General features: G+C 51.4%; 111 protein-coding genes, 5 pseudogenes and 1 riboswitch (1 of these 117 only partly in view). Of the genes and pseudogenes, 67 read left to right on the plus strand and 49 right to left on the minus strand.

Annotation, left to right across the window (positions count from 1 at the left end; genetic code table 11):
• On the plus strand, nt 1-706 hold a 706-nt coding region (locus AC27KL_RS14510; RefSeq protein WP_487170144.1), incomplete at its 5' end, for an MMPL family transporter.
• Between the two features lie 38 nt (nt 707-744).
• Here the strand turns inward: AC27KL_RS14510 and coaA are convergent.
• Nucleotides 745-1668 (minus strand): type I pantothenate kinase, encoded by a 924-nt coding sequence (gene coaA / locus AC27KL_RS14515; protein ID WP_487170145.1) that lies wholly within the window; start codon nt 1666-1668, stop codon nt 745-747.
• A gap of 297 nt (nt 1669-1965) precedes the next feature.
• Here coaA and deoR point away from each other — a divergent pair, with 297 nt between their 5' ends.
• The 6 genes from deoR to AC27KL_RS14545 all read left to right on the plus strand — a co-directional run bounded on the left by deoR (nt 1966) and on the right by AC27KL_RS14545 (nt 8435).
• Entirely contained in the window at nt 1966-2901 is a 936-nt protein-coding gene (deoR, locus tag AC27KL_RS14520) for a DNA-binding transcriptional repressor DeoR (protein ID WP_036709837.1), read from the plus strand.
• 192 nt (nt 2902-3093) lie between these two features.
• Nucleotides 3094-3765, plus strand: coding sequence for a deoxyribose-phosphate aldolase (gene deoC, locus AC27KL_RS14525; RefSeq protein WP_212949666.1), 672 nt, complete (start codon nt 3094-3096; stop codon nt 3763-3765).
• 162 nt (nt 3766-3927) lie between these two features.
• A complete protein-coding gene (locus tag AC27KL_RS14530) occupies nt 3928-5109 on the plus strand; it encodes a NupC/NupG family nucleoside CNT transporter (RefSeq protein WP_339324975.1) in 1182 nt (393 codons plus the stop codon).
• A gap of 40 nt (nt 5110-5149) precedes the next feature.
• Entirely contained in the window at nt 5150-6331 is a 1182-nt protein-coding gene (gene deoB, locus AC27KL_RS14535) for a phosphopentomutase (RefSeq protein ID WP_487170146.1), read from the plus strand.
• Between the two features lie 49 nt (nt 6332-6380).
• A complete protein-coding gene (gene deoD, locus AC27KL_RS14540) occupies nt 6381-7088 on the plus strand; it encodes a purine-nucleoside phosphorylase (protein ID WP_036709826.1) in 708 nt (235 codons plus the stop codon).
• A 45-nt stretch (nt 7089-7133) separates the two neighbouring features.
• Nucleotides 7134-8435 (plus strand): pyrimidine-nucleoside phosphorylase, encoded by a 1302-nt coding sequence (locus AC27KL_RS14545; RefSeq protein WP_487170147.1) that lies wholly within the window; start codon nt 7134-7136, stop codon nt 8433-8435.
• 151 nt (nt 8436-8586) lie between these two features.
• On the opposite strand, the gene AC27KL_RS14550 is transcribed toward AC27KL_RS14545, so the two are convergent.
• The gene (locus AC27KL_RS14550) at nt 8587-8907 is read right to left on the minus strand and encodes a DUF4190 domain-containing protein (RefSeq protein WP_445164801.1); all 321 of its coding nucleotides are present in this window, start codon (nt 8905-8907) and stop codon (nt 8587-8589) included.
• Nucleotides 8908-9098: 191 nt separating this feature from the next.
• The gene (locus tag AC27KL_RS14555; protein ID WP_036709818.1) at nt 9099-9974 is read right to left on the minus strand and encodes an AraC family transcriptional regulator; all 876 of its coding nucleotides are present in this window, start codon (nt 9972-9974) and stop codon (nt 9099-9101) included.
• Nucleotides 9975-10136: 162 nt separating this feature from the next.
• Here AC27KL_RS14555 and AC27KL_RS14560 point away from each other — a divergent pair, with 162 nt between their 5' ends.
• From AC27KL_RS14560 to AC27KL_RS14570, 3 genes are read left to right on the plus strand one after another with little or no spacing between them, the layout of a single operon-like run.
• A complete protein-coding gene (locus AC27KL_RS14560; RefSeq protein WP_339324971.1) occupies nt 10137-11195 on the plus strand; it encodes a Gfo/Idh/MocA family protein in 1059 nt (352 codons plus the stop codon).
• Nucleotides 11192-12049, plus strand: coding sequence for a sugar phosphate isomerase/epimerase family protein (locus tag AC27KL_RS14565; protein ID WP_487170148.1), 858 nt, complete (start codon nt 11192-11194; stop codon nt 12047-12049). Before AC27KL_RS14560 ends, AC27KL_RS14565 begins: the two co-directional genes overlap by 4 nt.
• Nucleotides 12050-12080: 31 nt before the next feature.
• Complete coding sequence (locus AC27KL_RS14570; protein WP_487170149.1) at nt 12081-12953, plus strand: sugar phosphate isomerase/epimerase family protein; 873 nt, start codon at nt 12081-12083, stop codon at nt 12951-12953.
• Between the two features lie 112 nt (nt 12954-13065).
• Here the strand turns inward: AC27KL_RS14570 and AC27KL_RS14575 are convergent, their stop codons facing one another.
• Entirely contained in the window at nt 13066-13512 is a 447-nt protein-coding gene (locus AC27KL_RS14575; RefSeq protein WP_339325145.1) for a GNAT family N-acetyltransferase, read from the minus strand.
• 271 nt (nt 13513-13783) lie between these two features.
• Between AC27KL_RS14575 and AC27KL_RS14580 the strand changes: the two genes are divergently transcribed.
• Together AC27KL_RS14580 and AC27KL_RS14585 are read left to right on the plus strand one after the other, a co-directional pair.
• Nucleotides 13784-14209, plus strand: coding sequence for an SRPBCC family protein (locus tag AC27KL_RS14580; RefSeq protein WP_036709805.1), 426 nt, complete (start codon nt 13784-13786; stop codon nt 14207-14209).
• A gap of 2 nt (nt 14210-14211) precedes the next feature.
• Complete coding sequence (locus AC27KL_RS14585) at nt 14212-14550, plus strand: ArsR/SmtB family transcription factor (RefSeq protein ID WP_487170150.1); 339 nt, start codon at nt 14212-14214, stop codon at nt 14548-14550.
• Between the two features lie 75 nt (nt 14551-14625).
• Here the strand turns inward: AC27KL_RS14585 and AC27KL_RS14590 are convergent, their stop codons facing one another.
• From AC27KL_RS14590 to AC27KL_RS14600, 3 genes are all read right to left on the minus strand, one after another.
• The gene (locus AC27KL_RS14590) at nt 14626-15270 is read right to left on the minus strand and encodes a helix-turn-helix transcriptional regulator (RefSeq protein ID WP_036709801.1); all 645 of its coding nucleotides are present in this window, start codon (nt 15268-15270) and stop codon (nt 14626-14628) included.
• Between the two features lie 117 nt (nt 15271-15387).
• A complete protein-coding gene (locus AC27KL_RS14595) occupies nt 15388-15627 on the minus strand; it encodes a DUF362 domain-containing protein (protein ID WP_036709799.1) in 240 nt (79 codons plus the stop codon).
• Between the two features lie 18 nt (nt 15628-15645).
• Nucleotides 15646-16722, minus strand: a complete 1077-nt coding sequence (locus AC27KL_RS14600) for a P-loop NTPase (protein ID WP_339324967.1) — start codon at nt 16720-16722, stop codon at nt 15646-15648.
• A 506-nt stretch (nt 16723-17228) separates the two neighbouring features.
• Here AC27KL_RS14600 and AC27KL_RS14605 point away from each other — a divergent pair.
• The 6 genes from AC27KL_RS14605 (at nt 17229) to mnmH (ending at nt 23767) form a co-directional block, all read left to right on the plus strand.
• Nucleotides 17229-17594 carry a globin domain-containing protein gene (locus AC27KL_RS14605; protein ID WP_445164800.1) on the plus strand — a complete coding sequence of 122 codons (366 nt, stop codon included), beginning with the start codon at nt 17229-17231 and terminating at the stop codon, nt 17592-17594.
• 204 nt (nt 17595-17798) lie between these two features.
• Nucleotides 17799-18335, plus strand: coding sequence for an NADPH-dependent FMN reductase (locus AC27KL_RS14610; protein ID WP_036709793.1), 537 nt, complete (start codon nt 17799-17801; stop codon nt 18333-18335).
• A 499-nt stretch (nt 18336-18834) separates the two neighbouring features.
• Nucleotides 18835-20226 carry a group II intron reverse transcriptase/maturase gene (ltrA, locus tag AC27KL_RS14615; protein ID WP_487170151.1) on the plus strand — a complete coding sequence of 464 codons (1392 nt, stop codon included), beginning with the start codon at nt 18835-18837 and terminating at the stop codon, nt 20224-20226.
• A 173-nt stretch (nt 20227-20399) separates the two neighbouring features.
• Nucleotides 20400-21431 carry a M15 family metallopeptidase gene (locus tag AC27KL_RS14620; RefSeq protein WP_487170152.1) on the plus strand — a complete coding sequence of 344 codons (1032 nt, stop codon included), beginning with the start codon at nt 20400-20402 and terminating at the stop codon, nt 21429-21431.
• A gap of 196 nt (nt 21432-21627) precedes the next feature.
• Nucleotides 21628-22677: a selenide, water dikinase SelD gene (gene selD, locus AC27KL_RS14625; RefSeq protein WP_036709792.1), complete on the plus strand. Its 1050-nt coding sequence runs from the start codon at nt 21628-21630 to the stop codon at nt 22675-22677.
• Nucleotides 22678-22687: 10 nt separating this feature from the next.
• The gene (gene mnmH / locus AC27KL_RS14630) at nt 22688-23767 is read left to right on the plus strand and encodes a tRNA 2-selenouridine(34) synthase MnmH (RefSeq protein ID WP_487170153.1); all 1080 of its coding nucleotides are present in this window, start codon (nt 22688-22690) and stop codon (nt 23765-23767) included.
• An 83-nt stretch (nt 23768-23850) separates the two neighbouring features.
• On the opposite strand, the gene AC27KL_RS14635 is transcribed toward mnmH, so the two are convergent.
• On the minus strand, nt 23851-25032 hold the full coding sequence (locus AC27KL_RS14635; RefSeq protein WP_052146976.1) for an MGDG synthase family glycosyltransferase: 1182 nt from the start codon (nt 25030-25032) through the stop codon (nt 23851-23853).
• 675 nt (nt 25033-25707) lie between these two features.
• Here AC27KL_RS14635 and AC27KL_RS14640 point away from each other — a divergent pair.
• The gene (locus AC27KL_RS14640) at nt 25708-26472 is read left to right on the plus strand and encodes an SDR family oxidoreductase (RefSeq protein WP_487170154.1); all 765 of its coding nucleotides are present in this window, start codon (nt 25708-25710) and stop codon (nt 26470-26472) included.
• 102 nt (nt 26473-26574) lie between these two features.
• Here AC27KL_RS14640 and AC27KL_RS14645 read toward each other — a convergent pair whose 3' ends face one another.
• Entirely contained in the window at nt 26575-26760 is a 186-nt protein-coding gene (locus tag AC27KL_RS14645; RefSeq protein ID WP_036709785.1) for a hypothetical protein, read from the minus strand.
• A 137-nt stretch (nt 26761-26897) separates the two neighbouring features.
• On the opposite strand from AC27KL_RS14645, the gene AC27KL_RS14650 reads away from it, so the two are divergent.
• The 4 genes from AC27KL_RS14650 (at nt 26898) to AC27KL_RS14665 (ending at nt 32073) form a co-directional block, all read left to right on the plus strand.
• On the plus strand, nt 26898-29309 hold the full coding sequence (locus AC27KL_RS14650) for an S-layer homology domain-containing protein (protein WP_487170155.1): 2412 nt from the start codon (nt 26898-26900) through the stop codon (nt 29307-29309).
• Between the two features lie 76 nt (nt 29310-29385).
• On the plus strand, nt 29386-31026 hold the full coding sequence (locus AC27KL_RS14655; RefSeq protein ID WP_487170156.1) for a M20/M25/M40 family metallo-hydrolase: 1641 nt from the start codon (nt 29386-29388) through the stop codon (nt 31024-31026).
• Between the two features lie 60 nt (nt 31027-31086).
• Entirely contained in the window at nt 31087-31590 is a 504-nt protein-coding gene (locus AC27KL_RS14660) for a hypothetical protein (protein WP_487170157.1), read from the plus strand.
• A gap of 54 nt (nt 31591-31644) precedes the next feature.
• The gene (locus tag AC27KL_RS14665; RefSeq protein WP_081992349.1) at nt 31645-32073 is read left to right on the plus strand and encodes a potassium channel family protein; all 429 of its coding nucleotides are present in this window, start codon (nt 31645-31647) and stop codon (nt 32071-32073) included.
• Nucleotides 32074-32185: 112 nt separating this feature from the next.
• Here AC27KL_RS14665 and AC27KL_RS14670 read toward each other — a convergent pair whose 3' ends face one another.
• Nucleotides 32186-32698, minus strand: coding sequence for an acyl-CoA thioesterase (locus AC27KL_RS14670; RefSeq protein ID WP_339324957.1), 513 nt, complete (start codon nt 32696-32698; stop codon nt 32186-32188).
• Nucleotides 32699-32939: 241 nt separating this feature from the next.
• On the opposite strand from AC27KL_RS14670, the gene hemG reads away from it, so the two are divergent.
• Entirely contained in the window at nt 32940-34334 is a 1395-nt protein-coding gene (gene hemG, locus AC27KL_RS14675; protein WP_036709769.1) for a protoporphyrinogen oxidase, read from the plus strand.
• Nucleotides 34335-34549: 215 nt separating this feature from the next.
• Nucleotides 34550-36295 (plus strand): RNA polymerase sigma factor, encoded by a 1746-nt coding sequence (locus AC27KL_RS14680; RefSeq protein ID WP_487170158.1) that lies wholly within the window; start codon nt 34550-34552, stop codon nt 36293-36295.
• 89 nt (nt 36296-36384) lie between these two features.
• Here AC27KL_RS14680 and AC27KL_RS14685 read toward each other — a convergent pair whose 3' ends face one another.
• Nucleotides 36385-37290: a helix-turn-helix transcriptional regulator gene (locus AC27KL_RS14685; protein ID WP_487170159.1), complete on the minus strand. Its 906-nt coding sequence runs from the start codon at nt 37288-37290 to the stop codon at nt 36385-36387.
• Nucleotides 37291-37390: 100 nt separating this feature from the next.
• Here AC27KL_RS14685 and AC27KL_RS14690 point away from each other — a divergent pair, with 100 nt between their 5' ends.
• The 6 genes from AC27KL_RS14690 (at nt 37391) to AC27KL_RS14715 (ending at nt 42260) form a co-directional block, all read left to right on the plus strand.
• Nucleotides 37391-37933, plus strand: a complete 543-nt coding sequence (locus AC27KL_RS14690; protein ID WP_487170160.1) for a dihydrofolate reductase family protein — start codon at nt 37391-37393, stop codon at nt 37931-37933.
• A 205-nt stretch (nt 37934-38138) separates the two neighbouring features.
• A complete protein-coding gene (locus AC27KL_RS14695; protein WP_246536842.1) occupies nt 38139-39047 on the plus strand; it encodes a glycosyltransferase family 4 protein in 909 nt (302 codons plus the stop codon).
• 4 nt (nt 39048-39051) lie between these two features.
• Complete coding sequence (locus AC27KL_RS14700; RefSeq protein ID WP_487170161.1) at nt 39052-39627, plus strand: class I SAM-dependent methyltransferase; 576 nt, start codon at nt 39052-39054, stop codon at nt 39625-39627.
• 34 nt (nt 39628-39661) lie between these two features.
• Nucleotides 39662-40771, plus strand: a complete 1110-nt coding sequence (locus AC27KL_RS14705) for a class I SAM-dependent methyltransferase (RefSeq protein ID WP_212949635.1) — start codon at nt 39662-39664, stop codon at nt 40769-40771.
• 32 nt (nt 40772-40803) lie between these two features.
• Complete coding sequence (locus tag AC27KL_RS14710; RefSeq protein WP_487170162.1) at nt 40804-41508, plus strand: galactosyltransferase-related protein; 705 nt, start codon at nt 40804-40806, stop codon at nt 41506-41508.
• Nucleotides 41505-42260, plus strand: a complete 756-nt coding sequence (locus AC27KL_RS14715; protein ID WP_036709758.1) for a glycosyltransferase — start codon at nt 41505-41507, stop codon at nt 42258-42260. Before AC27KL_RS14710 ends, AC27KL_RS14715 begins: the two co-directional genes overlap by 4 nt.
• 103 nt (nt 42261-42363) lie before the next feature.
• On the opposite strand, the gene AC27KL_RS14720 is transcribed toward AC27KL_RS14715, so the two are convergent.
• Nucleotides 42364-44958 carry a glycosyltransferase gene (locus tag AC27KL_RS14720; protein ID WP_487170163.1) on the minus strand — a complete coding sequence of 865 codons (2595 nt, stop codon included), beginning with the start codon at nt 44956-44958 and terminating at the stop codon, nt 42364-42366.
• 226 nt (nt 44959-45184) lie between these two features.
• On the opposite strand from AC27KL_RS14720, the gene AC27KL_RS14725 reads away from it, so the two are divergent.
• Entirely contained in the window at nt 45185-45604 is a 420-nt protein-coding gene (locus AC27KL_RS14725; protein ID WP_487170164.1) for a hypothetical protein, read from the plus strand.
• 37 nt (nt 45605-45641) lie between these two features.
• A complete protein-coding gene (locus tag AC27KL_RS14730; protein ID WP_036709754.1) occupies nt 45642-45842 on the plus strand; it encodes a hypothetical protein in 201 nt (66 codons plus the stop codon).
• On the opposite strand, the gene AC27KL_RS14735 is transcribed toward AC27KL_RS14730, so the two are convergent.
• The 4 genes and pseudogenes from AC27KL_RS14735 to AC27KL_RS14750 form a co-directional block, all read right to left on the minus strand.
• A complete protein-coding gene (locus AC27KL_RS14735; protein ID WP_487170165.1) occupies nt 45839-47152 on the minus strand; it encodes a glycosyltransferase family 2 protein in 1314 nt (437 codons plus the stop codon). The genes AC27KL_RS14730 and AC27KL_RS14735 overlap by 4 nt on opposite strands.
• Nucleotides 47153-47339: 187 nt before the next feature.
• The gene (locus AC27KL_RS14740; RefSeq protein WP_212949627.1) at nt 47340-48422 is read right to left on the minus strand and encodes an ABC transporter permease; all 1083 of its coding nucleotides are present in this window, start codon (nt 48420-48422) and stop codon (nt 47340-47342) included.
• A pseudogene (locus AC27KL_RS14745) lies at nt 48388-49341 on the minus strand (ABC transporter ATP-binding protein); the annotation flags it as partial. The gene AC27KL_RS14740 and the pseudogene AC27KL_RS14745, both read right to left, overlap by 35 nt.
• Before the next feature lie 59 nt (nt 49342-49400).
• Complete coding sequence (locus tag AC27KL_RS14750) at nt 49401-50567, minus strand: COG1470 family protein (RefSeq protein ID WP_052146969.1); 1167 nt, start codon at nt 50565-50567, stop codon at nt 49401-49403.
• Nucleotides 50568-50798: 231 nt separating this feature from the next.
• On the opposite strand from AC27KL_RS14750, the gene AC27KL_RS14755 reads away from it, so the two are divergent.
• Together AC27KL_RS14755 and AC27KL_RS14760 are read left to right on the plus strand one after the other, a co-directional pair.
• A complete protein-coding gene (locus tag AC27KL_RS14755) occupies nt 50799-51416 on the plus strand; it encodes an RNA polymerase sigma factor (protein ID WP_340999012.1) in 618 nt (205 codons plus the stop codon).
• The gene (locus AC27KL_RS14760; protein ID WP_487170166.1) at nt 51385-52236 is read left to right on the plus strand and encodes an anti-sigma factor domain-containing protein; all 852 of its coding nucleotides are present in this window, start codon (nt 51385-51387) and stop codon (nt 52234-52236) included. The genes AC27KL_RS14755 and AC27KL_RS14760 overlap by 32 nt, the downstream gene beginning before the upstream one ends.
• A gap of 52 nt (nt 52237-52288) precedes the next feature.
• On the opposite strand, the gene queF is transcribed toward AC27KL_RS14760, so the two are convergent.
• The 5 genes from queF to AC27KL_RS14785 form a co-directional block, all read right to left on the minus strand.
• Entirely contained in the window at nt 52289-52786 is a 498-nt protein-coding gene (gene queF, locus AC27KL_RS14765) for a preQ(1) synthase (RefSeq protein WP_212949620.1), read from the minus strand.
• A gap of 29 nt (nt 52787-52815) precedes the next feature.
• Nucleotides 52816-53574 (minus strand): 7-carboxy-7-deazaguanine synthase QueE, encoded by a 759-nt coding sequence (gene queE, locus AC27KL_RS14770; RefSeq protein ID WP_339324938.1) that lies wholly within the window; start codon nt 53572-53574, stop codon nt 52816-52818.
• Nucleotides 53571-54065: a 6-carboxytetrahydropterin synthase QueD gene (gene queD / locus AC27KL_RS14775; protein WP_487170167.1), complete on the minus strand. Its 495-nt coding sequence runs from the start codon at nt 54063-54065 to the stop codon at nt 53571-53573. Before queD ends, queE begins: the two co-directional genes overlap by 4 nt.
• Nucleotides 54062-54730 (minus strand): 7-cyano-7-deazaguanine synthase QueC, encoded by a 669-nt coding sequence (gene queC / locus AC27KL_RS14780; RefSeq protein WP_487170168.1) that lies wholly within the window; start codon nt 54728-54730, stop codon nt 54062-54064. The genes queD and queC overlap by 4 nt, the downstream gene beginning before the upstream one ends.
• A 127-nt stretch (nt 54731-54857) precedes the next feature.
• Nucleotides 54858-54896, minus strand: a riboswitch (PreQ1 riboswitch).
• 257 nt (nt 54897-55153) lie between these two features.
• Nucleotides 55154-55795 (minus strand): FMN-dependent NADH-azoreductase, encoded by a 642-nt coding sequence (locus AC27KL_RS14785; protein WP_339324936.1) that lies wholly within the window; start codon nt 55793-55795, stop codon nt 55154-55156.
• 320 nt (nt 55796-56115) lie between these two features.
• Between AC27KL_RS14785 and AC27KL_RS14790 the strand changes: the two genes are divergently transcribed.
• Complete coding sequence (locus AC27KL_RS14790; protein ID WP_339324935.1) at nt 56116-56934, plus strand: Cof-type HAD-IIB family hydrolase; 819 nt, start codon at nt 56116-56118, stop codon at nt 56932-56934.
• Nucleotides 56935-57003: 69 nt separating this feature from the next.
• Here AC27KL_RS14790 and AC27KL_RS14795 read toward each other — a convergent pair whose 3' ends face one another.
• The 4 genes from AC27KL_RS14795 to fadR form a co-directional block, all read right to left on the minus strand.
• A complete protein-coding gene (locus AC27KL_RS14795) occupies nt 57004-57447 on the minus strand; it encodes a hypothetical protein (RefSeq protein WP_487170169.1) in 444 nt (147 codons plus the stop codon).
• Nucleotides 57448-57606: 159 nt separating this feature from the next.
• Nucleotides 57607-58581: an electron transfer flavoprotein subunit alpha/FixB family protein gene (locus tag AC27KL_RS14800; protein WP_340999017.1), complete on the minus strand. Its 975-nt coding sequence runs from the start codon at nt 58579-58581 to the stop codon at nt 57607-57609.
• A gap of 84 nt (nt 58582-58665) precedes the next feature.
• Complete coding sequence (locus AC27KL_RS14805; RefSeq protein WP_487170170.1) at nt 58666-59430, minus strand: electron transfer flavoprotein subunit beta/FixA family protein; 765 nt, start codon at nt 59428-59430, stop codon at nt 58666-58668.
• A gap of 34 nt (nt 59431-59464) precedes the next feature.
• Nucleotides 59465-60061, minus strand: a complete 597-nt coding sequence (gene fadR / locus AC27KL_RS14810; RefSeq protein WP_339324931.1) for a fatty acid metabolism transcriptional regulator FadR — start codon at nt 60059-60061, stop codon at nt 59465-59467.
• A gap of 261 nt (nt 60062-60322) precedes the next feature.
• Between fadR and AC27KL_RS14815 the strand changes: the two genes are divergently transcribed.
• From AC27KL_RS14815 to AC27KL_RS14845, 7 genes are all read left to right on the plus strand, one after another.
• Nucleotides 60323-62500, plus strand: a complete 2178-nt coding sequence (locus tag AC27KL_RS14815) for a heterodisulfide reductase-related iron-sulfur binding cluster (protein ID WP_487170171.1) — start codon at nt 60323-60325, stop codon at nt 62498-62500.
• Nucleotides 62497-64899 carry a 3-hydroxyacyl-CoA dehydrogenase/enoyl-CoA hydratase family protein gene (locus AC27KL_RS14820; protein WP_487170172.1) on the plus strand — a complete coding sequence of 801 codons (2403 nt, stop codon included), beginning with the start codon at nt 62497-62499 and terminating at the stop codon, nt 64897-64899. Before AC27KL_RS14815 ends, AC27KL_RS14820 begins: the two co-directional genes overlap by 4 nt.
• Before the next feature lie 24 nt (nt 64900-64923).
• Nucleotides 64924-66108 carry an acetyl-CoA C-acetyltransferase gene (locus AC27KL_RS14825; RefSeq protein ID WP_487170173.1) on the plus strand — a complete coding sequence of 395 codons (1185 nt, stop codon included), beginning with the start codon at nt 64924-64926 and terminating at the stop codon, nt 66106-66108.
• 24 nt (nt 66109-66132) lie between these two features.
• Entirely contained in the window at nt 66133-67914 is a 1782-nt protein-coding gene (locus tag AC27KL_RS14830) for an acyl-CoA dehydrogenase family protein (protein WP_487170174.1), read from the plus strand.
• Between the two features lie 168 nt (nt 67915-68082).
• On the plus strand, nt 68083-69777 hold the full coding sequence (locus tag AC27KL_RS14835; protein ID WP_487170175.1) for an AMP-binding protein: 1695 nt from the start codon (nt 68083-68085) through the stop codon (nt 69775-69777).
• Nucleotides 69778-69850: 73 nt separating this feature from the next.
• Nucleotides 69851-70291, plus strand: coding sequence for a PaaI family thioesterase (locus tag AC27KL_RS14840; RefSeq protein WP_487170176.1), 441 nt, complete (start codon nt 69851-69853; stop codon nt 70289-70291).
• Nucleotides 70292-70308: 17 nt separating this feature from the next.
• On the plus strand, nt 70309-70629 hold the full coding sequence (locus AC27KL_RS14845; RefSeq protein ID WP_339324925.1) for an SCP2 sterol-binding domain-containing protein: 321 nt from the start codon (nt 70309-70311) through the stop codon (nt 70627-70629).
• Between the two features lie 136 nt (nt 70630-70765).
• Here the strand turns inward: AC27KL_RS14845 and AC27KL_RS14850 are convergent, their stop codons facing one another.
• Together AC27KL_RS14850 and AC27KL_RS14855 are read right to left on the minus strand one after the other, a co-directional pair.
• Nucleotides 70766-71638, minus strand: coding sequence for an aminoglycoside 6-adenylyltransferase (locus tag AC27KL_RS14850; protein ID WP_487170177.1), 873 nt, complete (start codon nt 71636-71638; stop codon nt 70766-70768).
• A 1-nt stretch (nt 71639) separates the two neighbouring features.
• Entirely contained in the window at nt 71640-72494 is an 855-nt protein-coding gene (locus tag AC27KL_RS14855) for an SDR family oxidoreductase (protein WP_487170178.1), read from the minus strand.
• A 196-nt stretch (nt 72495-72690) separates the two neighbouring features.
• On the opposite strand from AC27KL_RS14855, the gene AC27KL_RS14860 reads away from it, so the two are divergent.
• Nucleotides 72691-74082 carry an MFS transporter gene (locus AC27KL_RS14860; protein WP_487170179.1) on the plus strand — a complete coding sequence of 464 codons (1392 nt, stop codon included), beginning with the start codon at nt 72691-72693 and terminating at the stop codon, nt 74080-74082.
• A 229-nt stretch (nt 74083-74311) separates the two neighbouring features.
• Here the strand turns inward: AC27KL_RS14860 and AC27KL_RS14865 are convergent, their stop codons facing one another.
• Nucleotides 74312-75667, minus strand: coding sequence for a lytic polysaccharide monooxygenase (locus AC27KL_RS14865; protein WP_487170180.1), 1356 nt, complete (start codon nt 75665-75667; stop codon nt 74312-74314).
• A gap of 705 nt (nt 75668-76372) precedes the next feature.
• Here AC27KL_RS14865 and AC27KL_RS14870 point away from each other — a divergent pair.
• The 6 genes from AC27KL_RS14870 to AC27KL_RS14895 all read left to right on the plus strand — a co-directional run bounded on the left by AC27KL_RS14870 (nt 76373) and on the right by AC27KL_RS14895 (nt 83824).
• Complete coding sequence (locus tag AC27KL_RS14870) at nt 76373-77092, plus strand: YebC/PmpR family DNA-binding transcriptional regulator (protein ID WP_339324920.1); 720 nt, start codon at nt 76373-76375, stop codon at nt 77090-77092.
• A 256-nt stretch (nt 77093-77348) separates the two neighbouring features.
• Nucleotides 77349-78395, plus strand: coding sequence for a LacI family DNA-binding transcriptional regulator (locus tag AC27KL_RS14875; protein ID WP_487170181.1), 1047 nt, complete (start codon nt 77349-77351; stop codon nt 78393-78395).
• Nucleotides 78396-78921: 526 nt separating this feature from the next.
• The gene (locus tag AC27KL_RS14880; RefSeq protein WP_212949592.1) at nt 78922-79884 is read left to right on the plus strand and encodes an ABC transporter permease; all 963 of its coding nucleotides are present in this window, start codon (nt 78922-78924) and stop codon (nt 79882-79884) included.
• Between the two features lie 12 nt (nt 79885-79896).
• Nucleotides 79897-80781 (plus strand): carbohydrate ABC transporter permease, encoded by an 885-nt coding sequence (locus AC27KL_RS14885; protein ID WP_487170182.1) that lies wholly within the window; start codon nt 79897-79899, stop codon nt 80779-80781.
• 45 nt (nt 80782-80826) lie between these two features.
• Entirely contained in the window at nt 80827-82449 is a 1623-nt protein-coding gene (locus AC27KL_RS14890) for an extracellular solute-binding protein (protein ID WP_487170183.1), read from the plus strand.
• Between the two features lie 103 nt (nt 82450-82552).
• On the plus strand, nt 82553-83824 hold the full coding sequence (locus AC27KL_RS14895; RefSeq protein ID WP_339324916.1) for a Gfo/Idh/MocA family protein: 1272 nt from the start codon (nt 82553-82555) through the stop codon (nt 83822-83824).
• Nucleotides 83825-83955: 131 nt separating this feature from the next.
• Here the strand turns inward: AC27KL_RS14895 and AC27KL_RS14900 are convergent, their stop codons facing one another.
• Together AC27KL_RS14900 and AC27KL_RS14905 are read right to left on the minus strand one after the other, a co-directional pair.
• Nucleotides 83956-84273, minus strand: a complete 318-nt coding sequence (locus AC27KL_RS14900; RefSeq protein ID WP_212949585.1) for a hypothetical protein — start codon at nt 84271-84273, stop codon at nt 83956-83958.
• Between the two features lie 19 nt (nt 84274-84292).
• Nucleotides 84293-84526, minus strand: a complete 234-nt coding sequence (locus tag AC27KL_RS14905; RefSeq protein WP_036709694.1) for a hypothetical protein — start codon at nt 84524-84526, stop codon at nt 84293-84295.
• A 372-nt stretch (nt 84527-84898) separates the two neighbouring features.
• Here AC27KL_RS14905 and AC27KL_RS14910 point away from each other — a divergent pair, with 372 nt between their 5' ends.
• The 5 genes from AC27KL_RS14910 to AC27KL_RS14930 all read left to right on the plus strand — a co-directional run bounded on the left by AC27KL_RS14910 (nt 84899) and on the right by AC27KL_RS14930 (nt 89481).
• A complete protein-coding gene (locus AC27KL_RS14910; protein ID WP_339325143.1) occupies nt 84899-85510 on the plus strand; it encodes a helix-turn-helix transcriptional regulator in 612 nt (203 codons plus the stop codon).
• Between the two features lie 13 nt (nt 85511-85523).
• Nucleotides 85524-86327, plus strand: a complete 804-nt coding sequence (locus AC27KL_RS14915) for a pyruvate, water dikinase regulatory protein (RefSeq protein ID WP_487170184.1) — start codon at nt 85524-85526, stop codon at nt 86325-86327.
• Nucleotides 86328-86384: 57 nt separating this feature from the next.
• Nucleotides 86385-87359, plus strand: coding sequence for a class II fructose-bisphosphatase (glpX, locus tag AC27KL_RS14920; protein WP_487170185.1), 975 nt, complete (start codon nt 86385-86387; stop codon nt 87357-87359).
• 472 nt (nt 87360-87831) lie between these two features.
• The gene (locus tag AC27KL_RS14925; protein WP_036709690.1) at nt 87832-88221 is read left to right on the plus strand and encodes a RidA family protein; all 390 of its coding nucleotides are present in this window, start codon (nt 87832-87834) and stop codon (nt 88219-88221) included.
• Nucleotides 88222-88338: 117 nt separating this feature from the next.
• Nucleotides 88339-89481, plus strand: coding sequence for a hypothetical protein (locus tag AC27KL_RS14930; protein WP_487170186.1), 1143 nt, complete (start codon nt 88339-88341; stop codon nt 89479-89481).
• 10 nt (nt 89482-89491) lie between these two features.
• Here AC27KL_RS14930 and AC27KL_RS14935 read toward each other — a convergent pair whose 3' ends face one another.
• Entirely contained in the window at nt 89492-90337 is an 846-nt protein-coding gene (locus tag AC27KL_RS14935; protein WP_487170187.1) for an NmrA/HSCARG family protein, read from the minus strand.
• 142 nt (nt 90338-90479) lie between these two features.
• On the opposite strand from AC27KL_RS14935, the gene AC27KL_RS14940 reads away from it, so the two are divergent.
• The 4 genes from AC27KL_RS14940 (at nt 90480) to AC27KL_RS14955 (ending at nt 94031) form a co-directional block, all read left to right on the plus strand.
• Entirely contained in the window at nt 90480-90818 is a 339-nt protein-coding gene (locus AC27KL_RS14940) for a winged helix-turn-helix transcriptional regulator (protein WP_487170188.1), read from the plus strand.
• Nucleotides 90819-90862: 44 nt separating this feature from the next.
• On the plus strand, nt 90863-91870 hold the full coding sequence (locus AC27KL_RS14945) for a phosphotransferase family protein (protein ID WP_487170189.1): 1008 nt from the start codon (nt 90863-90865) through the stop codon (nt 91868-91870).
• Between the two features lie 209 nt (nt 91871-92079).
• Nucleotides 92080-92574: a sigma-70 family RNA polymerase sigma factor gene (locus AC27KL_RS14950; RefSeq protein WP_339324907.1), complete on the plus strand. Its 495-nt coding sequence runs from the start codon at nt 92080-92082 to the stop codon at nt 92572-92574.
• Nucleotides 92575-92594: 20 nt separating this feature from the next.
• Complete coding sequence (locus AC27KL_RS14955; protein ID WP_487170190.1) at nt 92595-94031, plus strand: hypothetical protein; 1437 nt, start codon at nt 92595-92597, stop codon at nt 94029-94031.
• Between the two features lie 141 nt (nt 94032-94172).
• On the opposite strand, the gene AC27KL_RS14960 is transcribed toward AC27KL_RS14955, so the two are convergent.
• Nucleotides 94173-94919 carry a cyclase family protein gene (locus AC27KL_RS14960; protein WP_487170191.1) on the minus strand — a complete coding sequence of 249 codons (747 nt, stop codon included), beginning with the start codon at nt 94917-94919 and terminating at the stop codon, nt 94173-94175.
• 236 nt (nt 94920-95155) lie between these two features.
• On the opposite strand from AC27KL_RS14960, the gene AC27KL_RS14965 reads away from it, so the two are divergent.
• The 6 genes and pseudogenes from AC27KL_RS14965 to xerS all read left to right on the plus strand — a co-directional run bounded on the left by AC27KL_RS14965 (nt 95156) and on the right by xerS (nt 99674).
• Complete coding sequence (locus AC27KL_RS14965) at nt 95156-95710, plus strand: PadR family transcriptional regulator (protein WP_487170192.1); 555 nt, start codon at nt 95156-95158, stop codon at nt 95708-95710.
• Between the two features lies 1 nt (nt 95711).
• Nucleotides 95712-96692 (plus strand): BtrH N-terminal domain-containing protein, encoded by a 981-nt coding sequence (locus AC27KL_RS14970; protein ID WP_487170193.1) that lies wholly within the window; start codon nt 95712-95714, stop codon nt 96690-96692.
• Nucleotides 96693-96776: 84 nt separating this feature from the next.
• Nucleotides 96777-97748, plus strand: coding sequence for a helix-turn-helix transcriptional regulator (locus AC27KL_RS14975; protein WP_487170194.1), 972 nt, complete (start codon nt 96777-96779; stop codon nt 97746-97748).
• Between the two features lie 184 nt (nt 97749-97932).
• Nucleotides 97933-98124: pseudogene (locus AC27KL_RS14980) on the plus strand (winged helix-turn-helix transcriptional regulator); the annotation flags it as partial.
• A gap of 22 nt (nt 98125-98146) precedes the next feature.
• Nucleotides 98147-98467, plus strand: coding sequence for a hypothetical protein (locus AC27KL_RS14985; protein ID WP_487170195.1), 321 nt, complete (start codon nt 98147-98149; stop codon nt 98465-98467).
• A gap of 136 nt (nt 98468-98603) precedes the next feature.
• Nucleotides 98604-99674, plus strand: coding sequence for a tyrosine recombinase XerS (gene xerS / locus AC27KL_RS14990; protein ID WP_339324900.1), 1071 nt, complete (start codon nt 98604-98606; stop codon nt 99672-99674).
• Nucleotides 99675-100414: 740 nt separating this feature from the next.
• Here the strand turns inward: xerS and AC27KL_RS14995 are convergent.
• From AC27KL_RS14995 to AC27KL_RS15010, 4 genes are read right to left on the minus strand one after another with little or no spacing between them, the layout of a single operon-like run.
• On the minus strand, nt 100415-100981 hold the full coding sequence (locus AC27KL_RS14995) for an NADPH-dependent FMN reductase (RefSeq protein ID WP_487170196.1): 567 nt from the start codon (nt 100979-100981) through the stop codon (nt 100415-100417).
• A gap of 12 nt (nt 100982-100993) precedes the next feature.
• Complete coding sequence (locus AC27KL_RS15000; protein WP_487170197.1) at nt 100994-102049, minus strand: LLM class flavin-dependent oxidoreductase; 1056 nt, start codon at nt 102047-102049, stop codon at nt 100994-100996.
• 2 nt (nt 102050-102051) lie between these two features.
• Nucleotides 102052-102996: a ring-cleaving dioxygenase gene (locus tag AC27KL_RS15005; protein ID WP_487170198.1), complete on the minus strand. Its 945-nt coding sequence runs from the start codon at nt 102994-102996 to the stop codon at nt 102052-102054.
• 52 nt (nt 102997-103048) lie between these two features.
• Entirely contained in the window at nt 103049-103492 is a 444-nt protein-coding gene (locus AC27KL_RS15010) for a MarR family winged helix-turn-helix transcriptional regulator (RefSeq protein ID WP_339324894.1), read from the minus strand.
• A 144-nt stretch (nt 103493-103636) separates the two neighbouring features.
• Between AC27KL_RS15010 and AC27KL_RS15015 the strand changes: the two are divergent.
• Nucleotides 103637-103922: pseudogene (locus AC27KL_RS15015) on the plus strand (MBL fold metallo-hydrolase); the annotation flags it as partial.
• Between the two features lie 363 nt (nt 103923-104285).
• Here AC27KL_RS15015 and AC27KL_RS15020 read toward each other — a convergent pair.
• The 11 genes from AC27KL_RS15020 to AC27KL_RS15070 all read right to left on the minus strand — a co-directional run bounded on the left by AC27KL_RS15020 (nt 104286) and on the right by AC27KL_RS15070 (nt 112806).
• Nucleotides 104286-105116, minus strand: coding sequence for an NAD(P)-dependent oxidoreductase (locus AC27KL_RS15020; protein ID WP_487170199.1), 831 nt, complete (start codon nt 105114-105116; stop codon nt 104286-104288).
• Between the two features lie 5 nt (nt 105117-105121).
• Nucleotides 105122-105493 (minus strand): MerR family transcriptional regulator, encoded by a 372-nt coding sequence (locus AC27KL_RS15025; RefSeq protein ID WP_013919609.1) that lies wholly within the window; start codon nt 105491-105493, stop codon nt 105122-105124.
• On the minus strand, nt 105490-105822 hold the full coding sequence (locus AC27KL_RS15030) for an IS66 family transposase (RefSeq protein WP_487170200.1): 333 nt from the start codon (nt 105820-105822) through the stop codon (nt 105490-105492). Before AC27KL_RS15030 ends, AC27KL_RS15025 begins: the two co-directional genes overlap by 4 nt.
• Nucleotides 105823-106189: 367 nt before the next feature.
• Nucleotides 106190-107020, minus strand: a complete 831-nt coding sequence (locus AC27KL_RS15035) for an NmrA family NAD(P)-binding protein (protein ID WP_487170201.1) — start codon at nt 107018-107020, stop codon at nt 106190-106192.
• Nucleotides 107017-107400: a MerR family transcriptional regulator gene (locus tag AC27KL_RS15040; protein WP_487170202.1), complete on the minus strand. Its 384-nt coding sequence runs from the start codon at nt 107398-107400 to the stop codon at nt 107017-107019. The genes AC27KL_RS15035 and AC27KL_RS15040 overlap by 4 nt, the downstream gene beginning before the upstream one ends.
• Nucleotides 107401-107688: 288 nt before the next feature.
• Nucleotides 107689-108705 carry an NADP-dependent oxidoreductase gene (locus AC27KL_RS15045; protein ID WP_487170203.1) on the minus strand — a complete coding sequence of 339 codons (1017 nt, stop codon included), beginning with the start codon at nt 108703-108705 and terminating at the stop codon, nt 107689-107691.
• Between the two features lie 97 nt (nt 108706-108802).
• A complete protein-coding gene (locus tag AC27KL_RS15050) occupies nt 108803-109126 on the minus strand; it encodes an ArsR/SmtB family transcription factor (RefSeq protein ID WP_487170204.1) in 324 nt (107 codons plus the stop codon).
• A gap of 595 nt (nt 109127-109721) precedes the next feature.
• Complete coding sequence (locus AC27KL_RS15055; RefSeq protein ID WP_487170205.1) at nt 109722-110558, minus strand: SDR family NAD(P)-dependent oxidoreductase; 837 nt, start codon at nt 110556-110558, stop codon at nt 109722-109724.
• A 228-nt stretch (nt 110559-110786) separates the two neighbouring features.
• Complete coding sequence (locus tag AC27KL_RS15060; protein WP_487170206.1) at nt 110787-111509, minus strand: dihydrofolate reductase family protein; 723 nt, start codon at nt 111507-111509, stop codon at nt 110787-110789.
• Between the two features lie 28 nt (nt 111510-111537).
• Nucleotides 111538-111951, minus strand: coding sequence for a cupin domain-containing protein (locus AC27KL_RS15065; RefSeq protein WP_487170207.1), 414 nt, complete (start codon nt 111949-111951; stop codon nt 111538-111540).
• Nucleotides 111952-112050: 99 nt separating this feature from the next.
• Entirely contained in the window at nt 112051-112806 is a 756-nt protein-coding gene (locus AC27KL_RS15070; protein ID WP_487170208.1) for a carboxymuconolactone decarboxylase family protein, read from the minus strand.
• Nucleotides 112807-113024: 218 nt separating this feature from the next.
• Between AC27KL_RS15070 and AC27KL_RS15075 the strand changes: the two genes are divergently transcribed.
• Entirely contained in the window at nt 113025-113570 is a 546-nt protein-coding gene (locus AC27KL_RS15075; protein ID WP_487170209.1) for a TetR/AcrR family transcriptional regulator, read from the plus strand.
• A 118-nt stretch (nt 113571-113688) separates the two neighbouring features.
• Here the strand turns inward: AC27KL_RS15075 and AC27KL_RS15080 are convergent.
• Together AC27KL_RS15080 and AC27KL_RS15085 are read right to left on the minus strand one after the other, a co-directional pair.
• Nucleotides 113689-114012, minus strand: a pseudogene (locus AC27KL_RS15080) (NAD(P)H-binding protein); the annotation flags it as partial.
• A pseudogene (locus tag AC27KL_RS15085) lies at nt 114008-114111 on the minus strand (alpha/beta hydrolase) (its annotated part continues 643 nt past the right edge of the window); the annotation flags it as partial. The pseudogenes AC27KL_RS15080 and AC27KL_RS15085, both read right to left, overlap by 5 nt.

Below are 114111 nucleotides of genomic sequence, written 5' to 3' on the forward strand. Positions count from 1 at the left end.
TTTAAATACAGTCTTCTACCGGATTTCTTACATGGGAGAGCCGGGCTCGGCGGAGGTCCATACCTGGCTGCGAAGCCTGGAAAAAGAGGCCGGACAATCAGGCATCCGCGTGCTTCTCGGGGGCGAAGCCAAATCCCGGCAGGAGGTCATCGACGCGATTGCCGGTGCATTGCCCCGCATGCTTACTTTTATCGTCATCACCAATATGCTGGTGTTGTTTGCGGCTTTCCGTTCGGTGTTGATTCCGGTGAAGGCGGTTGTTATGAACCTGCTCACCATCGCGGCCTCGTTCGGCGTCCTGGTGATCGTGTTTCAGAGCGGGTTGGCGGGTTCATCGCCGGGGGAGATCGCCGTCATGGTTCCCGTGTTTGTTTTTGGTTTGGTTTTCGGCGTAAGCATGGATTACGGGGTGTTTCTGCTGTCGCGGATGAGCGAAGCCTTCCGGGAAACGGGACAAGTGGATGTTGCCATCCAAGAAGGATTGGCTTCTACGGGAAAGCTCATTACGGCTGCAGCAGCCATTCTGATTGCGGTCACGCTGCCGTTTGCTTTTGGAGAGGTGGAAGGGGTTAGGCAGCTCGGCGCCGGCATCGCTTCTGCCGTATGGATTGACGTTACGCTGCTCCGGCTGCTTGTGGTGCCGTCCTTGATGAAGCTGCTGGGGATATATAATTGGTGGGCGCCGACCTGGTTTCGTCCGCATTAGGACGCAGGCGGCACCCGTTATTCGAGGATTCGAATCCGTTATTTGCGAAGCATCACTTTTTCGATCAAATGGTCCGAGCCTTTTTTGATGATCAGTTTGGCCCGTTCCTTCGTCGGCAAAATATTTTCGTGCAGGTTTTTGGCGTTGATGTCCTGCCAGATTTTGGCCGCGGTGCCGATCGCTTCTTCCTCCGAGAGCGTCGCGTATTTGTGGAAATACGAACGGGGGTCCTGGAAGGCCGAATCGCGGAGCAGCAGGAACCTTTCGATGTACCACTTGCGGATGTTCTCTTCGTCGGCATCGATATAGATGGAAAAATCAAAGAAGTCGCTGACGAAAAACGGCTCGCTGGTGTTCACCTGCAGCACGTTGATCCCTTCGACGATCAAAATATCGGGCCGGTCCACAAGTTGCGTGCGGTCCTTCAGAACGTCATATTCGAAGTGGGAATATAACGGAGCGTGAAGGGCGGGTTCGCCGGACTTGACGCTGCTGATAAAATGCATCAGTTTGTTGATGTCGTAGCTTTCCGGAAAGCCCTTTTTGTTCATGATGCCTTTGGCTTCAAGCACCCGGTTGGGGTACAGAAAACCGTCGGTCGTCACCAGATCGACCTTGGGGTGCTCGGGCCAGCGGGATAAAAGCGTTTGCAGCAATCTGGCGGTGGTGCTTTTGCCTACGCTGACGCTGCCTGCTATGCCGATGACAAACGGGGCTTTCGGCGCAGGGACGCTCAAAAACGAACTCATCTTCGATTGAAGCTGCGCAAAAGCGGTGACGTATAAATGGATCAGCCGCGCAAGCGGCAAATATACGGCGGATACCTCTTCGATCGAAATTTTTTCGTTTAAGCCCTTTAACTCTTCGAACTCTTCTTCCGATATCGTGAGAGAGGGCAAATCCCGGGACAACGCCCATGCGTTCCGGTCAAATTCAAAGTACGGGGAATATGTATTTTTCATGATCGCTCACTTTCTATCGGGCCCGGCCCCGGCTGCAATCCGCAGGTTTCGTTTTTAAAGTCCATCCTTGTGGTCGAAGGCCGGCCTTGTCTTTGACGATGTACGTTCATCGACTATTTTTGTTATACTGATTGTGACGGAAAAATTCACAATAACTATCTTAACAAATAAACGGCGCCGGAAAAAGCATATCTTGCAAAAAGGAATCAGGCAAGCGATCGGGGAATTGCACGATACGGCGCGCGAGACGAACGGCTCATGACGTAAGAGAGAGAAAAGACGGGTGATGATCAAAGAATGGACATAGAAAAACAACGATTGTCGATTGAAGCTGCGAGACTTTACTATCAATCGGATTTCAGCCAGCAGGACATCGCGCAGCGGCTCGGCGTGTCCCGTCCGACGGTATCGAGGCTGCTGCAGTTCGCGAAGGAGCAGGGGTACGTCAAAATCGAGATCGTGGATCCGCAGGAAGACTCCCATATTTTATCGAAAAAGCTGGAACAGAAATACGGGCTGGATACCGTCCAGGTCTGTTATTCTCCCCTGAATACTTATGAAGAAATTCAAAAGCATATCGCCAAACAAACCGCCGATTATTTGTACGACAACGTTCAGGACAAAGATATTATCGGCGTAACCTGGGGGACGACGATGTTTGCGGTGGCGAAGCAGCTGCAGCCCAAAAGCGTCAGGGGAGTCGAAGTCGTCCAGCTCAAGGGAGGCGTCAGCCACTCCCACGTCAACACGTACGCGGCGGATACGGTCAATTTATTTGCCGAAGCTTATCAAACGGTGGCCCGCTACCTTCCGCTTCCGGTCATTTTCGATAATATCGCCTTGAAACGCATCGTGGAAGAAGACCGGCACATCAGCAGGATCATCGAGCTGGGCAAGCAAGCGAACATTGCCGTGTTTACGGTCGGGACGGTAAGGGAGGATGCGCTGCTGTTCAGGCTCGGTTATTTTACCGATGAGGAGCAAAAGCTGCTGAAGAAAAAAGGCGTCGGCGATATCTCTTCCCGTTTTTTCGACAAGGACGGCAACATCTGCAGCGAGGAGATCAACAACCGGACGGTCGGCATCGATTTGCACGAATTGCGGAAAAAGGAAAAGTCCATCCTGGTTGCCGGCGGGCAAAGCAAGGTGGATGCGATCCGCGCGGCATTGGCCGGAGGGTACGCGAACATTTTGATCACGGACCAGTTCACGGCCCAAGCCCTGACGGTTTAAAGGATTTCAAAATCTGCCATAGATACATATGGCAGATTTTTTTTGAGCAAAATAGGCTGGTGAATGCCACAAAACCGCCATGAACATAATTTCAAGACAGTGTTTACATATGTTCTGGCGAGTGTTATGATATTTCTGCAGCAAGGAAAGAAAGCGCAATATTTTTGGGTAATTATTCTTGAAGGAGATGACATGATGACAAATCTTGCAGGTATGATCGATCATACGTTGCTTCGCGCGGATGCAACCCAAAGCGAAATTCAAAAATTGACGGAAGAAGCGAAAAAATACGAATTTGCTTCTGTATGCGTAAACCCGACATGGGTTAAATATGCCGCCGAGCAGTTAAGCGGCACGAAAGTAAAAGTGTGCACGGTCATCGGGTTCCCTCTGGGAGCAACCACATCGGCCGTGAAGGCGTTCGAAACGCAAAATGCGATCGAAAACGGCGCAACCGAAGTCGACATGGTCATTAATATCGGGGCTCTGAAGGACAAGCAGGACGATTTCGTGGAGCAGGATATCAAAGCCGTCGTTGACGCAGCCAAAGGGAAAGCGCTTGTAAAAGTCATTATCGAAACCTGCCTGCTTACGGATGAAGAGAAGGAGCGCGCCAGCCGCTTGTCCGTGAAAGCGGGTGCAGATTTCGTGAAAACCTCGACCGGATTTTCCACGGGAGGCGCGACGCCGGAGGATGTCCGTTTGATGCGTCAGACGGTCGGCCCGAACGTTGGCGTGAAAGCTTCCGGAGGAGTCCGCAGCTTGGAAGACATGAACAAAATGATCGAAGCGGGCGCTACCCGCATCGGAGCGAGCTCCGGCGTAAAAATTATGGAGGGCGGCCAGTCGACGTCTTCCTACTAATGCTTCAAACCGGGCGGCGTCAGCAGCCTGGACGCAAAGCGGAGAGGCGAAACATCCATGCTCCGCTTTTTCATGAATCGTCTGGAAGCGCTTTATGAAAACGATTTTTCATAGCCTTATTCATACGGATCTTCATACAAAATTCAACCTAGGGAGACAGCCATGAAATATTTGATTGCGGTATTGGGATTACTCGTCGTGTTTGCACTGTCTTTTGTCGCCAGCAATAACAAACGTGGTATTCGCTATCGCCCATTGATCATCATGATCATTCTTCAGCTCATTCTGGCATTCATTTTGCTGAATACGGTTGTCGGAACCGCGCTGATTAAAGGATTTTCGGATATTTTCAAAAACTTGCTGGATTATGCCGCGGAAGGCATCAACTTCGTATTCGGCGGAATAGCGAACGAAGGACAAGCTCCGTTCTTCCTGGGCGTGCTGCTGCCGATCATCTTCATTTCGGCCCTGATCGGAATTTTGCAGTACATCAAAGTGCTTCCGATTATCATTCGGCTCATCGGCCTCGTGCTCAGCAAGATCAACGGCATGGGCAAGCTGGAATCCTACAACGCCGTGGCCTCGGCCATTTTGGGGCAATCCGAAGTGTTCATTTCCGTCAAAAAACAGATCGGCGCGCTGCCGAAGCACCGCTTGTACACGCTTTGCGCATCCGCAATGTCCACGGTTTCGATGTCCATCGTCGGTGCGTACATGACCATGATCGACCCGAGATACGTCGTGACGGCGCTCGTTCTGAATCTGTTCGGTGGATTTATCATCGCTTCCATCCTGAATCCTTATAAAGTGACGCCTGAGGAAGACAGTCTGGAAGTTCAGGAGGAGTCCGAAAAGCAGTCGTTCTTCGAGATGCTCGGGGAATATATTATGGACGGGTTCAAGGTCGCGATTACCGTTGCAGCGATGCTTATCGGTTTCGTCGCGCTGATCGCGATGATCAACGGCATCTTTAACGGCATCTTCGGCATCACTTTCCAGGAACTGCTCGGTTACGTCTTCGCTCCGTTTGCCTTCGTGATGGGCGTGCCTTGGAAGGAGGCCGTGGAAGCAGGCAGCATCATGGCTACCAAAATGGTATCCAACGAATTTGTCGCCATGCTCGAGCTCGGCAAACATACGGCTATGTCCGCCCGCGCCGTCGGCATCGTATCGGTGTTCCTCGTTTCGTTTGCGAACTTCTCCTCGATCGGCATCATTGCAGGCGCGGTGAAGGGACTTCACGAGAAGCAGGGCAACGTGGTTGCGCGTTTCGGCCTCAAGCTGCTGTACGGAGCGACGCTTGTCAGCGTGCTGTCCGCAACGATTGCCGGCGTGTTTTTGTAAAATAGATACGTTATACTCAATTACGAAGGAGTGATCATGAATGGCAGAATTTAAACGCGTACACTTGATCGTCATGGACTCGGTAGGAATCGGCGAGGCGCCGGACGCCGCGCAATTCGACGATTTTGACGTCGACACGCTCGGGCATATCGCCAGAGAACGCGGAGGATTGAACATGCCGAATATGGGCAAGCTCGGCCTTTCCAACATTCGCGAAATCCAGGGCGTCGACAAAGCGGATAAGCCGCTCGCCTATTACACGAAAATGCAGGAGAAATCCGCAGGCAAAGACACGATGACCGGACACTGGGAAATTATGGGCCTCTACATCGATACGCCGTTCCGCGTGTTCCCCGACGGATTTCCGGACGAGCTGATCAAGCGCATCGAAGAAAAAACCGGACGCAAGGTCATCGGCAACAAGCCGGCGAGCGGAACGGCCATCATCGACGAGCTTGGCGAAGAGCAAATGAAGACCGGGGCGCTCATCGTTTACACTTCGGCCGACTCCGTGCTGCAGATCGCCGCGCATGAAGAAGTGATTCCGCTGAAGGAACTCTACGAAATTTGCGAGTTCTGCCGCGAGATCACTTTGGACGATCCTTACATGCTGGGCCGCATCATCGCGCGTCCTTACGTTGGACAGCCGGGTTCTTTCAAGCGCACGGCCAACCGCCACGATTATGCGCTGAAGCCGTTTAACCGCACGGTCATGAACGAGCTCAAGGACGGTGGCTTCGACGTCATCGCCCTCGGGAAAATTTCCGATATTTATGACGGGGAAGGCGTAACCGAAGCGATTCGCACGTCTTCGAACATGGACGGCATGGACAAATTCATCGCAACGATGGACCAAAACTTTACCGGTCTCAGCTTCCTGAACCTGGTCGATTTCGACGCGCTGTACGGACACCGCCGCGATCCGCAAGGGTACGGTCAAGCGCTTGAGGATTACGATGCGCGCCTGCCGGAAGTTTTCGCGAAAATGACCGACGACGATCTGCTGATCATCACCGCGGACCACGGCAACGATCCGACGTACCGCGGCACGGACCATACCCGCGAGTACGTGCCTTTGATCGTGTATTCTCCGCGTTTCAAGAACGGCGGCAGCGAGCTTGCACTCCGCAACACGTTCGCCGACATCGGCGCAACGGTAGCGGACAACTTCGGCGTGACTATGCCGGAATACGGCACCAGCTTCCTTAAAGATTTGAAATAATTCGCAACCTATTTTATCCATAATAAACACTTGTCAGGAGGACATATTCATGAGTACTCATATTGGAGCCAAAACCGGAGATATCGCGGAAACGATTCTGCTGCCTGGAGATCCGCTGCGTGCAAAATTCATCGCGGAAACGTACCTGCAGGATGTGACCTGCTACAACGAAGTTCGAGGCATGCTCGGATTTACGGGGACTTATAAAGGAAAGCGCGTTTCCGTTCAAGGCACGGGAATGGGTATTCCGTCCATCAGCATTTACGTGAACGAACTGATCAATGAATACGGCGTTAAAAACCTGATGCGCGTCGGCACTTGCGGCAGCATGCAGAAAGACGTGCATGTACGCGACGTCATTTTGGCCCAGGCTTCTTGTACGGATTCCGGCGCAAACCGCCATTATTTCGGCGGCTATGACTTCTCCCCGATCGCCAGCTTCCAGCTGCTGAAAACGGCTTATGAGAAAGGCGTGGAAAAAGGCCTCAAGCTGCATGTCGGCAACGTCTTCAGCTCGGACATCTTCTACCGCGACGACAAATCCGTCGTTGAAAAGCTGATGCAGCACGGCATTCTCGGCGTGGAAATGGAAACGACCGCGCTTTATACGCTTGCCGCCAAATTCGGCGTCAACGCGCTTACGCTGCTCACCGTCAGCGACCATTTGTTGACAGGGGAAGAAACGACCGCGGAAGAACGCCAGACGACGTTCAACGATATGATGGAAGTCGCGCTCGAAACGGCTATCACGTTGTAAGCCGGAATAATATCATTAACTTTTGAAAGTGAGGCATTGCTACCTATGAGAATGGTCGACTTGATTGAAAAGAAACGTGACGGCGGAGAATTGACAACGGAAGAAATCAATTTCATCATAGAAGGCTATACCAAAGGGGAAATTCCAGATTACCAGGTCAGTGCCTTGGCGATGGCGATTTTCTTTAAAGACATGACCCAGCGGGAGCGGGCGGATTTGACGATGGCCATGGTTCATTCCGGCGATACGATCGACTTGTCCGAAATCGAAGGGATCAAGGTCGATAAGCACTCCACGGGCGGCGTGGGCGACACGACGACATTGGTGCTTGCACCGCTCGTCGCGGCGCTGGATATCCCGGTAGCCAAAATGTCCGGCCGCGGCCTGGGACATACCGGCGGAACGATCGACAAGCTGGAGTCCATCGAAGGCTTCCACGTGGAAATCGAACGCGAGGAATTCGTGGAGCTGGTCAACAAACATAAAATCGCGGTCATCGGCCAAACCGGCAACCTGACCCCCGCGGACAAGAAGCTGTATGCGCTTCGCGACGTCACGGGGACGGTCGATTCGATTTCCCTTATTGCGAGCTCCATCATGAGTAAAAAAATCGCCGCAGGCTCCGACGCGATCGTGCTGGACGTCAAAACGGGAGCCGGCGCTTTCATGAAAACCGTCGATGACGCGAAGGCGCTTGCGCACGCGATGGTCAGCATCGGCAACAATGTCGGACGGAACACGATGGCCGTCATCTCCGACATGAGCCAGCCGCTTGGTTTCGCCATCGGCAACTCCCTTGAGGTCAAAGAGGCGATCGATACGCTGAAAGGCCAAGGGCCGAAAGACCTCGAGGAATTGTGCCTGGCACTTGGTCGTCAAATGGTTTATCTGGCGAAGAAGGCGAACTCGTTGGAAGAAGCGGAAGAAATGCTGAAGGAAGTCATCAAAAACGGCAAAGCGCTTGAGAAATTCAAGGAATTCATCCGCAACCAAGGCGGCAATCCGGATGTCGTGGATCATCCCGAACTGCTCCCGCAAGCGAAGTATCAAATCGAGGTTCCTGCGAAGGAAGACGGCGTCGTCGCGGAAATCGTCGCTGACGAAATCGGTACGGCGGCCATGTGGCTTGGAGCGGGACGCGCGACCAAAGAATCGGAAATCGATCTGGCCGTCGGCCTGATGCTGAACAAAAAAATCGGAGATCGCGTGAAAAAAGGCGAATCGCTCGTGACGATCCATGCCAATCGCGAAAACGTTGATGATGTCATGAACAAAATTTACGACAACATCAGCATCGCCGACCATGCCGAAGCCCCTGTATTGATTTACGGTACGGTGACGGAATAATAAGGATTCCTTTATGCAGCAGAGCTGCCCAAGGTCTTCAAGGCCGGGGCAGCTCTTTTTGTCTCTCCTGGATTATAACGGCGAACGCTGTTTTATCGAGCGAATCCAAAAAAAAGGATTGAAGCGCATGCTTCAATCCTTTTTTTCGTTATTATGCCGTTGTCAAAGGCGGAATCGACGAAAGTACATCATAATAGCTGTCGGTAGCGCCGATGGCCATGAGGGCAATGACGAGGATGATGATAATGATTCCATATAAGGCCGTGCCTATAATGCCGCAAACGAGTCCGCCGATGGCCAGGCCGCGTCCGCCTTCTTGTCTCTGCTTGATCTCCTTGAAGGAGAGGCAGGCCAGGACGATCGCGATAATGCCGAGGATCAGGCCCACGTACGGGATCATCAGGCTGAGAATGCCGAGCACGAGGGCTGCGATCGCCTTGCCGTTGGTCTTCGGCGGCTGCATCGGCGGCATTTGTTGAAACTGGTTAAATTGTTCGGATGAATATGGATCCAAAGATATGTTCCTCCTCAAAATGATACTTTATGTATAAAATATCAAACATTCAGAACTATTATACCCAGAAAAAAGGAGATTGACCATGCAAAATCCTAAATTTCATTCGACAAATTCTGTTTTCGACCAGGAATCCTATCGTTTTTACATTAAATATGGAAGTTTTTGCGCATTTCGCTTGGCGAAACATGCTTATATTTCTTGAACGAGCGGCTGAAATAATAAATATCCTTAAAACCGGTCGATAACGCGATTTCGGAAATGTTCATGCGCGAGTTGCGCAGCAGGTATTCTGATTTGTTGATCCGCAGCGTATTAATATAGTCCGTAATGGTGCGCCCGGTCAGCTCTTTGAACAATCTGCTGAAATGAAACCGGCTGAGGCCCGCAAGCCCGGCGAGCTGATCGACGCTCAGATCCTCAGGGTAATGCTCCTCGATATATTGAAAAACGGGCGTGAACCGCTCCAGGTTCTTCAGGCGCTGATGGTCTTCTTCCGTGGACAGTTTATTCGTTCCGTATCGGCGCAGCAAAATGGTCAGGATTCGATACAAATACGACTTGATCGATAACTCGTATCCCAGCTCGCGCTGGTTCAGCTCCTCGATAAGGGAGGATATGCAGCTGATGATTTCGGCGTCGCCGGTAATTTTGCTGGCGAACAAAATCCGATTCTGCGAAATCGGCGTGATGAATTTGGTTTCGATCGCATCGATCGAGTGGCTATGGAGCAGCTTGATGTCAAGGATCATCGCATAATAGACCAAATCGTCGCATTGGCTGACGCCGTAATGCAGATCGTTGCTGTTTATGACGACCAGATCCCCCTCGCGAACCTCGTACGGAACGGAATTCAGCTCGATCATGGCGGATCCTTTGGTGAAATAGAGGAATTCGAGATGATTGTGCCAATGATGGTTAAAGAGCGTCATTCCGTATTCTTTGGTCGTCGTGTAATGGACTTTGATCGGGAAAAAGCGGTTCGGCATATCCATCGGTTCTTGCAGAGAAAGGGGTCTTTCCATATCGGTCACCTCAAAATCGCACAATTATACAAATAAAGAGCAAGGCTTTGCATGGCAGACTTAACTAGAAACATTATAATTCAATATATACAAAACATCTATCGAAGCACTTCCCAATCAATCCAAAAGATGAGAATGAATCAAAAGGAGCGTTGAATGCGAATGAGCAAAATCAAAGTGGGCATCATCGGTGCAGGTTCCATTTCCGAGTCGCACATGAATTCGTATCAAAAAAACCCGGATGCCGAAATCGTGGCCATCTGCGACCTGAATGAAGAACGAGCGAAGGCGGCCGCACAAAAATACGGCGCAGCGCACACATATACGGACTACAACGAGCTTCTCGCGAACCCTGAAATCGACGCCGTCAGCATCTGCACATGGAACAACTCCCATGCGGAAATCAGCATCGCCGCGATCCAGGCAGGCAAACACGTCCTGGTCGAAAAGCCGCTGTGCCGCACCGTGGAAGAGGCGCTGAACGTCCAAAAAGCGGTCCGTTCCAGCGACAAGCTGCTGCAAGTCGGCTTCGTGCGCCGGTATGACCCGAACATCGGCCTTCTGCAGGAATTCATCCAAAAAGACGAATTCGGCGAGCTGTATTATGCCAAAGCATCGATTTTGCGCCGTCTCGGCAACCCTGGCGGATGGTTCGCGGACAAAGAACGTTCCGGCGGCGGACCGCTGATCGACATCGGCGTGCACGTCATTGACCTGTGCTGGTACATGCTGGGCAGACCAAAAGTGAAATCGGTTTCAGGGAACGTTTATCACAAGCTTGGCAACCGTTCGAACGTGAAGCATCTGTCCTTCTACAAGGCTGCCGACTATGACGCAAGCAAAAATACGGTGGAGGATTTGGCGAATGCTTTGATCCGTTTTGAAAACGGCGCATCGCTGATGGTTGACGTCAGCTTCTCCCTGCACGCGAAAAAGGATGAAGCAGGAGTTCGCATTTATGGCACCAAAGGCGGATTTGAAATCGATCCGGAGGTGGTGATCGTGACCGAAAAGAACGATGTGATGGTCAACATCGAGCCGCAGATCGACAACAAAGGCTTTAACTTCGCAGCCGCGTTCCAAAACGAAATCGATCAGTTCATCCTTAATATCCAAAACAACAGGGAGCCGATGAGCCCGGTCGAAGACGGATTGGAATTGATGAAAATATTGACGGGCATTTACGAATCCGCCGAAAAAGGAGTCGAAATCCAGCTATGAAAGTGGGAGTAAGCACATATAGTTTGTACCGTCCCGTGCATGAAGGCAAAATGACCATTCTCGAGGCCATCGAGAAAATCGCGGAAATCGGCGGGGAGCATGTGGAAATCGTGCCGATCGGTTATTCGCTGACCGACAATCCCGAATTGACGGACCAAATCGTCGCTAAAGCGAAGGAAGTGGGCATCGAAGTTTCCAACTATGCGATTTACGCCAATTTCGGCGTCGACGGCGACGAGGAGATCGCCAAGGAAGTCGAACGCGTCAAGAAAGAAGTGGACGTCGCCGCCCGTTTGGGCGTGAAGCTGATGCGCCATGACGTGGCAGGCCGCAGCGACACTTCCATCAAGCAGTTCAACAGCGAGCTTCCACGCTTGGCCGAAGCCTGCCGCCAAGTTGCGGACTATGCGGCGCAGTACGGCATTACGACAAGCGTTGAAAACCACGGGTATTACATTCAAGCAAGCGACCGCGTGCAGGCGCTGGTTCACGCCGTGGACCGTCCGAATTTCAAGACGACGCTCGACGTCGGAAACTTCATGTGCGTCGACGAGGATCCGGTCATTGCCGTCCGCAACAATCTGCCGTTTGCATCCATGGTTCATATCAAGGACTTTTACCTGCGCCATGCATCCAAGGATCCGGGCGAAGGCTGGTTCAAAACGGCCGGCGGCAATTACTTGAGAGGGGCGATCGCCGGACACGGAGACATCAACCTGCGCGAATCGATCCGCCTGATCAAGGCGTCGGGTTATAACGGATATTTGTCCATCGAATTCGAGGGGATGGAAGATGCGGTCCAAGGAACGCGCATCGGATTGGAAAACGTAAAGCGCTTCTGGAACGAAGCGTAAATCAAACGAATACGGAAGGGAGTCAGTGGTAATGAACAATAAAATCGGCGTTATTGTAGACAGCTTTCGCGTAGGCGTGAGAGAAGGCCTGCAGCGGGCTAAAAAGGTCGGGGCGGACGGCGTTCAGATTTATGCCGTAAGCGGCGAGATGGACCCGGCAAACCTCTCTGCTGCGCAGCGAAAAGAACTGAAGGAGTACATTGCGTCGCTTGGTCTGGAAATTTCCGCGCTTGTCGGCGATTTGGGCGGCTACGGATTCCAGGACAAAAGCGTAAACGCGGAAAAAATCGAGAAATCGAAACGGATTCTCGATCTGGCCGTCGAGCTGGGCACTTCCGTCGTGACGACGCATATCGGAATCGTGCCGGAAGATAGAAACAGCGAGATTTATCAAAACATGCATGAAGCCTGCGAAGAGCTCGCATCGTACGCAACCAGCATGAACGCCTACTTTGCGATCGAAACCGGTCCGGAGCCTTCGGCAAGATTGAAGGAATTCCTTGACGGTCTCGGCTCTAAAGGCGTATCCGTCAACTTCGACCCGGCCAACATGGTCATGGTGACGGGAGACGATCCTGCGCAGGGCGTATACAACCTGAAGGATTACATTGTGCACACCCATGCGAAGGACGGCATCCGTTTGCGCGAGGTACCGGCGCATTACATTTACGAGTCCCTCGGCTACGATGCGCCCGTCAACGAACACAACACGTTCGTTCCAGGCGAAGGCCAATATTTCCGCGAAGTTCCGCTTGGCGAAGGCAGCGTCAACTGGACGGAATATTTGAAGGCGCTCGAAGACATCGGTTATGCCGGATATTTGACGATCGAACGCGAAGTGGGCGAAGATCCGGAAGCCGACATTTCCAAAGCCGTGCAATTTTTGAAACAGTTCAGAGGTTAATGCGAAGCGTCGTACGGCGAAAAACGGGAAGACGAAGCGAACATTACACTTTAAAAGCCGCATTGTTGCGGCTTTTTTGTGTTTTGATAGTAGATGACCCTTGGAATTGTTTTTAAATGAAGGAAGTTTCAAGATTTTTGACCATTAACATATGGGGAATACCATCCTCCATGAATTCAGCTGATGAAGTCCGGTAACCAAGCTTTTTATAGAATCCCTCTGCCTGAGTTTGCCCGTGTAATTTCACTTGTTGATGCCCCTTTTCAAGCGCGATTTCTTCCAACCCTGAAATGATTTTCTTTCCAATCCCCAATTTGCGGTAAGGTTCTAAAATACAAATACGTTCTAATTTGCCCACTCCATCAAGAGCGCGGATCCGGCCCGTGCCAACGGGTTGTCCATCGTAGTAGGCGAGCAGATGTTCACAATCTCCATCCAGCGTATCAAATTCATCAAACTCGTCTGAGAGTGGCACACCTTGTTCTTCAACAAACACTTTCTTTCTTATTAAGAAAGCAGCCTCTAGTTCCTCGGATTGTGTAATTCTTTTTGAATGCATCATTTTCAACCCTCTCCGGATTTATGTTTTTGATAAAATAGTCATCATGACTTCAACGTCAATGACAAGTATATAGAAATTATGTTTTGTTGTAAATGCAATAAAAAGAGGCCGACAGGGTACCGAATGAGAGGGAATCTATTTTTAAATACAGGTTAACGGTCCCAGGCAAAAATTGGACTTGATATGAAACCAAACGGTTGTATATAATAAACAATAAATGAAACCAAAAGGTTTCGCATTTGGGTATAAAAATCGGGAGGGATCAACAATGGAACATGAAAAACAAGGGGCTTTGCCCGATATACGGTATACCGGCGTGTTTAAGGCGCCGATCCAGAAGGTATGGAAGGCCGTCGCTACGGCGGAAGGGCTGTCGGCATGGTTTATGCCCAATGATCTCGAGCCGGTCGTTGGCCATGAATTTCAGCTGAATGCGGGCCCCTATGGAATGTCTCCGTGCAAAGTGACGGAAGTGGACGAACCCCGCAAAATCGCGTTCCGGTGGGGGAAAGACTGGACGCTGACGTTTGAATTGAAGGATCTGGGGGATCAAACCGAAATTACGATCATTCATTCCGGCTGGAACGAGCATACACTGACGGAGTTTGGGCAACCTCATCCGATCGTTCGCGGCGTGATGGACAAAGGCTGGGCCGGTCTGCATCAAAAACTGGGCGCGTACGTCGAGGGGTAACCATGGGGGAAGCGCAAGCCAAACACGACGTTTTTCAGGCGATTGCCGACCCGACGCGCAGACAGCTGCTGAAGCTTCTAGCCGGGAAAGAAATGCCCGTGACGGTCATCAGCGGCTATTTTCCGATGAGCCGGACGGCCGTGTCCAAACATCTCCGCATTTTGTCGGAGGCGGGACTCGTAAAAGAGAGAAGGGTCGGGAGAGAAAACAGGTACAGCCTTGACCCGAAGCCGCTGCAGGAGATCAAAGAGTGGTGCGCCTATTTCGAGCGCTTCTGGGAAAACAAAATGGCTGCTTTGCAATTTTTTGTGGAATCGGACCGCCCGGATGATCCTGTCTGATTCCATAAAAAAACCTCGCATGAACCAGGCTGCATTCCTTGACAGGCGAACGGCCTCCGGACGCAAGGGTCCGGTTCATTGCGAGGTTTTCTTTTTATTTTTAAGCGTGTATGCGCACTTCTTGTCGCCCTGGGCCAGGCATTCGGTACGAACTACTTCGGCCCCCAGCAGGGATTCGAACATTTTCATTTCGCAGGTGCAGGCGTGGTTGTATTTCTTCGCGATTTGCGAAATCGGGCAATTGTATTCCATCAGTGCATATTCGTCTTCGCCGTTTTGTTCAAGCTCGACCATATACCCGTTTTCGTTCTGGATTTCCGCCAAGATGGCGACTTTTTCGCCGAACGTCTTGCCTTGCATCTTTGCCGCATGGTTCCTTTGCAGCGATTCGCTGCGCCGTTCGAATAAACGGTCGACCATCCCGGAGCCGGCGTCCAATTCAAGCTCGCCAAGCAAATCCAGCGTTAACGTATGGTATTTGTTCGGGAAAAAGGATTCCGCCTGATCCGTCAAATGATAAATCGCGGTAGGGCGGCCCATCGGCTGCCGAATCGTTTTCGATTCGATCAATCCTTCCTTTTCGAGCGTGTTGATATGCCTGCGTACGGCCATGCTTGTGATTCCGATGAACTCGGTAATCTCTTTTGCACTGAGCTCGCCTTTGGTTTTCAGCAGCTGCAGGATTTTGTCCCGGGTTGAAATATCCAGTTGTTGGTTCATTTTCATCACCGCCTGTTCTGCTTTTTTCCTGAAGCTCGGGTGCGAAGTGCAGACAGCCTGCCGACACGAAAGATCAACAGGCTGCAATCACTCGAAATGTATCGTTGGTGTATCAGCTTATCTATTTTTGAAGAAGTTTTCGGCTTTTTCGAGGAACCCTTTTTCTTCTTCAGGCAAATCCGCGTCATAATATACCGCGCCGACCGGGCAAGCCACTTCGCATGCTCCGCATTCGATGCAAATGTCGGTGTCGATGTAATATTGGTCAGGACCTTCCTCGATGCAATCTACTGGACAAACATCCACGCAATCGGCAGCTTTTTCATCCATGCAAGCCGAGGTAATAACGTATGCCATTTCTGTCACCCTTTCAAATTAGTTCGCTAGTTTGTTGTTTATGATATTTGATGCCAAATCCATAAAAATATGCCACTGTTCGCTGTTTTCGTCAAACAGGTTTGAAGCCGCATCGGCTTCATCCGGCGTATCGGCCGATTGAATCGGCACCTCCGCGAGCAGCTTCGTCTTCAGCTCATCGGCAAGCCTCTGCCCGCCGCCGCGTCCGAAAAGGTAATGCCGTCTTCCCTCGGGATCGGTGAAATAGGACATGTTTTCGATGACCCCAAGAATGGGATGGTTCGTCTGCAGCGCCATTTCGCCGGCACGGGCTGCCACATGGTGGGCCGTTTTATGAGGCGTGGTCACCACGATTTCTGCGCACTGCGGAATCCGGTTATGAACGTCAAGCGCAACGTCGCCGGTTCCCGGCGGAAGATCCAAGATGATATAATCCAGGGTACCCCAATCCACTTCGTTCAGGAACGTGCCGAGCATTTTGCCGAGCATCGGGCCTCTCCAGACGACGGGCTTATTGCCTTGAACGAAAAATCCCGTCGAGATCACCTTCATGCCATGGCTCTCCACAGGAGCGATCCGGTTTCCTTGCTTTTGCGGAAGCTCTTTGATTCCCAGCATTTCCGGAATGCTGTGTCCGTAGATATCCGCGTCAATGATACCCACCCGCTTGCCTTGCTTAGCCAAAGCTCTTGCAAGATTGACCGTGACGGTAGATTTTCCGACGCCGCCTTTGCCGCTCGCTATGGCGATGAAAGTCACGCCGGAATCCGCGGAAAGCAGCGGGGAATTCATCAGCGTCGGGGCGCGGCGCACCGATTTATTAAGCTTAATAGCTATAATATCATTTTTTTCTTCATTTGAAATAGGTTTGAAGCGTATATGAACATCGGTAATTCCTGTCTTTTGCACCGCACGGGTAATTTGCTCCTTCAGCTCCTGCTCCCGCGATACGGAATCCGGGGGGAGAAGCACGGTCATTGCGGCATGATCCTTGTTCGTGGTAATGTCCCGGATCAGTCCGATCTCCGTGAGCGGCAGCTGGCGCTCCTCGTCTTTGATATGAGCGATCGCAGCAACCAGATCATCCTTCGTCAAAATTTTCTCACCTTCAATCCACTTCGATCTTTAAAACAAAGTATGTCCATAATATCGCAAACCTTACCGGGTTATCTTGACATTGCATCACCGTGTATGGGGAGGCCAAGAAAAAGGATCGGAAACGTCCGCGCGTACAAGTCAGGACACGGTAATTGTAGAACACGCAACGCATATAGTCAACATATATGTATAAAAAGTAAAAGGATATTCATGATCCGTACTTGACAAAGGGTTTAAAGGATTATAATAATTAATATACATTTATGTATACTAATTAGGATGGGGAAAACCAGGGTACGCTGTTTAAGCGGACCGTTCCCTGTATGAAAAATAGCCGGATCCCAAAGCTTGCATTGCAGTTTTTGGCTGATCCGGAATATGGATACATTCATTTGCATTTACCGGAAGGAGGATTCATTTTCTTCATGAACTCAGACCATAATCAAGGAAACGCGTCGCAAACGGGGGAATCCGCGCGGCGGCCGGTGTCCTATTACGAATTGATGGGCGGGGCGCCAACCATACGCGCGATCGTCGAAGCGTTTTATCCGAAAGTGATAAAGCATCCGCTGCTTGCTCCGCTGTTTCCGGAAGACATCACGCCCGTCATGGAAAAGCAGGAGATGTTCCTGACGCAGTATTTCGGGGGACCGCAGCTCTACACGATGAAAGAAGGGCATCCCCGCATGAGGGCAAGGCATATTCGTTTTCCGATCACGCCCGACCGGGCGACGGCTTGGCTCAGCTGCATGCAGCAGGCCATGGATGAGGTCGTGGAGGACTCCGCGCTCCGGGAGCAGATGATGGAACGTTTAGCCATGACCGCCTATTTCTTCGTCAACACGGACGAACAAGAAGACGACATGTAACGGAACGATCGACAAGCTTTCGTTTTTGACGGAAAGGGAATACGATGGAAGCGTAAGCATCCAATGGCAACGGCATTCAACGGCTGAAGGATACTCCCGGTACCGGCAAAATAAAGCGAACATCATACACGAGGCTTTGCAAATAACGGGTCCATGCGAACCGTCCATTTTGCAGCGTCCTCGCACGAAAAGGAGACTGCCTTCATGAAGCTGGTTGGAATATCAGGTGCGATCATCGGCAGCAAAACGGCCATTGTCGTACAAAAAGTACTGGAAGAAGTCAAAAAAATAGATCCTGAAATCGAAACCGAATTGCTGGATATGAAAGATTACGACGTGCAATTTTGCGACGGGAGGGATCCGTCCGCGTATACGGGGGACACCAAAAAAGTGATCGACGCCGTCATTTCCAGCGATTTTTGCCTGATCGGAACCCCGATCTATCAAGCCTCCATGTCGGGCGTGCTCAAAAATCTGTTCGACTTGATTCCGCAGTCCGCGCTGCAGCAAAAAGTCATCGGATTCGTGGCGACGGGAGGAACGTACCAGCATTATCTCGTGATCGAAAATCAGCTGAAGCCGATCGCCGGTTATTTCAGATCCTATGTGGCGCCCGGTTATGTTTACGTGCATGACGATCATTTTAACGAGTTTAAGGAAATTCATGATCCCAACGTGTTGGAGCGGATTGAAAGACTTGCTGCAGAGCTTGTATTTATGCAAAAACGGCTGAAGTCTTAAAAGACAGCCGGAAATTTACATAGATCGACATGGAATTCGCCAAAGCGACCTGATCAATCCTTTGATCAGGTCGCTTTTTGTCGGTACGCCCAGCATGGGCGTCATCTCTAGGGTGAAAGTCCCGAACGGGGGCTGGCGAGCGCCTACCGTTAGCCAAGGGCAAGGGTGTCTGCCGCGAGGCAGAATCTGAAGGAAGCCGGAGGCAAAAGCACGGGCCAAGGTACACGAACTGGATTTGAGGCAGGGATAGCCGGATGAGCTGCCCGAACACAGCGAAATCCCAAGCCGCCAAGAGCTATTTCTGTAAACTCCAGTGGGCGCGGGCGGAAAGATGACGTTCTTATCTGGGGAGGCCTGCGGGAGGAAAAAAAATGCGAAGTCACTTCGTAACCGTAACCGAGAGGTTGCGCTGAACCCGCAGGAGTCAGCAGAGGTCATAGTACGTGAGTACGGGACGCCGGAAAGCGGAAGGACCGAACCGAAAGGAGAGAGGAAACCGATGCGTTCGAGTGAGGAGCAAAGAAAGCCGAATATCCCGCAAGGGAGCTGCCGACAAAGAGGAGCGGTGAAGCCGCAAGGGTATGTTGGAGCGCCGAGCTCTTCACCGGCACAAGTCGCCCCTTTCCCTCGCGAAGATCAAAACGACTTGCTGGAGAAGATGCTCGAAGGAAATAACCTTCGGCTCGCCTACAAACGAGTGGTTCAAAACGGGGGAGCTCCTGGTGTGGACGGCGTAACGGTAGCCGAGCTACAAGCTTACCTGAAAACCCACTGGGAAACGGTGAAAGCCGAACTTCTGGCGGGAACCTACCGGCCGGCGCCAGTCAAACGGGTGGAAATCCCCAAACCCGGAGGCGGCGTACGGCTGCTGGGCATCCCGACCGTGATGGACCGTTTCCTCCAGCAAGCGCTTCTGCAAGTGATGAATCCGATATTCGACGCAGACTTCTCGTGGTACAGCTACGGCTTCAGACCCGGAAAGCGGGCGCATGACGCGGTGAAGCAAGCGCAGCGGTACATCCAAAGCGGCCGAAGATGGGTCGTAGATCTGGACCTGGAGAAGTTCTTTGACCAAGTGAATCACGACATGCTCATGGCAAGGGTGGCGCGGAAGGTGAAGGACAAGCGAGTACTGAAGCTGATCCGAGCCTACCTGAGTGCCGGAGCGATGGAAAACGGAGTTTGCCAAAAGACAGAGGAAGGAACCCCCCAAGGCGGTCCGCTGAGTCCGCTGCTGGCAAACATTCTGCTGGATGATCTGGATAAAGAACTCACCAAGCGAGGCTTGCGCTTCGTCCGCTATGCGGACGACTGCAATATCTTTGTCGCAAGCAAACGGGCAGGTGAACGTGTCATGAGATCGATAACTCACTATGTAGAAGGAAAGTTGAAACTGAAGGTGAATCGGGACAAAAGTGCCGTAGACAGGCCGTGGAATCGGAGATTTCTTGGTTTTAGCTTTCTGAGGAATAGACAGGCGACGATTCGTCTGTCCCCTAAGACGATCTCCCGATTGAAGGAGAAAGTCCGGGAGCTAACGAATCGTTCCCGGTCCATATCGATGGAAGAGCGAATTTTAAAACTGAACCGCTACCTCATGGGATGGATTGGATACTTCCGGATAGCTTCTGCCAAGGGCCACTGCGAGAGATTCGACAAATGGATTCGAAGAAGACTGCGCATGTGCTTATGGAAACAATGGAAGCGAGTGCGTACACGTATTCGAGAACTCCGCGCCCTGGGCGTGCCAGAATGGGCCGCTTTTATGATGGCCAACTCCCGCAAAGGAGCTTGGGAAATGTCCCGAAACATAAATAACGCCCTTCCGACAACCTATTGGGAAGCGAAAGGGCTGAAAAGTTTGCTTTCTCGTTACTTGGAACTTCGTTAACCTTTTGGAACCGCCGTATGCGGACCCGCATGTACGGTGGTGTGAGAGGACGGGGGTTTGCCGCCCCCTTCTACTCGATTATAATGAAATAGTAGATTGATAGATTCGAAGATTGGCATGACCCAAGAACTGTAAAGAGAGGCAAGCTTGAACACGGGGAGAGATGCACATTCATGCGTAAGTATATGGTTACCTTTGCTGCCGCGGTGCTCATTGTAGCAGGCGGTTATTGGGCTTTGGGGAAAAATCATGCTCCGGCTGCCGACGGCGCCGTGGTCGAAAAGCCGCCCGCGCTCGCGCAGCAACATTCGCAACCATCGCTATCGCCGGTTAGCGGCGCGGATGATGGGGATAAGGCGTCAGCGGATTCCGCCAAACAGCAAACCAAGGACACGTTGACGTCCGGCAGCGCAGACAAGCAAGGAGAAACGCCGAATCAGGCCGGTTCAGGCACGATGAATACAGGCGCGAAAACGCAGCAGGCCGCGAAACCTGCACAAAACGCTTCTGCGGGCAAATCGTCATCAACCGGCAAAGCGGACTCCGAGGCCGGGAGCGGCACGAGCAAAACGGGAGGAAAAGGATTTATAAATTCTTACAGCGTGGAGCATGTCGTTTCCAATCCGGAAAGCATCGCTGTGCTGGTCAACAAAACGTACAGACTCCCGGCCGGCTACGTTCCTCCGGATCTCGTATATCCGAACGTTCCGTTCATATTTTCGGAAAAGGCAGACAAACGCAAAATGCGCAAGGAGGCGGCGACGGCGCTCGAAAAGCTGTTTGCCGCCGCCAAAAAAGACGGGGTTCAGCTGGCGGGCGTATCCGGTTACCGCTCCGAATCGCGCCAAAAGACGCTGTATAACAACTACGTAAAACGGGACGGCGTAAAAGCGGCCGATACGTACAGCGCCCGTCCGGGGCACAGCGAGCACCAAACCGGCCTGACGATCGACGTATCCGGCATCACGGGCAAATGTGCCGCGGAAAGTTGTTTTGCCGGCACGAAAGAGGCAAAATGGCTGGCTAAGCATGCGCATGAATACGGATTTATCATCCGTTATCCTGAAGGGAAAGCTTCGATTACGGGCTATAAGTACGAGCCTTGGCATCTTCGTTACGTCGGCGCCAAAATCGCCAATGAAGTGACGAGCCGCCATATGACGCTGGAGCAGTATTTCGGCCAAGCGGTGCCCGTATCCAAATAATTCGCGTCACCCGTGACGCGGACGGATTCGAAAAACAGGACTTCCTGCATGCACAGCGTGCGCCCGGGGTCCTGTTCTTTCATTTGCCTTTTTTTCCGGGGATGTGTACGATCTAAATGGGGCATGCCTTCATCCTGAACGGACATGAAGTAACTCATCCGATAATTCTATTTATGACGAAAGGTCGTGTAAACGAATGGATTCCGATATCAGCGTTAAATTGACTTCCCTCTCTAGCAAAGGCGGCTGCGGCTGCAAAATCGGCCCGGCGGATTTAAGCCAGGTGCTCCGCAATCTGCCTCCAGCCGAGCCGAACCCGAATTTGCTCGTAGGGCTGGATACAAGCGATGACGCCGGCGTGTACAAACTGAACGACGAGCTGGCGCTGGTGCAAACGCTGGATTTCTTCACGCCGATCGTGGACGATCCGTACGCCTTCGGGCAAATTGCCGCAGCGAACGCCATCAGCGATATCTATGCCATGGGGGCCAAACCTTTAACGGTATTAAACATCGTCGCATTTCCGATCTCCACGCTGGACAAGCGGATTTTGTCCGAAATCCTGCGCGGGGCGGGGGATAAAGTCAAGGAAGCGGGAGCGACGTTGGTAGGCGGCCACTCCATCGACGATAAAGAGCCGAAATTCGGTTTAGCGGTCACGGGTCTGGTCCATCCTGATAAAGTACGCAGCAACGCCGGAGCCAAGCCGGGGGATAAACTCATCCTGACCAAACCGATCGGGGTCGGCATCATGACGACTTCCATCAAAAAAGACCAGCTCAACGCCGAAGAAATCGCGCGGGTAACCCAAGTGATGGCGACCTTGAACAAAACGGCCGCCGAGGTCATGGAAGGTTACGACGTCCATGCCTGCACCGACGTGACGGGCTTCGGCCTGATGGGCCACTCGCTGGAGATGGCCAAAGGAAGCGGCGTGGAGATCCGCATCCGCAAGGATGACGTGCCCGTGCTTCCCCGAGTCCGCGAGCTGGCGGAACAAGGAATGGTTCCCGGCGGTTCCAAAAACAACTACGAGCATGTCAAAGACAGCGTTCGGTTCCCTGAGCAGATGGACCAAATCGACCGCTGGATTTTGTGTGATGCCGTCACATCGGGCGGGCTGTTGATTTCCGTTAGCGGCAGCGAAGCAGAGAAACTTCATGAGGAGCTCGTGCAAGCCGGCGTCGAAGCCAAAATCATCGGCGAGGTTACGGCAAGCGGCAGCGGACAAATCGTAATCGAATGAGGAGATTGTTATGTTCCAGGACATTTCTATAGAGAAACTGAATGAGCTTCGCGGGAAAAACGAAATCACGGTGATCGACGTTCGATCGCCTTCCGAATATGCCGAATCGACCATCCCGGGCAGCATCAACATCCCCTTTTTTACGGATGAGGAACGTGCCGAAATCGGAACGCTTTACAAGCAGGTCAGCATCCAAACCGCCAAAGAACGCGGGCTCGAGATCATGTCCGCCAAACTGCCCGCTTTCGTAAAGAAATTTGCCGAAATTCAGGGCAACAAGGCGGTTTTCTGTTGGCGGGGCGGCATGCGGAGCCGGACGACGGCAACCGTGCTTTCGTTGATGGGGATTCATGTGTACCGGCTGGACGGCGGTTACCGGGCTTATCGCAGATGGGTGGTCGAAACGCTGGGGACCATGGAATTTCCGCCGGAGGTTTACGTGCTGCACGGATATACCGGAACAGGCAAAACGGAGATTTTGAGGACCTTGAAGGACAAAGGGTATCCGGTTGTCGACCTGGAAGGTCTGGCCGGACATCGGGGATCGATTTTTGGCGAAATCGGACTGAGAAGCCATAACCAAAAAACCTTTGATGCGCTTCTTCTGGAGGAACTGCTTCGATACCGGCACGAGCCGTTTATCCTGATCGAAGCGGAAAGCAAACGGATCGGCAAAGTGATTTTGCCCGAGTTTTTGATCGATAAAAAGGAAAAGGGCACTCATATTCTGCTCGATGCCGCCACGGATTTGCGCGTAAGAAACATCATTAACGATTACCGTCCGACCGAGCATGCCGAACAAAGCTTGCAGGCATTTCGACAGATCAAATCGCGCATCCACACGCCGGTAGCCCAGGAAATCGAAACTTGCCTGCTGTCCGGGAACTACGAACGCGCGGTGGAGTTATTGCTTGCCTATTATTATGATCCGAGATACGCCCACACCGCATCTTCCTACGGAGAGGAATTCCAAAAACTGGAGCCGATTTCTTTCGATACGCTGGAACAGGCCGTTCCGCTGGTCGAAGAGCACATTCGAAAGCTGTCGTCACGGAATCGCTTGAGCCGGCAGGAACAGCCGGGAGCGTAGCATCGGCGAGCGGCTTTGATGCCGCGTAACTGACAAAAAAGAGAGCCTGAGCGCTCTCTTTTTTTCATGCGAAGCTATACGGATCAAATGCCGACAGGAATTCCGTGCGTAACCACGACGTCAGCCTGCTGCGGCGGGTATTCCAGCATTTTGGCTACTTCTGCGGCACATTTGCTCGGACTGTAGTAATCCTTCGCGGGAGAACCGAAGAGGGAAGGGCGGGAGAAGCGTTCGATGCGGATTTGTTCGCCGCGCGCCAGCTTCCGCAGCCATTCTTCGAGGACGTTTTCGTTTTGCAGCGCTTCGCCGTAACCGCGTTTGACGAAATATTCCCGGTTCATTTCTTCCTGGCCGGGCAGCGATTCGCAGAACAGCATCGGCAGCCCTTTGGCAAGCGCTTCGGTGCAGGTCATTCCTCCCGGTTTGGTAATCAGCAGATCGGATGCGTCCATCCATTTGCTGATTTCGCGCGTATGCCCGAGAAGCACGATGTTTTCATGCTGGAATCCCGGGTCGCTTTTCAGCTTGTCGAGCAGCTTCTGATTGCTGCCGCAGCAGAATACGAGCTGAACCTGATCTTTCCACCGTTGAAGCTGCTGGACGAGCTGATGATTCGAAACCAGTCCCCAGCCGCCTCCCATGATCAATACGGTTGGCATGTTTTTGATGTTGAGCGTGTTTCTGACGCAGGTTTTGTCTTCGGAAGACCAGAAGTCGGGATGAACCGGAATGCCGGTGACTTTGACGTTTTCCGCATACACTCCCCGGTCCAGCAAAAGCTGGCGGACGTTGTCCGTGGAGACGAGGAAGCGGTCGACCTCTTTGTTGATCCAGGAGGCATGGGCGTCATAGTCCGTAATGACGGTAAACAAAGGCACGTTAAGCCCGGCCGCTTTAAGCCTGGAAATGATGTTGGTCGGGATGGGATGCGTGGTGACGATCAGATCCGGACGCAAATGCGCGATGACCTCAGCCGTATGATGATAAAAGATGCGATGAAGCGCCATGATGGCCAGTTTGCTCAGCGGTTTGTCGTGCTGTTTGCGGTACAGCAAACCGACGAGACCGGGATTGGTGTTTATGGTCAGACGATATGCCGAAATAATCCAGGGCGCGACGGTAGGATTCAGGAACGATCCCAGTTCAATCACTTTGGCTTGAATATCGGGATTCATTTTTTTCATGCCTGCGGCCAGCGCGTATCCGGCTTGGGTATGGCCGCTGCCGAAACCTTCGGATAATATCAGTACTCTTTTCTTGCGCATATGATCACCTTCGATCTTAATATATTGGACGCTCCTTCGTCGGGAAGGCAGCTTATGTTCTAACGTTAAGCAACCCTGAAAATCAGGCGGGTTCCGTTCTATGCTCGATCACTTCGTCTTATGAAATAAGTTTATGACGGATTGAAAGGGTCCAAAACGGACCGCGGACTGGTTTCCATGCTAGACCAAGGTCGGGGGAACAAGGCCTGTTCGGGTTATTCTATGTAGTTAGACGATGCGCGAAAAGATAACCATGCAGGTTTGATGAAAAATTTTTGAAAGGGAAGGAAAAGCGGGTGTGAAAATCCGTTGTTATTCTACTAATAATAGATTATGAGTAAATTTATGTATGTTCAAGGGGCAAATGCGCAAAAATTAAAACCCCGACTGAAGAATCGGATGGATCAAGTTTCCGAGCGGCGCCCGGGACCGTTAGCCAACGCTGCCCAAGACGGCCATGCCGATCTGCGGCGTTTCGTTTTCGGCATATCATAGGAATGCTCGATTTGAGTGTAAAGGCATATCGTATGCGCCGTATTGATTCAGTGTAAAAATTCGCGATAAGTTATAAAAAATTCATGCTTTCGCATGTGAAACGTTTGAAGCTTTCCGGGACAAGCGTTACAATAGATAATAGACAGTTTGTCTAATTAATGGCCATAGGAGGAATATGCGATGAAGCTCCAAGACAAGGTTGCGGTAATTACGGGTGCCGGCTCCGGCATGGGAAAGGAAATGGCTTTGCTGTTCGGGCTTGAAGGCGCAAAGCTTGTGCTTGCGGATATCTCCCAAGCAGCCCTGGACCAGGTCGTGGCGGAAGTGAAGCAAAACGGCGGTCAAGCGGTCGGCGTCAGCGCCAACGTTGCCAAGGAAGAGGACGTTCAGAACATGATTGAAACCGCTGTCAAAACGTACGGTTCGCTGGATATCCTGGTGAATAACGCGGGAATCATGGACAAAATGACGCCGGTGACGGAGCTGACGGACGAACTATGGGAACGCGTCATAGCCGTCAATGCGACGGGGCCGATGCGTGCGATCCGCAAAGCCCTCCCGATCATGATCGGGCAAGGCAAAGGCGTCATCATCAATACCGCTTCCATCGGCGGGTTGTACGGCTCCCGGGCCGGGGCCGCTTATACGGCTTCCAAGCATGCGGTGGTCGGCTTGACGAAAAACGTGGGCTTCCAATACGCCGATGCGGGCATCCGCTGCAACGCGATCGCTCCGGGCGGCGTGGAAACGAACATTATGGCGGATGCCGGAGACATGAACCCCGAATCGCGCGGGTTAAGAAAAGCCATGTCCGGAGCCGGCTTCAATCCCCGGAACGGCAAACCCGAGGAAATCGCCAAAATCGCATTATTCCTGGCTTCCGATGATTCCAGCTTTATCAACGGTACGGTGATTACCGCCGATGCCGGCTGGACGGCATACTAAGCGATCGCCCTAAGACAAGAGGGAGCAGGTCATCCGAAGCAAAAGAACCGCGTTCAAGGTCCGAATACCCCGACATCCCGGGAGAGCGGGCCTTTTTCCCTTTTACGACACAAATAAAAAAGCGCCGTCGTCCGTGCCTTTTCGGCACCACGTTCGGCGCTGCTCCGCTTTTTTGTTCATGACCACCTGCGTCATCGGTTTGCGGCTCCATGTGACCCGTCCCCCCATAACCGGCGCTGCCTGTCTCGTCTGTCCGGATTTCGCGGACTTCGTCGTCCGTTGTTTCATCACTAATCTCTCCTTCGAAAAGCTGGTTACGGTTTTCAGCATAAAACATTTTAAACATGAACACAAGCCAACTGCGTAAAATAAAAGGGTATGCTATAATTATTTTGGTTTATTATGGAAATTGGGAGGTTGAAAGGATGAAGCGCAAAAATCACGGGAGACAAGCCTCGATTCCCGCTTCCGCTAACAAGGTAGCAAAAACCGTCATTGCGGGGACGATCGGGCTCAGCTTGCTGCAAGTTCCGATATGGGCGGGAGCTTCGCCGGCATCCGTCTCGGAGTCGGGCACGGGGATCGCCAAAGAGGCCAAGGCCGCTAACTCGGCCGCCGCAAATCCTGCTCCAGGGGAAAAAGCGAAAATAAGCAAAGAAGAAGCTGCGAAAAAAATGGTCGCCTTGTTTCCCGTCTTGAATGAAGCCAAGCTGGAAGATGCCAGCTATACGGAAGGGACGGACAATTCCTTCAACGAGTCGGTCTGGATGCTTACTTGGACGATAACAAGAGGAAACAGCACGTATTCGTTCTCGGCGAGCGTGGATGGCATGACCGGCGATGTGCTCAATTTCTACCAGCCGGAGTATGTTTCCAACGAAAGCAGGGCCTATTATCCTCCCGAAATCAGTCAGGAGCAGGCCGAAAAAGCGGCCAAGGCGTTTATCGTGCAAGCCGCCAGCTCCATCAAAGCGGATGACCTGGTTCCACAAGAAGGCGTCAATAACGGGAACCAATCGCTGTTCGGGCAGGTGGTGTACAACTTCAGCTACAGCGCGAAAGTCAACGGCATCCCGTCCGATGGCGAAAACATCCAGATCGGCGTCGACGGCAAGGGGCGGATCTTCAGCTATAATCGCATGTCAACCTCCAAATCCTATCCATCCGCCAATCCGAAAATATCGTCTTCCGATGCGCTTGAATCATTCAAAAAGGATTTATCCCTTGGGCTGGCTTACGTTCAATTCAACGATTATTACAACCCTGCCCGTTCCAAAAAGGATTGGCGGCTGGCATACATACCCGCTCCTTCCATAACCATGACGGACGCCAATACCGGAAAAAGGTTCAATCCGTTGCAAAACTCCGAACAAACGGTTCCGAAAGCGCTCGAATACACGGCGCTGCCCTCCGGGTCGGCATCCTTTAAAGCGCATCAGGGCAATACGCTAACCTCCAAGGAAGTCCTTCAGTTATATCCCGATCTTGTCCCGTCAAGCAAGGATTATTCCCTGTCCTCTTCTCTGACGAACTATTGGATGGATTCGGGAAAACAGGTATGGTCCTTGAACTGGTACAAAAAAAGCGCGTTGGGAATGTCCGGGGATAGCGTATATATGATGGTCGACGCAGGGACGGGACAACTCATCAGCTACAATATCAATGAACTCCCGGCGTACGCGAAAGAGGCGGACAATGCCAAGCCGAGCCCGATTACCGATGCGAAAAGCAATGCTCCGGGCATGTCGGCATCCGAAGCCCAGAAAAAAGCCTTCGACCTTGCCGGGCGTTACTACCCCGAAGCGGCCAAGGCATTAAAGCTGTCCAACGACTCCTCGACGGATCAAGCAAACGGAAAAACGGTTCACAGATTCGTATTCCAGCAATTTTACAAAGACCTTCCCGTTTATAACCAGCAGGTAAGCCTCGTTCTTGACGGCAGCGGCAAACTCCTTTCGTATAACGCTAATTTGCCGCTCACGGGGGATGACCGCCAAAAGCTTGATGCATTGACGGCCAAGATCAAACCGGAGGACGCGGCGAAAACGTACCGGGAGGCTTTGGGGGCTCAGCTCATCTATGCCTCGACCGGAGGATATTACGTGGAAAGCAAATTCGCGGAGCCCCGGATTTTGTTGGCTTACGCGCCGACCTTCAACGGCGACCGCCGCCTGCCGTTCATTAACGCCGTTACCGGCAAAAACGAGTTTTACGGTTATTTCGGAACCCAGAACGGCGGCGCTGATCCGGCAGCCAACCTGCCTTCCGATGCGGTGGGCCACGGTGCGGGCAAAGAACTGGCGACGCTGCTCGAATACGGCGTCATCGCCCCGGAATCCGACGGGCTTCTGCATCCCGACAAAGAGATTACGTACGGCGATCTGCTGGCAATGATCGCGAAGGGAGTGAGCCCGACCCAAAGCTACTACGATCCGGGCCGTCTCGGCAAACAGTTTAAAGATGTTCCTGCCGACAGTCCCTATGCCGAAGCCGTGCAGATGTTCGCGGATCGGGGCTGGCTGCGCAATACGTCGGGCGAGCTCCATCCGGAGCAAAAGCTGACCCGGGAAAAGCTGGCCGAAACGATCGTGAACGTGCTTCGATACGATAAACTGTCGGCCTTTTACGAGTCCGACCCTCAAATTTTGGCGTTGGCGGATGCCCAAGCCATCCAACATAAAGGTGCCGTGAAACAGGCGATCCAGCTGGGTCTGATGTCCGCTAAAGACGGCAAATTCGAGCCTGCCCGACCGGTCACCAAGGCCGAGGCTGCCCAAGTGCTCGTTCTGCTGGCACAGATCCAAGGGAAGGTGGATTCGCCTGTGGCGGGATATTGACGCAACGTTTTGGTTCCGGCTGCGGCCTGCTGCAGCCGGATTTTTTTAAAAGATGATCATAATGGAGGCTTTGTTCATGAACGCTACCGTCAGGGCTGAAAGCATTTTGCGGAGATTGTCCGGCGTTATTGCTGCCGCTTTATTCATTGGGTTGGCGGTCATTTCCTCGCTTTGGTTTGAACAGCCGCCCGCGGGCAAAGGAAAAGCATCGCCGGAAACCGTCTTTTCCGCCGATCGCGCTTTCGACCATTTGACCCATATCGCAAAAGCGCCCCATACGCCGTTTATGCCCGAGATCGAGAACGTCAGGAAATACATCGTCGGGCAGTTCGCGGAGTTGGGTCTCGAAGTCGAGGTGGAGCCTTTTCAAGCGCAAATGAATCGCGGAAACGGCTATGAAACCGTCGCCATGAACAATATCATCGCGACGTTGAAGGGATCCGAGCCGGGGAAAGCGTTAATGCTCTCGGCCCATTACGACTCGGTTGCCCACGGGCCCGGAGCCAACGATGACGGCGTAGCCGTGGCTTCCCTGATCGAAACCGCAAGGGCATTAAAGGCCCAAGGAAAACCGCTGCACGACATTTTGTTTGTCATCACGGACGGGGAAGAAGGAGGGCTGCTCGGAGCCAAAGCATTTTGGAGCGCCTCCAAATTTAAAGACCAGGTCGGATTGGTCGCAAATTTTGAAGCTAGAGGGGCCAGCGGGCCTTCGCTCATGTTCCAGACGAGCAGCGGAAACGGCAAGTTGATTCGCGAGTTTGCCGCTATTGCGCCAGTTCCTGTAAGCAATTCGTTTCTGGCCGATATTTACCGCCTGATGCCGAATGACACGGACCTGACGATTTCGCTTCGGGAAGGGATTCCCGGACTCAATTTCGCTTACGTCGGCAGCTGGGATAAATACCACTCGGCGGAAGATACGATCGAAAACGTCTCCATGGCTACGCTGCAGCATCATGGAGAGAACGCGCTTGCGGTCGCAAGCCGTTTTGGGGCAATGGATTTGGGCGATTTAAAGGAGCCGGATTCGGAATATTTCAATTTGTTCGGCAAACTGTTTTATTACCCGCAATCCGTGAATTTGCCGCTAACCATCGTTTTGACGGCCGCGTGGTTCATGCTTGTCGGTTTATACGTCAAAAAACGCAAAGCCCGTGCCGGCAAAATAGCCGGGGCCGTCGGGGCGGCGTTTATCGGCTTCTTATTGTCGGCGCTGCTGTCCTACGAGCTGCTGTCGGCAATGACCTCCCGTATTCCGAATCCGTTCTATCATTTCAGCTTCCTTGCCATTACGCTGCTGGTCCATGTTTTGCTGAGTTCCATCCTGCGCCGCGGCCGCAACGAATTGGAGGCGGTCCTTGCCGCCGCATGTTTATTTTTGATGTTGACTTGGATCGTTACGTTTTTGCTGCCTGGCGCATGTTATTTGTTTGCAATTCCGCTTCTAGTCCACTGCATCGCGCTGGCGTTTCTGCAAGGGACGCAGGATCCATCCGCAGTTCTACGGCGCAGCTGGATGACGATGATCCTTTCCGCAATGCCCGCGTTGTTGTTTGTCACGCTGTTCCATTTGCTTTTCATGGCGATGCCGCCGCTTGTAAACGTGGCTTGCGCCATGCTGTTTTCGCTGAATTTATCCATGATCGAACCGTTTACACGGAATATCGCAGGGCTCTTTATAAGGAAAACACATCCGAAAAACGTTGCGGCTTGACTTCGGACAGGATTATCCGTTTGACAAAACCATCCTATTGTTACGAACCGGAGGTACAACATGAACCATTCCAGGCCGAAACCTTTATTTTGGAGCGCTGCCGTCATTGCGTTGCTGCTGCTTGCCTATAGCCTGGCAGCCCCGCCTCCAAAGCATGCGGAAGCTCCGGCTTCAAGCGCCGACCCTGACCGCGAACAGCGTAACCACGTGATCCAAACGGCGGAAGCAGGCACCATCCGCAACGAATTAGGTTCCGTGATCTACGGCGCCGACGATCATTCGGTCCATATCGTGCTCGATTTGGACGCCGTCCATTATGACCAGGTAGGCATCACGTTTCAAGGCCCCGACAATCATGGCGTGACGTTCGGCGATATGACTAGCAGCGTAAAAGTTGGGCATGTTGAATATGAGACGACTTTTGTGCCGGTCAACTATAAGCTGGTCCTTTGGACGCAACTGCCGATCCGTATTCTCGGAGAAGGCCGGGATGGGTGGATCGAGATGACCGATAATAAAAGCGGGAATGTCATTTTGAAAGAGAAGCTGACTTTTCGATATTGAACCTGAGGAAGGGTGCCGAATGAACCTGCAGCAAAAGAGTGTGAGTCTGACATCATGATCTCGTTTGTCCTGACGTTAAAGCGGCTGTTAAGCGGCCTGTTTCATGTTTTTCACCATAAAAGGTTCCGGGTTCTGTTCGTGGTGACCCTCTTCATGCTGTTGTCGGGGACGATTTTTTACACGCGCGAGGAAGGATTGCCGATTTTGGACGCGTTGTATTTTTGCATTGCGACCCTCAGCACGTCGGGACACCCAACCTTCGTTCCGCAAACCCCGTTCGGCAAAATTTTTACGATGCTGTACATCGTCGTCGGCACCGGCCTGTTCATGGGTCTTATGAGTTACATCGCCTACGGCGTCGTAAAAAGCAGCCAGCGGGAAGATGAGGAAGAGAGGATACAGCGAAACGGCGGCACAAAATCCACCGGCCGCGGAAAACGCCAAGGCGGCAGCGATGCGGAGGCGGATCATGACAGGGGCTAGGATGCTTATGTTGGATTCCTGCAAAAGATGCGCGTTCCGTCCCCATCCGACTTCGAAACCGGCTTGCTTCCAGCGCAGATCGGTTCGATCTCTTCCAAGGCATCCCGGCTTCTTATTCCCACGGAAAATCGATCGTCAAATAATCCGCGAATTTTTTGCTTTCCTCTCGGCGGTGTTTGCGCATCGCCGCTCTTTGGGGCGCCGTTTCGTGCAGCCGGATTTCTTCTTCCGTCTCGGGGATCACTTTCGGTACGGGGACGGGCTTTTTGTCTTCGCCGATCGCGACGAACGTCAAAAACGAGGTGGCCGCGATATGGCGTTTTCCCGTTCTCAGATCTTCCGTGATGACTTTGACGAACACCTCCATCGAGCTGCGGCCAGTCCAGGTCACGTACGACTCCAAGCAGACCGAATCCGTCATGTGGATGGGCAGCAAAAAGTCGACCGAATCGGTCGAAGCGGTCACGACCAGGTTCCGGCTGTGTTTGGAGGCCGAAATGGAAGCGATGTCGTCGATGTAAGCCATCAGCTTGCCGCCGAAAAGCGTGTCATGGTTGTTGACGTCCGTAGGAAACACGCGCGCGATTTTATAGCATCTCGATTCTTTGACATACCGTTGTTCCATACATATCCCTCATTCACTGAATTTTCGACACGGTCATAGTATCTTCCGGCAGTTGGATACACATGTATCGTATCGCCAAAACCATATCTACGTAAAATATATTATGTAAACAAAAAAGGTTTAACAACCCTTTTCCCGATGACGAATGTCAGAGGAACGTCACAAAAGGGAACGCAAACGGGGCCGGCGTGCTGTGATATAATGTAGTCATCGAACATTGACGGAAGCAGGTGTCCTCATTTTGAAAAAGGCAGTCATCATCGGCGGAGGCATCACGGGATTGTCGGCCGCGTATTATTTGCAAAAAAAAGCCCGCGAAAGCGGACAAGACGTTAGCATTACGATCGTAGAAGCCAGCGAACGGTTAGGCGGCAAAATCAGGACCGTTCATGACGGGACGTTTACGATGGAAACGGGCGCCGATTCGATCGTAACGCGCAAATCCAATGCGGCCGAACTCATAGAGGAAGTAGGCCTGAAAGACGAAGTCGTCTATAACGCGACGGGGATTTCGTACATCTATACGGACGGAACGCTGAAACAAATTCCGAAGGACGCCGTGTTCGGCATTCCATTGAGCATCGAGTCGCTTGCGACGACCGGCCTGGTGTCGGCCGAAGGGAAAGTCGAGGCGTTAAAAGACTTTTATACGCCGAACGAAACCTTTACCAAGGACGATTCGGTAGGGGATTTCCTTGAAGCATTCCTCGGGAAAGAGCTGGTGGAAAAGCAGATCGCCCCGGTGCTGTCCGGCGTATATTCCGGCAAGCTGAGCGAACTCACCATCGCCTCCACATTGCCGTATTTAATCGATTATAAAAACGAATACGGAAGCATCATCAAAGGCTTAAACGCCAATAAAGCCAAGTTTCAAAGCGGAAGCGGGAAAAAGTTTCTCTCATTCCGCCGGGGCGTGTCGCAGTTGATCGACGCGTTGGAGCAGAAGCTGGGTCAGGCCGAAATCATCAAGGGCGTTGCAGCCGAAGCGGTGAACCCCCTCGCGGATGGCCGGTACGAAATAACCCTGATGGACGGACGGGCGCTTGAGGCGGACGTCGTATCGATCGCCACGTTATCCGTCGCGGCCCAAAAGCTGCTGCGGAATGAACGGTTGGATGAGGAGTTCAACCAATTCAAGCATAGCTCGCTGATCAGCGTCTATATGGCTTTTGACGTACCCGACGAGGAACTCCCGGCTGACGGCACCGGCTTTATTACGGCGGGCAGCGAGGACGTCAAATGCAATGCGTGCACTTGGACGAGCCGAAAATGGGAGCACACGTCGGGAGACGGCCGTTTGCTGGTCCGACTCTTTTATAAGAGCATGAATCCGCATTACGGTACGCTTGTGGCCATGACGGAAAACGAATTGCTGCAAATCGGCATGGAGGATATTCAGGCCAGCCTGGGAATCGCAAGCAAACCGCTGACCTATAACGTAACCAAATGGCATGAAGTCATGCCGAATTATCATATCACGCATCGTCAGATCGTCGAATCGCTGGAGGCGAAAATGACGGAGCTGTACCCGAACGTGGCGTTGGCCGGCTGCTCCTATTACGGGGTGGGGATTCCGGACTGCATCGCAAACGGGGAGGACACGGCGGCAAAAATGCTCGAATGGATCGCTGAATAGACAAACGAACAAGGCTCGGGATGGCATCCCGGGCCTTGTTTTTTGCGTTCTCCTGTTCCTCAAGGAGTCATTGGAATGGGCAGGCGAATAAGGGATAATGGAATCAGGGTGATATACGTCCGGATTTTTTTCGAAAGATTTTAAGAAAAGTTGTCAGAAATCCTTTGCTTCTGAAGTCTATATCGTATGTCAACGTTTTGAGAGGGGATTTTCACTTGAGTCAATTGCGGGAAATAAGCGTGGAGTGGGAAGAAATGGACGATGCGGCGCTGATCAAAAAAGCGAAGGAAGGCAGCCGGGAAGCCTTCGGCGAGCTTGTTCGCAGGCACCGTTCCAAGGTTTACGGGTATGCCCGAAGCATGGTTCAGGAAGCGCATGCGGCCGAAGATATCGTACAGGACGCGTTGATCCGCGCGTTTTTGCATCTGGGCAAGCTGGTGGATGCCGAGCGTTTTTTGCCCTGGGTTCACCGGATTGTCCGCAACCAGGCGCTGACCCGGTTGAAAAAAGCCGGAAGAGGGCAGGAAACGACGTTTTCCGGCCTGGAGGCGGCGGTGTCCGGAGGCGGGGAAGAGCAGGAAATGTGGGGGAGTCTGGATTACGTCCTGAAGAGGGTCGCCCATGCCATGGAACGGGAGATGCAGCAGGATGGCGTTCCCGAGGCGCGGCTGATGCGGCTGGAAACCCAGCAGGTGTTGATGGATATCATCGCTTGCCTGAAACCAAAGGAGAGGCAAATTTTCGAATCGCATTTTTTCGACCAGCTTTCGCCTCAGGAAATCGCCCGCGAGTTCAGCCTGACTGCTGCCAACGTGTACCAAATCTTGTCCCGCTCCCGCAAAAAAGTGATTCAGGAACGAATCCGCGTAACCGTTGACGCCTATATTCAAACGCGAAAGGATTGGGGAACGATGGGAAAAACGGTGTTGGGTACGGAAAAATGGCAGGAGGGCGGGCATTCATGGTCGACGGCGGGCAATGTGCTTCATGCGCTGGCCAAAGCGGCGGGGCGGGATCACTCGTTGGCGGCGGTGATGGGGCTTACAGGGTTGGCCTTCCGGATTCAAGTGCTGCCGGGCGTGCATATTGCCGGACCGACGGCTTTCGATTTTGCCGAGGTGTTTCGGAGAGGGCTCCGGAACCTGGGGTTGACGGTCAGGATCGTGGACGGGATGAAGCCGGGGATCGGCGATAACGTCAATCTGCTCGGCGAAGCGGCGACAAGCCTGAAAACGATGCAGAAAAGGGACATCCACCAGGCGCTTCCCGAAGCGCTCGATTTGATCCATCATGCTGTGGACCGCGGATATCCGGTGCTGGCATGGGACCTGAGCATTCCGGAATTCGGCATGTTGTACGGTTACGACGACGAACACAAATTGCTGTATATGGATGAATGCTGCCGGAAGGATACGTTGTCCTATGAAAATTTAGGCAGGGGCGTGATGGAAGAGATCTTCGTAATGGCCGTCGATTCGGCGTCGAACCTATCGTTTAAAGAGGGGCTGGGCGGGGCGCTGGAGATGATCCTTGAGCATTATGCCGGCAAGGAGCCGAACGTGCCTGCGGAAGCCGCCAAAGGGTTGGAGTCTTACGATGCGTGGATCGAAGCGTTCCGCAGCCAAGGCGTGGAAGCGAACGGTAACGGCTATAACGTCGCGGTCGTGGGAGATTGCCGGAAATATGCTGCCGGCTTTTTGGAGGAAGCTGCCCGTTTGTTGGAAAAGACGGAGGATGCCGGGGGAAATGTCCCGTTAAGATTAAACGAAGCCGCCGAAACCTATCGTCAGCTTGCGCAAACATTCGCGGAATTGCACGTCCTGTTTCCATATCCCGAAGGCGGCAAACCGAATGATCCGAAGGTGGCACCGCAGGCGATTGCTTTGCTGGAAAAGGCTAAAAAGCTCGAAATTCGAGGCGCAGAACAATTGGAGAATCTGTCGAATGCCTTGAATTCATGACGAAAATTATTCATGACATGAAGCATAAGAGCCTTGTTCGTTTTCGAACACGGCTCTTTCTCATGGACATCGTCCGGAATCTCATAGCTTCATGCCATATAGTTTTTTAAGCTTTCTTGAAAGAGAGTTTTAACCATGTCCCGTAATTCGCCCGGATAAAGGACTTCCGCATCCGGCCCATACCTCAATAACAACCGGGAAAGATAAGGAAACTCTTCGCGGGGCACGTTACCGAGCCATTCTTGTCCGGACATCCCCCGGAACATGGGATCAGACATCGCCATGCGTGCGCCGAAGGAACTAAACTGGATTTTGGCCGGGACTCCTTCCCGCGGATCGGAAGAATCCAGCCATTGTTTGAGCGTAGGAAGGCCGGGGACGGCTTCCTCCAGAGGCGTCATGGCAATGACCCGGTCCGCACGGTATAAGAGGATTTTTTCGCGGCCGTATGCAGGCATGTACCAATAGCCGTGCTCGAAATATAAACCGACGGGGCAGACGTCAAAGCGTTTGTTGCCCGAAGCGGAGGCGTATTCCATGCGGACGCGCCGTTTCTCCATCGCGGCCTCCAAAATAAGCGAAGTAAAAGGCGACGCCGCCTGGGTGGGCGTCATCCGAAAGGCAACATAATCCTTTAACCGGTCGACCTGCTCCTGCACGTCCTGCGGAAGCTCCGCGTAATACTGCTCGGATAAATGCTTGCGGACCGACCCGAACGGGATGTCCGGCAGGTCTTCCAGCAGCTTCAGCATCAGGAACAGCCCGATCGCCTCGTCGCGGGACAGATGGAGCGGAGGGAGCAGCCGGTTCGGAAGCGCCCGGTATCCTCCGTGGGGACCGGTTTCGGTATACAACGGAAGGCCGATTTGCTGCAAATAATCAAGATCTCGCTGGATCGTCCGGACCGAAACGTGAAATCGCTCGGCAAGCTCGCGAGCGGTATACTTTTTCCGGGAATCGAGCAGTCTCATTAAGGCAACTCTGCGTTCGTTCATAATCGCATGGGCTCCTAACATCATCATCATATAAACATAACTGCGACATTTTATGTCATAAATCCATTGTAACATAAGATTTAGAAAGGAGCGATGAAGGATGAACGATGCGAATGGAAATCAAGTAGTGCTCTATATTGCAATGAGCCTTGACGGGTATATCGCGCTTCCCGACGGATCCGTGGACTGGCTGCATGACGTCAAAGGCGACGGAGGAGATAACGGGTATGCCGAATTTTACGACACGGTGGGCAGCGTTATCATGGGCAGACAGACGTATGACGAAGTGCTGACGCTTACGGAAGAATTTCCGTATGCAGGCAAACCTTGCTTCGTCGTCACCCGCACGCCGTCGGCGCATCAAAGCACGCCTCATGTCGAGTTCACCGGCGAACCGCTGTCCGACCTCGTACGACGGGCAAAAGAGCAATCGACCGGATCGGTCTGGCTGGCGGGAGGCGGCAAGCTGGTCCAAGCATTCATGCATGAGGGGCTGCTGGAGGAAGCCGTGATAGCCGTCATTCCGAAAGTGCTGGGCCGGGGCATTCCCCTGTTTCCCGAAGGAACCGTGCCGGGCACGTTCGAGCTAAGCCGTATGGAACGTCGCGGAGATATCGCCTTGCTTTACTACAGGATCCAATAAGCCGAGAGGCGGATTTTCGGACAGAGCGCTTTGGCCTGAAAGGGCCCGGGCGCTCTTTTCTTTTGGTAGACCAATTCATCATTTTTGCGAGGCCCGTAACTGGGGGCTGTACCGACGAATATACTCCAATCAGAAACACTTTACATGCGGAGGGGGGATCAACCTGTCAAAACATCTCATCATTTATGACGTCGATTGGTGGATATTGGGCAAAACAGCCAAGATCATTCAGCAAAACCGTCCCGATCTTGACGTGATCTCCTGCGCGAAGCTGGAAGAACTCATACAGAACGTCGGCGCGGCAGAGGTCAACCGGCGGTATTCCCGGATCTGCGCTTTATGTTTGGGGATTGCTGCCTGGGCCATCTTCAAAAATATCCGGATCGATGCCTCCGCCGCCGTATCGTATTATTACTTTAGCCGCAATTACGACACTTTGCGCGAATGGAAGGATCCGATCGTGCCCGACCCCGATTTTCTCCGTTTGGTTCTTCCGCGGATTCCCGTCATCGGAGCCATGAACCGGAAACTGGCCGAGACGTTAAAAGGTTTGGCTCCCCATGCCCGCGTGGATTATATCGGACATTTCGTCGATACCGCCAAATTCGCGCCGGCGGCCGCCAATTTGGATCCATCGCTGCCGCTTACCATCGGATGGGCCGGAGACAAACGCAAAAGATCGAAAAATTACGAATCGCTTTATCTCCCCATTCGAAAATCGTTTGAGCATCACCCCAGAGTACGCTTCGCGGAGACCTCCGGGGAATACGCATACGACGACATGCCCTTATTCTACCGATCCATCGACCTTTTGTTGATCACCTCGGCGAATGAAGGGGGCGGCGCGCCGGCATTGGAGGCTTATGCATGCGGCAAGCCGGTGTTGTCTACGAATGTCGGTTATATCAAGGAAGCTGCCCACCCGGATGCGCACCCGTTCATTTTGGACAGCGACGATCCGCAGGATTTTATACGCAGCATCCGCGAGTGGATGCACAAGAGAAGCGAGCTTGACGCGATCGGCCGGCGCTGCAGGGAAAAGATCGTGAGCGATTGGGGCGCCGACAAAGCCGTTGAACGCTGGATCAGCTTGCTGTTAACGGATGGGGGTTGAAACGATGGGAACTTCGAATTGGCAAAATATATCGTATTGCGTGGAACTGATCCGCTTGGTGTCTCCAGCAAAGGTTCTTGACGTTGGGGTCGGATTTGGACGCTGGGGAATGATCTGCCGGGAGTTTCTCGACGTATGGCAGGGAAAAGTGTTCCGCGAGCAGTGGACGACAAGAGTTGAAGGCATTGAAGTGTTTGAACGCAACATTGACGTTTATCATGCCTGTTTTTACGATCATATCTATCGTGCCGACGCTTACGAGCTGCTGGTGCAGCAAGAGGCTCTAAACGGTTACGACCTGGTGATCCTGGGCGACGTGCTGGAGCATTTCGCCAAACCCGAGGCCAACCAGTTGCTGCGCGCATGTTGGGATATCAGCAGGTACGTGCTTCTGAACGTTCCGATCGGCAGCGATTGGCCGCAGGGCAGCGAATACGGCAATGTCTACGAAACGCATCGAAGCGAGTGGAGCGAGGACGAATTCAATGCCTATCCCGTAGCCGCCAAGCGGATGTTTAAGGATTATGTCGGGCGCGATTTTGCGACCGTATTGCTGCAAGGCAAAAGATGCCTCTCTTGAATATGAATACGGACCACGGAGGAGTTGACGTGTTATGGCAGGTTCGGTCGCTCAAGGCGGAACGCACGTGGTTTGCGAAGTGCCTGTCGAGCTGCTTTTTTCGGACATCGATGTAAAATCGTCAAACACGGAGCACCTCATTTCGTCATTTACGGATGCATGGTATGAACATCATCTTCGGCACAGCAACCTTTCGATCATGCGGTTCGAGCCGCACCGGGAGCTATTCCGATACTTTTTGGGACAATCCGCCTCCCCGAAGCCTTATTTGGAATGGTACCGAATGATACATGTTACCCGCGGCCTGGAACCGCCCATGAGCCCCGGCCAGCTGCTTCGGCAGCGCAAAAGGGAATTTGAGAACATGAAGAAAGGGTTGGCGGATAACAGCTCCTTTTTTTATGATCATCCGATCGAAGTCGTCTATCACCCGTCAGGATATTTCAACATGAAGGACGGTCATCATCGCGCGTCTTTTTTGTACTGCTGCGGCGTTCGAAGGGTGTTCGCGCGGATGAGCGCGGAGGACCATGCAACGTGGGTCAATGCCGAACAAGCGGCTGCCGTCAAACGCATCGTCAAGGCACAGCAGCGTCGGCTGATCTATACCCCGATCCTGAATCCGGCATTTTACGACTGGCGAAGCGAAAGGGACGAGAACTATCCCACGAGGCTGGATTATATGCTGCATTACCTGGGACCCGACCAACTGCGCGGAGCCCGGGTGCTGGATATCGGCTGCAACATCGGGTACCATGCCAGATGTTTGGCGAGGGAAGGGGCGATCGTGACCGGCATCGAACATGATCCCGTGCATTGCGAGCTGCTGAAGAAGCTGAACGACCTGGAGCAGACCCATTTCGACTGGATTCAGGCTTCCTTTGAGGACATCGAACCGGGACGTTTTGATATGGGCGTTCTGCTAACCGTTTTTTATCATGTGATGAAAAAGGAGGACCGCGGCAGCGCGTTTTTAGCCAAATTGAATGCTTCCGTTACGCGCCTGCTGTTTTGGGAGTCGGGAGACGAACCGGAATCCGAAAAAAGGATGATTCTTGAAAATACCGATTTCGCTTATTACGAGAAGCTTGCGAATACATTCGGAACAGGAAAACACAGGGAGCTGGGGGTGTTTTTAAAGTAACTCCCGCAACGAAGAGGAAAAGGAGGCGGAGCATGGAAGCAGGAGATATTTCCGTACTCATACCCTATCAATCGGATGGAGGGCCGCGCGATGAAGCGCTGCGTTTCGTAAGGTCGTTTTATAAGCGGGTGCTGCCTGAAGCGGAAATCTGCGTCGGCGAGCTTACGGACGAAACGTTCAGCAGGTCCAAAGCCATCAACAAAGCTGCTTCGGCAGCAACCGGCTCCCGATGGATCATAGCGGACGGGGACTTGATCTACGATCCTGAGCTCATAAGGGGCGCGCTTCGCCAGTTAAGGGAGGACAACTGGATCATTCCGTTTACAAGCATTACGCGTTTGACGCTAAGCAACTCCCAGTCGGCTTATCGATCCGAAGCTGTTTGGCCGCTGCAGGTTCCCGTCGAAACCAAACCGGACGATGCCCGTTATTTCGTCGGAGGCGTCAGCGTCGTGACCCGAACGGCTTTCGAGACGATCGGCGGATACGACGAGCGGTTTATCGGATGGGGCGGGGAGGATGAAGCTTTTGCCTATTCAATGGATACGATCATCGGAAAACATATCCGGCTCGAAGGCAATTTGCTGCATTTTTGGCATCCGTTCGTCGGTCCTTCAGGCAATCCGCATTACGGCCAAAACTATGCGCTGTTCCAGGAATACCGAAAGGCGCTGGGTCATCGAGCCGAAATGAGCCGATTGATTCAAGGCAAACAAGAAGGGAGGACGACTGCATGAAACTTTCCCTCATCGTTCCGGTGTTGAACGAAGAAACGTTTATTCCCCTATATTTGGAAAGCGCGGCCGCTTATGCGGACGAAATCGTGATCGTGGACGGCGGAAGCACGGATCGGACCGTACCTCTCATCGAATCCTACCTTCCGCATTTGCCGATCCGTTTATTCACCATGCCTCAAACCGGAATGCCGTACACCGACGACTGGAACGAGTCCCAAGTCCGAAACTTCCTGATCGGCCAGGCGACCGGAGATTGGATCATGAACCTGGACGTCGACGAACTGATGGATGACCGGTTTCGCGACGTGTTGCCCGAGCTCATGAACCGGATGGACGTGGACATCTATCAGTTTCCGTTCGTCAATTTTTGGGGAAATCCGTGGACGCTCCGCGTCAATAGTCCCGGAGACGAGCGATGGTCCAACGACATCACGCGGATGTGGCGGGCGAACATCGGGATCCGTTACCGGGACGAAAAGCATCATTGCACGCTCGAGGGCGAGGGCGGACGGAGCATTTGGAGCCTTCCCCGGGATCGCGTGGACGTGAACATCTATCATTATCATTATGCGCTTGGGAAAAAAATCAAGTTTAACGATAACCGCCGCGGAGACGTCAACGTCCCCGACAACAAAGGGGAACCGGATTGGCATTTTGACCATGCGGAATACCGGATCGCCACCGTACCTTTCGAGGGAAGCCATCCGGAAGTCGTCCGGCGGTACATCGCCGCAAACCCGGAGCATCGTTAAAAAGAAAAGCTTTCGCCATGCCGGGCCAAAATGGCTCGGTAGACGAAAGCTTTTTTTGCGGAGTCTTTGCTTTATTACGAGGGACAGTTCCTTTCATCCGGGATTACGGTTGAGGAGCCCTCCGCATTTGGGAGATGAGGAGCGGCACGTCTTCCGTTTCGAGCATCCTTGGGGTTTGCAGCTTTATTTTCAGATCGTCCAGCTGATGGGCATGGTACGAGAAGGCATCAACCACGCAGCGGTCGGAAGAAAAATAAGGGAGAACATCGGTTCCGCCGCAGTAGACCACGCTTTCGAGATCGGCATGGCTGAACAAATCCGGCCTGTTCGTTACATACAAGCGAGGTCCGGCTTTTCGGATGCCGACGACCTCATGGCCGAAATACGCCGACAAATACACGACGATGATGAAGTCATTCCGCTGCGACAGTTCTCGGACCATCTGCTGCCAGCGTGCCGGAGTTCTTGACCATTCGCGGCCGCCGAGAACCAACAGGCAGGGGCGACCGCCGAGTTTTCCCGCTACCCCTTCGGGCGTATCCGCTCCATAAAAAATATTTTCCGGCCGTTTCGGCTGCCGCCACGGTTTGTTCCATTTCCGTTCATAATAGGCTTTGTTGCTTCTCCACAGATCATCGTATTGTTCCTGCTTCAGTTTTTTGATCGTGGCGCTTCCGTGGTGGTACACAAATGCGTCTTCGACGATCAGAAGTTTGTACCCGGCCCGCCGGACCTGTTCGCAATAATCATCATCCTCGAACATCCCGATGCCGTATTTGCTGTCCAGCCCCCCAACTTCTTCAAACACGCTCCGCCGCAAGGCCACGCAAAAAAAGCCCAACAAGTCGGTATACCGGCTCCGCCCTTTATAGAGTCCGTAAAACTCTTTTAACCAATGGGGATTGGCTCCTTCCACGGGATTGCCTACGAACAAATCCACCGCCTGGTCGTTGCCCACATGATTGGACATCGGCCCGGACATGCCGATTCCCGGGTGTTTCTCCAAAGGGCGGATCAGCCTGCGAATCCAGCTTCCGTCGGGCACGATCGTGTCGTTATTCAGCAGGATGATGTACTCCCCTGCAGCTTTGCGGCACCCGAGGGAGTTCCCCGCGGCAAAACCGAGATTCACGTCGGAGCGGATGATTTTGAAGCAGTCGGGATCCAGCTCCGCCAATCGTTGGGACGTTTCGTCCGTGGAACCGTTGTCGACGACGATCACTTCCAGATGGGGATAACGTCCGGGCTTCTGCAAGCTGAAGAGGCATTGACGCGTATAGGGCCAGTTGTTATGCGCCAGCATGACGATGCTCACCTTTGGAAACAGCCGTTTCAAAATGGTCCGGTGCAGTTCTTCATACCGTGTTTCCCAAGTATGGCTTGATGCAAAATTTTTTCTGGCCTCCATAAGCTGAGGGTTATTCTGCCGCAGGGAGCGTTCCACCGCTTGTTCGAAGGCTTCCGGGGTACGCGCGATGACGGTAAGCCCGGCGGCGACGGTTTCCAGCTCCGGCAAAGCCGTTGACACGACGGGCTTTCCTGCCGCCAAATACTCGTACAGCTTCACAGGGTTCGTTGCCTTGGTAAGCTCGTTTTGCAAAAACGGAATAATCGCCGCATCGAACCGATGAAGATACATCGGAAGCTCGTGATAGCGTTTTTCGCCCAAAAGAAGCACGTTCGGCAATTTCTCCAGCCCAGCCGTATCGCAGCCAAAGGTATGGCCGATCAGGGCAAAGGTCCACTCCGGTCTTCGTTCGGCCATCCGTTCCACGAGCTTGGCGTCGAACCAATCCGATATCGCTCCGTAGTAGCCGATCACAGGTCCTTGAATGGAAGCGAGCTCGGGTGCAACCGGAGCATGCGCTGCAAAATGGGCAGCATCTGCGGCGTTGCGGAGCAAAAGCGGGGAGGAATGGTATGATTTCATGCGGTCATGCAGCCGTTGGGATGAGGCCAAAACAAGATCCGCTTTGCGGGCAAGCTGTTCCTCCAGCCGGATCATCGACGGGGCGTTCGTCGAAAAACCGTTATGTTCGTCCATGCAGTCATACAGCAGCTTGCTGTCTTCCATGGTGGAGACGAGCGGCGTCCAGAATGGAAGGTCGACGATGGATACCAAATGTCCTATTTGGAACCGCTCCCGGATATACTCGATGGACCAATTCAAATACCGAATATCCGTCGCGCTCATCTGATCGGTATATAGGTTCAAGTTTCGGTTTGCGCATAACGTGACAAGCCAAACGTTCGGCTTGACGAGCTTCACCTTGACGTATCTTGCAACCTCATCGAATGCGGCATCTTCTTTTGGGAGAACGGACATCGTCGTGGTCGCATAAAAGACGCGATGACCGTGCCGCGCGAACTGGACCGACATCTGCTGGGGCCTTTGCCATCTGAAATCCCAATCGATTACCGGAAAACGGAACACGTCGTACATCCCCGCATGGCCTGCGGCAGTCTCGGTGGTTCTCGAATCGGCCGCGTGATTTGCCGTATGATCGCTGCTTGCAGCCAATGGGGCCGCCAGCGTGTCCGCGGAGGCGCCCGTATCGTGCCGGAATGCCGGAATGACGGGAGGGTGCGGATCGATCCGTCTGATCGGCGCCTTTGTTTTGCGTTTAGCAGGCTTTGAAACCGTAGGGGATACGGATTTGATTTTAGGCTTCCGTGGCCTTGAATGTCGTCTCTTCAAAGCGGTGTTCTCCTCCCTAAACGATTGTCTATCTTCAAAATATGTACGGAGGCGGATATCCGCTTGGGTAAAAAACTATTGCAATTCTTAAATGTTCGATCAAATTCCGCCGTTCGCGCCACTGGTTTGCCGGCCTTGGGCATATTCATTAACTTTAATCTCCACGGTAGCCGCCTGCATCATTAGAACATATTGTACTCATGACTAAACGAAGGAGGTAAAAGCTGTGGAGCTGCATCGAAAAAAATTCCATCACACGGATTGCGCGGCGGATGCGCATCGGCACAAGCCGGATGCCGGCAGACGTAAAAAAAGCGCGCTGAAACATAAGCTGCATGGCCTGAAAAGATTCGTCGTCGTCAGCCTTGCCAGGCTGTCCAGGCAACTGAAACGGCTCCGGAACCGGGTAAACGGCCTTTCCGCCCAGGTATCCTCCCTTCAGGAACAGGTGGGTTCGCTGACTTCAAACCAGCCCGGCACGGTTCAATTTTTGGCTTCAAAACTCAACTCGAAGGTGACGATCGAGACGCCGGCGGGCACGTTATTCGGCACCCTGGTGTTGATCGGCGAGGATTTCATCCAGCTGAGGGAGGCCGACGGCAGCATCGTGCTGCTTCCGCTGCGCAGCGTCCTCTCCGTGCTTTGAGAAAAAGCTTGCTTGACAGGGAAGAGGGGGAATACGAATGAATTTTATTGAAGCCTTAAACGCGTTCATCGGAAGAAGGACCGAAATCGTTCAACCCGGACAGTTTCTTCAAGGTCAGCTGTCCGCCGCCGCGGGAGGTTTGATAACCGTTCAGCTGTCGAGTTCGAATTATATTCCGTCATCCCAGCAGGTTACCGCATTTATCAACAATGTTACTTACGTCCGCATCCTACCTTAATGATCGAGATCGGCGGGGCTGTTTAACGTTCGATCCGCCACCCATGAACTCCAACGCTCGTATAAAGACGCATGAATCCGGGAGACGCTGCTGCTTCGAATCCGGCGGTGATAGAGAGGGAGAGCGATGTAATGCAAAGTTTCCTTTAAGGACAGTCTTGCCAACAATTCCACGTCTTCGAACAATCTTCCGCCCCACGGGGCGGACGCGTTCCACCCTTGGTGTTTCTTCAAAAAGCTCGTGCGGTACATCCGGGGGGCGATCACCCATCCTTCTGCCAGAAGCTTGCCTGCCGAAAGGGAAGAAGGCGCCTGTTTGACTCCCCGGTACATCAGCCGGCCGTGCATACGCTGGATCCATTCATGATGGTCCGCGTACACGGCTGCTTCATGCCGCAAAGCTAAAGCCGTTTTTGCAAGGTGCAGCAAGCAGTCCGAAGATAGCCAATCATCGGCGTCGAGTTCCAATAGCCATTTGCCTTTTGCCATCGTCAGCGCTTGGTTCAGCGATTCCGCTTTCCCTTGATTGTTTGCGTTGGTCAAGCAGCGGATCTTTCCGTGACCTTTCAGTTTTTTTACATAATCGTCCGTTCCGTCGGTCGATCCGTCATCGACGATGATCAGCTCCCAGGCCGCATAGGACTGGGCAACGACGGAGCGCACGGCCCACGGGAGATAAGCAGCATCGTTATAGGTGCAGATCACAACCGAAATGACCGGGTCGGACAGGTTTTCGGAATGTTTCGGGCAGGGCGGTTCCAAAGGCTGCCGCAGCAGGGCGAAGACGTCATCGTAAGCCGCTTGGTGCAAGGGCGGCCCGGGGCGAACCGCTTTGGAAGGAACAAACGCGTCGGTTTCCAGAGCTTCCCACGTCCAAGCCGGGCGAAGCCGGAACAATCTTTCGATCCATAGATAGACACTGAAGGGGAGATGGCTGGATTCGGAAAATCCGCCATAAGCTGAAGGCGTGACGGCTGCGGTTCGCCATAAGATCCCGTGGGGGGCGTCGAAACCTTGCTTTGAGCCGGGGCGGGAACGGCCTTTGGGATGGAGTACGACCGCACCCGTTTCCGGATGCATGTCGGCAATCCGGCTCGTAAGCTCCTCTTTGATTGCGGGGGTGACGGTGTCGCCGCCGTATAAAGCAAGAAAAAACGGCTCCCTGCAAACCGCGAGGATCTCATTGAGCACTTTACCCGGATTCATTTCCGGCAAACGCTCCACCCGCGCTTCAGGGAACGCCTCCTTAACGGATATTTCGGTTTGAATCATCTCCGTATAACTGCCTTTCGAAGCGATAAAAACGATCATTTCCGCGTTATCCTTTCCGGTTCGGCAATCCGTTTTTTCGCAAACGGCTATTACCATTCCAGTCTATGCAGCATCCGCCCAAGTGACACGGAAACCGACGGAAGCGGCCGTAAAAAAAGCAGCCCCCGAAAAATACAACGGGAGGGCTGCTTTGATTCGCGGCCGAATGCCTGCAACGTTCGCGGCATTAAGAGCGTCCGCGGATTTCCTGGCGCAAAAACATCACGTAAGAAATGGCGAAGCAGACAAGCGTCAGCGCGATCAGGCCGGTGACCTGCGGCCATACGAGCAGCAGGCTTTGCCCGAAAGGAAGCGGGCTGTCGATCGCCCCGTAAGCCTGCTCGGTCGTCAGCGGCCCCAAATTTCGCACGGTAGGCATCAATAGCGTCGAGGTGGCTTCGTTGAACAAGGTATACGGGGAAATCCGGCTGAGTCCCAGCATCAGGTTGACATGATTCAACATATCGTCAACGGTCGAAGCTTGATTGTTCCGAACAAGCGCGGAGGACAACAGGTTCAGAATCATGTCGTAAAAGAAGCTGAAGAACAGCCATACCGCGATGCCGGCCAAGGCCGACGTTGCGGGCTGCCGAAAACGCACCGAAAACAGGATGGATAAATTCAGCCAAAAACCGATGTAAAATACCGTCACCACCAAAAACGCCAATATCCGCAGCAGCTCCTCGAAGGATGGGGGAAGTCCCACAATAAGGAGACCAAGCGATAAAACGAGCAAGCCCAGCGCCAAAAACATAAACCCGATGATAAACAAGGAGGCGGTGAATTTGGCGTTTAGCAAATCGTCGCGGTGGATGGGCTGCGCCATGATCCTGCTTAACGTCCCTTTGTTGCGTTCGCTGTTCACGGCGTCGAATCCGAGGCCGATGCCAAGCAGCGGACCGAGAAACCCGATGAATCCGATGAAGGAAGGCAGGGTGCCGTCCGAAATGGTAAACAGCTTCAAAATGACGAAATCGCTGTAACCGTCCTCCGATTTGATGGCGTCCTGCAGGCTGTTCAAAGCGGTATAGAGGGAGGCGACGCAGGTCAGGAAAATGATCGCCAGCAGCAAAATGAACCGCCAGCTTCGGACATGGTCGGCGATTTCCTTGCGAACGAGCACCCGAAACGCCGCCGGATTGGAGTTGGACTTGTCGAAGCGGTCGCGGTCCGACAAGGAGCCCGCAAATTTGCGAAGCCCGTCGGGCAGGCGCTCCGACACCGCATTCCGCCATTTATTTAGCCGCCTTTTTAGAACGCTTGCTTCCATGTTCCTCACCTCCCGCAAAATAACGTCGATAAATTTCATCCAGGCCGTATTGTTTCCGCTGCAGGTTGTATAACGAAACGCCCGACGAAACGATCACGCGGGCAATCGCGTCGCTGCAGTCCTCGCTGCATCCGATCTGGAGCAAAACGCGGCTGCTGGAGGGCAGGGCTGCATCCGGAGCTTCCGCTCCGGATTGCACGTCGCGAACCTGCTCCAATTCGGCCAGTCGATCAAGCAGCTGCTGATCGGCCCGGTCCACTTCCGCGGTGATCATGATCGGCGTATCCGTCAACAGCTGCCGGGTCAATGCCTCCAGATTGCCTTCCGCCAGAAGTTTGCCTTTAACGAAAAGGCCGACCCGGTCGCAAATCTGCTGGACTTGGTGCAGCTGGTGAGAGGATAGGAGGACGGTTAACCCTTGCTCCCGGCTAAGCCCGTAAATCAGCGCCAGCAGCTCGTCGATCCCTTTCGGGTCGATCCCCAGCGTCGGTTCGTCCAGGATGATGATCTCCGGCTGCTTGATGAGGACGTCGGCGAGGCCGAGGCGCTGCCGCATCCCGCGCGAGTACGTGCCCGCTTTTTTATGGGCGGCATCCTTCAGCCCTACCTCCCCAAGGAGCCGCATCGCGCGCTCCCGGGCTTCTTTCTCGCCGATTCCGTTCAGCCTTGCGGTCAGCTGCAGATTCTCCAGGCCGGTCCAATCCTCGTAGAAGCCGACATCATCGGGCAGGTAGCCGACCCGCCGCTTCACTTCGATGGGTCGGCGGGTCGGGTTCATGCCGAGGACGTTGATCCTTCCGCCGTCTGGCTCGCTGAGACCGAGCAGCATCAATATGGTCGTGGATTTCCCGGCCCCGTTGGGGCCGAGAAGCCCGAAAATTTCACCGCGGCGGATTTGCAGGGACAAGCTGTCAACGGCCCGATGGCTGCCGTAGCTTTTGGACAATTGCTCGATGTCGATGACTGTTTCCGCCACCATTATCTCCTCCCATATTTACGAATGAGCACATAGATGCCGCCAAGAATGATGAGGATGATCAATACGCCGATCCATCCCCACAGGACGGAGCCTTTGACCGCGACCCGGAAGGTTGCCGTCGAGGAGGCCTCCGATGCCTGAGCCGTCATATCCGTGACGTAATCGCCCGCGATGGCTTTATCGCTGGACGTGAGCTTGGCTTCGACCGTCGTGGATTTGCCCGCAGCCAGCTTGTCGATCGTTTTCGGATTAAATGTCACCTCCCAGTTGGCCGGGGTGGAGGAGGTCAGGTTAATATCGGTCAAATCGGCAGTTCCGGTGTTTTTGACGACGAGCTCGATCGTTTTGCTTCCGCCTGCTTTTACGCTCGTGCTGAGCAATCCGCTCGGCGTCGTCAACTCCATGCTGTATTTGCCGGAAATGGCCGCTTCCAGCACAAGCTGGGCGTCCGTCGATTGGTTATGCGCCCGAATCGGGATTTTGAACGTTCCCTTCGTTACGTTTTCGGCCGGTTTGACGTTGACGGTGATCGCTTTGCTTGCGCCCGGATCGACTTCGACGGAAGATACCTGCTTGCCGTCCGCGCTAAACGTCACGTCCCATCCGGCCTCCGCCTGCGAAGTCAGCGCATAGGTCTGCTTTTCGGCCGTCCGGTTTTGCAAATTGACCGAATACGTAAATGTCGCGTCCGAATGCCCTTCCATGTTGGCCTGATCCGTGGTCAGCTCCGTTTGGTAAGTGCCTTTTTCCGTAATTTGCACCGTCAGGGGCAAGGAAGCCAAAGTTCCCGCTTTGAGCGTAAAGCGATAGGTGCCTTTATCGATTTGCATCGGAACCGTAACGGCAAGGTTGATCGATTGCGACGAATTCGGCATGACCGAAATTTCGTTCAGATCCCAGCCGCCGCCGGTCATTTTGGCCGTCCAGTTTTGAGGCAGTCCTTCAATGGACAGCGGGACCGTGACGACGCTGCCGGTATCGTTTTTCAGCTCGACGTTGTAATTGAGAGATTCGCCGGGCGGGACCGAAATGGACGTATACGTCGTATACAAGGTCACCCCTCCAGCCGCATGAGCGGGTATACCGCCGAGAAGCGGACCGATTCCAAGCGCCAAAACAAGAAAAATAAGGCCCGTCAGTTTGATGTTCCTAAGGAATCGTGTCATGAAGCATAACCCTCCTAATTGAAAATATTTTTTATTCACCCTAAGTACGAACCGAAAATCGGCATTGGATTTATCCGAACCTTAAAAAAAGATAAAAAATTGCTGAAAATGAGATAAAACTCTCGCAGAGAAAATTCCGTTTCCGTCCGCATCTGCTAAAATGTTGCTGAATAAACACCACGACCAGAGGCTTGAGACCAGGGGATAGTGACATAAGGGGGGATCATAAAAATGGAAGAACATCCTGCCGAGTGGCTCAAAGAAATTGCGCGAGGCTCGGCGTCAGCCTTTAACCGTTTCTATGATGCGTATGCTCCCATGGTTTTCCGGTTAGCGGAACACTGGCTGAAGGACGCGGCCGAAGCGGAGGATGTCTGCCAGGAAATTTTTATCGAAGTGATGCAAAGGGCCGATCAATACGATCCGGAACGGGGGAGCGTCGAAGCTTGGCTGGCGGTTCGGGTTCGGAGCAGGGCCATGGACCGGCTGCGCAAGAAACAGCGTATCGCCGCCATGGAACAAAGCGAAGCAAATCTGGCCGAGTCGGAGCGTGCGCTTTATCTCGAATCCGCCGAATTGGAAGCGTTCCGTCATCTGGACCGCGAACGGATCCGGCATGCCATGAGGGGCATACCGCCTTTGCAGCGCATGGCCCTCTACGGGAGCTATATCATGCAGCTCTCGCATCGTGAGCTTGCCGACAGGATGCAGAAGCCGGTGGGGACCGTCAAATCCTTGATCCGGTACGGCATCCGGAATTTGCGCGGACAATTGCAGGAAAACCAGACCAAGCGGGCAGCAAACGGAGGTGAGGCGCATGCGTTCATGGAATCCGGTAAATGGGAGTGAGGAAAGGCTCGGTTCCTGCGTTGAACTGCCTGAGGAGAAGCTGGTCGATTACGTCATGAACCGTTTGGGGGAAACGGACCGGTTGCGGGTTGCGGGACATGTTGCGCAATGCGCCCGCTGCGCAGAAAAGCTGCGCGAATGGGAGCTGTTAATGCAGGTGCCCGAAATGCAGTCCCTCTGCCTTCCACGGCAGGATGCGGCAGTGATGGACGAAGGGATCGCCGTTTTGCAGGAACAACGGTCTGCCCGTCAGGTCCGCGAAACCTTGGAACCTCCCGCACGTTTAGGCAGAAGGCTGAAAGCCCGAGCTTCGCTGCGCTCTTTGCGAATCAAGGTTTGGCACAACCGCCGCTTTATTTTTCCGGGCGCTGCCGCGGCCGCGTTGGCCATATTCTTGTTTGTCGGACTGTTTACGTTCAAGCACCAGGCAGACACGTCCTCCGAATCGATCGAGCGGCAAGTATCCACCAAAATCGCGTTCATGCAATCCGCCGATTACGATAAATATTCCATTGCGCCGCTGCCGCCGCTTCACGGTCCGGGAGGCGTGTGGCTCAATCCGGACTCCGGAGAGCTGCTGATCGTCATGGACGGCCTGACCCCGTCCGAAGAGAAGGATTACCAGGTATGGCTTCAGCATGAGCAGCAATCCTTCAGCGCGGGCATGATGCTGACCCGTAATCTCCAGGGGAAAGGGTATTATTACGGATTCGGCATCATGAACCCCGACCGGATCGTGATCAGTTTGGAGCCGAAAGGGGGAAGCCGGGTGCAAACCGGGCCGGAGGCCGTCAGAATCAATGTCAACAAACAGCCGTAACCAAAGGAAAAAGCCGCATTTCTGCGGCTTTTTTTTGCATTCCTCGGCGGAATTAGCGGTTATCTATTTTTTCCGGGTACAGGTCATGGTTCATCAATCGCTGTTCGGCCATTTTTTCATATTTGGTGCCGGGTTTGCCGTAGTTGCAATAAGGATCGATGGAAATGCCTCCGCGCGGCGTAAATTTGCCCCACACTTCGATGTACCGCGGGTCCATCAACTTGATCAGATCGTTCATGATGATGTTCATGCAGTCTTCATGGAAATCGCCATGGTTGCGGAAGCTGAACAGGTACAGCTTAAGCGATTTGCTCTCGACCATTTTCTGATCCGGAATGTAGCTGATATGCAGCGTCGCAAAATCCGGCTGGCCCGTAATCGGGCATAAACTCGTAAACTCGGGAAAATTGAATTTCACGAAATAATCGCGGTAAGCATGTTTATTGTCAAAGCTCTCCAGCACCTCGGGCGCGTACTTAAAAACGTATTTCGTCCCTTGGTTGCCAAGAAGCGTCAAATCTTTCATTTCTTCAGGTTGTCTGCCGGTCATTTCAGTTTCCTCCTTAGTCGGTCAGCGCGCTAGACGCCTCGTTTGTTGCCCCATACCAGCGTGTGAAGCTGCGGAAGGACCCTTACGTCGTTCAGGGTTTCCGACGCCGTCACTTTGTCGATAAGCCTTTCATACTGCAGCAGCAGATCGGCGGCATGGTTTTCCTTGTCCATTCGCGATACGTCCGCGTTCCCGACCTGCAAATACATCGGGGCGCCGGGATAACGGGCATGCACGGTTTGCGCGTACGCAAGGTCGCGGTCTTCGAAAATGACGACCTTCAAGCTGTACGCATAGGGAGCAGGGCGTTGGCGAAGCCGCTCCACGATGGTGTCCAGGCGCTCCCAATCAGTCGTCATCCCGGAGCTTGGCGGCTTCGGCGATATCGTAACTTCATCGATCTCCGCCAGCCAATCCTGCCATCTCGAGCCTTGGGTTTCTACGGCGATCCGGATGCCTTCGGATTGAAGCAGTTCCACGAGGGAAGAGAGCTGGGGAAGGAGCAGCGGGTTGCCGCCTGAAATCGTCACATGCGAGAAGCGGTTTCCTCCGATGCGTTTCAGCTCGTCCCATATTTCCGCGGCGTTCATCTTCCGGATGTCCTTCACGCCGCTTCCGTCCCATGTAAATGCGGAGTCGCACCAAGCGCAGGAGTAGTCGCAGCCGGCGGTGCGCACGAACATCGTTTTTTGGCCGATGACCATCCCTTCCCCTTGGACCGTTGGACCGAATATCTCCAATACCGGAATGGGGGGAGGGGACTTCACGGTGCTGCGCGTTTCGCTCATGCTTCCACCCACTCTCTACGAAATTCGGCGTAACTGGTCGGCGTTTCGTACAATCTCACGAATTCCGTACGGCCCTGCTCGATCAGATCGGCATACGGCTTTTCGGCAAGCGCGGCTTCCATTTGCTCATACAGCCAAATCGCCATGTTTTCCGCGGTCGTGTTCATCGGAGGCAGCGTTTCATTGAGATAACGATGGTCGAGATAAGGTTCGATCCGCTGCTTCCATATTTCTTTGACCAGCCCAAAATCGGCAGCGATTCCGATCTCGTTCGGGTATGCGCTGATCCCAAACACCGCTTTATAGGTATGGCCATGCAGATTTTTGCATTTCCCTTCGTAAGCGTGCAGGTGATGGGCGGCGTCAAAAGTGAATTCTTTGCTGACCATGACGCGGTAATGGCGGTATTTCAATTCGCTTGGCTGAATGTCCGTTCCCAGCTGCTGCAGATTCTCGACGATTCGGAATTCGCCCGGCGTCCGGCCCTTCATCGGGATGCCTCCTGCGTCCGGCGCTCCAGATATAGTTCCAGACCTTTGCGCCGCAGCTGGCAGGAAGGGCATTCGCCGCAACCGTCGCCGATGACGCCGTTGTAGCAGGTCAGCGTCCGCTCGCGAACAAAATCGAATGCGCCGAGATCGTCCGCCATAGCCCACGTTTCGGCTTTATCCAGCCACATCAGCGGCGTGTGGATCACGAAATTATAATCCATCGCCAAATTCAAGGTCACGTTCAGCGACTTGACGAAAGAGTCCCGGCAGTCCGGATATCCGCTGAAATCCGTTTCGCAAACGCCGGTCACCAGATGTCTGGCGCCGGACACCTTGGCCAGCACGGCCGCAAAGCTGAGGAACAGATGATTTCGTCCTTCTACGAAGGTGCTCGGCAGCTCGCCGTCTTCCTGCGTAATTTCGATATCGCTGCGGGTAAGGGCGTTCGGGGCGAGCTGATTGAGCAGACTCATATCCAGAACGGTGTTTTTAACGCCGAGTTCTTTGGCGATCTCTTGCGCGCATTCGATCTCCAGGCGATGCCGCTGGCCGTAGTCGAACGTGACCGTTTCTACCTCCGCAAACTGCTTCATGGCCCAAAACAGGCAGGTGGTGCTGTCTTGGCCGCCGCTGAAGACGACGACCGCTTTTTCGTTTTTGAGCATAAAAAAACCTCTCCATCTTCAAAATTTGTCGTACAAGCGCGGATAAAACGCTTCTACCTTCGAAGAGAGAGGGTTCTTGAACTGACCGTAAAAAACAAGCCCAGACGGAATAAACCCGACGGGCGACCTTAGTTTTTTATAGAGGGAGTTCGCGAACCTCTCCCGGGCGGTGTATGACCGCAGCCGGATTTTCTTCTGTTTTGTGCGCGATTGAATCGCACCGGTATATTATAGCACAATCTATGGCTTTGTGGATACGTCCGCGCCATAACGGAAGTCCCGACCGAACGGCATGAACCGCCGATAAGGTTTTTCGCCTACCGGCACGACTTCGGCAAAAGAAAGGAAACACCTTTAAGGTGCGCCGCGAACGGAGGACCGTAAAGGTGTTTCCTGAAAAGCCGATTCGATCGGGATGCCCGATTAAGCGTGTTGAAGCACCAATTTATTGGCAACTTCCTTCACTTTGTTCAGGCCGGCTTCGATGATTTCGCTTGCTTTATCCGGCATCGCGTTGTGGCCTTCGATCACGACTTCGTCGAGAATGGTCATGCCGAATATGCCGCCGAAAACGTTGCGCATGTAGTTGACGGCCATTTCCATCGGCGCGGTTTCCGGCGTGGAATAAACGCCGCCGCGAGCGTTCAGGAAGATCGCTTTTTTGTCCGGCATCAACGAAATCATGTTGCCTTCCGCGTCATATTTAAAGGCGAAACCTGCAGCGTAGACATAATCGATGAATGTTTGCAATTTGGCAGGGATCGTCAGGTTCCACAGAGGGAATGCGAACACGACGACGTCAGCAGCCGTCAAAGCGTCCATCGCTTTTTGTTTGGCAGCCACGAGGCGTTGTTCGAGGTCGGTCAATGCGCCGCCGTTTTGCATTTTGCCGAAGGCATTGAACAGGTCTTGTCCAAAGTAAGGCGTATCTTCTTCATATACGTCGTATGTCGTTACATTCAGGTTCTCTGCGCCTTTGACGGCTTCCATGAATGTTTCGTACATTTTACTGGAAACGGCATCGGACGCCGGACGGTTGTTGGCTTTTACGACTAATACGTTCATGTTGTTTCTTCCTCCTAAAGTCGACACAAAGATGAACTTGGTTCAGTACAATATCTTGTGTTCGTGATTTTTGATATCAAGCGAATTGATATAGTTGAATTGTAAGCAACTTTCAAAAATTCTGCAACCCCCAAAATATGATTTTTTGAAGACGCGAACCATAAAAGTTCAAAGAATATTCAATTTCGTAGGGGCGGTCGGCAAGGAATTGCACAAATGGACCCGAAAACGACGCCTTATGCTTACGAATAAATCGTGATATAGTAGAGGAATGGTTTCGAATCTTTCGATCTATCACATATAAAAAGGATGTTGCCAACATGAAATACAAAATGATCGTTTTGGACCTGGACGATACGCTGCTCCGCGACGACCTGACCATTTCGCCCCGCACGAAGGAGGCGTTGATGGCCGCGCAGAAAGAAGGGGTAAAAGTGGTGCTGGCATCCGGGCGTCCGACTTTCGGGATGAAGCCGATCGCCAAGGAGCTCGAGCTGGAGAAGTTCGGGAGCTACATTTTATCGTTTAACGGCGCAAAAATTACCGATTGCCGGACGGAAGAAGAGATCTTCAGCAGCACATTGTCCGTCGAAACGGTACAAAGACTGTACCGCATCAGCCAAGAAGAAGGGCTGTCCATCTTGACTTACGGCAAGGATCATATCATCACGGAGCAAAGCAACGAATACGTCGAGATCGAATCCGGCCTGACCGGGATGCGTATTCAAGAAACGGCAAGCTTCGTGGAAACCGTTCAGGAGCCGGTCGTCAAAACGTTGATGGTCGGAGATCCCGGCAAGGTGGCGGAAGCGGAGAAAAAATTGCAGCGGCAATTGGCCGGCGAACTCAGCGTCATGCGCTCCAAGCCGTTTTTCCTGGAATTCACCGAAGCGGGCGTCGATAAGGGGACGAGCCTGCATCAACTGATCGGCCGCCTGGGCATCAAGCAGGAGGAAGTGATCGCCATGGGCGACAGCTCGAACGATCTGCCGATGATCCGTTTTGCCGGCCTCGGCGTCGCCATGGGCAACGCCCGGGACGAAATCAAGGAAGCTGCCGATTACGTGACGGACTCCAACATGAACGACGGCGTCGCGAAGGTGATCGAAAAATTCGTATTTGCCTATCAAGAGGTTTAAAAACAAACAACCGGTGCTGGCCGAACGGCCAACCCGGTTGTTTTTCGTTAGGTTCAATCGGATTCATCATCATTTCAAAGTGAACGTTGCGACGGCGGCCGCGTCACTCCATTCCACCCGAAGCGAATACGTTCCGGATTTTAGATTTTTGAACGTTTTGGCGTCCGTATAAGCTTCTCCTTGCGCGAGATCGATGTAGTCCTTGATCGGAACCGCGCCTTTTTCCACGAGGGCGTCGTCTTTCCAAAGCGTATATTTTGCGCCGCCTACGATGTGCAAGCGACGTTCCGTTTGGTTGTAGAAGGTGTACGTCGCTTTGACGTTTGATCCTGCCGCGCCAATCTTGATCTTTCCTTCCAAACGGCCTGCGGCGATGCCATTGGAAGACGGTAACCCCTGTTTGGGCGTCGAGGGGGCCGTAGGGAGGGCGGTTCCTTTTGAAATCACATGGCAGCTTGCCAGCACGGCCGAAGCGATGATGATTGACAAAAGGAGAAGAGACGTATTTTTCATGGTTTTTTCACCTCGCTTTACGCCTGCTTTTCTCTATCCGTAGACGTAGGGGAGGCTGATTTTGTTGCTGCGGAATCGTCATAGACGGGCAGTAAAAAAACATGGGAACGGTCCGCTTTTCAACGAACCCGTTTCCATGCTTTTTCGCGAATATTCGGATTAAACCAGCACCTTGCGGAACTCTTGGGTAAGCAGCGGCACAACCTCGAACAGATCGCCGACGATGCCGTAATCCGCGATCTTGAAGATCGGCGCTTCCGGATCTTTGTTGATCGCGATGATGATCCGGGACTGGCTCATGCCGGCCAAATGCTGAATCGCGCCGCTGATGCCGCAGGCGATGTAGATTTCGGGCGTCACCACTTTGCCGGTCTGGCCGATTTGCATCGAATAGTCGCAGTATCCGGCATCGCATGCGGCACGGGAGGCGCCGACGGCGCCGTGCAATACCTCGGCCAGCTCTTCCAGCGGCTTGAAGCCTTCCGCGCTTTTGACGCCGCGGCCGCCGGAAACGACGATTTTGGCTTCGGTCAGATCGACTTTGCCAGAGGTTTTGCGGACGATGTCCTTGACGATGGAGCGGAGGGAACCGGACGGCGCATAATCCAATTCGACGATTTCAGCGGGCGAGGATGCGGGCGCAGCCGGGCTGAAATTGTTCGGACGGATCGTAACGACCTGCGGACCGCCCGTAAATTGCCGCTGCTCGAAAGCTTTGCCTGCGTAAATCGGCCGGGTGAACAAGACGTCGTCGCCGTTTTTTTCGATGGCGGTCACGTCGGAGATTTGCCCTGCGCCCAGATGCGCCGCAATGGCTGGAGCCAGATCGCGTCCGAGCGCGGTATGCCCTAAAACGACCGCATCCGGCTTCGCGCGTTCAAAAACGGTCTTCATCACGTCCAGATAACTTTCCGGATTATAAATTTCAAGATCGGGATGATCGACGGAATAGACATGACCTTCCACGTAGTTTGCCAGCTCCGACGCAAGCGTCGTTATTTGCGATCCAATGAGGACGGACGCGACGTCGTCCCCTTCCTGCTTGGCGGCGGATACGGCTTGAAGCGCTTCCAGCGAAACTTGGCGCAGGCTGCCCCCGCGAACCTCGGCTACCACGATATACGTTTTACCCATATCAGATTCCTCCTTTAACGGTTAAAACCATACAGCAAATGCTTTTTGCCCCAATTGGACAGTTTTTTTGGCTCGCCAGCAGCCTTAGATCAGCTTGGCTTCGGTGCGCAGCAGATTGACCAGTTCGGCCGCCTGCTGGGCGTAATCGCCTTGTAGAATCCGCCCGGCTTGGCGCTGCGGCGGCAGGGAAAGGGAGACGCGTTTCGTTTTTGCCGCCGCCTCGTCCGTGATCCCCAGCTCGGCAGGCGTGATATGATGGAATGGCTTCTTTTTGGCTTTCATGATGCCCGGCAGGGAAGGGTAACGCGGATCATTGAGCCCTTGCTGTGCCGTAAACACGGCGGGAAGAGCGACTTCCAGCGTTTCCGTGTCGCCTTCGGCATCGCGCTCCACGGCCGCCTTCTGCCCGTCAATGGACAATTTGGTGATGGAGGAGGTATGCGGAAGGCCAAGCAGCTCGGCCAGCCGGACCGCGACCTGTCCGCCGCCGCTGTCGACCGAGAAGTTGCCTCCAAGAATCAGGTCCACAGACTGTTTTTCCAGGTAAGCCGCAAGGAAGCGGGAAACCGTATATTCATCCGTCTCCAAGCCGTCGTTTCCGATCAACACCGCTTCGTCCGCTCCCATCGCCAGCGCCGTTCGCAGCGCCTCGGCCGTCCGGTCGGGCCCGACGCCGACCACGGTTACCGTTCCGCCGTGTTGATCCCTTTGCAGCAGCGCTTCCTCAACGGCATATTCGTCGTAAGGATTGATGACGTACTTCACGCCGTCGTCGGAAATTTCTCCATTCTGAATGACAATGCGTTCCTCCGTATCGAAGGTCTGTTTCAGCAGTACAAAGATATTCATGCGGCAAACTCCTCTCATTTTAAATTGGCAGGCGTTAAACGCCGCCGAATGATTTTAGTCCTCTCAGAAAAAACTCAACCGTCTTGTCGACCTGGGCGGAGAGGGAGTATTTCCGTCCCGAGATCAGCCAGGAGGTGACGACTTCGTCCATGGCGCCGAAGATCAGCAGCCGGGTCAGCTTCGCGTCGAGGTCCTTGCGGAAGGCTCCCTCCGCCATGCCTCTTTCCACAATATGCTCGATGAGCTGAATATAGGGCTTGACGACAAGTCCGATGGCCTTGCGCAGCTCAAGGGAGCTTTGTCTCAGCTCGATTTGGGTGACATAGGCGAGGTTCACGTTATTTTCGAGTTCGTTAAAATGGATTTCGCACACCTTGCGTAGCGCGTCCTCCGCCGTAGTCGATTCCTTGATGCTGCTGTGGAACATCCCGACCAGGTTGCCGAGGCGTTCCTGAAACAGGGAAATAAGGATATCTTCCTTGTTTTTAAAATATAGATATATCGTACCGTCCGCGACACCAGCCTCCTTTGCGATCTTGGAAATTTGGGAGCCGTGAAAACCGTTCTCCGCAATGACCTTTAAAGCCGCATCCAAAATTAACTCATATTTTTCCAATTTTCTACTTGTCATCAGGCCACCCCAGTGATAGAATTCAATTAACTGAATGAATGCTCATTCATTTTTCTTAATCTTAATGGTAAAGGATGCCAGTTGTCAATCGTTTAAGACAAGATTTGTTGTAAAGGTTTTGCGGGGGGTTGGTTAAGGGAAGGCCTTCATTTACGGCGCAACCGTTACTGCCATGTTTCGGCAATGTCACATTTTGTAACCGCTATCTATAGTAAATAAGTTATTAAATACCTTTTATATCAATAAAGGGAGGAACCGCGAATGATGTGGCAAATGGTCAATTTGATCTTGTTTCTCGCTGCGGCAGGTTACGGCATCTACCTCTTTTACAAAGCGGTATACCACCGGATCCTGTACGTGAAGCTCGGCAAGCCGTCCGACTTTCGCAAGCAGCGCGAAGGAAAATGGGGCGAATTCCTGTCGCAGGTTTTCGGGCAGAAGAAGCTGTTTAAAGACATGAAAAGCGGCATCATGCACGTCGTCGTCTTTTACGGCTTCATCATTCTTCAATTCGGCGCCCTGGATTTGATCGTCAAAGGTTTGACAGGCGGAGGCCATCTGCCGCTGCCGGCTTACGACGTGTTCGGGCTGCTGCAGGAGATAACCGTCATCCTCATTTTGGCGGCCATCGGTTACGCGGCTTACCGCCGGTACGGCGAGAAGCTGCCGCGACTCAAAAAAGGCTGGAAGCCGAGCATCGTCATCTTCTTTATTTTCTTCCTCATGTTGTCGGTCGTTTTTTCCCTGGGTTTCGAAAGAGTATGGCTTGAACAGGAGCCCTCGGGATACGCGCCCATATCTTCGCTGCTGGCAGCACTTTTCGGCGGACTATCCACGTCGGCTGCCCAAATCCTATTCTACGCATGCTGGTGGGCGCATCTGCTCATTTTGCTCGCATTCCTTGTTTATGTGCCGCAATCCAAACATTTTCATTTGATGTCCGCACCGGTCAACATTTATCTCGGCCGCTCCGAGCCGGTCGGCAAACTCAGCAAGCTCGATCTGGAAGACGAAGAAGCGGAAAGCTTCGGCGTCGGCAAAATCGAAGATTTCACGCAAAAGCAGATGATCGACTTTTACGCTTGCGTTGAATGCGGCCGCTGCACGAGCGTCTGCCCGGCATCCAATACCGGCAAAGCGCTGTCCCCGATGCATCTGATCGTCAAGCTGCGCGACCATTTAACGGAAAAAGGGACTGCCGTTACCGGAAAATCGCCTTACGTGCCCGAATTCGCTTTTTCTACCATCGGTGCACACGCGTTGTCTTCCTCTTGCGGAGAACCCGGATTTGACAGTGCCGAGATCACGGATATCCGTCCGACCCTGGCCTGGCAAAAATCGACTTGGACGCATCAAGCCAAAGATCCGAAGGACTTGAACCTGATCGGCGACGTCATGACGGAAGAAGAAATCTGGTCGTGCACGACGTGCCGCAACTGCGAAGACCAATGTCCCGTCGGCAACGAGCATGTGGACAAAATCATCGATTTGCGCAGACATCTGGTGCTGATGGAAGGCAGCATGCCGACCGAAGGCCAACGCGCGCTGCAGAATATCGAGAGGCAAAGCAATCCGTGGGGGCTCAATCGCAACGACCGCGCCAACTGGAGCGGGGAAGGTGAAAGCATAAAGGTGCCGACCGTCAAGGATAACCCCGGTTTCGAATATTTGTTTTTCGTCGGTTCCATGGGGTCTTATGATCTCCGCAGCCGAAAAGTGTCCAGAGCTTTCGTCCGGCTGTTGAATGAAGCGGGCGTCAATTACGCCATCCTCGGCAACGAGGAGAAAAATTCGGGCGACACGCCGCGCCGCATGGGCAATGAAATGCTTTTTCAGCAGCTTTGCATGGAAAATATCGCGACGTTCGAAAAATACGGCGTCCAAAAAATCGTGACCGCGTGCCCGCACACCTTCAACACCTTCAAAAACGAATACCCGGAATTCGGGCTGGAAGGCGTGGAGGTGCTTCACCATACGCAGCTTCTGGATCAATTGATCCGCCAAGGCAAGCTGAAGCCGAAACATGAGGTCAAGGAGCGCATCGTGTATCACGACTCCTGTTACCTCGGGCGCTACAACGACGTTTACGACCAGCCCCGCGACGTGCTCCGGGCGATTCCGGGCGTCGAGCTCGTCGAAATGAAGCGCACCCGCGAAAACGCGATGTGCTGCGGCGCCGGCGGCGGGATGATGTGGATGGAGGAGACCTCCGGCAAACGCGTCAACCTGGCGCGGACGGAGCAGGCGCTCGAAACGAACCCGGGCATCATCAGCAGCGCGTGCCCTTACTGCCTGACGATGATGGAGGACGGGACCAAAGCGAAGGAAGTCGAAGAGCGTGTGAAAGCGAAGGATGTCGCGGAAATATTGGAACTTTCCGTATTCGGCGGCCATCCCGCTCACAATAAAGGACTAGAAATGGAGGCAAGCGCACAATGAACAAAGCCATTCGCAAAGCAGCCGTCATCGGCTCGGGAATCATGGGGTCCGGCATCGCGGCACATTTGGCCAACGTCGGCATCCCGTGCTTATTGCTGGATATCGTTCCGCGGCAGTTGACCGAAGAAGAGACGGCCAAAGGATTGACCCTGGAACATCCGTCGGTACGAAACCGGCTTGCGGCTTCGGCGATCGCGAAGCTGGCCAAGACGAAGCCGGCTCCCCTTTACGACCCTGCGTTCGCCGAACGCATCACGCCGGGCAACCTGGACGACCATCTGTCCCGGCTTGCCGAGGTCGATTGGATCATCGAGGTCGTGGTCGAAAATCTGGAAGTGAAAAAGGGATTGCTCGAAAAAATCGAAAGCGTGTGGAAGCCGGGCATCATCGTCAGCTCCAATACTTCCGGCATCTCGATCAACGCAATGGCGGCGGACCGGAGCGAAGCGTTCCAGAAGCATTTTATGGGAACGCACTTCTTCAACCCGCCAAGATACATGAAGCTGCTGGAAATCATCCCCGGCGAGCAAACGGATCCGGCGCTTGTGGACTTTATGAAGGGATTTTGCGAAAAGGTGCTCGGCAAAGGCGTCGTGCTCGCCAAAGATACGCCGAACTTTATCGCCAACCGCATCGGAACCTATGGGCTGCTCGTGACGCTGAAGGAAATGACGGACAACGGTTTTACCGTGGAAGAGGTCGATGCCGTCACCGGCCCGGCGATTGGGCGTCCAAAAAGCGCTACCTTCCGCACGCTGGATCTGGTCGGTCTCGATACGTTCGTGCATGTCGCGAACAACGTCTATGACAACGTAACGGACGAAAAGGAAAAAGAAATCTTTGACGTCCCCGCCGTCATGAAGAGCCTGGTCGAAAAGGGCTGGCTCGGCGAAAAATCCGGGCAGGGCTTTTATTTGAAGAAAAAAGGGGCCGGCGGCAGCGAAATTCTCGCCCTGGATCTGAAGACGATGGAATACGCGCCGCAGACGAAACCCAAAGGAGCCTCGCTGGAAGCCGCCAAGCTCGCGAAGGGCGCCAAGGAGAAGACCAAAGCGCTGCTGTCGGCCAAAGACCGCTATTCCGATCTGGCTTGGAACATTCTGAAGCAAGTGCTGGTTTATTCCGCGGAAAAGGTCGGCGAAATCGCGGACTCCGTGCAGGAAATCGACGACGCGATGAAATGGGGATTTTCATGGGAGCTCGGACCGTTCGAAACCTGGGATGCGATCGGACTCGTCCGGTCGGTGGAACGGATGGAGGCGGAAAGCGTTTCCGTTCCGGCCTGGGTGAAGGAGTGGATCGCGGCGGGGCACACCTCTTTTTACAAGCAGGAGGAAGGAAAGCTGTATTCCGTCCGCATCGGCTCCTCCCGGTATGAAGAAATCGAGTTTGCGCCCGAAATCATCAACCTGCGCCGGTTGAAAGAGCAGAACAAAGTGATCAAAGCCAACAGCGGCGCCAGCCTGATCGATATCGGAGACGACGTGGCCTGCCTCGAATTCCATTCGCCGAACAATGCCATCGGCGAGGACATTCTAAGCATGATCACCCAAAGCCTTGAAGAGGTCCGCAACAACTACAAGGGCATGGTCATCGCCAACCAAGGCCGCAATTTCTGCGTCGGCGCGAACATCATGCTCCTATTGATGGAAGCCCAGGACGAAGAATGGGATGAAATCAACGACATTATCCATCTATTCCAAAACACGATGTACAAAGTCAAACGCTTCGAAAAACCGGTCGTGGCCGCTCCGCACCGGATGTGCCTGGGCGGCGGCGTCGAAGCCTGCATGCCGGCCGACCAGGTGGTGGCTTCCGCCGAAACCTATTACGGACTCGTGGAAGTCGGCGTCGGCCTGATCCCTGCGGGAGGCGGATGCAAGGAGCTTGCGCTGCGCGCCAGCCAACATGCCGGCGTCGAAGGCGTCGATGTGCAGCCGTTCATCAATCACGCGTTCCAGACGGTCGGCATGGCCACCGTGTCCAGCAGCGGGCATGATGCGAAAAGGCTCGGTTATTTGCGCCCGACCGACCGGATCGTCGTCAATCAGGACTTTGCGATCTACGAAGCGAAGCAATCGGTGCTCGGACTTGCGAATACGGACTATAAACCGATCCCGGAAGAAAAAATCCGTGTCGTCGGTTCGGAAGGCAAAGCGGTGCTGCAGCTCGGAGCGATCGAGATGAAACGCGGCGGATATATCAGCGACCACGATCTGTTGATCGCCAAAAAGCTGGCCCATGTGCTGGCTGGCGGCGACGTTCCGGCCGGTTCGCTCGTCACCGAGCAGTACATGCTTGACCTGGAGCGCGAAGCGTTCCTCAGCCTGTGCGGCGAACCGAAAACCCAGCAGCGGATGCACCACATGCTGACCAAAGGCAAAGCGCTGCGCAACTAACATCCCAGGGGAGGGTGAATCCAAATGAAAGAAGCAGTAATCGTATCGATGGCCCGCACCGCCGTCGGAAAAGCCAAAAAAGGCAGCCTGGCCCAGACCCGGGCGGATGATCTCGGAAAAGCCGTGTTGGAGGCGGTCGTTGACCGCGCACCGGGGCTGCTTAAGGAAGACGTCGAGGACATCATTATCGGCTGCGCCATGCCGGAAGGGGAACAGGGCTTGAATTTTGCCCGCATCATGTCGCTTTATGCCGGTTTTCCGGTGACGGTGCCCGCCCTGACCATTAACCGTTTCTGCTCCTCGGGGCTGCAGGCGATCGCTTTTGCGGCGGAGCGGATTATGCTCGGGTCTGCGGATGTGCTGATCGCGGGCGGCGTGGAAAGCATGAGCCATGTGCCGATGACGGGATTCAAAGTGTCGCCGAATCCGAAGCTGGTGGCCGACATGCCGGAGGTATACATGGGGATGGGGCATACCGCCGAGGAAGTGGCCGAACGGTTCGGAATTTCCCGCGAAGATCAGGACCGCTTTGCCGCCAGATCGCATGCAAAGGCAGCCAAGGCGATCGCGGAAGGGAAATTCCGGGATGAAATCGTCCCGATTCAGGTTGAGCTGAAACACGTCGATGAGAAAGGAAAAGTCCAGACCCGTTCCTTTACGTTCGACACGGATGAAGGCGTGCGTCCCGACACGACCCCCGAAGTTCTTGGCAAACTCAAGCCTTCGTTTAAATTGAACGGCACCGTCACTGCGGGCAATGCTTCGCAAACAAGCGACGGCGCCGCCGCCGTCGTCGTCATGAGCCGGGAGAAAGCGGACGCGCTGGGACTCAAACCGCTGGCGACTTTCCGCTCCTTTGCCCTCAGCGGCGTCGAGCCGGAAATAATGGGCGTCGGCCCGGTCAAAGCGATCCCGAAGGCGCTCCGCATGGCAGGCATTACGCAAGACGACGTAACACTCTTTGAAATCAATGAAGCTTTTGCTTCCCAATGCGTGCACATTATCCGCGAGCTGGGCATCGACGAGGAGAAGGTGAACGTCAACGGCGGCGCCATCGCGTTGGGCCACCCGCTCGGGTGCACCGGGACGAAGCTGACGACGACGCTGATCAGCGAGCTTCGCCGCAGGGGCGGGGGATACGGCGTCGTATCGATGTGTATCGGCGGCGGCATGGGCGCCGCAGGCGTTTTTGAAGTCCATCCCGAATAATGATAATAAAGGAGAGGAAAGCGCATGAGCACGACGATGAATAAAGTGGTTGGCGGCAGTTTTATCATTGAAGATACCGATTTCAACCAAGTCGTTACCCCGGAGGATTTTACCGAAGAGCATCGCATGATTGCGCAGACGACGGCCGATTTCGTGGAAGGCGAGATCATTCCCCGCGACGAGGAAATCGAAAAGCTCAATTATGAGCTGACGGTGGAAAAAATGCGGGTGGCCGGCGAGCTCGGCCTTTTGGGCGCGGATGTGCCCGAGGCTTACGGGGGGCTCGGCCTGGATAAGGTCAGCTCGACCCTGATCAACGAAAAGCTGACGAAAGCCTCTGCCTTTGCCCTTTCGATCGGCGCGCACGTCGGCATCGGCACGCTGCCGATCGTCTACTTCGGCACGGAGGAGCAAAAGCAAAAATATTTGCCGCTTCTCGCCACCGGCGAAAAGATTGCCGCTTACTGCCTGACGGAACCGTCTTCCGGTTCGGACGCGCTCGGAGCCAAGACGACTGCCACATTATCGGAGGACGGCGAATATTATGTATTGAACGGCACGAAGCAGTTTATTACGAATGCCGGATTTGCGGACATCTTTATCGTCTACGCCAAAGTGGACGGCAAGGATTTCAGCACGTTCATCGTCGAACGCACGATGGAAGGCGTCAGTATCGGCCCCGAAGAGAAAAAGATGGGGATTAAAGGCTCTTCGACCTGCCAGCTCATTTTGGAGGATGTGAAGGTCCCCGCCGAAAACCTGCTCTGGGAAGTCGGCAAAGGCCATCTGATCGCATTCAACATTTTGAACATCGGACGTTTCAAACTGGCTGCAGGGTGCGTCGGCGCAGCGAAAGACACGATCGAGCTCGCCGCCGAATATGCCAATGAACGGACCCAGTTCGGACGCAAAATTTCCTCCTTCCCGCTGATCGGCAAAAAACTCGCCGACATGAACACCAAAGCTTTTGTACTCGAAAGCATGGTTTACCGGACGGCAGGTCTGTTCGACGTGGGTTTGGCCGAAGTGGACCACGCAAGCCCGGAGGTCGGTTATCAATCCGCCAAGGCCATTGCCGAATACCAGCTTGAATGCTCCATCAACAAAGTATTCGGATCCGAAGTGCTTGATTTTATCGTCGATGAAGGCGTGCAAATCCACGGCGGCTACGGTTTTACCCAAGAATACCGGGTGGAGCGCAACTATCGCGATTCGCGCATTAACCGAATTTTCGAAGGCACCAACGAAATCAACCGTCTGCTCATCCCCGGCGCATTGGTGAAAAAAGCGATGAAAGGCCAGCTTCCGCTCATGCAAAAAGCGATGGCTCTGCAAAACGAGCTGATGGAACCGATCCCGAACCAGATCTTTGACGGCACGCTCGAACAGGAAGCCCATTTGCTGAAAATGTCGAAAAAGATCTTCCTGATGTGCGGCGCCCAAGCCGTTCAAAAATATCAATTGAAGCTGGAGGAACAGCAGGAAATTTTGAGCAACCTGGCGGATATCATGATTTCGGTGTTTGCGATGGAAAGCGCGCTGCTCCGCACCCAGAAGATGATCGATCGTGCGGGCGAGGACAAAGCGCAGCTGGCGATCCGGATGACGACGGTCTTCATCCACGACGAATTTGCGAAAATCGAGCAATGGGCGAAAGAGGTGCTCGCGGCGATGGAATCCGGAGACACGCTGCGCACGCAGCTGTCCGTGCTGAAGAAACTGGTTCGCAAGTCGCCGATCGATTCGATCGGCATCAAACGTGAAATCGCCGAACGGGTGATCGACGCCGGATCCTACGTGTTGTAAATGGATGAGAAGGAAATCCTTCTCGGCATAAGCATCCCGTGCTCGCAAAAAAACAGCTGAACCGGTCTGTCTGCAGTGAGAGCACAGCGGTCAACGTTTTTTCTTAATACGAATTTCGCGTTGTCTGATTATGGCACAACCTCAATTACGTGAGATGGGGTGACCTGGATGACAAATAATCCATGGTTGAATCAATATCCTGAAGAGGTCCCGCACAGTTACGATTATCCGAAACAAAACCTTGCCAAGTTTTTGGTAGATTCAGCCGCAGCCTATCCCCAGCAAATCGCTCTTGATTTTCTAGGGAAGAAAATGACTTATGCAAGCTTGCTTCAATCGGTTTACCGGTTTGCGAACGCCCTGCAGCGCCTGGGCGTTCGCAAAGGGGACCGGATCGCGATTATGCTGCCCAACTGTCCGCAGGGAGTGATTGCCTATTACGGCACACTCCTTGTCGGCGGTATTGCGGTCATGACGAATCCGCTGTATGTCCCGCGCGAGATCGAGCATCAGCTGACGGATTCCGGCGCCAACATCATCGTCACGATGGATGCGCTGGTCGAGCGCGTCCATAAAGCGATGGAGCGCAAACCGCTGCAATATACCATCGTAACTTCGATGAAGGACTACCTGCCTTTTCCGAAAAACGTGCTGTATCCCATCAAGGCCAAAAAAGACGGGATGGCTGCCAACGTCGAATACAACGAGCACATATTATCGTTCGTTTCGCTTTTGAAAAGCTCCGTTGAAACGCCGGTAGAAGTTCCCGTCGATCCGGAGCATGACCTGGCTTTGATTCAATATACCGGGGGGACGACCGGATTTGCCAAAGGCGTCATGCTGACGCATATGAACCTCGTATCCAATACGATCCAGGCGCAGCTGTGGTCATACCGCACCCAAATGGCCCAGGAAAAATACCTTGCCGCGCTGCCTTTTTTTCATGTCTTCGGCTTGACCGTGCTGCTTAACCAAGCCATGTATATTGCCGGTACGCTGATCTTAATCCCGCGTTTTCAAATCGATGACGTCCTGAAGACGATCCACAAGAAAAAACCGACCATTTTCCCGGGGGCGCCGACGATGTATATCGCGGTAATCCATCATCCCGAGGTCGGCCGGTTCGATCTTTCATCGATCCAAATTTGCGTCAGCGGAGCCGCGCCGTTGCCGCTTGAAGTGCAGGAGCGGTTCGAGCGGATTACCGGCGGCAAACTGATCGAAGGTTACGGTCTGACCGAGGCTTCCCCGGTCACGCATGCCAACAACATTTGGGAAAAACGGAAGAACGGCTCCATCGGCATTCCTTTCCCGGATACGCTTGCGAAAATCGTACATCCCGAGACGGGCGAAGAAATGCCGGTCGGCGAAATCGGCGAGCTAGTGGTCAAAGGTCCCCAAGTCATGAAAGGCTACTGGAACCGGCCGGAGGAGACCGAGCGCACGCTGCGCGACGGATGGCTGTATACCGGCGATTTGGCGCGCATGGATGAAGAAGGTTACTTTTATATTCTCGATCGGCGCAAAGACATGATCATCGCTGGCGGATACAATATTTATCCCCGCGAGGTGGAGGAAGTGCTGTTTGAGCATCCCGACGTGGAGGAGGCCGTCGTCGCCGGCGTGAAGGACCTGTACCGGGGCGAAAATGTAAAGGCTTTCATCGTGCTGCGCAAAGGTTCGAACGTGACGGAAAAGGAGCTGAAAAACTGGTGCAAGGAACGTCTTGCGGTCTATAAAGTTCCGAAAATCTATGAATTCCGCGACTCCCTGCCCAAGACGCTGGTGGGCAAAGTGCTTCGCCGCAAGCTGATTGAAGAGGAAAACGAAAAACTCGTCAACCAATCCCGGGTGGACTTGTAACTTTGTAAGAAAGGTCCAAAAGGACTAACCACCAAAGAGGCCCCAAATTTGAACAGCAAGGGAGGTATGGCACATGGAGCATGCATCCGGCGGTAAACTTCCCGATCTGGAACGTATGGAGCGTGCGGCAAAAGATACGTTCTGGGATTTTATCGGCTGCAAAATCGTTGGCGTGAGCGAAAAGAAAGTTGTCGTGGCCTTCGAGATCGAGCCGCATCACCTGAACCTGATCGGGATTTTGCATGGAGGGATGCACGCATCGGCCATCGATTCCGCCATGGGAATCATCGTGATGCTTGCACGGCCGGAAGCAAACGTCGTCACCGTCGGTTTGAACATGAACTATGTCGCGCCGACGTCCGAAGGAAGGGTGCTTGTCACGGCGGAATTGATCCACAGCTCGCGCAAACTGATCACCGCTCAAGCGTTCGCGCGCAAAGAAAACGGCGATCTGCTTGCATTCGGCACGGGAACCTTTCGGGTGCTCGAAAAACCGATTTCTGCGAACCATTGAAAGTGAGGAGGCATCGTATGGCTATAAGAGAGGAGCTGCGGTTGCTCGCGGACCGGATGAACGCTAAGCCGGAGCCGATCGCATCGCTTTACGCGGTATATCAGTTCAACATTGGCGACGCCGCCCCGATCCAGGTCGCTTTCGACAACGCTAAAGTAAAGGTGCTGGACGAGGCGACGGAAACGGCGGATTGCACATTGACGCTATCGGAGAAAAATTTCCGGAAATTGCTCGCGGACGATTTGAATGCAACGATGGCGTTCATGACCGGCTCACTGAAGATTGACGGCAAGCTGGGATTGGCGCTGAAGCTCCAGGAGGTTCTGAAACAGTATTAAAAATAGCCATCAAAACAAGCCCAATTTCTTGAGGTTTTCTCAGAAAATTGGGCTTTTACAGTTGTCGAATTATTATTCATGACATTAATCATTAATGTGATAAATATCGACAATATTATATAAATAACGATATGAATTAATAAATTTCGACCGCATCGGACGGCAGCGTGCGGACGCGTTCCAAATAGGCGGTCACGAGCCGATCGTCCCGTTCAGGATATTCGAATCCAAAATGGTCGGATACGAAAAGCGCGCTATCGCGGAACAACCGGCACATCGTAAACAGCGCGTTCCAGGTTTCTTCTTCATTTCTGCAGGCATATGTAGACATCAGTTCGTCCCAGCTTTGTTTGGACATGTATTTTTCGAGATATTTGCCGTTTTTGCCGATGCTGATTAAAAAATCCGTCCGGATTCCGGCCTGCCATTCGAGCATTTTCATCAGCATCGGACGAACGATTTGATGCAAATGGTCCTGGGCATACAGCATTTCTTGTCTCCACAGCCCTTTGGCGACATAAGTGGATACCCACCAAAACTCGTTGCAGCAGTCGGCGAAAAACTCGCGCGACGGCGGCTTTACCCGGTATTCTTCATCGCTAGGCGGCTGAAGCTGCGGCAAAGAACGGTCTTTGTCGAGCAAAACAACGGTCAGTTTATCCTCCTGAAGATATGTTTCCTGTTCATGGATGGGAACCAGGGTGAGATCAATGCGGTTTCCATCCTGAAAAAGCATCAAATAAGAGAACCTTCCACCGAGCCCCGGCGGAAACATGGTCATCTTTTCCGGCGTTTGCATAATGATCCGCTCCCCGAATACATCCACCCATCCGGGATTGCGAACAAAGGAATCCAGTTCGGTGACGAGATACACGATGTCGTAATCCTGGAACGGATCGGCCGGGGCATTCGGATTGGTGCGCGAACCGTTCATGCAAACGGCACGGACCCGTTCATCCTGATTGGCGACATGCAAAATGAGATCCATCATCTGTTCGGTCGTACGCATCTTATTTTCCTTTCCGGGTCAGTTGGGCCAGTACGTCCCACTGCTCCTCCGTCACTTGTCGAAGGTCGTTGAACTGTCCGGCTCCCTGCAGCCATTCCCCGCCATCGATCGTGATCACTTCCCCGTTGATATACCCGGCATAATCGGATATCAGGAACGCGGCCAGATTCGCGAGTTCTTCCGGATTTCCCACTCGTCCTAGAGGGACCCTGTCCAGCATTTTCGCTTCCAGCTCAGGCGTAGGGGAAAGCCGCGACCATGCCCCTTCCGTCGGAAAAGGTCCCGGAGCGATTGCGACCTGCCTGATGCCGTATTTGGCCCATTCGACGGCCAGAGAGCGGGTGATCGCCAGCACGCCGGCTTTGGCGGCCGCCGAAGGCACGACATAGCCGGAACCGCTCGTGGCATACGTCGTAACGATGTTCAGCATGGTGCCCGCACGGTTGCTCTCAATCCAGCGTTTTCCTGCTTCAAGCGTCGCATAGAAGGTACCGTGAAGCACGATGCCCAGCACCGCGTCGACGGCACGCGGAGACAGGCGCTCCGTCGGGCTGATAAAATTGCCGGCAGCGTTATTGACAAGGACGTCCAGTCCTCCGAAGCGCTCCTCGACGGCGTCCATCAACGCGCTGATTTGGGCGGGATCCCGAACATCGCAGGACTTGTAAAAAACATCAAACCCGTTAGCGGTCAGCTCGGCAGCCGTTTCCTTCAACACCTCTTCCCGGCGGCCGGCGATCGCCAGCCTGGCTCCGAGCTTTGCAAACTTTTCGCCCATGGCGCGGCCAAGCCCGGTTCCGCCCCCTGTAACCAACACGACTTTCCCCTTCAGCAAATCACTCGAAAACGGTTCCATACCTAAGTCCTCCTTTATCGTCAATAGGATGCAAAATAGGACGCAAACGCAGTCAGCGCCCGGCCATGGCCGGAAAATGACGGCTTTTCAAGCAGGGAGCAGGAAAGTAAAATAGGGGCAAGCATGAAATATCTTCCTTTTTCCTTGCTTACTACCATTGTACTTCATGCCAATTCACTTCGAAAGGAATGAATCGATGTCCGGTCTACGAAATAAATGGGGAATATTGCAGGTCGTGAATATGGGAACCTTGATATCGACCCTCGATGTAGGCATCGTGAACGTATCGCTGCCGTTGATGGCGCGGCAATTCTCGGTAACGCTTGCGCAGATCCAATGGGTGGCGACGGCATATCTGCTCACCATGGTCGTATTGCTCCCCTTCTTTGGGAAAATGTCGGACCGCATGGAACGAAGGAAGGTGTATAGTTACGGGTTCCTGATATTCGGGGTCGGATCGTTTTGCATCGCTGTGTCTCATAGCTTTATGCTTCTTTTGCTTTCCAGATGCCTTCAAGGGATCGGCGCAACCATGATCATGGCCAACAGTCAAGCGATGGTAAGGCATGCGTTTCCCGACCATGAACGGGGGAGAGCGCTCGGATACAATGCCATCGTAATCTCCGCGGGAACGTTGGCCGGCCCCGCCCTCGGCGGACTGCTGCTGGAAGTGGTGGACTGGACATGGCTGTTTTGGATCAACGTGCCGATTTCGGCCGCGGCGTGCTGGCTCGGTTTTCGCTGGTTTCCCCGCGGCGGGGACGCCGCCGGCAAAAGCCCGTTCGACTACGTCGGAACCTTTCTGCTAGGAGGCGGGGTGTGCTTGCTCATGCTGGCGGCCGAAGGCGCCAAGGATGGCGCTGACGCCCTGAATATATGGCTGGAGGGAGCACTCGGCATTCTTCTGTTATGCGCCCTAGTCGTCCAAGCGCAAAAAATCGACTACGGCATCATTGATCGCGAATTGTTCAGGCACAGGAAGGTATGGCTGGGGAATACGTCTTCGTTCATCATAAACTTGGCGCAAACGGCGACGCTCATCCCGGTTACGTTTTATTTGCAAAGCGAGATCGGCTTCTCCGCTTCGGCCACCGGCGCGCTTTTGATGCTGCAGCCACTTGTCATGGGTGTCGTGGCTCCTTTTGCCGGCTGGTTCAGGGACCGTTACGGCGGAAGTTTTCCGATCCTTGCCGGAGCGGCGTTGTGCTCCGCCTCCATGTTATCCGTCATGTTCTTGCCGACGGTTCCGGCATGGAGCATTGGTCTGCATTTGGCCGTTTTCGGCATCGGCACGGGATTGTTTCATGCCACGAACAACGCCGAAGTCATGAGCGCGGCACCGGCCGAAAAAAGCAGCCTCGCCGGCAGCCTGCTGGCGCTTGTCCGCTATCTCGGCCAAATCGTCGGCATCGGATTGGCTACGGTGTTTGTAGGCACCATGGGAAGTCACGCACAGGTTCAGGAGAGTCATGGAGTTTCCATCCGGATCCTGTTCGGGATCTGCTGCGCGTTATGCCTGGCCGTAGCCATTGCCGGACGGTATCTCCCGAAGGAAAAACCGAACAGCCCGAACTTGTCCGCATCATGAGCGACCCTGCGTATAGGAATGCAGAGCCAAAAATGTGAAAGAAGCTGCGCTTCTCAGCCCAAGTTACTGTGAAAACGCAGCTTCTTCCTTATTTTCATCGAACCGCACAACTTCCTATGCAATGAAAAACTTTCTAAGCGAGTCATATCATCTAGCAGGCGGCATATCTATCACTATACGGAAGTTTTTACGAGAGTGAAGTAGAAGGCTCCAGTTTTTTGACCTCTGGTTATTTCAGAAGCCAGAGCGCCGGGACGTTCGTTGGCTCCCATCCAACGAGCGACGTGTGCGCTTGACGGCATTCATACGTCTGACCATTGTAAGTCACGAGGGTTCCTGGCGTATAAGCCACGTTTGGAGCCCAGGGTGCGACTGCCGGTCCTTGAGCGGTCGTCGCCGTTACGGCATTGCTGCTCGCGGATTCGTTGCCTGCGGCATCTATCGCCCGAACGGTGAACGTATACGCGGTGTCCGGATTCAGACCGGTAACGGTGTAGTTCAGCGTCGTTCCGGAAACGGATCCGGCAAGGGCAGTCCCTTTGTAAATACGGTATCCGGTTACGCCGACATTATCGGTTGCCGCATTCCAGGACAAGGACACCGAAGAGGAAGTCGGCGTTCCGTTCACCTGAAGGCCGGTAGGCGCTGTCGGGGCTTGCGTATCGGCCGGAGGGAGAGCGGATGTCGTGAACGTTACCGGATTGCTGGCAGCGGATTCGTTGCCTGCGGCATCCACGGCTTTAACGGTGAATGTATAAGAGGTATTAGGCGCAAGTCCCGTAACGTTATAGCTCGTAGCGGAAGCGTTTGTTGTCGTCACCAACGTGGAACCGTTGTAAACTTTGTAGCCCGTTACGCCGACGTTATCGGATGCGGCTCCCCAGGCAAGCGTGGCGCCCGAGCTGGAAATGTTGGAAACGGCGAGATTGGAAGGCGCGCTTGGAGGCGTCGTATCGGCAGGATTACCTCCGCCGCCAAAGTCTACGTCAATGACGTTGTAGAACGCGTTGGCCGTGTCCGCGATTTCCCACACCGCGAGAATGACTTGGTAACCGGTTCTGTTCGGCACCGTACACGTATCCGAATAGGAGCCCGGAGGCTGTTTGCCGCCGTAGCCGACGGAGCAGAACGGAGTCAGGTCGAAGGAATCGCGAGTCAATGGGGCGTTTGGATTCCAGTTTTGTTTCGTAATGTAATATTTCCAGCTTGTCGTGGCATGTCGGGCCGACAAATTCCAAGTGAACGTTTTAGTGCCCGGGGTCATGCTTACTTTCGTCCAGCGCGTGGCGGACTGTTGGTCCAATTCCGGAAAAGCGCCGTTCGCGCTGGCGATTTTGCCGTCTGCAGGTCCCGCCTCGGGAAATCCTTTTTTGGCTTCAAGGCTTTGAGGCTCGTACTGAATCGCCCCGCAATTGGTATTTGCCCCCGTTTTGCAAAGATAAGCACGGCTGGCAGGAGATTCTACATAACCGTGAGCGGAAGCGCGGTCGGCGATCAGAAGCATGAGGGCGGTCATTACGAATAGCATCCCCCCGGCAAGCAGCCATTTCATAAACCTGTGGTTCGGCAAACGAAGCGTTGTCATTGAAATTCTCCTCTCAAATTTTTTTCGAACGGAAGCAGCAAACCAACATTAAAAAAATAACTTGAAACCGTTGGTGAGTCGCAACACCCCCTTGTCATGAATGAAGAGAAATACGGACAGCGCCAACATGGATGTCGAATGTATATAAACTCAATAAATGAGTCTATACCGATTAATTAAAGCGGTTACATTTTGAGGATGGCGAGAACTTACCGAATGATTGAAAAACCGTCACGATTCGCGAGAGAAATAAGCCGGGACCGAAAATATCATAATATCGAATTATTAACGCGGTTAAAGTTATAATTGCCAATAAATAGTATTTGTACTATTAAAATAAACCATATTTTGGGGATCTACAATGATATAAAACTACGATTTCCTATACATTTTGACGATTCCAACAGTTGATCACGATATAATTTCTTAAAAAACGTTATGGTGTCATCACCATAAGTTAACCGCAAATAAGTTATGTAAACTAATATTGCTCAATAGCCAATGAAGCAACTTACTCATGGTGATGTTGCAGCAAAAAGCAGGAATCGACATTCGCTTCGACAATCCCGTTTCCATGCGCGTTCTCTTGCGATATTAGTGCTGCATCATGGGTAAAACTTGTTCATCCGCCGAATTCAAGCTATAATATATCAGTGTATTTATTAGACCGAAGTCAGAATCAATAGCGAAAGAGAGCGGAAAAGCATGGGTCGTAAGTGGAATAATATCAAAGAAAAGAAAGCTTCGAAAGACGCAAATACAAGCCGTATATACGCCAAATTCGGGCGCGAGATTTACGTCGTCGCCAAGCAGGGCGAACCGGATCCCGAATCCAACCGCGCGCTGAAGGTCGTTTTGGAACGCGCCAAAACGTATAATGTGCCGAAAGCCATTATCGACCGCGCGCTGGAAAAGGCAAGAGGAAACTCCGATGAAGTCTATGACGAGCTTCGTTACGAGGGCTTCGGACCGAACGGTTCGATGGTCATCGTCGACGCTTTGACCAACAACGTCAACCGCACGGCTTCCGAAGTCCGTGCCGCATTCAGCAAAAACGGCGGCAACCTCGGCGTGAGCGGCTCCGTTGCGTATATGTTCGATCAAACGGCCGTGATCGGCGTCGATGGCAAAACGGAAGAGGAAGTGCTTGAGCTGCTGATGGAAGCGGACGTCGACGTGCGCGATATCGTGCAAGAAGACGAAGCGGTGATCGTATACGCCGAGCCGGACCAATTCCAGGCGGTACAAGGGGCGTTCCAGGCTGCGGGCATTACGGAGTTTACCGTTGCCGAAATCACGATGCTGGCACAAAACCATTTGACGCTTCCGGCAGACGTTCTGCCGCAATTCGAAAAAATGATCGATGCGCTTGAAGATTTGGATGACGTGCAGCACGTGTATCACAACGTCGAATTCGAAGAATAAGATCATGGATTTATAAATCATCCGCCGATCGGCGTTTGCACCAATAAAAAAACCTGCAGCGGTTTGTGGCCACTGCTGGTTTTTTTTGTTTTTTAAGGGGGGCGGTCAGTCAAACTTAAAAATGAGCCTGTTTACATACGGTTACGAAAACCGTTTTTTCGATCGAATTTTGCATCTTTCCGCAAAGCGGATTATGATATGATCTAACGAGAGGATTTTTTGGCTCCAAAAAGATAAGAGAGAGGAGAGGGGAGCTTTGGCGAAACTAAAAGATATCGCGGAACGCGTCGGCGTCTCCATTTCGACGGTATCCCGCGCCATCAGCAACGACACCAGCAGGCCGGTCAACGAAGAAACCAAGCGAAAAATCCGCGAAGCAGCCCAGGAGCTCGGATACCCGCTACAGGAAGAGCTTGACCCCGGCAAGCAGGGAAGCGCTTCCGATAAACGGATCGCCTGCGTCGTGCCGCAGCCGCTGATCGAAAACCATCCGTATTTCAGCGAGGTGCTCGCCGGGTTCCATGACCGGATGAACGAGCTCGGCCATCCCCCGGCGATCGTGCGGACGCTGGACGAAGTAAGCGATGCGGAGCAGATCCGAAACCTCGTGAAGGAAAATAGCATCCGGGGCGTTGTCATCATCAGCTGGTACGACCAGGCGCTCATCGAACAGCTCGAAAGAGAAAAGGTGGCCGTACTGGGCGTGAGCTTAAACGATGAACGCTTGACGGTGCCGGTTGTCGATTGCGACCGCATTTTTTCGGCAAGAACCGCGGTCCGCCACCTCATCGACCAAGGACACCGCCGCATCGGCTTCATCGGAGGTCCGGCTTATTCGAGGAAAATGGACAACGACGAACGTTTTATCGGATATAAATTCGCGATGATGGAAGCCGGCCTTTCCATGCCGGAGGATTGGATCATCAACACCAACTGGAACGTGGATTTAAGTTACAGTATGCTCACCGACCTGCTCGTCAACCGCCCGAAAGGCGAATGGCCGACGGCCATGTTTTGCGCGAGCGACATGCTGGCCATCCCGGCGATGCGCGCCGTCGTGGAGCAAAAAGCGCGGATTCCCCAGGACATCGCTTTTGTCGGAATGGACGACATCTCGTTTGCCCAGTACACGAATCCGCCCCTGACCTCCGTCCATGTCCCTAAATACGAAATCGGAAAAGCGGCGGCCCAATTCATGATGGATTATTTGGACGGCGATTACCCGGCGCTGCCGAAAATCCTTTTGCCCTGCCGGCTCATGATCCGTGAATCTTCGAATTTCGTCCGACGACCGGAGGAATAAAGCCGTTCCCGCTCCGATTCACCAAGCAAGACCCTGATACGAATGGCGTGTCAGGTTTTTTTGTGCCCTTTTTATACATCTAAATCCAAATATTGCGCCAACAATATCCAAAAATAAGGTTTGACAATCCAAATCAGCCTGTATTATGATGAAAAAAATCAAAACAGATTCACAAAAAATCCAAATTTGTATTCCTTTGAGTTCAGAGGATATTTTTTTACACATAATTGATTGCGCTTACATTTGGTTAAAAATAGGGTTGTTTCATGAAGATATGTGTTGTTTGTTAGACTCGTCTTTCCGGATGAACTACTTCGAATTAATCCAAAAATGATCCAAATTTGATTTTGTATCCGCCAAAAGCACTCGATAACCTTGCTGTTATAACCTTTACATAGCAAATGCATCCAGGTTCCACGACTACATCTGCCTTAACGTTGGAAGGAGGAACATGATGAATGCCTTAAACGTACTGTCGCCCGGAATGTGACCGCCGTATCCAAGTCTATACCAAGGGGGGAGCCATATGGCCAACGCCAAAATGTCTGCCGTGACAGGCGCGGTACCGGGTACGAAAAAGGAACCCAGGCTGAAATGGAGCCGGATCGCGCGCAACTGGCAGCTGTATTTGCTCATTTTGCCGGTCGTCGCGTATTACGTTTTATTTCACTACGTGCCGATGTACGGCATCCAGATCGCGTTCAAGGATTTTATCGCCACGAAAGGAATCACCGGCAGTCCGTGGGTGGGAACGGAGCATTTCGAGCGTTTTTTCCACAGTTACTTTTTCTGGCGCTTGATCAAAAACACGTTGGGACTCGGGTTGTACAGCCTTGCCTTGGGTTTTCCGATCCCGATCCTGCTCGCGCTGCTGATGAATGAAGCCAAATCGGCCAAATTCAAAAAATTCGTGCAAACCGTTACCTACGCGCCGCATTTTTTATCCACGGTCGTCGTCGTCGGCATGATGATGATTTTCCTGTCTCCGCGTTACGGCATGGTCAACCATCTGATTACCGCTTTCGGCGGACGCCCGATCGATTTTATGGCGGAGCCCGGATGGTTCAAAACGTTGTACGTCCTGTCGGACGTGTGGCAAACGATGGGCTGGAGTTCGATCATTTATTTGGCGGCTCTCGCCGGCGTCGACCACCAGCTGCATGAAGCGGCGCGCGTCGACGGTGCCGGCAGGCTGCGGCGGATCTGGCATATCAACTTGCCGGGCATCCGTCCGACGATCGTCATTTTGCTCATCCTGAACATCGGCAGCATCATGGGCATCGGCTTCGAAAAGGTGCTCCTGATGCAAAACAACCTCAACATGGAAACCTCGGACATCATCGCGACCTACGTGTACCGGGCCGGGATTCAGGGCGCCGAATACAGCTTCTCCGCAGCGATCGGATTGTTTAATTCCGTCGTGAACTTCATTCTGCTCATCACCGTGAACTGGGTAACCAAACGGATGGGCGAAACAAGCCTATGGTAAGGAGGAAACGGCATGTTATTGGAATCCCGCGGAGACCGCGCATTCAATATGATCGTTTACGTCATTCTTAGCCTGGTTGCCGTCATCGTGCTGTACCCGCTCATTTTTGTCCTCAGCGCCTCCTTCAGCGATCCGCAAACCGTTTTGCGCGGGGAAATGCTGCTGTGGCCGAAGGGCTTCAACCTGAACTCTTATTCGAAAATTTTTCAGAATCAGGACATTTTGTCCGGTTACTCCAACACGCTGCTGTACACCACCATCGGGACCTTGATCAATCTCGTGATGACCGTTTTGGGGGCCTATCCGCTTTCGCGCAAAGATTTTGTGGGCAAAAACGCCGTGATGGCGCTGTTCGTATTTACGATGTTTTTCGGCGGCGGACTGATTCCGACCTACCTGCTGATTAAAGACCTGGGCATGCTGAACACCTTTTGGGTCATGGTCATTCCGAACGCCGTTTCCATCTGGAACATCATCATCATGCGCACCTTCTTCCAGCAGTCCATTCCTTACGAGCTGCAGGAGGCGGCAACGATCGACGGGTGTTCGAACATCCAGATTTTGACCCGCATCATTTTGCCGTTGTCGATGCCGATCATCGCCGTCATGATCCTGTTTTACGCCGTCGGCCACTGGAACGCATTTTTTAGCGCGCTGCTCTATCTGTCGGATAAGGAAAAATTCCCGCTCCAGCTGATTCTGCGCGAAATTCTTATTCAAGGCCAAACGAGCGACATGGTCAAAATGTCCACCGAGTCCGCGATCAAGCAGCAGCGCGAAGTGGAAGGCATCAAATATGCCGTGCTCGTCGTCGCCAACATACCGGTGCTCATCCTGTATCCGTTCCTGCAAAGGTATTTCGTGAAAGGCGTCATGATCGGTGCCATCAAAGGGTAAACCCTTGATTGGATAAAAGTTGAGGCAAAGGGAGGAAGGAATAAGATGAACAGAAGCAAAAGGGGGAACATGCTGCTCGCATGCCTGGTTTCCGTCGCGTTGCTTGCGGGATGCAGCTCGGGCAAATCGGGAGATGCCGGCGGCGGAAAAGCCAAGGACGCGGATGAGGCCCAAGTCAACCAGACAGGCTTCCCGATCGTCAATGAAAGCATCACGGTAAAAGGGTTTGCCGCCAAATTTTTCGCGAACGCGGATTGGAACAACATCAGGCTGTGGAAGGACTACGAGCAAAAGACGAACATCCGCGTCCAGTGGGAGACGGTCCATACCGAAACGCTGAAGGAAAAGCGGAATTTGCTTCTCGCCGGCAACGACTATCCCGAAATGTTTTACGCTTCGGCGTTTTCGAGATCGGATTTGCTGAAATACGGCAAACAGGGCGCTTTTATACCTTTAAATGATCTGATCGACAAATATGCCCCCAATTTCAAAGCCGTCATGGAAAAATATCCGATCATCGCCAAGGGCATCACGATGCCGGACGGGAACATTTACGGGCTGCCGACCATTTATGACCCCGAGTTCAAATCGGTGTTGTACGGTACGCCGTGGGTGAAGCAGGAGTGGCTGGATAAGCTCGGCTTGAAGCAGCCGGAGACGCTGGACGATTTTTACGCCATGCTGAAGGCGTTTAAGGACAAGGATCCGAACGGCAACGGCCAAAAGGACGAAATTGCCTGGGGCGCGGTCGGCACGGCCGGCATCGTCAATTACTTGCGCGGCTCTTTCGGGCTCAACAATCACGGCACCTCGAACATCAACGTCGACACGGATCCGGAAACCGGTAAGATCCGGTTTATTCCAACCGACGACCGTTACAAAGAGCTGCTCCAGTTCGTGAACAAGCTGTATAAAGACGGACTGCTCGAACAGGATATCGTCTCGGTCAAGAGCACCGAGGTCGATGCCAAAGGCATGCAAGGGCTTCTCGGCGTATCCGATAGTGTTGATCCGGTTGCGATCTACAACCAAAAAGGGTATGTCGGCCTGTCCGTTCTGAAGGGGCCTCATGGCGACCGGCAGTATAACGCATACGGTTCGCCTCTCGGCAACATCGGCATGTTCGTACTGACCGACAAGGCGAAACATCCGGAAGCCATGATGAGATGGATGGACTATTTCTACAGCGATGAGGGCATCAAGCTGTTTTTCATGGGCTGGAAGGATGAAACGTATACCGAAGACGCAAACGGCAACGTCGATTATACGGACGAAATCAAAAACAACCCGAAAGGGCTGAACCTGGACCAAGCGGTAGGGCAATATTTGATCTGGCCGGGCGGATATTATCCCGGGTTCGTCAAACAGAAGTTTTTCAAAGGGGCGGAAGGCCTGCCGACTTCGGTCGAAAACGCCAAAAAAGCCGAGCCCTACGTGCTGCCGCAAGATCAAGTCTGGCCGCCGTTCAACTTCACGCAGGAGGAGCAAAGCGAGCTGACGACGATTCAGACGGACATCGAAACCTACGTCAACGAAATGCGGGATAAATTCATTACCGGCAACGAGTCGTTCGATAACTGGGATCAGTATGTCGCGGCATTGAAAAAAATGGGCGTCGACCGGTACGTGGCGATTTATCAATCGGCATCCGAGCGTTACGCCAAATAAAAAACAGAACAACGTTAGCAAATCCGTATACGCAGGAGTCTCGAATTCTACCGAAGGCACCCTGTAAGGATTTCCATCATATCAAGGGTAGGGGAGAACAAACATGAACAAACTGACAGCCGTATTGGTTGGAGCGGGAGCACGGGGAGGAGCGTATGCCCGGTACGCATTGGATTATCCGCATGAGCTTGACGTCGTTGCCGTGGCCGAGGCCGACCCGGTAAGAAGGGCCAAATTCGCCGAAGCCCACGGCATTCCGCCGGAGCGGTGTTACGAATCATGGGAGCTGCTGCTGAAAGAGCCGCGTTTGGCCGACATCGCCATCATTTGCACGCAGGACCGGATGCATCATGGGCCTACGATGCAAGCATTAAAACAGAAGTATCACGTTCTGTTGGAAAAACCGATGTCGCCTTCGCCGGAGGAGTGCTTGGATATGGAGCGAATGGCGAGCGAGCAAGGCCGTTTGCTGACGATCTGCCACGTGCTGCGTTACACGCCGTTTTGGAGCACGATCAAAAAAGTGATCGACGAAGGGCGGATCGGGGAAATCGTCTCCATCCAATTAAACGAAAACGTCGGGTATTGGCATATCGCCCACAGCTTCGTCCGGGGCAATTGGAACAATTCCGATAAATCGAGCCCGATGATTCTGCAGAAATCATGCCATGACATGGACGTTCTCTCTTGGCTTATGGACCGTCCTTGCGTACGGGTCAGCTCCTTCGGTTCCTTGAAGTATTTCCATGAAGGCAGCGCCCCGGAAGGATCGGCCGACCGCTGCTTGACCTGTTCCGTCGAACCCAACTGCGCTTACTCCGCGCCGCGGTTTTATTTAAGCGACGAATTCCGCGGGTGGGCAAGGCATTTTACGCCGGAACTGACGAGGGAAAGCATCGTTAAAGGGTTGCAGGAAACGGACTACGGCCGCTGCGTGTTCCGAAGCGACAACAACGTCGTCGATCACCAGGTCGTCAATTTGGAGTTTGAAGGCGGCGCCACGGCGATGTTCAGCATGTGCGGATTCACGTTCGAGCAGGAACGGCGCATTCAAATCATGGGCACGCAAGGCGAGCTGCGCGGGGAAGAAGACAAAATCACGTTGTACGATTTTCTTACCCATCAAAAGACGACCATCGAAATTCCGGTGCAAACGAGCGGACATGGCGGCGGCGACAGCGGCATCGTGCGGAGCTTCATCGATCAGGTTCGGAATGCGGGCAGCAAGGAAGGATTAACGTCGGCATCCGTTTCCGTCCGCAGCCATATGATCGCTTTTGCCGCGGAAGAATCCCGTTTGAACGGCGGACAGGTGATCGAACTGAACGATTTTATGCAGAAATGGCAGCCGGCGGGCGTCGACTCCAATTCATAAGGACGTCCTAATTCATGAAATAGGACATCAAAAAGCTCTGTTTTCTTCCCGATCCGGGAACGAAAGCAGAGCTTTTTTTGCATGTCTGAAGCCATCGGCGGGCTGTCTTTTACATCATGCGGTTTCTCGGGTTAAAGCCGTTCTTCGAGCACGTTCATCGACGCAATATGGTTTTTGGTTTCCTGCGTCCCCAGACGATGCAGCAGTTGATAAATATCCTTCAGGTCGCGCTCGAAATAATCGTTATCGCGGTCATAATGCTCGGGGATGCCCGGATAATGCATGCGGTAGTAGGTTTCCATGTCGAAGTGGCTCATGGAATCGAAAAGTCCGCGAAGCTCCGTAATTTCCTCCGGCGTCGCTTCGATGACGAATTCATAGGAAGAGTCCCCTTGGGATTCCATGATCGTCCGGGATTGTACCGATACGTAATATTTTCTTTTGTCCACATCAAACACTCCTGACGAATTAAGTTAAGCCCTTGATCTCAAAATACCACCAGACTAACGCGCCTAAGACGATCAGCACGGGGACGGCCAAATATAAGATGACAATGGGATTGGCAAGCAGCGGGTGCCTGGCAATCGTGGGATGGATGTGATCCCGTTCATGGTGTTGTTGTTTGCGCATGATGGAGATGGACATATATAACGAAACTGCGCAGACGATGACGGCCAGTACGGCCAGCACGGTGTACATCATCGGATTCCTTTCTCCCCTTTCGGCATTGGAACATTATATCGGAATGCGTATGCAAAACGAAGGTGATCGTTTCGAATTGCGGCAGAATAAGCGGAAGTTTACTGCCAAGAATGTGTTATTATGGTGTGCTTAATCGATAATATTATTCATGAACCATCGAACGGGTAAACATCCTGAATATGAATCTGAATATGAATCAGACATTCAACTTCTGCTATTTTGCATGATATATAACCTAATCAGGGTGTCCGAAATCGAATTAGGACGTATTAATTATTGATTATTTTATTTATATGACGTATTATACAAACAGACATTTATCGCCAGAGAGAGGAGGCAACCATTATTAAACTGACCCCGCGGCAACAGGAAATTCTCGATATCGTAAAAAAACACGCGCCCGTGACAAGCGAGCAGATCGCCGAAATGCTCAATTTAACCAGGCCTACGATCCGTTCGGATTTGTCGATCCTGGTCTGTCTCGATTATATCGCCGCCAAACCGAAGGTCGGGTATTTTCCGGGAACGAAAAAAACGGCGGCCGAAGAAAACAAGGCCTCGCTCTTGGATTTGAAAGTTGGCGATATTCACGGCGTTCCGGTTATCGTCAGGGAAACGACGACCATACACGATGCGGCGGTAACGCTGTTTCTCGAAAATGTGGGTCACCTCATCGTCACCGACGAGGACGGCAAGCTTGTAGGCATCGTCTCCCGTAAAGATATGCTTAAGGTAACGCTCGGCAATGCCGCAGCGGCCGCCATGCCCGTCAGCTTTATCATGACCCGGAGAGCCAATGTGGTCACCGTATCTCCGGAAGATACCGTTCTTGACGCCGCGCGCAAAATCATTGCGCATCAGATCGACAGCCTGCCGGTCGTCGTTCCGGCGGAGTCCGGCATCGACGGAGAGGTTCACGTGGTTGGACGGATTTCCAAAACGAATATCATACGAAAGATGCTTGAGACATTAGCACCGGAATAATGGGAGGAATGGGATGAAACAGGCGTCAACCCGTGTTATAGCCATATGCTCGGATGCGATCGGGGAAACCGCTGAGGCGGTGGCGATGGCCACCCTTCGGCAGTTTGAGCTGGCCAACACGGAAATCAAACGAATCATGAATGTACGGCATGAAGATGAAATCACCCGGTTGATGGAGAATGTGGCCGAGCGCGGAGGACTCGTCATTTACACGATCGTTCAGCCGGAGCTTAGAGAAGCCATCAAGGAGGAATCGATTCGGCTCAATGTCCGTACCGTCGATATTATGGGGCCGATGATGCAGGCTGTGATCGATACGTTCAACGATACGCCGAAACGGCTTCCCGGGCTCCTTCACCGGTTGGACGAAGATTATTTCCGCCGCATCGAAGCCGTGGAGTTCGCGGTCAACAACGATGACGGCAAAGATGTCGGAGCGATCCTGAAAGCCGACATTATTCTGCTGGGCATATCCCGGGTTTCGAAGACGCCGCTGTCGATTTTTTTGGCCCATAAAGGAAAAAAGGTCGTCAATTATCCCGTCGTTCCGGAATTGACTCCTCCGGCGCAGTTGCGCGAGGTCACAAACGGCAAAATTTTCGGGTTAACCATCGATGCGGAGCAGCTGGTCAAAATCCGCTCCGAGCGGCTCAAATCGCTTGGCCTTCCGCTGGAAGCCCATTATGCATCCCTGGAACGCGTTCAAGCCGAACTGAAATACGCGCATTCGCTGTTCGACACATTAGGGTGCCCGGTCATCGACGTTACGGATAAAGCGATCGAGGAGACGGCAGGGCTTATTATGCAATATTTTTAATTTAAGATACTAAAAATGTTCGCAAACACGAAAAATGGATGATGGAGGGAAAACAAAATGGAACATCAAATAGCTTTGGAGCTCGTTCGCATCACCGAAAAAGCCGCGCTCGAGGCTGCCCGCTGGACAGGTAGAGGAGACAAAAACAGCGCCGATGAGGCCGCCACCACGGCGATCCGGAGCCATCTGAACTCCGTGGCTATTGATGGCACCGTCGTCATCGGAGAAGGCGAAATGGACGAAGCCCCCATGTTGTACATCGGTGAAACGGTTGGGAACCGGCGGGGACCGAAAATCGACATCGCGGTCGATCCGATCGAAGGGACCGAAACGGTCGCAAACGGTTTGAATGACGCGATCTCGGTCCTTGCCGCGGCCCCGGAAGGCAATCTGCTGCACGCACCGGACATTTATATGGAAAAATTGGCGGTAGGCCCGCAGCTGGCAGGTCATCTTTCGTTAAACGATCCGATCGAAACGACGCTGAAAAAAGCATCCGCAGCGTTAAACAAATCCATGTCCGAGATGACCGTTTCGATTCTTGATCGCGAGCGTCACCGGGATTTGATCGGCGCGCTCCGGAAAGCGGGAGTACGCATCAAGCTGTTGAAGCACGGGGACGTGATGGGCGCGATCGAAGCCGCCACCGACAGCGAAGTGGATATGTATATCGGTTCCGGAGGCGCCCCCGAAGGCGTGCTGGCGGCAGCGGCGCTGAAAAGCTTGGGAGGGGAAATGCAAGGCCGGCTGCTGCCGGACGGTCCCGATGAAACCGAGCGCGTGCAAAAAATGGGATTGGCCGATCCGCGGCAGCTGCTTGGCATGGATGACCTGGTCGGCACGGATCACGTCATTTTCGTTGCTACCGGCATTACGGGGGGAGACTTCCTGAGCGGTGTTCGCTACATGCCGAATCAAAAAGCCGAGACCCATTCCGTCATCATGCATTCGGGAAGCCAGATGGTCAGCTTCCTGCGCACGATCCATAAGCTGCCTTTAACCAGGGAAATTTTCACGCATGCCGCAATATAAATAATGGATCATATAACATAGAAAACAAACCCGGGAGTGGTACCCCATATCCTTCCAGGTTTGTTTTTTTAGGTTTATATATGTTTTCCCGAAGAACGGCGACGCCGTACGGCGCTAATCTGATCTCGTCCGAAACGCTATTCTGCGAAGCATGTCAGCCTATTCTCCCGCCGGCAGGGCGACGGGCGGCCTCCGCCTTCCGCAAATTCCTGTAAAACAGCTCTTAAGGAATAAAATCGGCATGAAGCTGCTTTAAAATGGTACAAATGATACTTGATAATTTCATATCATAATAATAAAATATTATTATAAATGACAAGTTGTTGACCTTTGTTCCGCTGTTAACGCCGCGCGAGTTCCTTTTTTTCAGCCATTGAAGCGGCATGTATGGTGCGTACGCGTTATCGCCTCGGTCGAACAATATTTCATTCAAGCCTGATTTCACTACAATACGGACTAAGGAGCCATGATTATGACACAACCAACGATTCAACCCATCGCAACCTCAAATGCCCCCGGAGCGATCGGTCCATATTCGCAGGCCGTTCGCATGGGGAACCTGCTGTTTGCTTCCGGACAACTTGGCATCGATCCCGCGACAGGCGAAATGCCGGCAACGGTCGAAGAGCAAACCCATCAATCCTTGAAAAACGCGAAAGCGATTCTGGAAGCGGCAGGCACGGATTTGTCCCATGTGGTCAAAACGACGGTTTTCCTGAACGACATGAACGATTTTGCGAAAGTGAACGAAATTTATGCAAGCTATTTCGCGCAGCCGTTCCCGGCCCGCAGCGCGGTACAGGTCGCCAAATTGCCGAAGGACGGACTCGTGGAAATCGAAGTCATCGCCATGATTCCGTAAAAGGCCAACAAGCAGCTCATGAAAATGGGCTGCTTTTTTTATATTTAATTTCCCCCCCAATTTTCATAGGGATTTTTTGGTATGATGGCTTTATGGGCATAAAAAGGGGGGGATATCATGCTTAACGTAATGGATGTGGCCGAAGCGCTAATCCATCATATCAGGCGGAATTTTCCGGAAGACATTGCAATCGTCGCGTATTACGGATCATATGCGCAAGGTGCCGCGACTGCAAGATCCGATCTGGATTTCTTTTTCATCCCTGCTACGCCGGCCGGATATCAAGCAAGCATTCAATTTATTTTGCGTGACATCGGCTTCGATTTTTGGCCGATCAGCTGGGATCGCGCCGAAAGGATGGCTGCATACCAAGAACCGAATACGTCGATTATCGCCGACAGCAAGCTGTTATACTGCCGATCGGATGAAGATTTGATCCGGTTTAACGATTTAAAGGACAAGATCCGCACGATGCCCCGGCACGGGCTGAAATTGGCGGAACAGAGCGAAACCTATATTCGTGACGCTCTTATTCATTGGTATAACCTGAACCGGTCCTGCGCCTCGGAAGGACTTGATTCCATCCGCACCGAATCGCACGGCATTTTGACGAATGCCATTTACGCGCTTGCGGCCATCAACCGGACGTACCTTGCGAAGGGTTGGGGCAAAAACACGAACCAAATCAGGGAGTTTCAGATTAAACCTCCTCACTTTGATGAAGATATGAAAGCAATCATGCGTTCCGACTCCTATGAGAAAATTCATGGCGCATGCGATCGGCTTCTGAAGGGTATAATGCAAATTTTGAACCAGGAAAAAGAGTCATATACCGACGGACCGTCTTATCCGGAACGAGTAAAAGGCATATATGAAGAGTTCAAAGGGATTTTCGATAAACTGAAAACCGCTTGCGAAAGAAATGATTATGATACGGCATTTTTTTGGTCCATCGGCGTGCAGGATGAGATATCCCGGTTTCTTTTTTATGCGGAAAAAGGGCGCTGGCCCGGAATTGCCGATGCTGCCCGGCATTATCAGGAACTCTACAAAAGCATAGGGTTGCCGAATCTTGCCGCTCTGCTTGATCCGCACGACTTAACCCCGCTTCTAGCGGCCGTCGAGCGACTGGAAACCGCATTCGCCGCCTGCTTGACGAACGAAGGGGTCGTGATCAACCGATTTGATACGTTGAAGGAGTTCGAGGAGTTTCTTGGGGGAGCCACCGACGACTCCGTTGATGAGACAGCCGGTGGATGAACGGGCGAATTCAAAAGGATATGTTCGATTGCGGCAGCCAATCTGCAAATCTTAAGAGCTCGGGATGGAGCTGACGGAGATATTCCAGATCCGTCTTGTAACCTTCCCTGATAAAAAATTGGGTTGCTTTGATTCCGTCATGTTCATGTTTCGGTTCAGGAGCCGATAGCGGATAAACCGCAGCGACGCCGAAAAAACGGCTTATACACTCAGCAAGCTGTCGGACCGTCAGTTCGTCGCCGGCGATTTCGAGCGATTGTCCGATAAATTGATCCGGCTGCTCGAAAGCTTTCCGCGCAAATCTGCCGATATCTTGAACGGCAATCATTTGCACTTTAGTATCTGGTTCCCCTTTATAAGGAAGAAGAATTTGGCCATCTGCCTTTTGGAGCGTAAATTTAAAGTTTTCCATGAACATCACCGGGCGAAGGATCGTTGCCGGCAACTGCAGCTGACGGATATACCGCTCAATTCTTCCCTTGTTTTCAAACGAGGTGATCCCGGTATTCCGATCGGCTCCTGCGGCCGAGCTGTAAACCAAATGCGATACTCCCGCTGCCTTGGCGCATTCGGCTACGCGTTTCCCCTGAAGTTCTTCCTTTTCGGGATGGTCCAAATCCAGCGCTTGAACGCTGAAAACCCCATAGACGCCGTCCATGGCTTTTACCAATGTATCCGGTTCATCCAAATCCCCTTTTACGGTTTCGATCCCCAGCTTCGTGAGCGATTCCGAAGCCGGGTGCTTGGGATCCCGCACCAATGCCCGAACCTTCCATCCGTTTGCCGCCAACTGTCGGGCCACCGCGCCTCCTTGTTGTCCCGTGGCCCCCATGACCAAAATCACTGGTGAAGACATTCATTTTCCTCCTAGCACATTGTGTCTTAGCGATAATCCGCTGTTGATAGTGTAATGGCAATGAAATATGATTTAAAGAAGGCAATATTTTTAAATATAATTTCAGAAAGTAAACTTACTATCTTTTTTATAGGAGAAAAGCATGGACATCCATACGGAAGAAGAACAGTGTCTTTATAACATCCAGCAGGCCATAGAGGTGTTGGGAGGGAAGTGGTCCTTTTTGGTTCTGGGTCAATTGTTTTGCCATGACGTTCAGCGTTTTAACCAGCTGCGCAGATCTTTGAAGCAGATCAGCACCAAATCTTTGCGGGATACGCTGCGCCATTTGGAAGAAAATCAAATCGTGAAGCGGACCGTGCTTCCCACCGTACCCGTGACCGTGGAATATTCCTTGACCGATAAAGGAAGGGACTTTAAAACCATCGTTTCCGAAATGCGGAGATGGGGCGAAAAATGGGGCAGCGGCGCAAGCGAATAATTCCTTGCAGATGCAAAGGCCGTGCAGGGAGAAGGAGGAACAGGGTGACTACCCGGATATTTTTTTCAACGAATCCAGTAGGCAGCATCGCTGCAGGTCAAATCCAGAACATGCTTGACCGGTTTCATCTGGGCGAACTTGTTTCGTTCGAGCGGACCGCCGAAGGAGTCATGCAGCAGACGATGTTTATTACGTCGACTTCCGGAGAATTTGTGCTTAAAGGCAATCCGATTTATGAAGGGCAATGGGCGGAGGAAAAGTTTTTTGTCGATCACTTGCATGAAATCTGCCGTGTGCCCGTGCCGGTCCCGTACATCATCGATGACCAAAGCGATATATTTGGCTGGAGCTATGCCCTCATGCCTCGTCTTCCCGGCGTACACTTTAATGATCCTGCTGTTCAAGCCAGGTTATCGGAAACGGATCAGATGATGATCGCTTCACGTTTGGCCGAGACTTTAAGTCAACTCCATCGCTGGAAAACGGATAGTTTCGGTGAATTCGATCCCGTGCTGCGGCGCATCCATCCTTTTGCAGATACCTATGGGTCATGGCTTTATAGCACGATCAAGTTTTGGCTGGATGACGCCCAAAAATATTCCGATATCCGTGCCGAAGATCAGCGCTGGGCTGATCACGTGCTGCAGGACACGAAACCTTCATTTGATGCTTTGGAAATTCCGTCTTTTGTCATGGGGGATTTCAAGCCCGAGAATGTTCTTATGGAGCATGATGGGGGCGAATGGCGGGTAAGCGGCGTCATCGATTTTACCACCTCCTATTTCGGGGACAGCATCGCCGATTTATCTAAAATAACCCTTCATTACCTTGATCTAGGTCAGGAAAAACTGGCTAAACGGTTCATTATGGAATATATGGGGCTGACGAATGCCGGTGAAGCCGAGATTCAAAGACTGAAGGTGCATTTGCTTCATCAACGAGTGCTGGATTGGGGATGTGCATACGCCACCCAAAGCGTAACCTGGGACAAACGGCTTTCGTTTTCGGAATGGGCGAATCGTTTTGTCCAGTTTGCTGCGGACATCAACTGAATATGTCCCTTCTCTCACAAACAGCCTGATCGATTCATTCGTTTGGGCTGTTTTGCTGCGTTTTTAGAAATTCAAGCGGAAACCATTTGAAAAATAAATTTTAATCGTTTTTTCGAGTTGCATCGTCTTACATATGTGAAACGAGTTTGGAAGGCTTCCATCGCAAACCGAAAAATAGAGAAGGGGGGCGGTTGTGGGTGGAAAACACGATGAGAAAAGCGAATGCCGCAAGCTTGGACGTGATGGACGAAGAAGCTTTTTTCATAGCTATAGCCGGCGAGCAGCGTAAATTGTATTCGATTGCCTTCAGTTATATGCGCAATGAGGCGGACGCGCTGGAAATCGTGCAGGAGGCGGCATGCCGGGCTTGGATGAAACGCAAAAAGCTTAAAAACGAGCAGGCCTTTGTCCCGTGGCTCATTCGGATCACGATCAACTGCTGCATGGACGAGCTTCGCCGCAAAAAACGCGTTGTGCCAACGGATACGTTCAAAGAGGAAGCTGTTCAGGAAATGAAAAGCAGCGACAAGATCGACCTGGAGCGGGCGATGGCCAAATTGAAAAAGAAGTACCGCCATGTCGTAATGCTGAAATATTATCAGGACATGACGACAGCCGATATCGCCAAAGTGCTGCAAAAGCCCGAGGGCACGGTCAAAAGCTGGCTTCGCGAAGGATTAAAACAGCTTCGTAAATATTTGTAAGGACAGGAGGCGAATCGTACATGTTGGAAAAAGAACAGCGCATTCTGGCACAGGACTCGGACGACGTGAACACAAAAGTCCATGACCTTCCCGAGATGATGCTTTCCACTGCGGTACGCCGCGGCATAATGCAAGGGAGGAACCGGGAAATGCGAAGACGAAAGTTATTTTACGGAATCGGGGCCATCGCCGTTGGAGCGGCAGCCATCATGATCACTATTTCATCGCTGGGGGAAGCGCCAAAGGAAAAACCATACGAACTGGTTCAAACGGCAAGCAGCCCGCAACCGGCAGATTTCGAATCGTTCCGGCCGATTGCCGCTCAAGACCAAGGCATTGCCGCCGCGTTGGACCAAGGGCTCGTGAAGCGGATCGATCAAAGCGTGGAGAAAAACGGCTTCCGCATCGATATTGCAGGCGCTTTTACGGATGGACGAAAAGCATACATCATGTACAGCGCGCAAAATCTTACGGACCATACTGCCCATCCCTTAGTGGATTCGCTTGATTTTGGGGGAGTCGAAGTATCGAACTTTCGGGCGGGGTCGAAACATGCCATGAGCAGCAACCAGCTGTCCCCAGGACAAACAGGCTATTATGTTTACACGGCAAACCTCGTCCCATCCGCGTCGTATAAAGGAGACGCCACATTAGCCGTTAAAATTTGGGATTCCACAACCAATGAATACCGGGATCAATTGAAATTTACGATTCCGCTCGAACCGAACATGTTCAAAAACGAGGAACGTGTCTACCATCCAGGCAGCACGCTGATCGTCGACGGGCAAAAAATCAACGTGCGCCAGGTGCAGTTTACGCCGCTGAACACCTATGTGGATCTGGAATATGATCGCAGCAACGGCAAGCAGATTTTTAAACTGCTGAATCCGGTCTTAATCGGAAGAAGCGGAGACAAGATTCAGAAAGTGTATTATCCGGATACAATGTTTTCCGACGAAACGAAAGTGACGCTCGTGTTTAAAACCAACACGTTTGACCAACTGGACCGTACGGAGCTGAAGGTTGCCGGTGTTGCGGCATTGGATAAAGACAAGATGAAAATCGTCGTCGATTTGAACAAAAAGGAGATCATTGAGGCGCCGGACGATCATATCCAAATCATCGAGCCGGAGGGGCCGGCGGGAGCGGGAGAGATTTTGTTCCATTTTAAGCTTGAAAAAGCTCAGGCTGCGGAAAGCTTCGGCTTATGGCTGGAGGACAGCTTCACGGATGCCGAAGGCGTCAAGCATAAAAGGCTGTCGCCGGAAAACATTACGCAGAGTGGACATATCGTGTCGAGAAATCCGGATGATTCGACCGAAGATTATAATCCCTATAATTTCGGAAAAGAAGCTCTTGACTACCCGCAGCCGCTGACGATCGGCATCAAACAGTACTGGAATCCCATCATGGAATCGCAATCGGTCGAACTGGTTTCGAAAAAATCGAATCGATAAACCATGAAGCCGAAAAAAGCAAGCTGAGGAGCCCCGTAAGGATTCTTGGCTTGCTTTTTTATTCATGGACCTGCCATGATGTAATTGCCGTTTTTGGTTTTGTATGATGTGGGCGAAAGTGGAACGCCTATACAACAGCGGTTATAAGCTTGACGGCAAAATGGCGAAGGATCGCACCGGAAATCCGGATGCCTTCTCCGGCTTAGGCACGATGTTGAAAATAACGGCTCCTTTGGCAGGTATCTTGTCCAAATTTTTCATCAGTTCGACTTGATAGGCGTCTTGTTCGAGTACGTAGTATTCGGCCAACAGGGCGCCGTTTTTTTGGTAATCGACGCTTGCGTCCGTGTCGAACGTTTCATGCCCAATTGCTTTGATTTTTCGTTCCTGGAACAAAAACTCAAGAGCGGGGAGCGACCATCCCGGTGCATGGCTGTTCCCGTCCGCGTCCTTGTTATCGAAGGCAACCTTGTCGGGCCAACGTTTGCTCCAGTCGGTGCGCAAAGCGACGAAGGAACCTTCCTCAATCATTCCATGCTCCGCTTCAAATTGCAGAACGTCCTCCACGCCCAGCGCGAAATCATGGTTGGCTTCAGCTTCTTTGGATTTGTCGATCACGACGAGGGGGAGAACCAGTTCCTTCAAATCAAGCTCTTCCAGATAACGGGTATTCCGGACAAAGTGGATCGGAGCATCCAAATGGGTGCCGTACTGCCCGGGGAACGTAAAGCTTTGGGCAAAAAATCCGTCATCATGCTGAAACAACGTCGTAAATTGCGCATCGGCAAACGCCGAAAAATGGGGCGAATCCGGGCCGAACGTGTGCGTAAGATCCACCCATTGTTTTTCTTTGAGCAGCTGCAGCGCTCGGATGACATCGTTTGACATTAAACCACCTCATTCTATTGGAGCCTTTTCTATCAAGCTTATGTACTTGCTGGCGATGTTTTGGCTTGTTGTCTAATATCATACTTTTGATGCAGCGGCATGTAAATAACCACAAGGAATCCTTTGGATTCGGCATGGAGATCAACCAGGATTAAAGAGATTCCATCTTTGGTTGATTTTATATTACACCACTGTTATATTATATGTGTGAAATATTGATGAAACGAGTGAGCTCCGTGATGAACTTATCCAATGTAGAATTTATGCTGCTCCAAATGATTGCTGAATTGGATCAAGCTTCGGGATACGATATCAACAAATTAATCGATCAGCGCGGTTATCGGCAGTGGGCCAATATAGGCACGACTTCGGTGTATGCGGGACTGAAAAAATTGAACGAAAAAGAACTGGTCGAGTCGGAACCCGTGGGCGAAAAATCCGGAAAAGGCCCGATGCCGACGCGATTTGCGATAACGGAAAGCGGAAAGGCCGCGCTGCGAAACGAAATCTTTACCAGCCTATCCACGTCGCGGGAGCGGGATCAGCGATTTGATCTCGGACTGGCGGCGTTGCCATTCATCGAGGATAACGAAGCTGTCGAAGCTCTGCGGAAGCGGCTGGATGTTCTAGATGAGGCTGCTCAAGCCATTAAACGAACCTTTGAATCGCAAGGCGGCGCTCGGCTGCCGATTCACGCAAGGTCCCTGTTCCGTCACCCGCTGAGCCTCATCGAAAGCGAACGGGCATTTGTGCTTGAACTAATCCATGAATTGTCGGAGGTGAGGAAATAGTATGTCTCATATCATCCAAGGTTTCGTTCCGTATGAAGGCGAGCATTGCGAAACGACGGCTATGGGCAATTTGCTTCAATTTGCAGGCATCCGGCTGTCGGAACCGATGTTGTTCGGGCTTGGGGAAGGGTTAGGTTTTATTTATTGGGATTCGAAAAACATGGATTTTCCTTTTATCGGGGGAAGGGTCAAAACGGACCGATTGTCTGCGCGGATCGCATCCCGGCTGAATTTGACTCATCGCGTCCAAGAAACAAGTTCGATCGAAAAAGCGCGGAAAAACGTGCAGAGCTGCCTGGAACGCGGGATTCCGGTAGGGCTTAAACTGGATTCCTATTACTTGGATTATTTTACGAACAAAGTACATTTTGCAGGCCATTATGCGGTGATTTACGGGATGGATGAAGAGTACGCTTATATGGCGGACACGCGGCAGCAAGGGGGACGATTGAAGACGCGTTTGGACCGGCTGGCCATGGCGAGGAATGCCAAGGGGCCCATGAGTTCCCGGAATCTTTCCTTTACCATCGAATCCGTGGGCGATCTTCCGCCGTTGAAACCCGCCGTTCGTTCCGCTTTATCCCAAAATGCGCATGACTTTTTGAATCCGCCCATCCAAAACGCAGGCCATAAAGGCATACTCAAAATGAGCAAAGAAATCTTGAAATGGCCCTCCCGAAGCAAAAATTTTGAGCATGACCTGTGCCTGACTGCCTTGCTGATGGAAAGGGGCGGTACCGGAGGGGCGCTTTTCCGAAACTTGTATCGGGATTTTCTGAACGAAAGCGCGGAGCTGTTGGAGGATTCCAACATCAAACAAGCCTATTTGATGTTTGAGCGTATCGCTCCCATGTGGACCGCAATTTCATCCCTGATCGACGATGCGGGAAAAACAGGAAGCTTCCACAACTTAGAGCAGGCTTCAAGGCTTTTGCTTGAGATCGCGGATCAAGAACGGACGGCCATGGAGTTATTATTGTAACGAGGATCTAATGGATATGGGGTAAAGCGGTGCTTTGCCATACTAAAATCAATTCATTATTGTGAGGAAAAGGGGGTATTCCTTATGGCGAAATGGGATAACATGTTGTCCATGCTTTGGATGCTGCGATCCGGCAGGAAGCTTACCGCCGCGCAGATCGCGGAGAGTTTGGAGATCAGCGTCCGCACCGTGTACCGGTATATCGACGCCTTATGTGCCAGCGGTGTGCCGATCGTCGCAGAATCGGGCCATGACGGGGGCGTGCGCATACTGGAAAGCTTCAAGGAGACGCCATTGTTCTTCAACTCCGTAGAGCTGAAAGCGCTAGTGGAAGCGTTTAAATTTGCGCAAGGCGCCGGTTACCCGTATACCGAAGAGCTGGAAACCGCGCTTACGAAGGTGGAAAACGGGCTGCAGGAAGAGCAGCGCCACGACCTGTCTCGCCGGACGAGCGGCTTGGATGTCATTTCTCCGGCACGTCCGCCTTCCGTTATTCCCTTGCTCAGGGAACTGGAACAGGCGGAGAAGGACAGGCGAACGATCCGCATCGCCTATCGCAAAGCAAACGCGGAGCAAGCCGATGAACGGGAAGTCGATCCGTACGGCTTGGCATACGACCGAAACGAATGGTACGTTGTTGCGTTCTGCCATCGTTCGTGGGCGGTGCGGACGTTCCGGGTAGACCGCATCGCGCGAATGGAACCGACGGAAGCGTTGTTCGATAAGCCGGAGCATTTTTCCGTGACCGCTTTCTTCCGCGACCAGTCCGAACGGGAACGGGAGGCGGACGGACCGCTGACGGTTATCCGCATCGAAGGTGAGCCTGAGACGCTGAACGCGCTTTGCGTTCATTGGCATATGCGCCACTATCTGACGGAACGGACCGACCGGGAAGCGCGGTTTCTGATTGACGTTCCGACCATGAACAAATACCTCCCCATGTATCTGATAACGTTCGGTACGGGCATCCGTATTCGGGAGCCGCTGGAGCTGAAGCATCGGATTCAGGCAATGGCATACGAAATCGCCAAACATTACGAAAACGATCCGGATTGAACTTCCCCGACAGCCTTTGTCAGCGAATCCGATGTAACTATGAATAGAATCATGTCTACGAGGCTTTATCCTGTTTAGATACACAACGATTGACTCGAATGTAGAGCTTATTGTAAAATTTTGTTATGTTAACTTTTGGTAAGGAATATCCTGATAGGTAAGGGGATGATTCAACAAAAAGGTCTATCCTACAGTACCTCCAAAAGTAGAATATTCTCTTAGCGAATACGGCCAAACATTGATTCCCGTAGCGGAAGTCATGTGTGCTTTCACCATCAGTAAAGGAAAAGGGATTTCAAATGTGGAAAAGGCTTTTGCTTCCTATACGGAAGCTCCTTTTTATATCGGGAGACAAGAATTTATACCGTTGCCTTAGTTAAGAAAAGTGGGGAGGAAATATGGAATTTGCATTCTTTAAAAAAAATAACGGAAACAAAAATAAACCATCAATTATTCAGAAGATATCTACTTTCTTAGGATTTTTATCTTGCTTCCTAGGAATTTTGTCTTTGGTTATTATGAACATTGGGTTAATATTACAAGATTCAAATTATTTTATATTCTTTCCCCAATTGTTTTTTGTGGCTGGTATACTCTTTGGTTTGTTGGGTTTTTTCGGTGAGAAAAGAGGACGAACAATTTCTTGGTGGGGTATAGGATTGAATGTTTTTTCACTATTTTTTAGTTTTGTTGTAAAAGTACTTATGTTTTTTCTCTAATAATAGAAAAGCTAATACTCATCAACAAGAAGAGGGTTTTCAGGGTCTTCATACCCATCAACAAAATTACGTAAAATAATAATTTGACGAATAATTAGAAAAGAGTTACTCTGATTATAAGGAGGTTTGGCAATAAGTGGATAAAATTGCGAAGCTGCATTATATGAAACGCGTGGAAGCCAAATGCGCCGAGCTGCCTTGGTACGTAACGGAATACATCGATAGCCGCAAACGAAAACTGTCGCATACGACGCTGTTGAATTACTGCCACGATTACCTGATCTTTTTTGATTGGCTTGTTTCGGTAAAACCCGCGATCGGTGATCGCAAAAACATTGAATTGTCGCTACTGGAATCGCTGACCGTACGCGAGGTCGAAAACTTCCTGTATTTTTTGGAGTATCAATTGGATAACAACAAATATACGATCAACCGGAAATTGTCGGCTTTAAAATCTCTGTTTGATTATCTTCAAAACAAAGCTGAAACGCCAGACCTCAAGCCGTATATTCAGCGCAATGTCATGGCCAAAATCGATTTTAATTCCATTAAGGAAAGCCAGGAAACGATCGCTTATCGCATTGAAGGGAAAATTTTGCGCGAAGATGATTTTGAGAAGTTCCGTCAGTTTGTGGCGCATGATTTTGGCGTATTAAACCAGGATAACAGACGTTTACAGCGCTTTCATGAATTTAACCGGGAGCGGGATACGGCCATCGTGTCTTTGATTCTCGGATCCGGACTGCGATTGTCCGAAGTGGCTGGCATCAACCTTGAGGATCTGGATATGAACAAAGGTCAGGTGCGCGTGCTGCGTAAAGGCGGCAAAGAACAATACGTATATTTTAGCAAGCAAGCATTAGTGGACCTGGAAAATTATTTGAAGATCCGGGAAACCCGGTATGTACCGGCAAAATCGGAAAATTGCCTGTTTATAGCGGCACCGATCGGACGCAAAGGCCAAAGCCGGCGATTGACACCGAGATCGATCGAAAAGCTGATCGAAAAATACGCTGCAGCGTTTGGCAAGCCCGCATTAACTGTGCATTCCTTGAGACATTCGTTTGCGACACGATATCATTTGGAGAACAACGACGTGCCGAAGCTCAAAAATCAGCTGGGACATTCGTCGATTCAAACAACGATGATCTACACGCATTTGACAGATGAAGAGATGAGGAAAGCCGTCAATAATATGGATAAGTGAAAAAGTGGAAAAATCAATAAAATAGCCGCGATCAGCGGTTTTCTTAAATACATTTTCACAAAACTCGTATTTTGTACATATGTATATTGAGCCATTTCATAACACCTATTTAGTAACGTGAGCGACATCCAAGTTGCATTCATTGGTTTATCCAAAATAATGAAAGTTATACATATAGTGTTCTATCCAGCAGCCATCGCTTCCTTCTACGATAGAAATGGCTTGAACATTGGTTTGGAATGTTATCAAGTTCTTGTCAGTGTGTTTTGACAAGAACTTGATAACATAAATTTAAAAAAACGCATAATCAGCGGCCTCTAATGTTACTATGTTTTTGTCACCCGACACATAATTTCGACTTTTCTGTCGGAGGTTGCCGTAATTTGCCATTTTCCATATGAGCGTATTTAAAAGCTATGTTAGGAAAACACAAATCCCTAATTTTTTCGATATCGTCCCAGCGAGGAACACTAGTTTCTTGACTTCTCTTCCCTGCTATACTCAACCACGAAAAATTGTCACTAAACTTAGTGACTATTTTTTCAAGTCCCCAGAATAAACTGTTTGGAGCCTGCCTTTACATAAAGATTCCCCCTTTCAAATTTAGTCTAAGATGATCGATCAATAATAGCTATATTTTCTTCTTTTCCAATTGCCATTCCTAGAGAATAATTTGGATGATTAGTAGGAATGCCACCCATTACTTACCTTAAAATTCACTCCCTTTTTAATAGCTTCTATTAAAAATCGTATTTTGCCTCTTTAGCTTCACGAATACTTCTATATGTTTCAGTTAATACAACTGTATCTTCTACCAAACGCTCCATCCGGAATAACACATCGTCATTGGTAATTTCTTTTCGATAAAAATCTTTTTCTTCAATAAAAACATATGTCTGAACAATTTGTGCTTTCATATAAGCCAAAATAGGTTTTAATTGTTGTTCCACCATTAAATAATGCTTTGGTGTACCAGCTGTGACAAGCATACTTACAACTTTATCGCGAAACGCGTTTACTGGTAGTAAATCGAAAATATTCTTTAACGTACCTGGGATAGATGCCTGAAACACTGGTGTACCAATAATAATGGCATCAGCGCCCATGATCGTCTCTGCAACGTATTTAGTATCACCTTCATATTCAAAGAAATTACGGCCATCACTAAATTCTACTTTATATTCAGCTAAATCCAGCAGCGTAACTTCATGCTCAGAGTACTTATTTTCAATCATTTCAACCACTTTGGACATGGCCGTTTTTGTTTTTGAACCGACGATTGAGCCCGAAATTACAGTGATTTTCATATCAATCTCTCCTTATTGGGCTGTATATTTTTTAATTGCTGGAATGATATCGTTCCCGATGATTTCGATGTTTTTCATAATCTTCTCGAAAGGCACACCGCCAAAGTCGATTTCGGCCATAAATCGCTGCATGCCGTAAAGTTCATGTTGGTACAGCAGTTTTTCAATAATTTGTTGTTTGCTTCCCACCATTAATGCATCGCGTGTATCAGGTGCTTGAGCAAATTGTTGTTTTGGATAACCGCCACCGCGAATAGCTTGGAATCCACCATTGATATGTGGGTACATCCCTTGTAACGCTTCTTTTGTTGTATCTGCAACATAGAATAGGCTGGTTGTCGCAATAGGCAATGTTTTTGAATCAAAGCCATTTTGTTCAGCCGCCTCTCTATAGGCATCAACAGAAGGTTTAAAATTGATTGCTGGTCCCCCTAAAGTAGTCAGCATCATTGGAATCCCCATAATACCTGCTTTAATGGCACTTGCAGGTGGCCCTCCGACAGCACGCCAAATGGGGAGTGAGCCATTTTTAGGTTGTGGCAGTATTTGTGCATTTTGTAATGAAGGACGGAATTCGCCTTGCCATGTAATATGATCTTCTTCGTTTATTTTTTTGAGCAGTTCCAATTTTTCTTCGAAAATTTCCTCATAATCTTGTAGATTAACGCCTAGTAAATGATAGGCACCTACCCGCGATCCGCGACCTGCAACAATTTCTGCACGGCCATCTGAAATTAAATCGATGGTGGCGAAGTCCTCATACACTCGTACAGGATCTGAAACACTTAGTACTGTTGCTGAGCTTGTGATTTTGATTCTTTTTGTCGCTTGAGCAATGGCTCCTAAGACAACGGTATGTGCTTGTGTAGTAAAGTAATTCTGGTGACTTTCACCAACCCCAAAGACATCAATACCTGCTTGTTCTGCCAGTTTACTGGCTTCTATTAATTCGTTAATTCGCTGCTGAGCTGTAACACGCTTGCCTGTTAGTGGGTTAGGAATATGATCTCCTAATGAATATAGTCCAAATTCCATACCTTTTGATGGATCTATGCGATATTGTTCCATAGTTAATTCTCCTCAATTGGTTTTAGATTTTCTTCAATTTCTGCACGACGAGCTTCTAAAAATGGCGGTAAATCCAATTTTTCACCTAGTGTTTTGATATCTCCGTCGATTGTGAAACCTGGTCCGTCTGTTGCAATTTCAAATAAAATACCGTTTGATTCACGGAAATATAAGCTCTTAAAGTAGAAGCGATCCACAATGCCGGATGAATGAAATCCTCGTGCTCGTACTTGTTGGTCCCAGTAGGAAAGCTCTACTTCATCTCTGACACGAATGGCTAAATGATGAATACTGCCGCGCCCAGGTTTTTCAGCAGGGCCATCTAAATATTTCACAACGATTTCGCCAAATACTTCATCTTGTACGGATTGGAAAATCCCTTCATCTTCCGTACGTGATACTTCCGTATAGCCAAACATCCCTGTTAGTGTTCTTGCTAATTTATCTAGTCTACGTACGGTTATTTCCACTGAACCCATGCCTTGAATTTGGTGTTCTGCGGGCACGTTTGATCCTTCCCACGATTCCCAATGTTCTGCTTTACTGCCATTTGATACAAGCAGCACCATGCGCAGGCCTTCAGCATCTTCAAAGTATATGGCAGGTCGATTGGCGTACATTGTGATGTCACTGTGTTGAACATTATGCTCCTGAAAACGTGATTTCCAATAGGTTAAGCTCGCTTCTGTTGGTACAAGTAAACCGATTTGGGTAATGGCGTTTGTGCCCCGGTATGTGCGTCCAACGAGTGGGATTTCAAAGAATGATAACTCTGTACCTGCACTTCCGATTTTATCCCCGTAAAATAAGTGATACATCGACGGATCATCCTGGTTGACCGTCATTTTCACACGGCGTAAACCAAGTACATCACGATAAAAGTGGTTATTTTGTATTGCATCTTTTGTAATCATTGAAATATGATGATGTCCTGGAATTGTATACATATTTTTTTCCTCCTAATCATCACTTGATTAATCAAGTGATGAGGTAAAAAAATTACCTGTTCGGCAATTTCTTTTTTTCACTATTTTTTTGTACACGTGACATGAGCGAATACAAAGTTTTTTGTTCTTCTTCAGATAAACACTCATCAAAGAACGAAGATTGGAACGCAAGCTGAGCGTCAAACGCATTATCTAGTTTTTCGCGTCCTTTATTCGTTAACGAGATCGTTTTCGTTTTCCAATCTTGCTTCCGTTCAATGAGTCCGTCTTTTTCAAGGCGAGAGAGCATACGCGAAATACCACCTTGTGTCACCGTGACTTTCTCGGCTAGCTCACTTTGTGTTAAAGGCTCGTATGTTGAGATTTGCATTAACACATCAAATTGTGCGGTTGTCAAATCAAATTGTTTTAAAAAATCATTTGATAGCAGGTTACTTTGATGTGTGAATCGAGTGAGTCTTAGCCATATTAATGACCCGCGAGTATTTTGTTGCATATTGTTTGTCACTCCCTTCCGTTATTATCACTTTACCACTCAATTGATAACATCGCAAGATAAATATCTCGAATTCGAGTTATTTTGAATGACAATCACCTACAGACGCTTCCTTTAAAATGATATTCAACTGAGATTGTCTTCTACTTTCTCGATATCGGCCAGGGCGACTCGACCTACATTCACACGGCAGATGGAGAAGTTATTTTGATTGATGCCGGCAAGACAGACAAAGGCGATGATGTTGTCGCATACCTCAAGGCGCTCGGCGCGAAGGACATTGATGTGATGATCGCCACGTACCCCGACGCCGACCACATCGGCGGACTTCGTTCTGTTCGAGGCATACGACGTCAAATCTGTTTTCGCACCGACAGTCAGCCACACCACTGATGCGTTCAAGGACTTCCTAGTCGCTGTTCTAGACAAGCACCGTAGAGATGCTGGCTAGCAGTTGCGTAATAAACCCCAACCTAAGTATGAGGTCACCGGATGGAACCCGTTGAAGACGTAATCAGCTTAGTTAGATGTTGTAAGTCATTATTTTTGGTTTGGTGCATAGACGTAAACGTCAATAGCCCCAGCCTATCATTAGAGGCCACTGAAAAAGTCCTGTTAACTGTTTGGTGCGATGCAAAAAGACCGTTTTCAGCAACATTGCCTTGGTCGCCGTTGCTTCCTGATTCTTGCTGCCTCACGTAATCTTCATCAATCATACCCGGGCTTCCATCTAACTCCTAGGTGGGGCCTATTTGACGTTCACTTCAACATAACTGCGTTGTTCATGCGACTGTTAAGGAGAAGGGGATTCGCTTATCAGGTCGTTTAATAAATTAGCGAGCGGCGCCTCCGTCTCCGCCATTACTGCTCTCTCCTTGAATAACCCAATGTCTTTGACGGCAATCCAGCTGTTCGGAAGACCTTGCAACGTAATTTGCTCGGCATTAAGCGCAATTAACTTGCCAAAATTTTGATACACCGGAGCGGTAAACATCGTCCGAGAGAGCATTTCCATCATTTCCGAAGGATTGATTCCGTTTTTTTGCGCCATTCTGCACGCCTCCATCATGGCTTCCATGGCCGTAAAGCTAATGAAGTTGCCACAAATCTTGACGATTAAGGCTGAGCCGATCCTTTCACCGAAATCAAAAATTCCTTGCCCCATCGCATCCAGAAGCGGCAATGCTCGTTTCTTCGCCTCCTTCGATCCCGCGATGCAGATCCATAGTTTCCGCGCGGCAGCTGCTTCGGGAGGACCAAAAACCGGCGCTTCAACATAATGACTCCCATATTCGTCATGAAAATCGGCGAGCTGCCGAGAGGTGGCGGGCGAAACGGTACTCATCGAGAGATGGAGGCCTCCACGTCCAAGCCGTTCCATAAATCCTTCGCTCCGCACAATATCTTCGAGCGCGGAATCGTCGGTCACCATAGTAATGACGATATTTCCCTTTGTAGCGGCTTCGCTCGGCCTGGAGACGGATTCGGCCCCGAGCGCGACCAGAGGCTCAGCTCTGCCTGCTGTTCGATTGTATACTCTAAGCGTGTAACCGGCTTTGATCAGATTAAGAGCCATACCTTGCCCCATATTCCCCACTCCAATAAATCCAATAGGTGTTGTCACAGCCTTCACTTCCTTTTTTCGTTTTGAATTTCCGCATATTTGGCTAGTTTTAGATTGACCGCTTCAAACGCTCTATCGAGCTCCCATTGCCTTTCTTGAAGCTTCTGCTTGTGCTTTTCCAGCAAATCCTGTCTTTGCGGAATGGTCGAATCGCCCTGGACGGCCAACTCAACGAATTGTTCCAATTCGGCAACAGTCATGCCGGTCGCGCGAAACCATATCATCAGGTTGATCCATTCCATGTCCCTCTCTTCAAAAATTCGATTTCCGTAAGGGTCACGTTGAAGAAATGGCAACAACCCTTTCCTTTCATAAAATCGGATGGTATGAGGAGGAATCCCCAGCCTTTCCGAAGCCTCTTTAATGGATAAACTCACCTTGAGACCTCCATTTCCGGTAAGATAATATATTCCGATTTACATGACTCCCACCAATTAGGGAGAATCTTAAATTCATTGTACACCTTAAACTTAAGTTTAAGGCAACAGCTTCTTGGAAGTGGTTGATGTGCTTTGTAGGCGATCGCTTCTCCAACCAAACTTTTAGGTAGCGTTCGCGATCGTTGCAGATGGAGCCATTTCGAATAAGCCTCCAATACCGGAAGGCTTCGTTCTTGTCGTACGGCATGCCGTTCTTCCGGCGTAGCATCCTTCAAGTCGATTGTTCTTACACATACACGCTGTTGCGTTATACTGCCCGTTAGCATAATGAAGTTACATTGGAAAAAACATTTAGATACTTATCTTATCGGTAATCGGCTCATGTTCTTGTCCTTTTCGGCAATCGGTACAAGTTCCTGTCCTCGACTCGGGAAAAGAACTTGTACCGTTAAAACAAAAAAAGCCGCTATAATAGCGACTCTTAATGGGATTTTGTTCTTGTCCCCCGACAAAAATGACCCCGAATAATTATTGCTTCACGTAATGAAGCTGCCGAATCATCTCACCGGCAGCTTCTTCCTGGTCAATTATCAACTATCGTATCCCGTTAGCTTAACAATTCAGAACGAATCGTTGAACGTATCGCTACCAGCGATGTGTGCTCTGACACGTCTGTCTAATAAAATAATAGATTCAAGCGTTATCCGAATTGATAAAAAATCCTGCATTCTCCTTAACCCACTCTGCGAACGTATACGGTTTGTGTCCTGTTACTTCCTCCACTGTCGATAAAACGGTATAAGCAGATTTAGGCGGATTAAGGTGCCAACTAATCACGTAATCTATTGCATCCTCTTGAACACCCATTTTCCTCATCTGTTCACGTTCTTCTTCTTCGGAGCTTTCGATAAATTGAATTTCACGTCCAATAACCTCACTGATTATCCGAACTTTATCTTGCACCGACAAACTCTCAGGCCCGGTTAATGTATATATTTGACCTGCATGACCTTCCCCAGTTAGTGCAACCGCTGCGACTCTTCCAATATCGGCTTCATGAACAGGAGCAATCCGTGATCCTCCGAACAGGTCTCGAACAACCCCCTCGGAGCGTATAGAGTTCGCCCATTTCCGTGCGTTTGCCATAAATTCAAAGGCTTGAAGCTGAGTCCACTCCAGACTGCTTGACTCAACCGCCTTCTCAAAAGGGCCCTTCTCTCCGTTCCACAAAACTGTAACCCTTCGCACCCCGGCCTTCTCAGCAAGCTCAACGATTTCTGGTCCTGTTTGTAACGGGGCATATTCGGCACCTGTTGTAATTAAATGCATGCCGCTGATGCCAACCAACGCAGAAACTAGCGTACTTGGATCACTTAAATCTCCCGCGACAACCTCTACACCATGAGGAAGATTGGCTTGCTGCGGATTACGTGTCAATGCACGTACCTTTTGCCCCCTTTGAAGAAGTTGGTCCACGACATGCCGCCCTACGGTTCCCGTTGCCCCAGCAACTAATATAGTCATTTATTATCCTCCTCCCGTTTTTGCACCATCTGATTGATTTTTTCAGCCAAATTGAACTTCGCTTTGGTTAAAGCATCTAATTGTTGGTTAATCTCGTTCATTTTCGACTGATACATAAGCAGCAATTCCTCACAATAGACGTCTTTATCTTTATGCTCCTGCTGCTCAGGAAATCTGCAGAAGATAATGTCCCGAATTTGGTCAGTTGTCAGCCCTAATCCTAAATAAAGTTGAATTGTGTTAATGGATTCGATTGTCTTTTCGTCATATTCTCTATAATTATTTTCTTGACGAGATGCTTTGATCAATCCTTTCTCCTCATAATAACGAATCGAACGAGCACTAACGCCAGTTATTTTTCTTACCTTTCCGATCTTCAAAATGATCACCTCATCGATTAGGAACGTTAGCTTTATTATAAAGCTTCACATTAATGTAAAGGTCAAGAAAAAAATTAAATAAAAAGAGCCCCTTAGGGGATGGCAATTAGTCTAGTCATAACTCGCAGGATGTTGGGACAAGAACTTGTACCGATAAAACAAAAAAAGCCGCTAAAATAGTGACTTCCAAGGGGACCATGTTCTTGTCCCCCGACACGACAACACTGAGGGCTATGAACATGGCTCCTTCCATTTTTGGGACCTAGCATTTTACACAATTATACGGACTCAATTTTGTACTTTCTCTTTTATTTTAATGACCACCTTTCCTTTGGCTCTTCCGCCTTGCAGGTACGAGAATGCTTCCGCAGTTTCTTCCAAATGATACACCTTATCAATAACGGGCTTAATGTGACCTTCTTCAATGAATTCTTTTAAAACCTTCAATTGTGTTCCACTCGATTTCATAAAAAGGAAATGATATTTTGCATGGTACTTCTTCTCAAGCGCTGTGAGCTTACGGCTCACGATCGACAAAATGGCTGTTTTCATCCAACCCAACTTTGCTTCTTTTCCAAATCTTGCGTTTGGCAAACCAGAGATGGATACGATCTGACCACCTGGCTTTAGAATACGGAACGATTTTTCCAAAGCCGCTCCTCCCAGAGTATCAAAAACAGCGTCATATTCAGTAAGCATTTCTTCAAAGTTATCTTTTTTATAATTAATGATCACATCGGCGCCCATTGACTTGACCAACTCATATCCTTTTTCGCTTGCTGTTGTTGCAACAAAAGCTCCCATCAATTTGGCCAGTTGAATGGCGAACGTCCCCACACCTCCTGCACCTGCGTGAATCAGAATTTTCTGACCCTTTTGGAGATGCAAAATATCGGTAAAGGCTTGGTAAGTCGTAAGTCCGACCAGTGGAATCGATGCAGCTTCTTCAAAGTTTAGATTCTGCGGCTTTAAACAAATATCTTCCTCATGTACAGCAATGTATTCCGCCAATGTGCCGATACGGTTCTTGCGTGGTCTACCATAAACTTCATCACCAGGTTTAAATGCACTCACCCGTTCGCCAACCTTCACGATGACGCCGGAGAAATCATTGCCTAAGATTAGAGGAAACGAGTAACTCAACAGGAATTTTACTTTCCCTTCCTTAATTTTATAGTCGATCGGATTTAAGCTGGCTGCATGAATTTCCACTAACACATCATGTTCTCCGATAGGAGGCATTGGTTGTTCAGTCATAACTAAGGGAACATCTTTCCCGTATTTTTCAATGGTTATAGCCTTCATTAGTATCACTCCCATTATGATTATTGGTTTAAACAAATGAACTAATAGGGCGAAAAATAATCCTGCGCTACAGGATTCCATTTAAGTCTTTTGATATTCACTGAGGCCAGGTGCACTCTGCTTCAATGGCAGTAATCAGGGTTTTGAGTTGTTCGAGCGGTTTGCGGACAGTCAATATATAATAATTTTCTACGCCCTTTTTCTCGGATTGAATAAAACCAGCTTGTTTCAGCACCTTCAGATGATGGGAGACTGCCGGCCTGGATAAATTGATATGGCCTGATATCGCATTAACATTAAGTCCCGATTTGTTCTGTGCCAGCACCATAATAATAGCTTGGCGGTTTTCATCGGTCAGCACTTCCAACAGCGGAATGGATTCTTTAAATTGTTGCAGAACTTGCTCGGTTCGCTGGCTCACCCTATCCACCCTCCCTGTTTCATTGGTTTAATCGTTTAAACATAATTATAGCTAACTGTTAAATAAAATCAAGCGTTCGCAGCCAAATTTCGTAAACTGCTGCCCCTGGCTCCCCCCATTATCCGCATTTTTCCAATACCCGAATAGAAGCTGTAGTATTTTTCGCTACAGTCGGCGCGGGACATACAGTGACGGGGCTTTGCTGTTCTGAAGAGGAAGCCGCGGGATTAAAGGCGGCGGGAGCTGAAGCGCTATGCGGCACGCTGAACGATCTCGATACTTTTGCATAAAAAGGAGGGTGTAGCAACAGCCTTAAATGGCTGCTTGGTACACCCCCTTATAGTTTGTTGCCCGCTCCATCATCAAACTTGGTGTGGTCCGATTTCTTGAAGGATGTCGAGCAGCCGGTTAGTCAGCCTTAATGGCTATGCAGAACATACGATCAATCCCATCAGCCGTCAATTCCTTTTTAAAATAGACTGCACCACCAGCATTAATAAGCACATGTAATGGTGTCTCCCTACTTTTGAATTTATTTTTCTGTAATTTCAGATGTTTCGGCCGAAACAGGTGCGGTTTCAAAATATTTCAATCCTTATTCAATTGAGAGAGACGTAGATAAATCACGGTAAGCATCAATCTGTTTCTGAAGATCATTTACCTTTTGCTCGATTGCAGCAACAGCATCGGCACCGGCAATCCATCGTTGCGGCGGCTGCTGCTCACTTGCAATGGTCAGGAGTGCCTTGGCAAGCTTGGATGGATCACCACCTTGTTTACCATTCATGGATTCCCAAACCGCACGAGTTTCTGCCGTACGCTTCGCATAGTCATCAATGCTAAGCTCCGCCCAATTGGTTGATTCCGGCTCCAACAATGCTGTACGGAAGAAGCCTGGCTCGACGATCGTGGTGTGAATGCCGAATGGAGCAACGTCCAAATGGAGAGACTCCATCCAGCCCTCAAGACCAAACTTGGAAGCGGAATAGGCAACGCAAAAGTCTTGACCGACGATGCCAGCGAGCGAAGAAATGGAAATAATATGACCGGAACGAGCTTTACGCATGACAGGGAGCACGGCTCTAGTGACATTCATCGGCCCAATAAGGTTGGTGTCGAGCTGTTTTTGGATTTGTTCCGGAGTCAGCTCTTCAAAGAAACCCGCATAGAAGCTGGCTGCGTTATTAACCAGTACATCGATCGTTCCAAAATGATCTACGGCTGCTTTGACTGCCGATTCGGACTCCTCAAGACTGGTAATGTCTAATTTCACAACGAACAGATTTTCAGCTTTGCCGATTGCGTTAGTTACTTTATCCATATTACGACCCGTAGCGATTACCTTATGACCTGCTGCCAAGGCTGCTTTTGCAATTTCGACCCCCAAACCGCGTCCTGCTCCCGTAATAAACCAAACTTTTTGTTCAAACATATGGTATTCCTCCAGTTTTATTTATTTATAAATTACGTCTTCTGAAAAGTCGAATATTGTTCTAATATCCCGACAATTAGACATGTATATTCCTTCTTTCAATCCAGTTGTAATTAATGAGTCAACAAAACACTCTAAAGCCTGATCGCACAGGTGTGTATGCCGTTTCATCCCAAAATACCGGGTGTAATGTACTTTTGCTGTGAGTTCCCGCTATCAAACAAAGAACTATTCCGGTTTTGCAATATATTTCAGCGATAGTCCTCCATCCTCCAGTTTTTCGACGTCTTTCAAAATGAAATTTACGGGACGCTGGGTAAGAAAAGAGCTCGTTTCGAATAGGGTCACAGCGTTGGAGGCTCCATCCGCAATGGGAACGACGATAAGGCTTAGTTCATCAATTAATCCCTCATTCAAAAAAGAGCCATTTAAAACCCCCCCGCCTTCCAGCATTAATCTATCGATGGCGAATAGATGCTTCAGCTTTTCCACGACGACCGTAAAATTTAATCGTTCTTTTCCGCCGAAAATATAAGAAATGCCGAGATTTTTCAAATATGCCAGGTAAGCATCCGAAACTTGCTCGCTCAGGACTTCAATGATATGATCGTCCGTCCGATGCTCATTCCACGAAGCAATGGAATTTTCTTGCCAACCCAGTTTTCCGGAAGGATCTACCGCTACGGCATAACTCTTAGCATCTTTATTTGCGACGTAATCCGTTCTGGGAATCGAGGGGGCGCCTTCGTGTTTTAAATCTAATGTGTGACCGAGAGTAAAACCTTCCTCCATCGTAGTCCTGCCGCACATCCACGCATTGCATCCGTAACTTTCATGAACTCTCTCGTATTCCTCCGTAAAAAAAGCCCCTCGCTTCGTTTCAAGATATTTCCCGACGATTTTCCCGTCCAATGACGTCAGCATATGGCAGATAATATATGGTCTTGTCAATATGTCGTCCCCTTTTCGTCTTAAGAGCTTATTGGGTTGCTTTTTCGTATACTTCATCGGAAACGGGTTCGAGCCATTCCGGCTTGCCCGCCGTGATGGCAATGTGTTCAAACCAGCTGTCTTTAGCAGCGCCATGCCAGTGCTTCACGCCATCGTGCGTGACAATAACATCGCCGGGTTTCAGAAATTGAGCAGGCTGCCCTTCTTCTTGGTACCAGCCTTCGCCTCCTGTAACCAATAAAATTTGAAATCCGTCACGGTGAATATGCCAGTTGTTACGGCATCCCGGTTCAAAGGTTACGTTCCCTACCCCCACATTCACTTTAGGGTCGGCAATCAAGGTTTTAAGATAACTTTGTCCTACAAAAAATTGTGCGAAGGCGTCGTTTTTCTCGCCTACCGGGAAAATAACGCCATTTTTCACTTCTTCATGTTTTGCCATGTTTAATTCCTCCAATGAACTGTATTATTAAGAATCATCTTGATAAAAATATTCCTGCTTCGGCTTCGATCGTTTTGACCAAATCAATCATCCCCTGACTTAATCTTCAGGAATGACTTCGTTCACGCAAGCTAACGCATTCAGCGTTCTCGGAAAGCCGATATACGGAAGGCAATGGGTGATGGCGGAAATCAAAGTTTCCTTGTCATTCCCCACGTTTTTGTTGCCCTGCACATGTGCCTTCACTTGACCTTCGGCGCCGCCCAAGCTGCTTATGATACACAGTGTTAACAACTCGCGTGTTTTCAAATCAAGTCCGCCCCGGGTGTAAAAGTCTCCGAAGCAAAAAGCAGAAAGGTATTCCTGAATATGCTTTTGATTTGAAGGGGAGCTTGTTCTCATGTTTTGTATCACATCGCCGAAAATCTCGGTTTGCACGGCAAGTCCCTTTTCCAGACGATAATCTTCATCAACCTGCGTTTGGCTCTCAAGCGGCAATGCAATATGACTGGCTTCGAAAACCCCGTTGACTTCGTTGATCGCATTCAATGTCTTGGGAAATCCAATGTATGGAGCACACTGATAAACCGCTTCTTTGATCTCTACAGGTGTCAGGCCGACGTTCAGCGCCGCGCTGACATGGGATCTAAGCTGAGGCAACGTCTGGTTCGTTGCAAGCACCACCAGGGTGATCAGCTCCCGTTGTTTGTCATCCAGAGTCCCTTGATAAAAAACGTCCCCGTAAATAAAGCGGCTCAAAATGCCCAGAAACTCCGGGTCCGTAGAATATGCGGCGGGTACATAATCGCCAAAAAGCTGTTGGATTTTTTTCCGGCTCTTCTCCACACGATTCATATTTACATCTCCTCTTGAATGGGTTCAATTTTTCTAATATCCCGAAGGAAGCAATAATTGATACCTTATTAAATGTATATTGATGCGATATCGCACATCTGTGTATAATATATAATGTAAAAAGAATGTCTTCAATTATCAAAAGTCCACGCTTTGTACGTTATGATACAAATGAGTGAATATTGTGCGGTTATTCGATAGAAAGATTGGTGAAGTAGATGCCTAAGATAGATCGAAGAGTACTAAAATCTCAAGAAGCCATCAAGAAGGCTTTTGTTCAACTCCTGTCCGAAAAAGGCTTTGATCATATTACGATTCAAGATATTTCCGATCGGGCCAATGTCGGTCGGAGAACCGTTTATGATCACTATGAGGATAAATTTGACTTGCTGGATAAGCTCATCAAGGAACATATCGATGAATTGAGGAAACTTTGCGAATCAGCATCGGAAATGAGTTTTGCCGAGGGGAATCTGATTTGGTTTGAATACTTTGAACGTCATTCTTCATTCTTTTCAACCATGCTTGGCACCAAAGGGACTTCTGCTTTTCGTAATCATTTCCTGAAATTTGTGATCGAGGAATTGGAGCGGGATGTAGATATAACCGAAGGGATAAATCAAGGATTAAGCAAGGAATTAATTCTTAAATTCTTTGGAGCCGCTGTCGTTGAGATCGTTGAAACCTGGTTCAGCAATGGATTATCCGAGCCGACTCACGTTGTGGCAGAACAAGTGGGGATCTTGTTGGACAGGAATTTATAGGCGGCTCTTAAATCGGACACGGTGTAATCGTCGATTCCATACCGGAAAGAAACGTAAAGTAAGCTGCCGTAAGGAAGCTTACTTTACGAGTGTATAGAGTGTATATTTTGCAATCTGCTTAATAAAAGGCTGGTTTATCCCCATCGGTATTCGGTTTGTTCACGCCCAGATTTCCATGAACATGTAAACCGGGCGACTCGATTAATTGGACGACCAAAGCCGCCACACTCTTGCGCGATACTTCCGTACCTTTGAATTTTTCATCTTTCTCGGTAATCTCGTATTCAATCTCGTCGGCACCGGTCAACCACGCAGGTCTGAGAACGGTGTAGTCGAGCTTCGATGCCTCAATTACATCGACCGATTTACGATACGGGCCCAAATATTCGCCAATGGTGCGGTTGTTCCACTTGCCGAATTCTCCCGGTACCTCATCATTTATCAACGGCTTCTTGGCTGAAATAGAACGTATCTGCTTCGCTGCCTGCAATCGCCAGGAACGGCTGCGTTAAAAACTTATCGATGTGGCTGAAGGCCGAGT

The organism is Paenibacillus sp. YAE3, from assembly GCF_057546105.1.

What these genes read in the sequence shown, in the direction of transcription:
- AC27KL_RS14885 (WP_487170182.1), top strand. Translation starts at nt 79,897, where the DNA reads ATGTTATTGGAATCCCGCGGAGACCGCGCATTCAATATGATCGTTTAC.
- AC27KL_RS15065 (WP_487170207.1), bottom strand. Translation starts at nt 111,951, where the DNA reads ATGGCAAAACATGAAGAAGTGAAAAATGGCGTTATTTTCCCGGTAGGC.
- AC27KL_RS14660 (WP_487170157.1), top strand. Translation starts at nt 31,087, where the DNA reads ATGAACCATTCCAGGCCGAAACCTTTATTTTGGAGCGCTGCCGTCATT.
- AC27KL_RS14665 (WP_081992349.1), top strand. Translation starts at nt 31,645, where the DNA reads ATGATCTCGTTTGTCCTGACGTTAAAGCGGCTGTTAAGCGGCCTGTTT.
- AC27KL_RS14650 (WP_487170155.1), top strand. Translation starts at nt 26,898, where the DNA reads ATGAAGCGCAAAAATCACGGGAGACAAGCCTCGATTCCCGCTTCCGCT.
- AC27KL_RS14565 (WP_487170148.1), top strand. Translation starts at nt 11,192, where the DNA reads ATGAAAGTGGGAGTAAGCACATATAGTTTGTACCGTCCCGTGCATGAA.
- AC27KL_RS14845 (WP_339324925.1), top strand. Translation starts at nt 70,309, where the DNA reads ATGGCTATAAGAGAGGAGCTGCGGTTGCTCGCGGACCGGATGAACGCT.
- AC27KL_RS14570 (WP_487170149.1), top strand. Translation starts at nt 12,081, where the DNA reads ATGAACAATAAAATCGGCGTTATTGTAGACAGCTTTCGCGTAGGCGTG.
- AC27KL_RS14960 (WP_487170191.1), bottom strand. Translation starts at nt 94,919, where the DNA reads ATGTCAAACGATGTCATCCGAGCGCTGCAGCTGCTCAAAGAAAAACAA.
- AC27KL_RS14805 (WP_487170170.1), bottom strand. Translation starts at nt 59,430, where the DNA reads ATGAATATCTTTGTACTGCTGAAACAGACCTTCGATACGGAGGAACGC.
- AC27KL_RS15000 (WP_487170197.1), bottom strand. Translation starts at nt 102,049, where the DNA reads ATGGAACAATATCGCATAGATCCATCAAAAGGTATGGAATTTGGACTA.
- AC27KL_RS15070 (WP_487170208.1), bottom strand. Translation starts at nt 112,806, where the DNA reads ATGAATCGTGTGGAGAAGAGCCGGAAAAAAATCCAACAGCTTTTTGGC.
- AC27KL_RS14970 (WP_487170193.1), top strand. Translation starts at nt 95,712, where the DNA reads ATGTCTCATATCATCCAAGGTTTCGTTCCGTATGAAGGCGAGCATTGC.
- queD (WP_487170167.1), bottom strand. Translation starts at nt 54,065, where the DNA reads ATGAAGGGCCGGACGCCGGGCGAATTCCGAATCGTCGAGAATCTGCAG.
- queF (WP_212949620.1), bottom strand. Translation starts at nt 52,786, where the DNA reads ATGACCGGCAGACAACCTGAAGAAATGAAAGATTTGACGCTTCTTGGC.
- AC27KL_RS14815 (WP_487170171.1), top strand. Translation starts at nt 60,323, where the DNA reads ATGATGTGGCAAATGGTCAATTTGATCTTGTTTCTCGCTGCGGCAGGT.
- AC27KL_RS14890 (WP_487170183.1), top strand. Translation starts at nt 80,827, where the DNA reads ATGAACAGAAGCAAAAGGGGGAACATGCTGCTCGCATGCCTGGTTTCC.
- AC27KL_RS14835 (WP_487170175.1), top strand. Translation starts at nt 68,083, where the DNA reads ATGACAAATAATCCATGGTTGAATCAATATCCTGAAGAGGTCCCGCAC.
- AC27KL_RS14585 (WP_487170150.1), top strand. Translation starts at nt 14,212, where the DNA reads ATGGGGGAAGCGCAAGCCAAACACGACGTTTTTCAGGCGATTGCCGAC.
- AC27KL_RS14870 (WP_339324920.1), top strand. Translation starts at nt 76,373, where the DNA reads ATGGGTCGTAAGTGGAATAATATCAAAGAAAAGAAAGCTTCGAAAGAC.
- AC27KL_RS14750 (WP_052146969.1), bottom strand. Translation starts at nt 50,567, where the DNA reads ATGACACGATTCCTTAGGAACATCAAACTGACGGGCCTTATTTTTCTT.
- AC27KL_RS14560 (WP_339324971.1), top strand. Translation starts at nt 10,137, where the DNA reads ATGAGCAAAATCAAAGTGGGCATCATCGGTGCAGGTTCCATTTCCGAG.
- AC27KL_RS14700 (WP_487170161.1), top strand. Translation starts at nt 39,052, where the DNA reads ATGGGAACTTCGAATTGGCAAAATATATCGTATTGCGTGGAACTGATC.
- queC (WP_487170168.1), bottom strand. Translation starts at nt 54,730, where the DNA reads ATGCTCAAAAACGAAAAAGCGGTCGTCGTCTTCAGCGGCGGCCAAGAC.
- AC27KL_RS15055 (WP_487170205.1), bottom strand. Translation starts at nt 110,558, where the DNA reads ATGTTTGAACAAAAAGTTTGGTTTATTACGGGAGCAGGACGCGGTTTG.
- AC27KL_RS14610 (WP_036709793.1), top strand. Translation starts at nt 17,799, where the DNA reads ATGAAGCTGGTTGGAATATCAGGTGCGATCATCGGCAGCAAAACGGCC.
- AC27KL_RS14640 (WP_487170154.1), top strand. Translation starts at nt 25,708, where the DNA reads ATGAAGCTCCAAGACAAGGTTGCGGTAATTACGGGTGCCGGCTCCGGC.
- deoD (WP_036709826.1), top strand. Translation starts at nt 6,381, where the DNA reads ATGAGTACTCATATTGGAGCCAAAACCGGAGATATCGCGGAAACGATT.
- AC27KL_RS14925 (WP_036709690.1), top strand. Translation starts at nt 87,832, where the DNA reads ATGACACAACCAACGATTCAACCCATCGCAACCTCAAATGCCCCCGGA.
- AC27KL_RS14550 (WP_445164801.1), bottom strand. Translation starts at nt 8,907, where the DNA reads ATGCCGCCGATGCAGCCGCCGAAGACCAACGGCAAGGCGATCGCAGCC.
- AC27KL_RS15005 (WP_487170198.1), bottom strand. Translation starts at nt 102,996, where the DNA reads ATGTATACAATTCCAGGACATCATCATATTTCAATGATTACAAAAGAT.
- AC27KL_RS14825 (WP_487170173.1), top strand. Translation starts at nt 64,924, where the DNA reads ATGAAAGAAGCAGTAATCGTATCGATGGCCCGCACCGCCGTCGGAAAA.
- AC27KL_RS14800 (WP_340999017.1), bottom strand. Translation starts at nt 58,581, where the DNA reads ATGGGTAAAACGTATATCGTGGTAGCCGAGGTTCGCGGGGGCAGCCTG.
- AC27KL_RS14580 (WP_036709805.1), top strand. Translation starts at nt 13,784, where the DNA reads ATGGAACATGAAAAACAAGGGGCTTTGCCCGATATACGGTATACCGGC.
- AC27KL_RS14935 (WP_487170187.1), bottom strand. Translation starts at nt 90,337, where the DNA reads ATGTCTTCACCAGTGATTTTGGTCATGGGGGCCACGGGACAACAAGGA.
- AC27KL_RS14790 (WP_339324935.1), top strand. Translation starts at nt 56,116, where the DNA reads ATGAAATACAAAATGATCGTTTTGGACCTGGACGATACGCTGCTCCGC.
- ltrA (WP_487170151.1), top strand. Translation starts at nt 18,835, where the DNA reads ATGCGTTCGAGTGAGGAGCAAAGAAAGCCGAATATCCCGCAAGGGAGC.
- AC27KL_RS14895 (WP_339324916.1), top strand. Translation starts at nt 82,553, where the DNA reads ATGAACAAACTGACAGCCGTATTGGTTGGAGCGGGAGCACGGGGAGGA.
- AC27KL_RS14710 (WP_487170162.1), top strand. Translation starts at nt 40,804, where the DNA reads ATGGAAGCAGGAGATATTTCCGTACTCATACCCTATCAATCGGATGGA.
- AC27KL_RS14915 (WP_487170184.1), top strand. Translation starts at nt 85,524, where the DNA reads ATGAAACAGGCGTCAACCCGTGTTATAGCCATATGCTCGGATGCGATC.
- AC27KL_RS14545 (WP_487170147.1), top strand. Translation starts at nt 7,134, where the DNA reads ATGAGAATGGTCGACTTGATTGAAAAGAAACGTGACGGCGGAGAATTG.
- AC27KL_RS14555 (WP_036709818.1), bottom strand. Translation starts at nt 9,974, where the DNA reads ATGGAAAGACCCCTTTCTCTGCAAGAACCGATGGATATGCCGAACCGC.
- AC27KL_RS14905 (WP_036709694.1), bottom strand. Translation starts at nt 84,526, where the DNA reads ATGATGTACACCGTGCTGGCCGTACTGGCCGTCATCGTCTGCGCAGTT.
- AC27KL_RS14685 (WP_487170159.1), bottom strand. Translation starts at nt 37,290, where the DNA reads ATGAACGAACGCAGAGTTGCCTTAATGAGACTGCTCGATTCCCGGAAA.
- AC27KL_RS14795 (WP_487170169.1), bottom strand. Translation starts at nt 57,447, where the DNA reads ATGAAAAATACGTCTCTTCTCCTTTTGTCAATCATCATCGCTTCGGCC.
- AC27KL_RS14575 (WP_339325145.1), bottom strand. Translation starts at nt 13,512, where the DNA reads ATGCATTCAAAAAGAATTACACAATCCGAGGAACTAGAGGCTGCTTTC.
- AC27KL_RS14820 (WP_487170172.1), top strand. Translation starts at nt 62,497, where the DNA reads ATGAACAAAGCCATTCGCAAAGCAGCCGTCATCGGCTCGGGAATCATG.
- deoB (WP_487170146.1), top strand. Translation starts at nt 5,150, where the DNA reads ATGGCAGAATTTAAACGCGTACACTTGATCGTCATGGACTCGGTAGGA.
- AC27KL_RS14530 (WP_339324975.1), top strand. Translation starts at nt 3,928, where the DNA reads ATGAAATATTTGATTGCGGTATTGGGATTACTCGTCGTGTTTGCACTG.
- AC27KL_RS15030 (WP_487170200.1), bottom strand. Translation starts at nt 105,822, where the DNA reads ATGCTAACGGGCAGTATAACGCAACAGCGTGTATGTGTAAGAACAATC.
- AC27KL_RS14620 (WP_487170152.1), top strand. Translation starts at nt 20,400, where the DNA reads ATGCGTAAGTATATGGTTACCTTTGCTGCCGCGGTGCTCATTGTAGCA.
- AC27KL_RS14840 (WP_487170176.1), top strand. Translation starts at nt 69,851, where the DNA reads ATGGAGCATGCATCCGGCGGTAAACTTCCCGATCTGGAACGTATGGAG.
- AC27KL_RS14605 (WP_445164800.1), top strand. Translation starts at nt 17,229, where the DNA reads ATGGGCGGGGCGCCAACCATACGCGCGATCGTCGAAGCGTTTTATCCG.
- AC27KL_RS14850 (WP_487170177.1), bottom strand. Translation starts at nt 71,638, where the DNA reads ATGCGTACGACCGAACAGATGATGGATCTCATTTTGCATGTCGCCAAT.
- AC27KL_RS14785 (WP_339324936.1), bottom strand. Translation starts at nt 55,795, where the DNA reads ATGAACGTATTAGTCGTAAAAGCCAACAACCGTCCGGCGTCCGATGCC.
- glpX (WP_487170185.1), top strand. Translation starts at nt 86,385, where the DNA reads ATGGAACATCAAATAGCTTTGGAGCTCGTTCGCATCACCGAAAAAGCC.
- AC27KL_RS14830 (WP_487170174.1), top strand. Translation starts at nt 66,133, where the DNA reads ATGAGCACGACGATGAATAAAGTGGTTGGCGGCAGTTTTATCATTGAA.
- AC27KL_RS14985 (WP_487170195.1), top strand. Translation starts at nt 98,147, where the DNA reads ATGGAATTTGCATTCTTTAAAAAAAATAACGGAAACAAAAATAAACCA.
- AC27KL_RS14635 (WP_052146976.1), bottom strand. Translation starts at nt 25,032, where the DNA reads ATGCGCAAGAAAAGAGTACTGATATTATCCGAAGGTTTCGGCAGCGGC.
- mnmH (WP_487170153.1), top strand. Translation starts at nt 22,688, where the DNA reads ATGTTCCAGGACATTTCTATAGAGAAACTGAATGAGCTTCGCGGGAAA.
- AC27KL_RS14930 (WP_487170186.1), top strand. Translation starts at nt 88,339, where the DNA reads ATGCTTAACGTAATGGATGTGGCCGAAGCGCTAATCCATCATATCAGG.
- AC27KL_RS14860 (WP_487170179.1), top strand. Translation starts at nt 72,691, where the DNA reads ATGTCCGGTCTACGAAATAAATGGGGAATATTGCAGGTCGTGAATATG.
- AC27KL_RS14955 (WP_487170190.1), top strand. Translation starts at nt 92,595, where the DNA reads ATGTTGGAAAAAGAACAGCGCATTCTGGCACAGGACTCGGACGACGTG.
- AC27KL_RS14940 (WP_487170188.1), top strand. Translation starts at nt 90,480, where the DNA reads ATGGACATCCATACGGAAGAAGAACAGTGTCTTTATAACATCCAGCAG.
- AC27KL_RS14670 (WP_339324957.1), bottom strand. Translation starts at nt 32,698, where the DNA reads ATGGAACAACGGTATGTCAAAGAATCGAGATGCTATAAAATCGCGCGC.
- AC27KL_RS14645 (WP_036709785.1), bottom strand. Translation starts at nt 26,760, where the DNA reads ATGAAACAACGGACGACGAAGTCCGCGAAATCCGGACAGACGAGACAG.
- AC27KL_RS14730 (WP_036709754.1), top strand. Translation starts at nt 45,642, where the DNA reads ATGAATTTTATTGAAGCCTTAAACGCGTTCATCGGAAGAAGGACCGAA.
- AC27KL_RS14855 (WP_487170178.1), bottom strand. Translation starts at nt 72,494, where the DNA reads ATGGAACCGTTTTCGAGTGATTTGCTGAAGGGGAAAGTCGTGTTGGTT.
- AC27KL_RS15045 (WP_487170203.1), bottom strand. Translation starts at nt 108,705, where the DNA reads ATGAAGGCTATAACCATTGAAAAATACGGGAAAGATGTTCCCTTAGTT.
- AC27KL_RS14690 (WP_487170160.1), top strand. Translation starts at nt 37,391, where the DNA reads ATGAACGATGCGAATGGAAATCAAGTAGTGCTCTATATTGCAATGAGC.
- deoC (WP_212949666.1), top strand. Translation starts at nt 3,094, where the DNA reads ATGATGACAAATCTTGCAGGTATGATCGATCATACGTTGCTTCGCGCG.
- queE (WP_339324938.1), bottom strand. Translation starts at nt 53,574, where the DNA reads ATGAGCGAAACGCGCAGCACCGTGAAGTCCCCTCCCCCCATTCCGGTA.
- AC27KL_RS14655 (WP_487170156.1), top strand. Translation starts at nt 29,386, where the DNA reads ATGAACGCTACCGTCAGGGCTGAAAGCATTTTGCGGAGATTGTCCGGC.
- AC27KL_RS14975 (WP_487170194.1), top strand. Translation starts at nt 96,777, where the DNA reads ATGGCGAAATGGGATAACATGTTGTCCATGCTTTGGATGCTGCGATCC.
- AC27KL_RS14995 (WP_487170196.1), bottom strand. Translation starts at nt 100,981, where the DNA reads ATGAAAATCACTGTAATTTCGGGCTCAATCGTCGGTTCAAAAACAAAA.
- AC27KL_RS14735 (WP_487170165.1), bottom strand. Translation starts at nt 47,152, where the DNA reads ATGATCGTTTTTATCGCTTCGAAAGGCAGTTATACGGAGATGATTCAA.
- AC27KL_RS15075 (WP_487170209.1), top strand. Translation starts at nt 113,025, where the DNA reads ATGCCTAAGATAGATCGAAGAGTACTAAAATCTCAAGAAGCCATCAAG.
- AC27KL_RS14740 (WP_212949627.1), bottom strand. Translation starts at nt 48,422, where the DNA reads ATGGAAGCAAGCGTTCTAAAAAGGCGGCTAAATAAATGGCGGAATGCG.
- deoR (WP_036709837.1), top strand. Translation starts at nt 1,966, where the DNA reads ATGGACATAGAAAAACAACGATTGTCGATTGAAGCTGCGAGACTTTAC.
- AC27KL_RS14755 (WP_340999012.1), top strand. Translation starts at nt 50,799, where the DNA reads ATGGAAGAACATCCTGCCGAGTGGCTCAAAGAAATTGCGCGAGGCTCG.
- AC27KL_RS15010 (WP_339324894.1), bottom strand. Translation starts at nt 103,492, where the DNA reads ATGCAACAAAATACTCGCGGGTCATTAATATGGCTAAGACTCACTCGA.
- AC27KL_RS14760 (WP_487170166.1), top strand. Translation starts at nt 51,385, where the DNA reads ATGCGTTCATGGAATCCGGTAAATGGGAGTGAGGAAAGGCTCGGTTCC.
- AC27KL_RS14595 (WP_036709799.1), bottom strand. Translation starts at nt 15,627, where the DNA reads ATGGCATACGTTATTACCTCGGCTTGCATGGATGAAAAAGCTGCCGAT.
- AC27KL_RS14950 (WP_339324907.1), top strand. Translation starts at nt 92,080, where the DNA reads ATGAGAAAAGCGAATGCCGCAAGCTTGGACGTGATGGACGAAGAAGCT.
- AC27KL_RS14865 (WP_487170180.1), bottom strand. Translation starts at nt 75,667, where the DNA reads ATGACAACGCTTCGTTTGCCGAACCACAGGTTTATGAAATGGCTGCTT.
- AC27KL_RS14705 (WP_212949635.1), top strand. Translation starts at nt 39,662, where the DNA reads ATGGCAGGTTCGGTCGCTCAAGGCGGAACGCACGTGGTTTGCGAAGTG.
- AC27KL_RS14590 (WP_036709801.1), bottom strand. Translation starts at nt 15,270, where the DNA reads ATGAACCAACAACTGGATATTTCAACCCGGGACAAAATCCTGCAGCTG.
- AC27KL_RS15035 (WP_487170201.1), bottom strand. Translation starts at nt 107,020, where the DNA reads ATGACTATATTAGTTGCTGGGGCAACGGGAACCGTAGGGCGGCATGTC.
- AC27KL_RS14715 (WP_036709758.1), top strand. Translation starts at nt 41,505, where the DNA reads ATGAAACTTTCCCTCATCGTTCCGGTGTTGAACGAAGAAACGTTTATT.
- selD (WP_036709792.1), top strand. Translation starts at nt 21,628, where the DNA reads ATGGATTCCGATATCAGCGTTAAATTGACTTCCCTCTCTAGCAAAGGC.
- AC27KL_RS14880 (WP_212949592.1), top strand. Translation starts at nt 78,922, where the DNA reads ATGGCCAACGCCAAAATGTCTGCCGTGACAGGCGCGGTACCGGGTACG.
- coaA (WP_487170145.1), bottom strand. Translation starts at nt 1,668, where the DNA reads ATGAAAAATACATATTCCCCGTACTTTGAATTTGACCGGAACGCATGG.
- fadR (WP_339324931.1), bottom strand. Translation starts at nt 60,061, where the DNA reads ATGACAAGTAGAAAATTGGAAAAATATGAGTTAATTTTGGATGCGGCT.